At 61.3% G+C, this 113,147-nt stretch carries 82 protein-coding genes, 2 tRNA genes and 2 pseudogenes (1 of these 86 only partly in view); 36 read left to right on the top strand and 50 right to left on the bottom strand.

Going from position 1 to position 113,147, the window contains the following annotated elements; translation table 11 throughout:
• Positions 1–173, top strand: a pseudogene (locus OWC48_RS32390) (methylmalonate-semialdehyde dehydrogenase (CoA acylating)); the annotation flags it as partial.
• A gap of 189 nt (positions 174–362) precedes the next feature.
• Here OWC48_RS32390 and OWC48_RS32385 read toward each other — a convergent pair.
• Together OWC48_RS32385 and OWC48_RS32380 are read right to left on the bottom strand one after the other, a co-directional pair.
• Positions 363–439, bottom strand: a tRNA-Arg gene (locus tag OWC48_RS32385).
• A 139-nt stretch (positions 440–578) separates the two neighbouring features.
• Positions 579–986 (bottom strand): hypothetical protein, encoded by a 408-nt coding sequence (locus OWC48_RS32380; RefSeq protein ID WP_282523617.1) that lies wholly within the window; start codon positions 984–986, stop codon positions 579–581.
• A gap of 1,156 nt (positions 987–2,142) precedes the next feature.
• Between OWC48_RS32380 and OWC48_RS32375 the strand changes: the two genes are divergently transcribed.
• Both OWC48_RS32375 and OWC48_RS32370 read left to right on the top strand, forming a co-directional pair.
• Positions 2,143–2,880 (top strand): sensor histidine kinase, encoded by a 738-nt coding sequence (locus OWC48_RS32375; protein ID WP_282523616.1) that lies wholly within the window; start codon positions 2,143–2,145, stop codon positions 2,878–2,880.
• 87 nt (positions 2,881–2,967) lie between these two features.
• Entirely contained in the window at positions 2,968–3,594 is a 627-nt protein-coding gene (locus OWC48_RS32370; RefSeq protein ID WP_282523615.1) for a response regulator transcription factor, read from the top strand.
• Positions 3,595–4,116: 522 nt separating this feature from the next.
• Here OWC48_RS32370 and OWC48_RS32365 read toward each other — a convergent pair.
• The 6 genes from OWC48_RS32365 to OWC48_RS32340 are packed head-to-tail and all read right to left on the bottom strand — an operon-like array spanning position 4,117 to position 11,026.
• The gene (locus OWC48_RS32365; RefSeq protein ID WP_282523614.1) at positions 4,117–7,245 is read right to left on the bottom strand and encodes an efflux RND transporter permease subunit; all 3,129 of its coding nucleotides are present in this window, start codon (positions 7,243–7,245) and stop codon (positions 4,117–4,119) included.
• Positions 7,242–8,486: an efflux RND transporter periplasmic adaptor subunit gene (locus tag OWC48_RS32360; protein WP_282523613.1), complete on the bottom strand. Its 1,245-nt coding sequence runs from the start codon at positions 8,484–8,486 to the stop codon at positions 7,242–7,244. The genes OWC48_RS32365 and OWC48_RS32360 overlap by 4 nt, the downstream gene beginning before the upstream one ends.
• Before the next feature lie 35 nt (positions 8,487–8,521).
• Positions 8,522–9,007, bottom strand: coding sequence for a DUF992 domain-containing protein (locus OWC48_RS32355; protein ID WP_282523612.1), 486 nt, complete (start codon positions 9,005–9,007; stop codon positions 8,522–8,524).
• On the bottom strand, positions 9,008–9,607 hold the full coding sequence (locus tag OWC48_RS32350) for a hypothetical protein (RefSeq protein ID WP_282523611.1): 600 nt from the start codon (positions 9,605–9,607) through the stop codon (positions 9,008–9,010). It lies immediately after the preceding gene.
• Positions 9,604–10,737, bottom strand: coding sequence for an AI-2E family transporter (locus OWC48_RS32345; RefSeq protein ID WP_282523622.1), 1,134 nt, complete (start codon positions 10,735–10,737; stop codon positions 9,604–9,606). Before OWC48_RS32345 ends, OWC48_RS32350 begins: the two co-directional genes overlap by 4 nt.
• A 52-nt stretch (positions 10,738–10,789) precedes the next feature.
• Positions 10,790–11,026 (bottom strand): hypothetical protein, encoded by a 237-nt coding sequence (locus tag OWC48_RS32340; protein WP_071911297.1) that lies wholly within the window; start codon positions 11,024–11,026, stop codon positions 10,790–10,792.
• A 503-nt stretch (positions 11,027–11,529) separates the two neighbouring features.
• Here OWC48_RS32340 and OWC48_RS32335 point away from each other — a divergent pair.
• Positions 11,530–12,240, top strand: a complete 711-nt coding sequence (locus tag OWC48_RS32335; RefSeq protein WP_282523610.1) for a Bax inhibitor-1/YccA family protein — start codon at positions 11,530–11,532, stop codon at positions 12,238–12,240.
• 6 nt (positions 12,241–12,246) lie between these two features.
• Here the strand turns inward: OWC48_RS32335 and OWC48_RS32330 are convergent, their stop codons facing one another.
• From OWC48_RS32330 to OWC48_RS32300, 7 genes are all read right to left on the bottom strand, one after another.
• The gene (locus OWC48_RS32330; RefSeq protein WP_282523609.1) at positions 12,247–12,750 is read right to left on the bottom strand and encodes a DUF1269 domain-containing protein; all 504 of its coding nucleotides are present in this window, start codon (positions 12,748–12,750) and stop codon (positions 12,247–12,249) included.
• 187 nt (positions 12,751–12,937) lie between these two features.
• A complete protein-coding gene (locus tag OWC48_RS32325; protein WP_282523608.1) occupies positions 12,938–14,710 on the bottom strand; it encodes a complex I subunit 5 family protein in 1,773 nt (590 codons plus the stop codon).
• Entirely contained in the window at positions 14,710–15,051 is a 342-nt protein-coding gene (locus OWC48_RS32320) for an NADH-quinone oxidoreductase subunit K (RefSeq protein WP_282523607.1), read from the bottom strand. Before OWC48_RS32320 ends, OWC48_RS32325 begins: the two co-directional genes overlap by 1 nt.
• The gene (locus OWC48_RS32315) at positions 15,048–15,977 is read right to left on the bottom strand and encodes an MnhB domain-containing protein (protein WP_282523606.1); all 930 of its coding nucleotides are present in this window, start codon (positions 15,975–15,977) and stop codon (positions 15,048–15,050) included. The genes OWC48_RS32320 and OWC48_RS32315 overlap by 4 nt, the downstream gene beginning before the upstream one ends.
• An 11-nt stretch (positions 15,978–15,988) precedes the next feature.
• The gene (locus tag OWC48_RS32310) at positions 15,989–16,282 is read right to left on the bottom strand and encodes a monovalent cation/H(+) antiporter subunit G (protein ID WP_282523605.1); all 294 of its coding nucleotides are present in this window, start codon (positions 16,280–16,282) and stop codon (positions 15,989–15,991) included.
• A complete protein-coding gene (locus OWC48_RS32305) occupies positions 16,279–16,569 on the bottom strand; it encodes a monovalent cation/H+ antiporter complex subunit F (RefSeq protein WP_071911305.1) in 291 nt (96 codons plus the stop codon). Before OWC48_RS32305 ends, OWC48_RS32310 begins: the two co-directional genes overlap by 4 nt.
• Positions 16,562–17,083, bottom strand: coding sequence for a Na+/H+ antiporter subunit E (locus OWC48_RS32300; RefSeq protein ID WP_282523604.1), 522 nt, complete (start codon positions 17,081–17,083; stop codon positions 16,562–16,564). Before OWC48_RS32300 ends, OWC48_RS32305 begins: the two co-directional genes overlap by 8 nt.
• A 383-nt stretch (positions 17,084–17,466) precedes the next feature.
• On the opposite strand from OWC48_RS32300, the gene OWC48_RS32295 reads away from it, so the two are divergent.
• Positions 17,467–18,570 carry an efflux RND transporter periplasmic adaptor subunit gene (locus OWC48_RS32295; RefSeq protein WP_282523621.1) on the top strand — a complete coding sequence of 368 codons (1,104 nt, stop codon included), beginning with the start codon at positions 17,467–17,469 and terminating at the stop codon, positions 18,568–18,570.
• The gene (locus OWC48_RS32290) at positions 18,567–21,632 is read left to right on the top strand and encodes an efflux RND transporter permease subunit (protein ID WP_282523603.1); all 3,066 of its coding nucleotides are present in this window, start codon (positions 18,567–18,569) and stop codon (positions 21,630–21,632) included. Before OWC48_RS32295 ends, OWC48_RS32290 begins: the two co-directional genes overlap by 4 nt.
• Before the next feature lie 6 nt (positions 21,633–21,638).
• On the opposite strand, the gene OWC48_RS32285 is transcribed toward OWC48_RS32290, so the two are convergent.
• The 7 genes from OWC48_RS32285 to OWC48_RS32255 all read right to left on the bottom strand — a co-directional run bounded on the left by OWC48_RS32285 (position 21,639) and on the right by OWC48_RS32255 (position 33,386).
• Complete coding sequence (locus OWC48_RS32285) at positions 21,639–23,468, bottom strand: SLC13 family permease (protein ID WP_282523602.1); 1,830 nt, start codon at positions 23,466–23,468, stop codon at positions 21,639–21,641.
• 52 nt (positions 23,469–23,520) lie between these two features.
• Entirely contained in the window at positions 23,521–25,350 is a 1,830-nt protein-coding gene (locus tag OWC48_RS32280; RefSeq protein ID WP_282523601.1) for an SLC13 family permease, read from the bottom strand.
• Positions 25,351–25,404: 54 nt separating this feature from the next.
• Complete coding sequence (locus OWC48_RS32275) at positions 25,405–26,787, bottom strand: M20/M25/M40 family metallo-hydrolase (RefSeq protein WP_282523600.1); 1,383 nt, start codon at positions 26,785–26,787, stop codon at positions 25,405–25,407.
• 101 nt (positions 26,788–26,888) lie between these two features.
• Positions 26,889–28,538: an MFS transporter gene (locus OWC48_RS32270; protein WP_282523599.1), complete on the bottom strand. Its 1,650-nt coding sequence runs from the start codon at positions 28,536–28,538 to the stop codon at positions 26,889–26,891.
• 72 nt (positions 28,539–28,610) lie between these two features.
• Complete coding sequence (gene glsA / locus OWC48_RS32265) at positions 28,611–29,609, bottom strand: glutaminase A (protein WP_282523598.1); 999 nt, start codon at positions 29,607–29,609, stop codon at positions 28,611–28,613.
• Between the two features lie 201 nt (positions 29,610–29,810).
• Positions 29,811–31,376 (bottom strand): AbgT family transporter, encoded by a 1,566-nt coding sequence (locus tag OWC48_RS32260; protein WP_282523597.1) that lies wholly within the window; start codon positions 31,374–31,376, stop codon positions 29,811–29,813.
• A 411-nt stretch (positions 31,377–31,787) separates the two neighbouring features.
• The gene (locus OWC48_RS32255; RefSeq protein ID WP_282523596.1) at positions 31,788–33,386 is read right to left on the bottom strand and encodes a DcaP family trimeric outer membrane transporter; all 1,599 of its coding nucleotides are present in this window, start codon (positions 33,384–33,386) and stop codon (positions 31,788–31,790) included.
• A 562-nt stretch (positions 33,387–33,948) separates the two neighbouring features.
• Here OWC48_RS32255 and OWC48_RS32250 point away from each other — a divergent pair.
• The 3 genes from OWC48_RS32250 (at position 33,949) to OWC48_RS32240 (ending at position 37,700) form a co-directional block, all read left to right on the top strand.
• Positions 33,949–35,166, top strand: a complete 1,218-nt coding sequence (locus OWC48_RS32250; protein WP_282523595.1) for an ATP-binding protein — start codon at positions 33,949–33,951, stop codon at positions 35,164–35,166.
• Positions 35,167–35,479: 313 nt separating this feature from the next.
• Positions 35,480–36,115: a response regulator transcription factor gene (locus OWC48_RS32245; protein WP_282523594.1), complete on the top strand. Its 636-nt coding sequence runs from the start codon at positions 35,480–35,482 to the stop codon at positions 36,113–36,115.
• A gap of 883 nt (positions 36,116–36,998) precedes the next feature.
• Positions 36,999–37,700, top strand: coding sequence for a response regulator transcription factor (locus OWC48_RS32240; RefSeq protein WP_282523593.1), 702 nt, complete (start codon positions 36,999–37,001; stop codon positions 37,698–37,700).
• Here OWC48_RS32240 and OWC48_RS32235 read toward each other — a convergent pair.
• Positions 37,673–40,474 carry a hybrid sensor histidine kinase/response regulator gene (locus tag OWC48_RS32235; RefSeq protein WP_282523592.1) on the bottom strand — a complete coding sequence of 934 codons (2,802 nt, stop codon included), beginning with the start codon at positions 40,472–40,474 and terminating at the stop codon, positions 37,673–37,675. The two genes, OWC48_RS32240 and OWC48_RS32235, sit on opposite strands and share 28 nt — an antisense overlap.
• 444 nt (positions 40,475–40,918) lie before the next feature.
• On the opposite strand from OWC48_RS32235, the gene OWC48_RS32230 reads away from it, so the two are divergent.
• Both OWC48_RS32230 and OWC48_RS32225 read left to right on the top strand, forming a co-directional pair.
• Entirely contained in the window at positions 40,919–43,921 is a 3,003-nt protein-coding gene (locus OWC48_RS32230; RefSeq protein WP_282523591.1) for an autotransporter domain-containing protein, read from the top strand.
• Between the two features lie 249 nt (positions 43,922–44,170).
• Positions 44,171–44,259, top strand: a tRNA-OTHER gene (locus OWC48_RS32225).
• A gap of 513 nt (positions 44,260–44,772) precedes the next feature.
• Here the strand turns inward: OWC48_RS32225 and OWC48_RS32220 are convergent.
• From OWC48_RS32220 to OWC48_RS32180, 9 genes are all read right to left on the bottom strand, one after another.
• Positions 44,773–47,430 (bottom strand): MGH1-like glycoside hydrolase domain-containing protein, encoded by a 2,658-nt coding sequence (locus tag OWC48_RS32220; RefSeq protein ID WP_282523590.1) that lies wholly within the window; start codon positions 47,428–47,430, stop codon positions 44,773–44,775.
• 1 nt (position 47,431) lies between these two features.
• Complete coding sequence (gene tkt / locus OWC48_RS32215; protein ID WP_282523589.1) at positions 47,432–49,498, bottom strand: transketolase; 2,067 nt, start codon at positions 49,496–49,498, stop codon at positions 47,432–47,434.
• Between the two features lie 77 nt (positions 49,499–49,575).
• The gene (gene zwf / locus OWC48_RS32210) at positions 49,576–50,949 is read right to left on the bottom strand and encodes a glucose-6-phosphate dehydrogenase (RefSeq protein ID WP_282523620.1); all 1,374 of its coding nucleotides are present in this window, start codon (positions 50,947–50,949) and stop codon (positions 49,576–49,578) included.
• Positions 50,950–50,964: 15 nt separating this feature from the next.
• Positions 50,965–51,984: a phosphogluconate dehydrogenase (NAD(+)-dependent, decarboxylating) gene (gene gnd, locus OWC48_RS32205; RefSeq protein ID WP_282523588.1), complete on the bottom strand. Its 1,020-nt coding sequence runs from the start codon at positions 51,982–51,984 to the stop codon at positions 50,965–50,967.
• Between the two features lie 75 nt (positions 51,985–52,059).
• On the bottom strand, positions 52,060–53,706 hold the full coding sequence (gene pgi, locus OWC48_RS32200) for a glucose-6-phosphate isomerase (RefSeq protein WP_282523587.1): 1,647 nt from the start codon (positions 53,704–53,706) through the stop codon (positions 52,060–52,062).
• A complete protein-coding gene (locus tag OWC48_RS32195) occupies positions 53,706–54,425 on the bottom strand; it encodes an ROK family protein (RefSeq protein ID WP_282523586.1) in 720 nt (239 codons plus the stop codon). Before OWC48_RS32195 ends, pgi begins: the two co-directional genes overlap by 1 nt.
• A 25-nt stretch (positions 54,426–54,450) precedes the next feature.
• The gene (gene tal / locus OWC48_RS32190; RefSeq protein ID WP_282523585.1) at positions 54,451–55,536 is read right to left on the bottom strand and encodes a transaldolase; all 1,086 of its coding nucleotides are present in this window, start codon (positions 55,534–55,536) and stop codon (positions 54,451–54,453) included.
• Positions 55,533–56,231 carry an HAD family hydrolase gene (locus tag OWC48_RS32185; protein WP_282523584.1) on the bottom strand — a complete coding sequence of 233 codons (699 nt, stop codon included), beginning with the start codon at positions 56,229–56,231 and terminating at the stop codon, positions 55,533–55,535. Before OWC48_RS32185 ends, tal begins: the two co-directional genes overlap by 4 nt.
• Before the next feature lie 92 nt (positions 56,232–56,323).
• Positions 56,324–56,944 carry a histidine phosphatase family protein gene (locus tag OWC48_RS32180; protein WP_282523583.1) on the bottom strand — a complete coding sequence of 207 codons (621 nt, stop codon included), beginning with the start codon at positions 56,942–56,944 and terminating at the stop codon, positions 56,324–56,326.
• Between the two features lie 326 nt (positions 56,945–57,270).
• On the opposite strand from OWC48_RS32180, the gene OWC48_RS32175 reads away from it, so the two are divergent.
• The 5 genes and pseudogenes from OWC48_RS32175 to clcA all read left to right on the top strand — a co-directional run bounded on the left by OWC48_RS32175 (position 57,271) and on the right by clcA (position 62,512).
• Positions 57,271–59,091 (top strand): glycoside hydrolase family 15 protein, encoded by a 1,821-nt coding sequence (locus OWC48_RS32175; RefSeq protein WP_282523582.1) that lies wholly within the window; start codon positions 57,271–57,273, stop codon positions 59,089–59,091.
• Positions 59,092–59,105: 14 nt separating this feature from the next.
• A complete protein-coding gene (locus OWC48_RS32170; protein WP_282523581.1) occupies positions 59,106–59,570 on the top strand; it encodes a HEAT repeat domain-containing protein in 465 nt (154 codons plus the stop codon).
• Positions 59,571–60,080: 510 nt separating this feature from the next.
• Positions 60,081–60,425, top strand: coding sequence for a hypothetical protein (locus tag OWC48_RS32165; protein ID WP_282523580.1), 345 nt, complete (start codon positions 60,081–60,083; stop codon positions 60,423–60,425).
• Positions 60,426–60,959: 534 nt separating this feature from the next.
• A pseudogene (locus OWC48_RS32160) lies at positions 60,960–61,187 on the top strand (aminotransferase class I/II-fold pyridoxal phosphate-dependent enzyme); the annotation flags it as partial.
• The gene (gene clcA / locus OWC48_RS32155) at positions 61,184–62,512 is read left to right on the top strand and encodes a H(+)/Cl(-) exchange transporter ClcA (protein WP_282523579.1); all 1,329 of its coding nucleotides are present in this window, start codon (positions 61,184–61,186) and stop codon (positions 62,510–62,512) included. The pseudogene OWC48_RS32160 and the gene clcA, both read left to right, overlap by 4 nt.
• A gap of 247 nt (positions 62,513–62,759) precedes the next feature.
• Here clcA and OWC48_RS32150 read toward each other — a convergent pair whose 3' ends face one another.
• Together OWC48_RS32150 and OWC48_RS32145 are read right to left on the bottom strand one after the other, a co-directional pair.
• Entirely contained in the window at positions 62,760–64,556 is a 1,797-nt protein-coding gene (locus OWC48_RS32150; protein ID WP_282523578.1) for an NAD(P)/FAD-dependent oxidoreductase, read from the bottom strand.
• 483 nt (positions 64,557–65,039) lie between these two features.
• Positions 65,040–66,068, bottom strand: coding sequence for a hypothetical protein (locus OWC48_RS32145; protein ID WP_282523577.1), 1,029 nt, complete (start codon positions 66,066–66,068; stop codon positions 65,040–65,042).
• Positions 66,069–66,474: 406 nt separating this feature from the next.
• Here OWC48_RS32145 and OWC48_RS32140 point away from each other — a divergent pair, with 406 nt between their 5' ends.
• Together OWC48_RS32140 and OWC48_RS32135 are read left to right on the top strand one after the other, a co-directional pair.
• The gene (locus tag OWC48_RS32140) at positions 66,475–67,038 is read left to right on the top strand and encodes a hypothetical protein (protein WP_282523576.1); all 564 of its coding nucleotides are present in this window, start codon (positions 66,475–66,477) and stop codon (positions 67,036–67,038) included.
• Between the two features lie 143 nt (positions 67,039–67,181).
• Complete coding sequence (locus OWC48_RS32135; protein ID WP_282523575.1) at positions 67,182–68,084, top strand: hypothetical protein; 903 nt, start codon at positions 67,182–67,184, stop codon at positions 68,082–68,084.
• 124 nt (positions 68,085–68,208) lie between these two features.
• On the opposite strand, the gene OWC48_RS32130 is transcribed toward OWC48_RS32135, so the two are convergent.
• Together OWC48_RS32130 and OWC48_RS32125 are read right to left on the bottom strand one after the other, a co-directional pair.
• On the bottom strand, positions 68,209–69,207 hold the full coding sequence (locus OWC48_RS32130; RefSeq protein WP_282523574.1) for a hypothetical protein: 999 nt from the start codon (positions 69,205–69,207) through the stop codon (positions 68,209–68,211).
• 211 nt (positions 69,208–69,418) lie between these two features.
• Entirely contained in the window at positions 69,419–70,297 is an 879-nt protein-coding gene (locus tag OWC48_RS32125; RefSeq protein ID WP_282523573.1) for a hypothetical protein, read from the bottom strand.
• Positions 70,298–70,432: 135 nt separating this feature from the next.
• Here OWC48_RS32125 and OWC48_RS32120 point away from each other — a divergent pair, with 135 nt between their 5' ends.
• Positions 70,433–71,128 (top strand): hypothetical protein, encoded by a 696-nt coding sequence (locus OWC48_RS32120; protein WP_282523572.1) that lies wholly within the window; start codon positions 70,433–70,435, stop codon positions 71,126–71,128.
• 90 nt (positions 71,129–71,218) lie between these two features.
• On the opposite strand, the gene OWC48_RS32115 is transcribed toward OWC48_RS32120, so the two are convergent.
• The 9 genes from OWC48_RS32115 to OWC48_RS32075 all read right to left on the bottom strand — a co-directional run bounded on the left by OWC48_RS32115 (position 71,219) and on the right by OWC48_RS32075 (position 83,293).
• Complete coding sequence (locus OWC48_RS32115; RefSeq protein WP_282523571.1) at positions 71,219–72,805, bottom strand: methyltransferase regulatory domain-containing protein; 1,587 nt, start codon at positions 72,803–72,805, stop codon at positions 71,219–71,221.
• Positions 72,806–72,810: 5 nt separating this feature from the next.
• The gene (gene tssH / locus OWC48_RS32110) at positions 72,811–75,450 is read right to left on the bottom strand and encodes a type VI secretion system ATPase TssH (RefSeq protein WP_282523570.1); all 2,640 of its coding nucleotides are present in this window, start codon (positions 75,448–75,450) and stop codon (positions 72,811–72,813) included.
• Between the two features lie 97 nt (positions 75,451–75,547).
• Positions 75,548–76,612 carry a type VI secretion system baseplate subunit TssG gene (gene tssG / locus OWC48_RS32105; protein WP_282523569.1) on the bottom strand — a complete coding sequence of 355 codons (1,065 nt, stop codon included), beginning with the start codon at positions 76,610–76,612 and terminating at the stop codon, positions 75,548–75,550.
• On the bottom strand, positions 76,576–78,543 hold the full coding sequence (gene tssF / locus OWC48_RS32100; protein WP_282523568.1) for a type VI secretion system baseplate subunit TssF: 1,968 nt from the start codon (positions 78,541–78,543) through the stop codon (positions 76,576–76,578). The genes tssG and tssF overlap by 37 nt, the downstream gene beginning before the upstream one ends.
• 1 nt (position 78,544) lies before the next feature.
• On the bottom strand, positions 78,545–79,093 hold the full coding sequence (tssE, locus tag OWC48_RS32095) for a type VI secretion system baseplate subunit TssE (RefSeq protein WP_282523567.1): 549 nt from the start codon (positions 79,091–79,093) through the stop codon (positions 78,545–78,547).
• A 179-nt stretch (positions 79,094–79,272) separates the two neighbouring features.
• The gene (locus OWC48_RS32090; protein WP_014493489.1) at positions 79,273–79,758 is read right to left on the bottom strand and encodes a type VI secretion system tube protein Hcp; all 486 of its coding nucleotides are present in this window, start codon (positions 79,756–79,758) and stop codon (positions 79,273–79,275) included.
• A 48-nt stretch (positions 79,759–79,806) separates the two neighbouring features.
• Complete coding sequence (gene tssC / locus OWC48_RS32085; protein ID WP_028150765.1) at positions 79,807–81,309, bottom strand: type VI secretion system contractile sheath large subunit; 1,503 nt, start codon at positions 81,307–81,309, stop codon at positions 79,807–79,809.
• 16 nt (positions 81,310–81,325) lie between these two features.
• Positions 81,326–81,853, bottom strand: a complete 528-nt coding sequence (gene tssB, locus OWC48_RS32080; RefSeq protein WP_282523566.1) for a type VI secretion system contractile sheath small subunit — start codon at positions 81,851–81,853, stop codon at positions 81,326–81,328.
• A 126-nt stretch (positions 81,854–81,979) separates the two neighbouring features.
• Entirely contained in the window at positions 81,980–83,293 is a 1,314-nt protein-coding gene (locus tag OWC48_RS32075) for an ImpA family type VI secretion system protein (protein WP_282523565.1), read from the bottom strand.
• Between the two features lie 329 nt (positions 83,294–83,622).
• Between OWC48_RS32075 and OWC48_RS32070 the strand changes: the two genes are divergently transcribed.
• The 9 genes from OWC48_RS32070 to OWC48_RS32030 are packed head-to-tail and all read left to right on the top strand — an operon-like array spanning position 83,623 to position 97,209.
• Entirely contained in the window at positions 83,623–85,491 is a 1,869-nt protein-coding gene (locus OWC48_RS32070; RefSeq protein ID WP_282523564.1) for a type VI secretion system Vgr family protein, read from the top strand.
• A 5-nt stretch (positions 85,492–85,496) separates the two neighbouring features.
• Positions 85,497–86,060, top strand: a complete 564-nt coding sequence (locus OWC48_RS32065; protein WP_038935432.1) for a DUF6931 family protein — start codon at positions 85,497–85,499, stop codon at positions 86,058–86,060.
• Between the two features lie 12 nt (positions 86,061–86,072).
• On the top strand, positions 86,073–87,431 hold the full coding sequence (tagH, locus tag OWC48_RS32060) for a type VI secretion system-associated FHA domain protein TagH (protein WP_282523563.1): 1,359 nt from the start codon (positions 86,073–86,075) through the stop codon (positions 87,429–87,431).
• A gap of 48 nt (positions 87,432–87,479) precedes the next feature.
• Entirely contained in the window at positions 87,480–88,817 is a 1,338-nt protein-coding gene (tssK, locus tag OWC48_RS32055) for a type VI secretion system baseplate subunit TssK (protein ID WP_282523562.1), read from the top strand.
• Entirely contained in the window at positions 88,814–90,340 is a 1,527-nt protein-coding gene (gene tssL / locus OWC48_RS32050) for a type VI secretion system protein TssL, long form (protein ID WP_282523561.1), read from the top strand. Before tssK ends, tssL begins: the two co-directional genes overlap by 4 nt.
• A 43-nt stretch (positions 90,341–90,383) precedes the next feature.
• A complete protein-coding gene (tssM, locus tag OWC48_RS32045; protein WP_282523560.1) occupies positions 90,384–93,923 on the top strand; it encodes a type VI secretion system membrane subunit TssM in 3,540 nt (1,179 codons plus the stop codon).
• Entirely contained in the window at positions 93,920–94,621 is a 702-nt protein-coding gene (tagF, locus tag OWC48_RS32040; RefSeq protein ID WP_306664578.1) for a type VI secretion system-associated protein TagF, read from the top strand. Before tssM ends, tagF begins: the two co-directional genes overlap by 4 nt.
• 6 nt (positions 94,622–94,627) lie before the next feature.
• The gene (locus tag OWC48_RS32035; protein ID WP_014493500.1) at positions 94,628–95,404 is read left to right on the top strand and encodes a PP2C family serine/threonine-protein phosphatase; all 777 of its coding nucleotides are present in this window, start codon (positions 94,628–94,630) and stop codon (positions 95,402–95,404) included.
• Positions 95,401–97,209: a serine/threonine-protein kinase gene (locus OWC48_RS32030; RefSeq protein ID WP_306664568.1), complete on the top strand. Its 1,809-nt coding sequence runs from the start codon at positions 95,401–95,403 to the stop codon at positions 97,207–97,209. Before OWC48_RS32035 ends, OWC48_RS32030 begins: the two co-directional genes overlap by 4 nt.
• Positions 97,210–97,218: 9 nt before the next feature.
• Here the strand turns inward: OWC48_RS32030 and OWC48_RS32025 are convergent, their stop codons facing one another.
• Both OWC48_RS32025 and OWC48_RS32020 read right to left on the bottom strand, forming a co-directional pair.
• Positions 97,219–98,202 carry a DUF4424 domain-containing protein gene (locus OWC48_RS32025; RefSeq protein WP_282523557.1) on the bottom strand — a complete coding sequence of 328 codons (984 nt, stop codon included), beginning with the start codon at positions 98,200–98,202 and terminating at the stop codon, positions 97,219–97,221.
• Positions 98,203–98,288: 86 nt separating this feature from the next.
• Positions 98,289–98,570 carry a hypothetical protein gene (locus tag OWC48_RS32020; protein ID WP_028156828.1) on the bottom strand — a complete coding sequence of 94 codons (282 nt, stop codon included), beginning with the start codon at positions 98,568–98,570 and terminating at the stop codon, positions 98,289–98,291.
• Positions 98,571–98,728: 158 nt separating this feature from the next.
• Between OWC48_RS32020 and OWC48_RS32015 the strand changes: the two genes are divergently transcribed.
• From OWC48_RS32015 to OWC48_RS32005, 3 genes are all read left to right on the top strand, one after another.
• Complete coding sequence (locus OWC48_RS32015) at positions 98,729–100,453, top strand: hypothetical protein (protein WP_282523556.1); 1,725 nt, start codon at positions 98,729–98,731, stop codon at positions 100,451–100,453.
• 57 nt (positions 100,454–100,510) lie between these two features.
• A complete protein-coding gene (locus OWC48_RS32010; protein WP_282523555.1) occupies positions 100,511–102,289 on the top strand; it encodes a caspase family protein in 1,779 nt (592 codons plus the stop codon).
• A 109-nt stretch (positions 102,290–102,398) separates the two neighbouring features.
• Entirely contained in the window at positions 102,399–102,956 is a 558-nt protein-coding gene (locus OWC48_RS32005) for a DUF4384 domain-containing protein (protein WP_282523554.1), read from the top strand.
• A gap of 17 nt (positions 102,957–102,973) precedes the next feature.
• Here OWC48_RS32005 and OWC48_RS32000 read toward each other — a convergent pair whose 3' ends face one another.
• The 3 genes from OWC48_RS32000 to OWC48_RS31990 all read right to left on the bottom strand — a co-directional run bounded on the left by OWC48_RS32000 (position 102,974) and on the right by OWC48_RS31990 (position 107,105).
• On the bottom strand, positions 102,974–103,960 hold the full coding sequence (locus OWC48_RS32000) for a hypothetical protein (protein WP_282523553.1): 987 nt from the start codon (positions 103,958–103,960) through the stop codon (positions 102,974–102,976).
• A gap of 140 nt (positions 103,961–104,100) precedes the next feature.
• On the bottom strand, positions 104,101–105,882 hold the full coding sequence (locus tag OWC48_RS31995; RefSeq protein ID WP_404979845.1) for a caspase domain-containing protein: 1,782 nt from the start codon (positions 105,880–105,882) through the stop codon (positions 104,101–104,103).
• A 452-nt stretch (positions 105,883–106,334) separates the two neighbouring features.
• The gene (locus tag OWC48_RS31990) at positions 106,335–107,105 is read right to left on the bottom strand and encodes an isoprenylcysteine carboxylmethyltransferase family protein (protein ID WP_282523551.1); all 771 of its coding nucleotides are present in this window, start codon (positions 107,103–107,105) and stop codon (positions 106,335–106,337) included.
• Between the two features lie 211 nt (positions 107,106–107,316).
• On the opposite strand from OWC48_RS31990, the gene OWC48_RS31985 reads away from it, so the two are divergent.
• From OWC48_RS31985 to OWC48_RS31965, 5 genes are all read left to right on the top strand, one after another.
• Positions 107,317–109,098, top strand: a complete 1,782-nt coding sequence (locus OWC48_RS31985) for a caspase family protein (RefSeq protein ID WP_282523550.1) — start codon at positions 107,317–107,319, stop codon at positions 109,096–109,098.
• A 340-nt stretch (positions 109,099–109,438) separates the two neighbouring features.
• On the top strand, positions 109,439–110,062 hold the full coding sequence (locus OWC48_RS31980; protein WP_282523549.1) for a hypothetical protein: 624 nt from the start codon (positions 109,439–109,441) through the stop codon (positions 110,060–110,062).
• A gap of 510 nt (positions 110,063–110,572) precedes the next feature.
• A complete protein-coding gene (locus tag OWC48_RS31975; RefSeq protein WP_282523548.1) occupies positions 110,573–111,049 on the top strand; it encodes an SgcJ/EcaC family oxidoreductase in 477 nt (158 codons plus the stop codon).
• A 538-nt stretch (positions 111,050–111,587) separates the two neighbouring features.
• Entirely contained in the window at positions 111,588–112,331 is a 744-nt protein-coding gene (locus OWC48_RS31970) for a methyltransferase domain-containing protein (protein WP_282523547.1), read from the top strand.
• A gap of 348 nt (positions 112,332–112,679) precedes the next feature.
• Positions 112,680–113,147 carry the beginning of a sugar ABC transporter ATP-binding protein gene (locus OWC48_RS31965; protein ID WP_404979843.1) on the top strand. Its footprint extends 1,158 nt past the window's final position, so the window shows 468 of its 1,626 coding nt (coding positions 1–468); its start codon is at positions 112,680–112,682; its stop codon lies beyond the right edge, outside the window.

Below are 113,147 nucleotides of genomic sequence, written 5' to 3'. Positions count from 1 at the left end.
CGGTGCCGATCGCCTATTACACCTTCGGCGGCTGGAAGAAGTCGGGCTTCGGCGATCTCAACCAGCACGGCCCGGACTCGGTCCGCTTCTACACCAAGACCAAGACGGTGACCTCGCGCTGGCCGTCAGGCGTCAAGGAAGGTGCGGAGTTCTCGATCCCGCTGATGAAGTGAGCAGTTCCGCCCGCTGTCAGTGGCCAGGCCCGAAGGGCTAGTAAATGGTAGCAAACGCCACATGCGTTTCCTCCCGTGACTGCCCGGGGCTCTAACGAGTCCCGGCTTCTTTTTGCTTGCTTGGTGTGACGTCGTTACAAGGGAGCCGGGCTAAGCTCTCGAACCTTGGAGCTAAGCCTTGCAATGAAATGGCGCACCCGACCCGATTCGAACGTGAGGCCTTCGCCTTCGGAGGGCGACGCTCTATCCAGCTGAGCTACGGGTGCTTACTGCTTACGCAGATTTTGCGTATGAGTTAACCCCTCAGCGCGCAACCCTCGCAAGCCTTTGCACTACAATACTCTTTCTTCCTAACTTTTCGTACCAGCCGGCTTGACACTTGCCTTCGGAGGGCAAAGGCCTAGGCTATTCCTGACACACAACATAGCCGACTGCGTTCATCTCGGTGCAGGCCGAGAAGAATGAGAGCAATGGCCAGTACAATTGTACAAAATAAGGATCAGGAGCGTGACCCGTCGCGATGTTTGCGAATACGTCTTCGACAGCTTTACGGCTTAGAGACGAAGTTACAATGAAAACCCGACGGATCGCGTCCGGCGCGTTTCGGGCGGCGTCGAATTCGGTTGCAAGCTGCTCGGCGTTTCCGCGACAGACCCGCGGGATTGACGTCGTCACGCCGTCGACCTTCTTGCGCATCTGCTGCACCACTTTTTCCATGCCAGGGTAGCACCACACTTTGGCGTGGCCCTTGCGCTCCCCCTTTTCAATCCGGCGCATGATCATCTGGACACCAAGCTTGGGCAGATGGCTCAAGACGTCCTCTGCTTCGGCATAAAACTTGACGGTCTCGCCATCGAGCCTCCCAGAGCGGGACGCTGATCTCCGCGCGCCGATCCTGGACGTCGCGAGCGAATTCCGGTGTCTCCGGCATTGTGAGACGCAAGTAGAGGCCGACGCTGACGGCAACGATGCTGAGAAGATACGGCACGCGCCAGCCCCAGCTTAGAAGTGCCTCCCGCGGAGTGGTGCTGGTCACAAGACTGAAAGACGCCGAGAGAGAGCGCAATGCCGATGACGACACCGGATGCCGCGAACGCACCATAGAATCCACGGCGGCTGGGGCTCTGCTCTGCGAGCAGAAGCGCTGCGCCACCGTATTCCGCTCCGGCTCCCAACCCCTGGATTAGTCGCAACGCGACCAGCGCGATCGGTGCCCAGATCCCTACCTGATCAAACGTCGGCAGCAGGTTCATGAGGCTCGACGACACTTCCTTGAGCGCTAGCGTTGCTGCACTGTGACGATCACGCGGGCAAATCGGCGGGCTTTTGTCGGCATGCCTCTGGGGCGCGATCGTCGGCATGCTTGCCTTCCGATTTGGCGGGCGGCTTCTGCCTAATTTGGCACTCCGCCATCAGATATGGAGAGAGCATCGGTCGACACTCGATGCTTCATGCGTTTGGGCATCCACTAGAAGGATTGGAGGCAATCTGAAAACATTCGGCTCGGTCGCGAGCTGGACTTTTGGCGTTGCTGCCTCTGTTGATTTCCGAATTACGGAATTTCAAGGAGATCGCCTCGGGGCGGAATATGGAAAGACGTCTTACCTAAACAGCGGACTGTTCTGCGGCGCAACACCCTCGCCGGGCCGCTCGATAGCTGCCGCGCCGCCGTCAAGCGGTCGATGCCAGAGCGCGCAGATTGACGGACGCGCCTTCACAATCGCGTTTTCGACGACCCGCATGCTGCTCCTTGCCTGCAGCTCCTTGATTTGAATCAGGGAGCATCGCGCCAAATTTGGGATGCTCGGCACACGAGGGGACCGGCTGCCTAGGGGATTTCTACGTAGTGGCTTATACTGATTGTGTGGTCGGTGTGTCGCGGCGGTAGGCTAAATTTATCGGAGAGTTGTCTGCATATGCCAGGAAACTAGCAGTTCGAAAGTTAGCACTGCAGGAAGGCGAGTGTATCATGTCCCTTCAGGAGACACAGGTCAGCCGACATGTTCGAAATGCCTCCGGAGGATCGAGGCATGCGCGCAAGGCGAATTCCGAACAGCTCGCTCTGCAGGAAAAAGTTCATCGTCAAATTGCGTCGGAGCTTCACGATTCAACGTGCCAGCATTTGGTGGCGGCGAGCCTCATTCTGATGCAAGTAAGGAGTGCGCTAGGCGATCCTCTGAAGGCGACGAGACATTGCGATCAGCTCGACATCTCGATCGGTCGCGCGATGAAGGAATTGCGGTCTCTCACATATCTGCTTCACCCTCAGGATCTGCTTGAAGGAGGGCTCAGGACGACAATCGAGCAATTCGCAGAAGGGTTCGTAGCCCGAACGCCGCTGAATATTGAGGTCTCGATATCGTCCGCGGTCGACGGCCTGCCATACGGGGCGCAGCGAGCGTTGCTGAGAATTGTTCAGGAGGCCCTGACGAACGTTTACCGCCACGCCAAGGCGACACAGGTCGCCATAACTATCGGGGCGAGGGACAGGAAGTTCAAGCTCGAGGTTCGAGACGACGGACAAGGCATGGTCGCTGCAGATGGCGCATGCCGCTTTCGTCCGTGGGCACCCGGAGCGGGAATCCGTATCATGCGGGCTCGATTGCAAGAGATGGGAGGGCGGCTTGAGATATTATCGGCACCCACAACGCTGCGGCGCGGAACCATCCTGCGCGCGACCTTTCCATGCGCTCTTGCGCGCGAGTGAGATGGCCCGGTTGGAGATGCTGCTGAAACGCAGAGCCCATAGCTCGTCCAGGTTCTCTTGCGACAAGATCATCGAGGCAGCCCTCTCATGAAACGAATTCTCATTGCTGATGATCATGATGCTGTTCGATCCGGGCTACGGGCGGTCCTCGAGCAGCGGCCGGGTTGGATGATTGTCGCCGAGGCGTCCGACGGAAAATCGGCATTTGAGGCCGCTCTCAAAGAGCGGCCCGATGTTGCGATCGTCGACTTCTTCATGCCGCGCATGACGGGACTGGAAATAACTCGAGGAATAAAAAAGCATCTCCGCGAAACTGAGGTGCTGATCTTTACCGCGCACGAATCCGGAGTGCTGGCTCAAGAGGCGCTTCAGGCGGGTGCGCGCGCGTTCCTGGTCAAGTCGGACGCAAACAAGCTGCTGTTGGCTGCCGTTGAAGCGCTAATGGCACGTAAGCCATTCCTTGGCGGACGATTTTGTGGTCAGTCGGGTCGAGAAGACGAAGCTGGCGAGGGGCATATGAGATTGTCTCCGCGAGAGCGGCTCGTTGTCAAGCTCGTGGCCGAGGGATACAGCAACAAGGGTATCAGCGCGATGCTGAGCTCAAGCGTGAAAACCACGGAAACGCATCGGGCGTCGGCCATGGGAAAACTGGGGGTCAATTCGATAGCTGGACTGGTCCGCTACGCGATCAGAGCTAAGTTGATTGAAGAGTGAACGAAATCGGCGGCTGCCGGCCCGCCGCGCTTTGCAACCGATCGCGGCGGTGAAGCGGAGCTGATCGCTGCGGAAGCACAGCTCTATCCTTCGTCGTCCGCGAAGGGTCACGGACGGTCACCTCCACCGCCACCCGCAATGGCGGCGACCGCGATGCCACCAGCAAACCCAACGGCGCCTGCGCGGTCGCGGCCGCCCCCAACCGGGGCCATGCGGAGGACCCCACTGCGCCTGCGTCGCGAGATCCGTGGTTATCGCCGCCCGTCCCAGATTTGCGGCGACCGGCATAGCCTCCGCTGTCGCAATGAAACGAGCGCCGATTGCGCCGACCGCTGCGGCGGCGACGGCGCCCTGCGCAAAACCAAGGAAGGCACGACGTGTGGGAGCGTTCATTGTCCTTCTCTTCTCTTCTTGTCACGCAGTTTCGAGTGCGGACTACGGTAGCGGGGAACGGCAACGCCGGCATCCGACGAAACCCTGAGCAATAGGCTCGGAGTATTCCCGCCGTCCTGGATACTCGGGTCATGTGGTTCGCGCCGGGACCGGTCGTGCCTTCGTGCGTTCGCGCAGGCGCTGAAACGTGACGTAGAGCATAGGCACCATAAAAATCCCGATTGAGCTTGCGGCGAGCATGCCGGCAAAGACAGCGGTCCCGACCGCCCTGCGGCTCAGCTCGGCGGCGCCGGTTGCGAGCACGAGCGGGAGGAGTCCGAGAATGAAGGCAACTGAGGTCATCATCACCGCGCGGAACCGCATATGCGCCCCCTGGATCGCGGCCTCCGCAAGCTCTGTGCCGGCTTCCCGTCGTTCCTTGGCGAATTCCACGATCAGGATGCCGTTCTTGGCGGCAAGCGCGATCAGCACCACGAGGCCAATCTGGCCGTACAGATCGAGATTGAGGCCGGCGATTTTAATACCGATATATGAGCCTAGAACGCCGACAACGACGGAGAGCAGCACCGGGATCGGGATCACCGTGCTCTCATACAGCGCCACCAGGAACAGATAGGCGAACAGCACGGCGAGCGCGAGCACCACCCCGGTTTGTCCTGCTGCCTGTTGCTCCTGATAGGCGGTGCCGGTCCACTCGAAACTGTAGCCTGCAGGCAGCACGTTGTTGGAGATCTCTGCCATCGCTGCCATCGCGGTGCCGGACGAGACGGCTGGCGCCGGGCTGCCGTTCACCGTCACTGAACGATAATTGTTGTAGCGGGTAATGACCTGAGGCCCGGTTACGATCTTGATGCCGGCGAGCGACCGCATCGGAACCATCTGACCGGTGCTATTGCGGACATAGATGCGCCAGATATCGGAAAGGTCGGCGCGATCGAGCGCCTCCCCCTGCACGTTGACCTGCCAGGTGCGTCCATAGAGGTTGAAGTTGTTGACGTAGATGCCGCCCAGCGTCGCCTGAAGAGCCGTGAAGATATCGCTGATGGTCACGCCAAGCGCCTGCGCCTTGCGTCGATCGATGTCGAGATAGATCGATGGATTTGTCGCGGTGAAGGTCGAGAACACTCGCGTCAGCCGCGGATCGGCATTGGCCGCTCCGATCAACGCACCCGTGACACTGGAGATCGCGGCGGGGCTCTGTCCTTCCAGCGCCTGGAGCTGGTACTCGAACCCGCCTGAGGTGGAGAGTCCGATGATCGGCGGCATATTGAACGGCAGTACATTGGCCTGCCGGATTTGCGCGCCGGCTGCGTAAGTCTGCCGGATCAACGCCTGCGCCGAATCCGCGACCGCCTTGCGATCGGCAAACGGCTTGAGGCGCGTCACCACCAGCGCGCTGTTGGGCTCGGACGCCCCGTCAAGCAGGGAAAAGCCGATGATGGCCAGAACATGGTCGACGGCCGGCATCTCGTTCAGGACGTCCTCGATCTGTTTGGTGACTTCACTGGTCCGCGCAACGGATGCACCGTCCGGCAACTGCACCGAAGTGAAGAAAGCGCCCTGGTCTTCCTCGGGGAGGAACCCTGTCGGCGTCAGGTGCGACATCCCGAAAATGCCGGCTGCGAACACGGCGACCAGGATGAGCGAGAGACTGGCCACGCGCAGCAGCCGTCGTACGCCGCCGCTATAGCGATCGCGGATCCAGTCAATGCCACCAAGAACGTGGCCGATCGTGCCGCGCCGGGGTCCAGTATGCCGCAGGAACAGCGCGCACAAGGCGGGCGACAAGGTCAGCGCATTCAGTGCCGAAATCATCATGGCGGCGCTGATCGTCACCGCAAATTGCCGAAACAGCGTGCCGGAAATGCCGGGAATGAAGGCGATCGGAACAAAGACGGAGAGCAGCACCAACGTGATCGCGATGATCGGTGCCGTGATCTGCGTCATCGCCTTCTTGCTTGCCTCGACTGGCGAAAGATCCGGTTCCTCCTCCATCACTCGCTCGACGTTCTCCACGACGACGATGGCGTCATCCACGACGATGCCGATGGCGAGCACCATTGCGAGCAGTGACACGGTATTCGCGGAATAGCCAAGCATCAGCAGCACCGCGAAGGTGCCGACCAGGCTGACCGGTACGGCAATGGCTGGTATGACCGTGGCCCGAAGGTTACCGAGGAACAAATAAACCACGATCACGACCAGGACGAAGGCCTCTCCCAGCGTCCGCAGAACCTCCGAGATGGTGTCCCGTACGAAGCTCGTGGAATCGTACTGCACGAGATAGCTCAACCCCGTCGGGAATCGCTTCGATAGCCGCTGCATCGTCGCCGCGACCGCCTGCGCCGTCGTCACGGCATTGGCGCCCGGCGCCAGATAGATCGCGAGAGGCACCGCGGCGCGCCCGTCGATCCGCGCTTCGCTGTCGAGGTTCTGCGCGCCCATCTCGACCCGGGCGACGTCCTTGACGAGCAGCGTCGAACCATCCGGGTTGGCGCGCAGCACGATATTGGCGAACTGGTCGACTGTCGCGAGCCGCCCGAGGGTCTGGACGTTGAACTGGAATTGCTGGTCGTCGCTGATTGGACGCGCGCCGATGCGGCCGACCGGCGCCTGAACGCTTTGCGTTCGAATTGCCGCGATCACGTCCGAGGGCGTGAGATTGAGGCTGGTCAGCCGCTGCGTATCGAACCAGATCCGCATCGAGTAGTTCATCTTGGCGAACAGGTGAGCTTGGCCGACACCGGGCGTGCTGGAGATCGCGTCGAGTATGTTGATGATCGCGTAGTTGGTGATGAACAGCGGATCTTGCTGGCCGTCGGCACTGTAAAGCACCAGAAATTGCAGGATCGCCGACGATTTCTTTTGCACGGTCACGCCCTGCTGCTGCACCTCGGTGGGCAATTGCGACAGCGCGCTCTGCACCCGGTTGTTAACATTGACGGTGTTGATATCGGGATCGGTGCCAAGTGCAAATGACACCGTCAAGGTGTAGCTGCCGTCGTTGCCGCTCGTCGATTTCATATAGAGAGCTCGGTCGACGCCGATCACTTGCGCTTCGAGCGGTTGAGCGACGCTGGCCTCCACGACCTCGGCAGACGCGCCGGGAAAGGTCCCGGCGACCGTGACCTGCGGTGGCACAATGTCCGGAAATTGCGCCACCGGGATCCGTGTCAGCGCGAGCGCACCTGCAATGGTGATGATGAAGGCCACGACCATCGCAAGTCGCGGGCGATCGATGAACACGGCGGACATCATGGCTTTTTGTCCTCCGGGCGCGGACCAGTTGAACCGCCATGGTCTGGCTGCGAAGGCGCGTCGCCTGTGCCGGCATTCATGCTCGACTGGATCAGCGCGCTCGCCGGGCCCGGAGAAACCGCCTGACCTGGACGAACTCTTTGCAGGCCTTCGACGATGACCTTGTCGCCTGCCGCGAGGCCGCTGATGACGGAGGCTATGGTGGGCGTCGATTGCCCCAGCTTGACGCGGCGTTGTTCGGCCTTATCGCCGGCGCCAACGGTGAGGACATAGTCACCCTGCTGATCGGACAGCACCGCCGAACGCGGGACCGCCAACACTTCGATGGGCTGGACACCTTCCAGCAAGACCGTGACGAATTCGCCGTCAGTCAGTTCGTGAACGGTTACGCCCGCGGCGGACGGCGCGCGCAGGATCGGGTTTGCGATCTCGCCGCGCACGGTGATCGTGTCCGTGTTCTGGGCGATGGTGTTGTCGACAAAATCGAGCTTGCCGGACTTGCCATACATGCGGCCATTGGGCAGCCGCAGCCGGATCACCACGGCTTCCAAGCCTCCCTGCGGACCATAGCGTTCGCGTAGTTCGAGCCCCTGGCGCAACGGCACCGGGAAGGTGACGTACATCGGATCCTGGCTGACGATCGTGGTCAGTACGCCCGAGCTGGGACCGACGACATTGCCTTCGGTCACGGACGTACGTCCGATCTTGCCGTCGATCGGCGCGCTGATCATGGTGTAATCGAGGTTGATCTGTGACGCATCGACTTGTGCCTGCGCGGCCTGGACCTGGGCTTCCAGGCTGCGTTGGTTGGCGATCGCCGCGTCGTAGGTCGATTGCTGACCGGCCGGCCCGCTGAGCAGCGTACGCGCCCGGTCGGTCGTCAGCTTGGCGTTCTCGAGCATCGCTCGGAGCTGGGCCACCTGCGCCTGCTTTGACGCGAGATCGGCCTCGAACGGACCGCGCTCGAGCCGGTAAAGCGGGGCGCCCTTCTTGAGCTCGGCACCCTCGACGAACAACCGTTGCTCCAGGAATGCGGTGACGCGAGCCACGACATTGACGCGATTGACCGCCTCGATCCGCCCGAGGAATTCGTTGGTCTCGGTGATCGGTCGTCTGATCGCTTCCACGATGCCGACAGCGGGCGGAGGGCCTGCGACTGGCTGTGTCCAGCCCGTGCCGCCAGCGATGAATGTCAGGAAGCCCGCCGCCAGCATCCTGACCGAGACGTCCGCAAGGTCCATTGTCCGCTCCTTGCTCCGGCGTTCGGGACAAGCCGCTATCCCGGTCCGCGCGAGCCGAGTGTCAGGTTCGTAACTCCCGCCGCAAGGTTCAATCCGATCGATCGTTCGATCGACAGAGGCTGGAGCGCAATCGTCCGGCGAGAGCCTCCGATCAGAACGTTCGCTCCGAGACCGGGGCCGAACGCGACATTGCCGCTCGCCCCCACGTAGCTCCCGCGCAGCGTGCCGGGGCCGACGCGCGAGTTCCTGGCGAGGACGGCCCATGAGAGGGTTCCTGCGCTGGTCACGCCGATGTCGAGACCAACGCGCCTGATCCGTCCGTCGTAGACGTACTGCCGGGTCGGGCGTCTCGTGATGAATACGCAACGAAGCTCCTGCGCGGAGCCGAGCACCAGCCCAACGCGCGGAGTGCTGGTGCATACGAGCCGGCCGACCCTGAAGGCCTCGGCGCGTGCGGGCAGAGCGTCGGCGCACATCAAGGCGGATCCGCAGATGATCGCAAGAAGCAGGTTAATGCGCATTCAGGCCTCCATTTGACTTCCGGTGTCGGTTGGCGAACTCCCTGGGCTGCGATCCTGGCGAAGCCAGAACGTGATGCCGAGGCCGATCAGCAGGACGGCGCCCAACAGGAAGAAGATGATGGATTGCTGTAACCAGGATATCGCCGGAACCGTGACGCCCATCGCAAGGCCGAGGAAGGCAATTTGCGGCGACAGAAGACTGACGCCCGCGAGGAAGGTGCCGAGCGCAAGTAATGTGAGAAGAACGAGGCTGGTTGCCGGCGTCGGCAACAATTGCTGAACGCCTGACACCAGCATGATGTTCATCGTGACCAGGACGGCAACCCAGTGCAGCGCCTGGGTCCAGATCAGTCGCCACCGGGCCTCCTTGCCATCGACCTCCGGCCATTTGTTGATGACGCACACAACGCCGATGGCGAGCGCGAGAAACTCCCAATAGCCAACGAGAGGCTGGTGAGAGGCGTTGGTATAGGCGACGCCCGCGACGGCGAGCACCAGTGCAATGATGTAGGGAAGTTGCTGCCACAGAAAACGTGTCATCCGCGCGTGCGCCGGGGATGGCTCCATTCCATTGTTCCGTTCGGCTCGAATCTCGCTCATGGCGCTCCCATTTGCGATGGTCCCTTGTTGGACATGCGCCCGCTGCTATCGCCGAGGTAATCCTCGACGTAGAATCTAATGATCGCGACCCGGCCGACCGCGACCAGCGGCATGGCGAGTGCGATACCCATCACGCCCAGCATTGCGCCCAACAGCACGATCGCGACCAATGTCCATGCGGGAGGAATTTCGACCGCCTGGCGCTGGATCAACGGGCCGATCACATAGCCCTCGATCGATTGAATGATTGTGTAGATGACGACGGCCCAGATCAGTAGCGATGCGCCGAGCGGCATCGCGACGAGCGCGATCGGGATCGCGGCAAGGATGGGCCCCAGATACGGAACGAAGTTGGAAAGGCCCGCCTGCAGCCCAAGCACGAAGGGACCGGGAAGCCCGATCAGATAGAGCGCGACCCACACGCACAGTGTCATCAGGATGATGCGGATCAGCTGTCCGACGAACCACAGCCGCAGGACGTTTCCCATCTCGTTCATTACGGCGCGTGTTCGGGCGCGATAGGAAGGCTTCGCCAGCATCACCAGACTCTCGCGATGGCTGGTGGGATCAAAGGCGAAGAGGATACCGAGGAACGCGATCACCAGCACACCGGTCAGGAAGCTCGACGCTCTGCCAAGGACGAGCTGGGCGTGGCTGAAGAACCGGCCTTGATCGGACAGCAGCCATTGCGCAAAATCGCGCCCCGATTCCGGACCAAGCAGATCGACGCCGTAGGTCAAAAGGCGTTGCTGCAAGACGTCGAATTGGATGTCCATTACCTCCAGCAGGATGCGTGTTTGCTGCGGCAGCTTGCCGCCTCCCCAGGCGAGGCCTAGTCCGACCATGGTGGTGAACAGCAGAAGCACGAATGTCAGCCGCCAGACGCGATTGAGTGGAATTAGTAGCGCCAATGCGCGTGCGGCGGCATCCAGAAAGGCAGCAAACAGCACGCCTGCGAAGATGATGAGAAGACTCGAGGCGGTTTGCCATACGAGGAAGAGAGCAACGCAAATGGCGAGCAGGGCGAGACCCGTTGCGAGAAAGCCGCGCCGCCTGTCGGTGCCCTGGTCTGGAGGATCGCGGACCACGGCCTCGCGCTGTTGCTCTTGTCCTGTCCTCACATCGCTCATCGATTGGGGTGTCTCGGCGGCGGATTGCAATGACGAACTGTCGCGCCGGGGCTCAGGTGCGAACACGGCGGCTGCCATAATGGGGATGCGAGCCGCCGCGATGACGCCAGTAGCGATGCTTGGTGGGGTTGGTATTCGTATTTGGCGCGGCGGTGCTTGGGGCAGGTGTCGTGACCTGCTTTGGCACGGATGCGGCCGGATCGGTCGTCTGCGCCTGGGAACTGGTCGACTGCGCGGTCGCAATCGATCCGGCAAGGATCAAGGCACCGCAAATGGTCCGGACATTCATGCTTGTCTCCAACTGACCCACAACACTTCAGATCGAGATAGCGCCGACGGCCAACGCATAGACGCGGACGCGTGCAGCGAGCCCTCAACCCCGGAGATGAGGTGGGCGGAAGGGTCGAATTTGAACGGGGTAGGCCGACCACCCTCGGTTAAGAGACTAGAGGCAGCATCTCGGTCGACACATCAGGGATTCTATGTAGAGGGCGAGGCAGGAAATCGGTCGACCGTTTCTAATGAGGACTTGCCGACCCGGGCGCAGCGGCCGGGGCGACCAGCACGAAGCTCGCGCGGAACAACTCGCCCGCCTTAGCGAGTTCAGTCGCGATATGCCTGGCGTGCAGAACGGCGGCGTCATGGTCGGTTTCGGTAAGTCGCTCTGGCAGATACGGGTATCCCGAGATAGGGTGATATATCTTCCGGCGCTCGGGTGATCATCCGATGCCCCCGCAGGGGCCGGACCGCTAGCTTCGTTTGTTCATGCGAACCAATCCGTGGAGGCAAGCGATGTCGAACTATGATCCGAATCTGACTGCCTCAGGCACTGGTGGCGGCGCGCTTGCGATCGATCCCGGATTGCGCGCCTACATGCTGCGCATCTACAATTATATGGCCGCGGGCGTGGGCCTGACCGCAATTGTGGCGTGGCTGACGTATCAGCTCATGGGTCCCGCATTGCTCGAGAGCCCGTTGATGTGGGTTTTCATCCTGGCGCCACTCGGGCTGGTGTTCTTCATCGGGGCGCGCATCAATACGCTGTCGGCGGAAACAGCGCGCATTCTTTTCTTCGTCTATGCCGCGCTGGTCGGCGTCTCGCTCTCGACGCTGCTGCACATCTACACCAGCACCTCGATCACGCGCGTGTTCTTCATCGCGGCCGCGATGTTCGGGGCACTCAGCGTCTTCGGCTACACCACGAGGCGCGACCTGTCCGCGGTCGGCAGCTTCCTGTTCATGGGCCTGATCGGCATCATCGTCGCAAGCCTGGTCAATATCTTCCTGAGGTCGACGGGGCTCGATTGGTTGATCTCGATCGTCGGCGTAGGCGTCTTTGCGGGACTCACGGCCTATGATACGCAGCGGATCAAGGCGATGTACGAGAGCAGGGACGATGCGACGACGGCAGGCCGCAAGTCGGTGATCGCGGCACTGTCGCTCTACCTCAACTTCCTCAATCTGTTCATGATGCTGCTGCGCCTGCTCGGCGGTAGGCGGTAGGCGGCTTCAGGCCGCCGGCCGCTCCGCCGCGCTGGCGAGCGCATCGCGCAGGATCTTTTCCTTGGTCTCGTCCAGGGACGTTTTCAATACGACTCCGCCGGCATCCTTGATTTCGTTCAACACCTTGTCTGCCGTCATGTTCTTGATCAGGACGAAGAGCGCGGCGTTACCGGGGTGGAGCGAAGCGGACAGCTCCTTCATGAAGGAATCGTTGATGCCGAAATCGGACAAGGCGCCTCCAAGCGCGCCGGACGCAGCGCCGACCGCGACACCGATGATCGGATTGAGGAAGAGCACGCCGACCAGGAGTCCCCAGAAGCTGCCGGTAATCGCGCCCGTCGCCGTGGTGTTGACGAGCTGGTTGAGCTTGATGTTGCCGTTCTCGGCCTTGACGGCGATCACGGCGTCACTGATGGTGATCAAATATTCCTTTTGCAGTTTGAGCAGCCGAGTTCGGACTTCTTCGGCCTTTGCTTCGGTCGGGTATACGATCGCAACCAGATCAGACATGGAGACCTCCTGGGCATTCCCGCAGGGACCGCGGGAAGACTGATGCCAACTGCATGGCGCGGAGACTAAACGGCGAATTGCAAGCTCGACATCCGAGAAAACCCTTGGGCGCGGGAGAGAATGTTCCGGATCATTAGAGCAGGGGAATCCCTCGGCCCGATCTGCGCGATCCGGCTGTTCTGAGTCTTCAATTTGCTGCGAGCATCGACGCGGCAAGCAGCAGCGACACCAGGAGCAGGGAGATGCCCGCGGCGGACCATTGACGGAGAACTTCGTCGCCTCTTTCGATAAGGCTGCCGAATCTAAGACAGCCGCGCCGGAGCGGACCGACCACTCTCATGAGCGCTTTCCAGGCTGCGGATGAGCCGAGCGGGTGTGGCCACGGGCTGAGCAGGATCGCGAGCGCCGCCCCTCCCAGCACCGGCAGGAGCAATTTGGATAGCGCGTCGATGCCGAACAGCTTGGATGCCGCATCAGACGGGGCCGGTAAATACGAATCCCAGGGCAGCAAGCCAAGGAACAAAGAACAGAGGGCCAAGACAAGTGCCGCGAGGTCGCGGCTGAGCGGGGCTGGGCCGACGAGAACAATCGGCTGGTCCGATGGCGCGAGCGCATGGGACAGGACCAGCACGACATAGGCGGTCGTGAACATTCCGCCCGCCTGGAGCACTATGGCCCACCACCATTGTCCGGTCCTCGCGGTCTCCTGGAGCAATAGTTCCTTCGCGAATGACGCGCCGCTCGGTTGAACACCCATCAAGGCGATGCCGCCAATTGCGAATGCCAGGACGCTCAAGGGCAGGGCGCGCGCGACACCGCACAGCCCGGTGATGCGATCGTGGCCGAGCCCGGCGTAGATTGATCCGACGGCCATGAACATCGCCGCCTTGGCAGTCGCATGGGAAACTGCCTGCAACAGGCCGCCCGCCAGGGCCTGGTCACTTTCGAGCTTCCCGGATGCGCCGAACGCAAGAGGAAACATCAGGAAGAGATATCCGATCTGAGCCAGCGTCGAATACGCAATCAGGAGCTTGAGGCGCTCTTGCCGGAGAGCGACAACGCTTCCGAACAAGATCGCTCCGGCTCCCAGCGCCGCGAGCAATTGTGCGGCAGCCAAGCCGGGCAAGCCCGGCATGACGTCGAACCAGAGCCGCACAAGGATGAAGAACGATCCCTTCACGACCAAGGCGGACAGGATCGCGCTAGCTGCGGCCGGTGCGCCGGCGTGAGCGGGCGGCAGCCAGAGGTGCAACGGAAAGAGTGCAGTTTTTGCGAGGAGACCGGTCGTCATCAAGGCTGCCGCGATGAGCACGCCGGAGTCCGCGTTCACGCGATGCGACAACAACGCGATATCAAGGGTGCCGTAGAGACCATAGAGCAGCGCGGTGCCCATCAGGTAGAGGACCGAGCCGAGCAGTGCGAAGAGCAGATACCGCAACGCAGCCCGAAGCGTCTCCGCGCGACCGTCGAGAGAGACCAGAGGCACCGCGGCGAACGTCAGCAATTCCAGCGCAACATACAGCGTGAAGAGATCTCCCGCGATGAAGATCGTGTTCAGCGCGCCCCAGATTGCCAGAAGCAGGATCCAGAATGCGAAAGGTGCGCGCGCTTCGACAGATTGGGGACGAAAATCGGTTGCGGCAAAAATGGCGACCGCGCAGATCACGACTGCCGTCGTCGCGAGCATGACCGCCGACAATCCGTCCGCGCGGAGGGCTACGCCGAGCGGTGGTGGCCAGGCGCCGAGTAGGTAGACGAGGTGGCCGTCGCTCCGCGGCAAGAGCACGAGAACGGCGAAAGCAATCGCCAACCCGACCGGTACGACCGTGGAGGCAACCTGCCGGACGTAGCGCTCGCCGAGAACGAACGCCAGCAAGACGCCCGCAACCGGCACGACGATCGACAGCACCAGCAGGAAGCCGCCGGCGGTGGTCACCAGCGCGGGGGCGGGGGGCAGCATCAGTGACCGGACGGATCGGAGCGCGCGCTCGCCGCCGCCCGACTGTTGAGCGTCGTGGAGCCTGCGATCTGAAAAAGCCGCAGCAACAAGGCGATCGCCAGAGCCGTTGCGGAAAACGCGACCACGACTCCTGTGATCACCAGGGCCTGCGGCACCGGGTCGTTGCCAAAGCCCGCTGCGGCGCCTCGCCGCCCGACGATGCCGAACATAAGAAACACGCCGCTGCCGAGCAGGTTGAATGCGATGATCTTGCGAAGCGGTTGCGGATTGGCAATCAGGCCGTAGAGCCCGAGCCCGACCGCCGCGGCGGCGCATAGTCCGAACACCGTCACGGCGCTCATCGCTCAGCGCTCCTTTCAGGTGCACCGGCGAGCAGCAGGCCGAGCGTCGTCGCGATCGTCAGGAGCATCGCGACCTCAATGCTCAGAATTAGCGGCTTGGCGAACGCAACGGGATAGGCAAGGAACGCCGACCCAAAACAGAGCCCGCCGAGGCCGACGGCAAGGAATAGGCCGGGGCCGGCCACCAGGATGAGCCGTAGCCATCGACTGCGCACGGGCGGGGTATCCACCAACCCGGCCATGATCACCAGCAGCCACATCGACGCGAGAACCGCGCCGCCCTGAAATGCTCCGCCGGGGTGATCAGCGCCCGTCCACAGGATGTAAATGCCGACGACGATGCCGGCGGGTGGCAACAGGCGCGCAAGAAAGGCGAGAACACCATTTGGATCAGCCTGGTGGCGTGGTCCGGGACGACCGCCCCAGGCCTGGTCCGACGCAAGCGACCAGACACCGACGATGGCGAGCAGGAGCACGACCTTCTCGAGCATGGTGTCCATTCCGCGGAATGCCATGAGCACGTTGGTGACGGGGTTGGTCATTCCGGTCGCCCCGGCATTCGCGACGACGGCGGGCGCGAGCGTTGGCGCCGGATCGGGCAGCAGTAGGATCGTGACGGCCAGCGCTGCTGCGATCGACGCGGACAGTATGGCTGCGCTCAAGCGCACGATCAGGCTGGGCCCTTCCGTTGTCATCGCCTCGGTATCGCGCAGCCGGGCCGCCGCACCCAACAGCAAGACGCCGCCGAGGCCTCCGCCAATTGCAGCCTCGGTCAGCGCGACATCGACGGCGTCAAGGCGGACCCAGATCAGCGCAACCAGCAGTCCGTAGGCGATAAAACCGACCGTGGCCGAATAGGTGTCGGGGACGGCGATCGTCCAGATGGCGAGGCCCAGCACCACGGCGGCGAGCGCGATCTCGAACACTGTTGCGATGTTCATTTGCCTGACCCGCTCTGACGTGCCGTGCGCGCGATCAATTGGGAGACGGTGGCGCCCGCGAGCAGCACGAACATCCATATGCTGATCAGCTTCAGTCCGTCGCGCAGGCCTCCTGTTTGGGGGAGCAGCCCGAGCACGACGAAACCCAGGCCGAGGTTATCGGCCTTGCTGAGCGCGTGTAGACGAGTCAGGGTGTCGGGAAAGCGAAGAAGGCCGACGGTACCGGCGAAAAAGAAGAATACGCCTGCCGACACTCCCGCAACCGTGATGATGTCGCGTGCGACGTTCATCTGTCCTCCCCCGGATCGGCCCCATCGGTTTCGAGGCGGGAGAGCCCCTTCTTGACGAATGCGATGGATGCGAAAGTGGCGAGCAGTGCCAGTATCAATGCCACGTCGACGGCCGCCGGCACGCCTGTCACGGTGCCGAGCAGCAGCAAGACGGCAATGCCGGCAGTCCCGATCAGTTGCGCCGCCATCATCCGGTCGGCATCTGTCGGGCCACGCAAGATGGAGACCAGCCCAAGCCCCAGCATCGCCAGGATCAAGCCGACTGCGGCAGTGAGGAATTCAGTCATTGTAGAGGGCCCGAACCAACGCCGCTTCCTCCGCGGCAAGTTCGGCAACGACCGGTTGCTCGACGTCGAGACAGTGATAGACGAGCTGCCCGTTCTCCTCCCCGGTTGGCACAGTGCCAGGCAAAAGGCTGGTGAGTGTCGTGAACACGTTACGTCGCACCCCGCGTGAGAGGCCGGTCGGATAGAACACAAATCCCGGCCGCAGCGGCAGCCGGGGATCGAGCGCGCGGCGTGCGACGTCTACGCCGGCGACCACCGATTGGTATAGGAAAAGCAGCGCCAGGCGGACGATGGCGGGAATTGACCGCCGGGATCTGCTCGGCTCCAGCAGGTGCAGGCTTGTCCAGGTTGCTGCTGCGATTGCTGCCGCCGCGGCAGGAATATCTGCCGGATTGGCGCCGGCAAGCACGAGCCAGAGGCAAAGGAAAAATGCGGCTCTTAAAGTCGCAGTTCGCCACGATCCTCCAACCGCGACGACGGCACGCCCATATCGATCACCTGAGGACCCTGTCATGCCGGTTTCCTCGGTTGTTCCCGGGTTGTGTCGTCCGGCTCTGCCGTGTTTTGAGGAAGCGCGCTTTTGCGCGCCCCAGACGAGAATTCAAACGGCGGATGTTTGTCGCGCGCGGCGGCGTTGCCCCGCGCGACTGCTTCACCTGACGATTGCATCATGCGTCGTGGACGGAACCGGCGACATCGGGTGATTGCCTGATCATGCCTCAGGAATCTGCTGATGGCCGGGCACGGATTCCATCCGGCGCCACCGAGTAGATTTACCGATGTTGACGGCGGACTCCTTCGACAAAAATGCGGATGGCGGTACCGGGGAAAATGCGACTGCGGACTGAGCAATCCTCCCGGCAAGATCTCACTCCCGGAACGGAACAGGTCATGTTCATGCACGGCAGCCGATCCGCGCCTCGAAACATCCTCACATCGACGCTGGTAGCTGCGTTCTCGCTGATGCTGGCAGGATGCGGTCGGGAAACCGAAACCAAGGACGCATCTCCACCGCGGATCGTACGCACAACGACTGTGGAAAAACGCAAGGTCACAACGCCGCTGACGTTCTCCGGCCGGGTCGAGGCGGAAGACGAGGTAAATGTTGCCTTCCGGATCTCGGGACGCCTGTTGACCAATGACACCAAGATCGGCGACCGGGTCAAAGCAGGCCAGGTGCTGGCCCGATTGGAGTCGCAGAATGAGCTAAGCACGTTGCGGCAGGCGCAGGCGTCCCTTGCCGCCGCTCAGGGGCAATTGACCCAGGCGCGTAATCACTTCGATCGCCAGGAGACGCTGTTGGCGCAGGGGTGGACCACGCGCGCCAACTATGATGCCGCAACCCAGGCACGGCAAACCGCGCAATCGCAAGTCGATGCGGCCGAAGCGCAACTGAGTTCTGCGCACGACCTCGTTGGTTTCACCGAACTCAAGGCCGATGCACCCGGTGTGATAACTGCCACAGGTCCGGTCGCCGGCGAGGTCGTCCAGGTCGGGCAGATGATCGCCAGGATCGCACGGCAGGACGGTCGCGATGCGATCTTCGATGTCCCCGCTCAATTGATCAGGTCGGCCTCCACCGATCCAGAGATTACTGTCAGCTTGGCTGACGATCCGTCGATAACGGCGCAAGGGCGCATTCGCGAAGTCGCTGCACAGGCCAGTGCGGTGACCCGAACCTTCGAGGTCAAGGTCGGCCTGACGGATCCGCCAGCCGCGATGCGGTTGGGTGCGTCAGTGATAGGGCGAGCGAGTACCACTGCAGGGCCGATGATCGATATTCCATCTTCCGCGCTGACCAGGATGAACGAGCAGCCCGCCGTATGGGTCGTCGACCGGGCCACCGCCACGGTCGCGGTGCGCAATGTGGACGTGCTGCGGTTCGACGAAGCGCAGGCCATCATTTCCCAGGGGCTCGACATCGGCGAAATAGTTGTCACCGCCGGCGTTCAGGCGTTACATCCGGGTCAGAAGGTCCGGATTCTTGGATCCGAGCCATGAGCGGAATTAATCTTTCCGACTGGGCTCTGAAACACCGTTCGCTGGTCGTCTATATGATGATGATTGCGGTGGTCGGGGGGGCGCTGTCCTATTTCCGGTTGGGGCGCAACGAAGATCCCGCCTTCATCATCAAGACCATGGTCGTCCAGGCCGCGTGGCCTGGCGCAACCGTGGAAGAGACGATGAAGCAGGTGACTGAGCGCCTCGAACGTCACTTACAGGAAACGCCGCATCTGGACTTCCTGCGAAGCTTCACAAGGGCCGGTGTCGCGACCGTCTTTGTGAATCTGAAGGGGAGCGCGAATGCGAAACAGGTGGCCGACACCTGGTACCACGTACGAAAGACGATCGGAGACATGCGTCATACACTCCCCGCAGGCGTGATCGGGCCGGGTTTTAATGACGAATTCGGTGATACATTCGGCATCATCTATGGCTTTACCAGTGACGGCTTCACTCAGCGTGAGTTGCGCGATCGGGTCGAGGACATCCGCTCAAGGCTGCTTCTCGTACCTGACGTGTCAAAGATCGAGCTTCTGGGCGAACAGGATGAAGTGATCTTCGTCGAGTTCTCCACGAAGGAGCTCGCGGCCCTCGGAATTGATCGGTCCGCTCTTATTGCGGCGCTTCAGTCGCAAAACATCGTGCGTCCGGCGGGAACGATTCAGACCGGCTTGGAAAGCATCTCGATTCGGGTATCAGGCAGCTTCCAGTCGGAGCAGGACATCGCCAACATCAATTTTTCGGCCGGCGGCCGCATGCTTCGCCTGAGCGATATTGCGCAGGTGCGACGTGGCTACACGGATCCGCCCCAGCCGATGTTTCGGATCAATGGCAAACCGGCAATAGGCCTTGCAATCGCCATGCGGGATGGCGGCGACATTCTCGCGCTCGGCGCCAATATCAGAAAGGCAATGGCGCAGATCACCGCGGATCTCCCCATTGGAATCGAGCCCAGCCTGGTCGCCGACCAGCCCGTTGTCGTCGACCAGGCGATCCGCGAGTTCACGGTCTCGCTGATGCAGGCGATCGGCATCATCATGGTGGTGAGTTTCATCAGCCTGGGCGTACGACCCGGCCTGATCATCGCGCTGGCCATACCGTTCACGCTGGCGATCGTGTTTCCGATCATGGGACTTCTCAGCATCGATATGCAGCGAATATCGCTTGGCGCGCTCATCATTGCGCTCGCATTGCTGGTCGACGATGCGATGACCACGACCGATGCGACGCTCAGTCGGCTCGCAGAGGGCGCCAGTAAGATCGAGGCGGCAACTTTCGCATATCGGACCCATGCAATGGCGATGCTCGCGGGCACGCTGGTGACGATAGCGGGCTTTATACCGGTCGGCTTTGCCGCGAGTTCGGCCGGTGAATACACGTTCTCGCTCTTCGCCGTGGTCACGATCGCACTGCTGGTTTCCTGGTTCGTTGCGGTCATTTTCACGCCACTGCTCGGAGCAGCGATCCTTGTTCCGCCGAAGCAGACAAGTACGGCGGATCCGGGCAGGATCTTCCGCATGTATCGGAGTTTCCTGACTTTCGCGATGCGCGCGAAATGGCTGACGATCGCGATCTCCTTGGCGCTCTTCGTTTGTTCGGTGCTTGCGCTGCCGCTCATCCCGCGACAGTTCTTTCCATCGTCGGACCGTCCTGAATTGCTCGTGGACCTGAGTTTGCCGCAGAACTCGTCAATCCACGCGAGCGAGGCTGCGGCAAAGCGCCTGGATGCTGCCCTTTCGACCGATGCCGATGTGGCGCGGTGGAGCACCTATGTCGGGCGCGGCGCCATCCGCTTCTATTTGCCTCTTAATGTTCAGCTCCCGAACGATTTCTTCACGCAGGCCGTGGTGATCGCCAAGGATGTCGCTGCACGCGAGCGCCTGCATTCCAAGCTTGAAAAGCTACTCGCGCAGGAGTTTCCTAACGCGATTGCGTTCGTTTCTCCGCTTGAGCTCGGACCGCCGGTTGGATGGCCGGTGCAGTATCGGGTCAGTGGGCCCGACGTGGAACGGGTGCGCGAAATCGCGCTCAAAGTCGGACAGATCGTAGCCTCCAGTCCGGACACCAAACAGGTGAATTTCGATTGGATGGAACCCAATCGCCAAGTGCGTATTCGCGTGGACCAGAATGAGGCTCGCCTTCTCGGCCTCAGTTCGCAAGCGATCGCGACAGTCCTGAATACGGTCATATCCGGCACACCCGTTACCCAGGTTCGCGACGATATCTATCTGGTCAATGTGGTGGCGCGCGCGACCAACGAGCAGAGGGGCTCGCTGGACGGTCTGCGCAACTTGCAGGTGGCGCTGCCGGGTGGGCAGACTGTTCCTCTCAGCCAGTTCGCCTCCTTTGAATATGACCAGGAGTTTCCGCTCGTCTGGCGGCGCGACCGCATTCCGACCCTGACGGTTCAGGCTGCAATTGCCGGCGACAAACTGCCGGAGAGCGTGGTTACGTCGCTCTCGATGGCGATCGAGAACTTCAGAAAGAGCCTTCCTTCGGGGTACAGCGTCGTCATAGGTGGCACCGTAGAGGAAAGTCAGAAGTCGCAGGCGTCTGTGCTGGCGGTGGTGCCGGTGATGCTGTTCGTCATGTTTACCGTCCTCATGGTGCAGCTCCAGAGCTTTCCAAGACTGTTCATGGTGCTCAGCGTGGCGCCGCTCGGCCTTATCGGCGTGGTTGCAGCGTTGATGCTGTCCGGCAGGCCCCTGGGTTTTGTCGCCATTCTCGGCGTGCTCGCGCTGCTCGGCATGATCAGCAAGAACGCGGTCATTCTGATCGGTCAGATCGACGCCGAACGCGCTTTGGGCAAGACGGCCTGGGACGCTGCGGTGGATGCCAGCAGCTCCCGTTTTCGACCGATCATGTTGACGGCCGTATCGACTGTTCTCGGGATGATTCCAATCGCGCCAACAGTATTCTGGGGACCGATGGCATTCGCGATCATGGGCGGGCTCCTGGTCGCCACCGTTCTGACGCTGGTCTTCCTGCCGACGCTGTATGTGGCCTGGTTTGCGCGGGACGAGAAAGAACAGCCGTCTGCGGGATCGCGCCCGGCCTGACGGCCGCTAAAATCGGAGCAGCCAAGGCACCAGCGCCAGGGTCGTTACCATCACGACGAGGGTAAAAGGGACACCAATCTTCAAGAAATCGCCGAATCCGTAATTGCCCGGTCCGACCACCAAGGTGTTCACCGGCGAAGACACAGGCGTCATGAAGGCGGCCGAGGCCGCGATGGCGATAGTCATCGCGAAGGGATACGGCGAGGCGCCGATGTCCTTCGCGACAGCGAGCGCTACTGGCGCCATGAGCACCGCGGTCGCCGTATTCGAGATGAACAGGCCAAGGGCAGCCGTGATCACGAAGAGCAGCGCCAACAGGAATCGCGGTGATGCCTCGCCCGCAAGATGCGTCACCGCGTCGGCGGCGAGATCGACGCCACCGGTTCGTTGCAGTGCCAGCGAAAAGGGCAGCATGCCGACAATAAGAACCAGGCTCTTCCAATTGATCGAGGCATAGGCGCTGTTGAAATCCACGCAGCCCAGCAACCCCATTAGCAAGCAGCCGATCAGAACCGCGTGCACGTTCGGCACCACACCGCTCACCATCATACCGACCGTCAAAGCCAGCACCGCCAGAGCCTGAGGTGCGAGGTTCGCGGCCGGCAGAACGTCTTTGTGCTCGGTCGGTAGGTTCAGGACGACAAGATCCGAGAATTCGGATTGCAGCTTGCGGATGTCAGACCAGAAGCCGGTCAGCAGAAGGGTGTCACCGACCTTCAAGGTCTCATCGAGCAGCCCTTGGCTCACGACCTCGCGACCGTGCCGCAACCCCAGCACCGTCAATCCCATTTCGCTGCGCACCCGCGCTTGCAAGATGCTCTGGCCAATCAGCTTGGACTCCGCCGGGACGATGACTTCGACCATGCCGATCTCCTGCGAACGATCGGTGAAATAGCCGCAATCGCCCAAAGGGAGCTTTTCGACCATATAGTCATTCAGCATCCGGTTGGTTTCGGCAGGGGACGCGATGACGTCGAGCAGCAAGATCTGCCCGGCGGCGAGCTCGGTCCTTGCGTTCGGGCGGATCGCCTCGGACCCGAAGCGGCCGGGAAGCTCGATGGCGAGCAAATTCACGCCACTGTTCCGGAGCGGGAGCTCTTCCAGGCGCTTGCCGACCAGTGGCGATTCAGTCAGCACGCGTACGCGCAAGGCGCGATCGGTGAGGCCATACTGCGTTACCCAATCAAGCAAGTTCGGCTGACGGCGCTCGCCGTCCACACGCTTGGCCGAGACGGGCAGAAACCGCCGAGCGAACAACATATAAGCAATGCCGAGCGCCAGGAATGTGAGCCCAAAGGGCGTGAAGCTGAAAAAGCCGAAGCCTGCCGCACCCTGGCGGATCAGCTCGGCGTTGACCACGAGATTCGGCGCCGTCGCGACGAGGGTGAGCATGCCGCTGATCAGGGCCGCAAAGCTCAAAGGCATCATCAGCTGGCTCGGCGCGGCACCCGTGTTCTGACAGATGCGCAGCACGACCGGGATGAAGATGGCCACCACGGCGGTCGAGCTCATGAATGCACCGAGCCCGCTGACCGCGAGCATCAGCAGCACCAGCATGCGCGTCTCGCTGCTGCCGGCAGTCGCATTCAGCCAGTCGCCGAGGCGACGCGCCACGCCGGTGCGCACCAGCCCTTCTCCGATCACGAAGAGGCCTGCGATCAGCACGACGCTGGGATCGCTGAACCCTGCCAGCGCCTCGTTGATGGTAATCACCCCAGTAAATGGCATGATCACGATCATCAGCAGCGCGACCGCATCCATGCGCGGGCGATTGGCCATGAACATCACGATCGCGGCCGCAAGCAGCAGAAGAACCAAAGCAAGATTGGTGTTCATACGGAAATACCCGGTCGGTTAGGACGCAAACCAATCATCCTGCGCAAACTGCTCATCCTGCGAATGGCCAGAAGATGGGCACGACAAACGTGCCTACCAGGAAGAACCAGAGCAGCAACGGTAGACCCATCCTCCAGAAATCGCCAAATCGGTAGCCGCCGGGGCGCTGCACCATGAGGCTCGCTGAGGCGGCGATTGGCGTAAGAAAGGAAGCGGCCGCAGCCACCGCCACAGTCACCAGCGCGGTGCGCGGCGAGACACCGACAGCTTCCGCGGAGGCAATGGCTATCGGAATGACGATGAGTGTCGTCGCTGTGCTGCTGATCAGCTGGCCGATTAGCGCCGTGAGCAAGAACAGCCCCGCCAGCAGCGCGTACGGGCTCGCATTGCCGACAATGGCAACGAGTGTATCGGCGATGAGATAGGCTGCACCCGTCTTGTACATGGCGGTCGAGAGCGGGATCAGTGAAGCGATCATGATCAGCACGTTCCAGTTGATCGCCCGATAGGCTCGTTCGATCTTGAGTACGCGCAACAGGATCACCGCGCAGGCCGCCGCCAATCCAGCGACGACTCTTGGCACGACGCCCGTCGCTAGCAGCGTAACCATGACCGCGAGAATGACAATGGCGCGTATGGAGCCAGTGCCCAGAGGCCTGGCCTGGCTGCGGATCATGTCAGGAGCAGCAACGACGAGCACGTTGGGATCGCGCCCGTACTCCTCAAGCGCTTCCCAACGGCCTTGCAGCAACAGCGTGTCACCCGCCGCAAGAACGGTTTCGCCCGGTCCGAGATTCTCGCCGCCGCGTTGAACTCCCAGGATAATCAGATCGCCACTTTCGGTGACCATGCCGGGGAAGACGGTCTCTCCGATCAGACGAGAGCGGGGCGGCAGCACCACCTCGGAAAAGCCGTGGCTATCGTTGAACAGTGCCTCCCGCATTTTGCCGATTGTCTCCTGGCAGGGCGTCAGGCCATGCTGCTCCGCGAACGCGTCCATCGCTGCCTGCTCACCGCGCATGATGAGCCGATCGCCTTCCACGAGAGAATGTTGCCACGAGATGCTGTTCTGGCGGCGAGGGCGAATAGCGATGAAGCTGAGCTCCGGGTGGTTCTCGCGCTCCAGCCGCGATTCCAGCACTGCCTGCAACGTGCCGAGATAGGGCGAGGCGGCGGTGATCTCGAGCTGGTGCACTTGGTCAAACAGCTTGTATTGCTCGGTCAGCATGCGCGAATGGTGGCTCAGATCCTCCGGCATTTCCCGGCTAGTGCGCACCGGTAGCAGCGTATCGCCGAAAAGAATCACGATGGCCACGGTGCCTGCCAGGAGCGGTACGCCGATCACCGTCATCTCGAAAAAGCCGAAGGGCGCGAGGCCGACATCGCTCGCCGCGTCGGAAAGCAGCACGTTCACAAGGCTTCCGGTCAGTACCAGCATCGAACCCGAATAGGAGGCGAAGGCGAGAGGCATCATGAGTTGCGCAGGCGGGCGCTTGAGCCGGACGGAGACGATCACCAGCACGGGCAGCAGGGCAGCCACTGCGCCACCCGAGCCGATCAGCGCCGTGAGAAAGGCCACGAGCAGCATCGACAGCGCCAACAGGCGTGTCCGGCTTTCGCCGGCGTAACGGATCAGCACCTGGCCTGCCCACGTGGTGACGCCGGACGAATCCAGGCTGGCACTCACCACGAAGAGTGAAGCAATGAAGAGTATCGTGGTGTCGCCGAAACCTGCCAGCGCTTCGGAGAGCTCCAGAATACCGGTCGCGTAAAGCACGAGTGTCGCACTTAGCGCCACGACCGCGACTGGCACCCAGTTCGAGACGAACAGCAGCACCATCGTGGCGATGATGGCGAAGGTAATGAGTATATGCGGCGTCATCGCACCTCGCGAGGGCGGTCTGGCCCGGAGCCAGCGCTGCTTGCCCGTGCCGCTCTACCGCGACAGCGCTTCCAGAATACGTGCCCAGGAGCGGATGCCCTTATGGAAGCTCTTGAGATTGTACTTCTCGTTCGGGCTGTGGATGCGGTCATCCTCGAGGCCGAAGCCCGCAAGCACCACGTCCATGCCCAGCGATTGTTTGAGCTGATGGGTCACGGGAATGGAGCCGCCACCGCCGATGAAGACTGCGGGCTTGCCCCATTCGGCCGTCAGTGCGTCGCGCGCCTTGCCGAAGGCCGGCGCCTCGATCGGGAAGCGGATCGCCTGACCCGCGCCATGCTCCAGGAATTCCACACGGCAATCGGCCGGGACGCGTGCATGCACATGCTCCCGGAAGGCTTTGCGGATGGCATGGGGGTCCTGATCGAAAACCAGACGGAAAGACACCTTTGCCGATGCCATGGCGGGAATCACGGTCTTGAATCCGGCCCCCTGGTAGCCGCCGCCCATGCCGTTGATTTCGCAGGTCGGGCGCGACCAGACCATCTCCAGCGCGTCGCGGCCCTTCTCGCCGGCGGGAATCGAAAGCCCGATGGCGCCGAGGAAGGACTTTGCGCTGAAGTTCAGGCTGTCCCATTGCTCGCGCAGCGCCTTGGGAAGTTCCGGTACGCCGTCATAGAAGCCGCGCAGCGTGACGCGTCCGTTGTCGTCGTGCAGGTCAGAGAGGATGCGGGCGAGGATGCGGTTCGGATTGGCCGCGGCCGAACCATAGAAGCCCGAGTGCAGGTCGCGGTCGGCGGCGTGTATGATGACCTCTTCACCGCAGAGTCCGCGCAGCATGGTCTGGATCGCCGGCGTCTCATGGTCCCACATGTTAGTGTCGCAGATCAGGCCGATATCTGCGCGCAGCTCTGCGGCATGGGCATCGAGAAAGCCCGGCAGGTTCACGCCACCGGATTCCTCTTCGCCCTCCAGCAGGATCGAAACCGGAATCGGCAGTTTGCCGGTGACCGCCTTCCAGGCGCGGCAGGCCTCGACAAAGGCCATGAGTTGGCCTTTGTCGTCGGCGGAGCCGCGGCCAGTGATGATCTTCGCGCCATCGGGCATCGTCTGGATAGACGGGTCAAAGGGATCGCGATCCCAGAGCTCGAGAGGATCGACCGGCTGCACATCGTAATGGCCGTAGAACAGCGCCGAGGGGCCGGGCACGTTGCGGTCATGCGCCACGACCATCGGGTGCCCCGGTGTCGGGCGCACCGAGGCGTCGAAGCCAATGCTCTTGAGGTCGGCCACGTGCCATTCGGCATTGGCCATACATTCGGCCTTGTAAGCCGGATCGGTCGAAATCGACTTGATGCGCAGGATCGCGAACAGACGCTCGAGAGCCGCATCGAGATTTGCGTCGACGTTGGACAGGACATCATCGAGCTTGGTCATGGAGCCCTCCGGAGGATCGTCTGAGCCGTTGGTCAGTACGCGCGCGATCGCCACATCGTCCGTTGTCGCAAAGGCTGTTCCTTGCCGCGAGGTTACGATTGCTATTCGTTCCTTCCGCGCTTACGCGGCGCCGGGTCGGGAATTTCGCCTGGCAGGAAGTTGGGGAGCTTTCCTGCCGGGAAAATCGCAAGCAAGGCAACGCCAGCCATGATGATGAGGCCAATTTTCAAAGCGCGTAATCGCACGACAGTGTTGACGCGCACCGCTTCCGCCACTTGAGCCGGAGAGGCCGTGGTTTGCTCCATCACGCTCTGCAGCCGGTCATTGCTGATGAAGGTGATGTTATCCAGGTCCAGCTGCGCCTGTATCTCAGGCGGCAATTTTGGATTTTCGGCGACGGTCCGCAAAACAGCCGCGCTTAACAGGCCGACGAGGAGTGCCCCGGCCACCGCTGTGCCGACGGCCGCGGCGAGATTGTTGGTCGTGCCGCGCAGCGAGCCGACGTCGCCCGCGAGTTCTTTCGGCGAAGCCGTGACCAGCACGTTGAACAACAGTGTGACCAGCGATCCCTGTCCAATGCCGAAAATCACCAGCCCAAGGAGAACCGGGACGGCGCTCCAATCATTCCTCACGACAAAGGCGAGCCAAAGGAGCGCCACCGTGCAGAGTATGAAGCCATAGCGTCCGATCTGCCTCGGCGTGAACCGACCATAGAACCGCACGATCAGCATCGCCGCGAAGAAGACGGTGAGGTTGAAGGGCATCATGGCGATTGTTGTCGCCAGCGGCGTGCGCCCCTGCACGATCTGGATGTATAATGGAACCGAGAAATTGAGCATCGCTTCCAGCGCTACGACAGCAAACATCGCATACACCGCCGCCCGCTCCTGCGGGGAGTCGATCACCTCGAGCGCAAGAAGCGGCGTCTTCCCTGCAGCCTGCTGTCTGTGGGTCCAACTCAGAAAGCCCTGACCGAGCACGATACCCACCACGATCATGATCGGGGCGGGAGATACGCCAAAGAGGTCGAATGGCGCATTGGGCCCCGCCAATCCCAGCCCCCACCGATTGAGGTTGTTGAAACCGAAGCTGATCAGAATGATGGCTGCGGCAGCGAGAATGACACCTACGAAATCGATCCGGACCTCCGGACGCGCCTCATCGGGCTTGAGACGAAAGCTCAAAAGGAAAACCACAGCCGACACGGCGATCAGAATCCCGAACGCAGGGCGCCATCCGATGAATGTGCCTAGAGTACCGCCGATGACAAACGCCAGAACGCCCGCAGCGGCGCGCGCGGAACCCAATGCGCCAACGGCCGTTGCCTGTTGCCGCCCCTTGTAGTTTTCCGCGATAAGCGCGACCAACGACGGTACGATCACCGCACCAGCCGCGCCGGACAAGGACTGCGCAGTAATCATGAGATCCGCGTTTGGACTGAACGTCATCAATACCTGCGCGGCGCCGAACACGGCAACGGCAACGCGGAATACGTGCGTCGCCCCGTAGCGCTGTGTCAGCTTCGCACCGAGCATGACGAAGCCGGCAACAAGCATCGAATAAGCCACGATACCGGTGGCGACAGTCGTGGGCGGAACGCCAAAACTGTTGACCATCCCTCCCAGCGCAACTGGCAAGGAGGCGACGTTGAACGACATGATCATCTGGCCGAGGGCGATGGTGATCATCGGCACCCAGGATGCATTCTCTTCTTCAACGGAGTGAACCGTCGTCGCAGATGCCATCGTCATGGCGTGTCCCCTGTCATTCCTTCTGAAGTCCGGCCAAAGTCGGTGCGGGCTGAATCTCCGAAAATTGCAAACCTACGCTTCCGGGTTGGACATGAATAAATCCATGCCCAGCCGCTGCGACAGATACTTCGCTACAAGCTGTCCCTTGACGCTGTTTCCGGCGCTGTCGAGCGGCGGCGCAAAAGTCCCCAGACCGCCCTTTCCCGGGGAGACCGTGACGATCCCGCCGCCGATGCCGCTCTTGCCGGGGAGCCCGACATCGTAAAGCCAATCGCCTGATGTCTCGTACATTCCGGCAGTAGTCATGACGGCCAGTGCGTAGTGGCAGACCGACGGATCGACCACGCGCACTTTCGTGATGGGGTTCACGCCACCGTCCGCTAAAGTCGCACCCATTACCGCCAGATCCTTGGCACTCACATTCAGCGCGCATTGTCTGGTGTAAAGATCGGTCGCCTCAGCCGGATCGCAGTAAATCCGTTCGAAACTCTGGAGCAGGCGGGCGATGCTCTGGTTTCGGAAGTTGGTCTCCGTCGCCGAGGCATAAACCTCGTCGTTAAGCGCAAGCGGGCGGCCGGCGAACTGTGTTAATCCGTCGTAGATGAACTTCCATTTCGCATCAACCGTCGTTCCCGGTACGAGGCTTGTCGTTGCAATCGCGCCCGCATTCACCATCGGATTTGTCCTGCCATCGGGACTTCGTTCGACGGCGGCGAGCGAGTTGAACGGAAGGCCGGTCGCATTCGCTCCAAGCCTTTGGCGTGCCTGCTCGGGCCCCAGGGCCTGACAGGCCAATGCAAAGATGAACGGCTTGGAAACGCTCATGATGGAGAATTCGTATTCGGCCGCCCCTACGGCGTATACCGCGCCGTTGGTGCCGACCACGCAAACGCCGAACAGGTCGCTCGGCACTTCGGCGAGCGCGGGATAAACTTGAGAGTTCTTGCCGTCCGTATTTGATTTGTAGCGCGCGTACACCTCGTCGATCAGCGAGATGACTTCGGCTTCGGCCGGCAGGTGCCCGGTTGATACATAGGAATAGTTGTTCTCGGCATCGGCGTTCGCATTCATTGCGCGTTCCAAGCCTCCATAATGAGAAGCACCGAGGGAGCCCCGACATGTGTCGGGTCAAACCCTCCTCACTCGCCGTTTTCGTTCACTGCCTTTAACGAGGTCCAACGGACCGCCATCTAACGTTGGTTTTCCTTGTTGAACAATCAGGCCATTTACCCGGACATCTCGGGGTTTTTCCGGGTTAGGCTGCCTTGCGCCTCACAATCCCCAAGGCAAGCCCAGCAGGTACCACGCAACGAACAGCACGGTCCAAATGATGGCCATCCAGAGAGTGTACGGCAACATCAGCGCGACAACCGTCCCGACGCCCGCTTTCTTGTCGTAAATCTGGGCAAATCCGACCACCATGGCAAAGTAGGCATTGAGGGGGGTAATCGCGTTGATCGGCGAGTCGCCGACGCGGTAGGCGGCCAGGACGGCTGCGGGATCGACGTTAAGCTGCACGAACACCGGTACGAAGACCGGCGCGAAGATGGCCCATTTGGCGATCGCCGGCGTGAACACGAAGTCCAGGATCATGACGACAATGATGAAGCCAACCAGCAGCCACAGCGTGCCGATATTCGCGCTCTTCAAGACATCGGCCATCGTCAAGGCCATCAACGTTGGAATGTTGCTATAGTTGAAGTAATCGACGAACTGGCTGATGACGACGAAGAGGAGGATGGTGCCGCTCAGCGAAGCCACCGCCTTGGTCATGGCCCCGATGACGGCCGTGGAGCTATTCACCGTTCGCGCGCCGATGCCGTATGCGATCCCGGTTGCAAGGAACAGCACCATGATGACCCCGATCAGGCCGTTCATGAATGGTGAGTTGCCGATCAGGACGCCCGTCGTCGGATTGCGCAGGGGCGCGCCCGACGGAACCGTCAACAGAAGGAAGAGGATCACGACCCCGAGCAGAGCAAAGCCGCTGTACCTCAGCCCACGCGACTCGTCGGCGGAAAGCTGCCCTCCGTTCGCCTCCGGCTGAGTGTTGGCGGTCTTCTCGGCCTGGTAAGCGGCCAGCCGTGGCTCGATGATACGGTTGTTGATGAGCGCGATGACGATGGTCAGGACAACAACGGAGGCGATCGAGAACGAGACGTTGGCGGTCAGATCCAGCGACGTGGTGGGATTGACCATGTGGATTGCGTCGTTGGTGATTTCCGTCAGAACGGCATCAAGCGGCTTGATGATCATGTTCACGGTGAATGCACCGGCGACTGCGGCAAATCCCACAGCGAGCCCGGCGAGAGGATGCCGGCCAACGCTCAAGAAGGCGGCGCCGGCCAACGGGATCAACACCACATAGCCGGCGTCTGCGGCGATGCTGGACAAGATGCCGACGAACGCGACGATGTAAACGAGTGCCCAGCTCGGAGAGACGGCCACGAGTTTTCTGATCAACGCGTTGACCAGGCCGGCTTCCTCGGCGACGCCGACGCCCATCATGGCGACGATCAACAGCCCAACCGCGGTGAAACCCATGAGGTTTGGCACGAGCCGGGTGTAAATATGACGAATTCCATCCGCCGTCAGCAGGCTATTGGCGGCAGAGGTCGCGGTCTCGATCTTGTGAGTATCCGGATTGATGGCCTGATAGGTGACGCTTGCCCCCAACATGTAGAGCAAGTGAGACAGCACCAACACGATGGCGATGAGGATCAGAAATATCACGACCGGGTGCGGGACGCTGTTTCCGACACGTTCGACAGTGTCGAGGGCTCTTTGCGTCATCGTCTTCGATGGCGGCGTGTTCGTGGCGTCACTGCGCGCGCTCATGTCGGAAATCCTCCCGCTCCATTAGCGACGGCTGGAGCAGCGCTGGTGCCATGATGATCCATGCCATGAGAACAGCGAGGAGGGATCGGACGCCAATGCGCGCTCGAAACCGCTGATCTCGTAATCAACGCGACGACCCCGCTACTCCTCTGACGAAGATGCCAGCGTCATCGCCGCGAGTGCGGCGACGATCTGAAAGGACCATGGAGACACGGTGGCCTCTCGGGAGAGGATCGCTCATCCTTTCGCGATCTGTCCGTTCACACGCTGCCTTACGAACAATCAATAAGGCGCATCAAAATCCGGCTGAATACCGAATGCGCCTAGATTGTTCCGGGGCAATTACCGACCCGAACGAACGTCTGTGTCAGCAAGGCTTCCATGTCTGCCTGCGAAGCAACAAGGCTGTCTTCAGAACCGCACAGTGGCCGAGCCAAGGATGCGATTGGCGGTACCAGAGCCGGTGCTGACCGGGGCTGTTGCTGCGGTGCCGCCGTACACGTCCCGATGGGAGTAGACATATTCAAGACCGACGTCGAGCCATCCGGTCCCGACGCTGTTGCCACGAAGCTCGGCGAACGGGCTCCAGATCAAATTGACGATCCCCTGCTGCATGGTGCTGTTCAACGACGTCGCCGAGGCAGATCCCGGCACGAACAATTGCGCATAGGACGGATATTGCTGCCATGCGTAGGAGTAGACGAAATTGCTGCGCCATTGCGGTGCCCAGAAGCGGCGGTAGCCTGCGCTCGCGCCATAGGTCGGCAGGGCGTCGAGGCTGGGATCGACAACGCCGGGCAGGCCGATGTTGGACAGCGCATCCTGGCCGAAGGTATTGCCGCCGAAATAGCGCCCGATGCCTTGGCCGTAATAGGCCATGCCAACCAACTCGTCCGGACCGAAAGCTGGTGACAGCCATCGCATTGGGAAGCGACCGCTACCTGCGACACCCCAACCGGCGGTGTTGCGCTCGACCGCTGGCGGCGCCGCCGCCGTACCAGCCGTGCGGATGGTGAGATCGCGCAGCAGGCCGCGCAGGTCGAGGCCCAGGCCATCGTTCCGGTATTCGAGCCGGCCGAGTAGATCGGGCACGGAGGCAAATGACGGACTCAATCCACCAAAGCCAGCCGGGGTGCTGATCTGCGTGAATACGCCTGCCGCGGACGTGTACTGCGTATCCGGCATCTCGATCGAAACGTGCCCGGTCAATCCCGGAGCCAATGTTGCGGTCGCCCGAACCTGCGCCTGGCGCACGAATGACTGGTTGAGATTGGTCGAGAAGTTCACGGTTTCATAGACGCCCTCGTTCCACAGGCTGTTCGCCCAGCCGGCCAGGACACGAAACTGTTCGCTGCCGACCTCGCCCCAGGCCTGACGGAGCCGAAAGACCGCATTGGGTGAGGCTGCCGTGCCCCCGCCGAAGTCGCCTTCCAAGCGGGTTTCCAGAGTGCCCCAGGCGGTCGCCGTGCGCGTATCCATACCGATGCGGCTGAACCGGGCGGACAATCCGGTATCGCCTCCCTGGATGTCGGCGGGGCTTCCGGAAAGCGGAATGGTTTGCACTGTCGGCGCATCGGACTGATTGCGGCCATTGAAGTCGTGGTAGCCATGGACGTTCGCGAAACCGTAGAATCGTACCTCGGACTGCGAACCCGGGATGCGCAAGGACAAACCCGGGAGATCAGAACGCAGCGCGTCCTCGCCTTCGCCGTCGAACTGACTGCCCATCGGTTCGGGCGGACGCAGGCCCGGAATGGGCGCCGCCGCGGCTTGTGGCGGGACCGCAGCATTCGCAGTCATTCGCGGCTCAGTCGACGCAACCGGAATCGCCGGCGGCTTTTGCCCGGCGGTCGGCGCGACAACGTCACGACGTGCGGTGGCGGCCTGGGACTTCGAATGCTTATCGCGCGTTTCGAGTTCGTCGACGCGATGGCGCAGCGCGCTGATCAGCTTGTCACCTTCTGTCGCGCGGGCTTGCAGCGCATCGAGGCGGCGCATCAACTCTTCCATGGAAGGTTTCTGCTCCTGACTGACGGGTGTCTGCGCCAAAGACGGACCGGCAAATATTGCGATTGATGCAACGCCACAAAGCGCTTGGAATGTTCGCACGCAAGCCTCCTGTTGGCACGTTCAGGGCACATCGAGTTTTGCGCTTGATTTCGGCGATCGCAAGCCGGCTCCATCGAAGGTCGAAATTTTCGGCGAGATTGTGCCATTTCGGTTGTACCGCAGCGCAGTTGCATCGCCGCTCGGTCGGCTCAACATCATCCTGCAGCGCAGAAAGCGATCTCAGGATAGGGACGGGTGCGTGAAATCGAAATGGCTCACAATCCCACCACTTGTGCGCTGCGTCCCGTATCGTCGCGTCTTGGGTGTCGTCGCCATATTTGCGTGGCACGAACTGCATAGTCATATGCCGGAATTCATGTCAGTTATGCGAGGTTTTGGTCTTCGGACAATACAACCTGCTGGCTGAGGGTAAGATCGAGCGTATAATCCGGTCTCTCCCCTAGGGCGTTTCCTGTAGTCCAGTGATCGATGCTGGGACGACTGGAGAGGGGGAGCTTCGAGATTGAGCGTTGAGTTCGACCTCGAAAACGACCCGGAAAGTTGGGTGCGTACCGTGAAGCCAAACAGTACTCCTGCTTGCGAGCCGACGCGTCCCTTTATCGACGGTCACCTGATTGGCCCGGACGCAATTGGCGATCGCTCATATTGGACACACTCCGAAGAGCTCCTTTTTGCGGTCCGCCCCTCACGGGGCGGGCGCTTCGTGTACGAGGCAATCAATCAGGCCTTCGAGGCTCTCCTTGGAATGTCGCAGCAGGAGGTCCGAGAGCTGGACGTCTTCGAATGTCTTGCCAAGGAAGACGCCGAGCGTCTCTGTGAAATCCTCAAGGGATGTCTTGCGGAAGGAACCGAGGCCAAAATCCACCACAGTCTGATGCTCGGCGGCTTGCTGCGGGATGTCGAGACAACCGTTGTTCCGATCCTCCATCCCATGGCCGGCAATGCGGCCCGGTTGATTGGCGGTCATCGGTTACTCCACAAGGAGGGTCTCGACTGTATGACTGAAGAGGCTGCTTTCCTTCACGGGGACGTCAGCCTGATGTCCATCCGCGAGGACATCCACCAGCGGATCGCATCGGAGCTTCATGATTCGACATGCCAGGAGCTGGTTGCCGCCAGTCTTGGTGTGATGCGTGTCCGCACTTGCCTCGATAACCCGCGCGGCGTCGAGCGGCTTTGCGATGATATCGACGCGTCGATCGACGCGGCACTCAAGGAAATCCGCTCCCTGACCTATCTGCTCCACCCCCAGGATCTGACGGACCGGGGACTCAAGGCGACGATCGAGCAGCATGCCTTGGGGTTTGGTGCACGTACGTCGTTGCGGGTGAGCACGAGGATACCCGCCGCCGTCGATAAGCTACCTTACGCGAGCCAGCTCTCGGTGCTGCGGGTCATTCAGGAGGCGCTCACGAACATATTCCGCCACGCGAAGGCGACGGAGGTCAGAATCGTCGTCGAGGCGATCGAGGGGCACTTCCATCTGACGATCAGCGACAACGGGCGCGGTTTTCCGGTCGATCACACCAAACGTGGCAACGGTGCGATATCGCCCGGTGTCGGCATTCCCGCCATGAGAGCGAGACTTAAGCAGCTTGGGGGCACGTTCGAGATCCGGTCCGATCCTGCACCGCGACACTCCGGCACGACGCTGTGCGCGGTGTTCCCGCATGGTCTCATGACCAAAAGGCGCAGCCGGCGCGCGTCACTGAAATCATAAGCCAGCGTGTGCACGGAATGACGGAGATCAGGGACTCCGAGGGCAGGCAGTCTCTGTCCGTCGGTTCCCGGAGTTCCCTCCATGAAACGAAGGCTGATCGACGATGATCGTGTCGCGGTCCGATTTGGGGTGCGCGCGGGCAAGGCCGGTCGATGTCTGATCGGAAACGCTGATCCTTGGTACATCCGCCCGGAGATATCAGGGTTTTGTAGGATAACCCATTGAGGGATAATCGGTAGATTGGCAAACCTGACTGCTGGAAATCTCCATCGATTGCCCGACAGGTTCTGGGCCCGCATACGGGAACGACGCCGTGAAACGCATCGTGGTTGCGGATGATCATGAAGTCGTACGTTCCGGGCTCCGAGCGATCGTTGAGAGCCGCTCGGACTGGATCGTGAGCGGAGAGGCGACCAACGGCGAGCAGGCCGTGGCTTTGGCGATGGAGACACGTCCGGACGTCGTGATAGCCGACTATTCGATGCCGCTGATGAACGGACTTGAGGTCAGCCGCCGCCTCAAGTCGATGCACCTGCGCACCGAAGTATTGATCCTGACGATGCACGAGAATGAGGAATTGCTGACTGAAGCCATCCTGGCTGGCGTTCGCGGCTTCCTGTTCAAATCGGACGCCAGTAGGCACCTGATCTTCGCGATCGAGGCCTTGCTCGATGGAAGACCTTACTTTACGGGCGTTCTGTTGGAGAAGTTGCTCCACGAATACCAGGCCGGCAAGCAAAATACGTCCGACATGCTGCTCACCGCGCGCGAGCAGGGCGTTGTCCAGCTTATTGCAGAGGGACACACAAATAAGTCGATCGGCGTCATCCTGAAGTTGAGCGTAAAGACCGTCGAGACTCACCGCGCGTCAGCGATGCGCAAGCTCAGAATGTCATCGACGGCCGAGCTGGTCCGCTACGCCGTTCGCAGGAAGCTCGTCAATCCTTGATGGAGCTTTCAATACGAGTCGCCGCGTCGCTAGCGATCAGCGACAACGCGTCGGAGCTGATCCGACCTGCGAGGTTCGCTTCTTCATTTGGCTGCCAACCTAGCCTTTTTTCCAAATGCGCTTTGAAATCGTTGAATAATCAAGCAGGTTTTGATTCCGCCATTCCTTCTCCGGCCCATCGTGGCTTCGCGATCGGCCCAAAGTTCATGGCGTGGCGGAGGCGCATGCCTTGACCCTGGCGGATTCCTCGCGAACGACCAGTCACGGATGACGCAGAGGGGGACCCCGATCCAAGGTGCGTCATTCCGACAATGAGAAATCCCGCTGCAGGTTCAATGCACGAAAAGCGGCTTACTTGTCGGAATGGGAATTGATCCAGCAACTAAATCACACGCCTCTCAATCAGCGAGTCCCGGGTTCGAGCCCTGGTGCGCCCACCAAGTAAAAGTCCTTCCTTTTCAATATTATCGCGCGATAGTGGCCGAGAACAAAACGGGTCTCGTGCGATGTTTGTTTTGGTCGGACGTCGCACGCCGGATTGCTGTGCAACTTATCCTTTGTTTCCCTATCCTCACTCCATTCGATACAGCGCGCAGACGCGATGATACAGGCCGATCACGTGCTCGTCGTAGAATAGGATATTCGGGCGAGCAAACGGACGATCCGTTCTGCCCCTCGGTTTGGGTGCCGTCTTCTCCAGAACCAGAATCGGATTGTTCGCTGCGGTGGGCGACTCGCTCCCCCACCCCACGATTTCCATCGCCGCGGTCCGAAGGCCGTGCGTCCCCACCTCGTTTTCGCGGTGCCTGATCCTTGTTCGATGGCCCAAAGCGCGCCAAAAAGAGCACTGCTCGATCTGACAACAGAATGGATTCATAGAACCATGGCAGGACGTCTTCCGTCGGTCCTCCTCGTTGAGGATGAGGTTTTTGTGCAGACGCTTCTGGCGGCTTATCTGGAGAAGGAAGGTGTCGCGGTGACGGTCGCATCCACGGCAGCGGAAATGCGTGCCGCGTTGCGTTTGCCGGATCAGCCCGTCGATGCCATCGCCCTCGACCTCGGTCTTCCCGACGAGGAGGGGCTCGCTCTCGTCCGGCAGTTGCGAACGCGGTTGGACGTGCCGATCTGCATCACGACGCGGGACGACTCCGCAGGCAGCCGCGCCGTCGCGGCGGAGCTCGGCGTCGACGACTATCTGGTCAAGCCGTTCCACCCGCGGCAGCTCGTCGCAAGCCTGATGGCCTTGCTCGGCCGCCGGAACAGCGAGAAGGGTGCGGCGATCCGATTCGAGGGGTGGTCGTTCGATCCCGCCGCACGCGTTCTGACGAATACGCAGGGACAGCCCATTCCGCTGCCTCCATCTGAATTCGACGTGCTGGCGGCCCTGGTGGCCGCGGCAGGACGCACCGTGTCGCGCGCGCAGCTGCTGGATGCCATCGCGTCAGACAGCATCGGTACCTCGTCGCGTGTGGTGGACGTCATCGTCAGCAGTCTGCGCCGCAAGCTGGGCGATCCGGCGCGCATGCCCCGATTGATCGTCACCGTACCCGGCATCGGCTACCGGTTCTGCGCCAGACCGGAATAGATGCGCCGGAGCTCTTCGGCGGAGCGTCCTGCCAGAGCAAGCATGGCGCTGACCTCCGTGTCGATCCCGTCCGTCCCCGATTGGGCGAGGCGATCCTCCAGGGTTGCCGCGGCCGTGCTTAGCCTTGTTAGTCCGGCAAGCCCCGCTGAGCCGGCCACCCGGTGTGCGGCTTGGCGCGCGCGCTCGTGGTCGCCGCGTTGCAGGGAGGCGTCGATCTCCGCCGCGCCCTGTTCGACTGCCGCCAAGGCTTGCCCGACCAGTCGACGGGCGGCCTCTACGCCGAGTGCTTGCTTCAGCGAAGCCAGAAAGTCCCTCTCGTGCGCCTGTGCGCCGACCCGCGCGAGCGGCCGGCCGGCGCAGACTGCGTCGATCGCGCGTTGCAGGTCGTCGGGCATCACCGGCTTGGACAGATAGCCATCCATGCCCGCTTCCAAGCAGCGTTCGACCACGCCCGACGCGACATTGGCGGTAACGGCAACAATCGGAACGGTTGCGCGGTCCCCCGGCAGGGTGCGGATGCGACGGACCAGCTCCGTTCCATCCATGCCGGGCATCTGGAGATCAGCCAACACCACATCAACCGGCTGCTCAGCCAATCGTGCGAGCGCCTGCGTACCATCATCAGCTTCCATCACACGGTGTCCCATCACGCCGAGCAAGCCGGAGAGAACAAATCGATTGTTTTCGTCATCGTCCACGACGAGTACGCTGCGCGACTTCCGCACGGCATCGCCTCGTTCATCGGGGGCCGGGGCTGCGATGTCGTCTGCTTCAGCCGGCGGGAGCGGTAATCGGACTTGAAAGGTGCTGCCCAGTCCTGGTGGACTGTCCGCCTTGATGCTGCCCCCCATGGCTTCAGTCAGTCGCCGGCAGATCGCAAGGCCAAGTCCGGTGCCGCCAAATCGCCGGGCAATCGATGCGTCGGCCTGCGTGAAGGGCTCGAATAGCCGGTCGTGTCTCTCTTGTGGGATGCCGATGCCGGTGTCCATCACCTCCAACCGGATCCAGTCGGCTTGGTCGGCGTCCGGCGCCGCGGACAGGAAAATCTCGCCGGTCTCGGTGAACTTCACGGCGTTGCCGACGAGGTTCAGCAGCACCTGCCGGAGCCGGTCGACGTCGCCCATCACCGCCGCCGGCAATGCCGGATCGGCGGTGACCGTGAGCAGCAGATGCTTCTGCTCGGCGCGCAGGCTCATGATCGCTTGGACATCTGCAAGCAATGCATGAAGGTCGAAGGGCGCGTAATTGGTTTCCAGCCTGTCGTCGGAGATCCTCGCAAAATCCAGGATGTCGCCGATGGTCGCCAGCATTGCAGCGCCCGTCCGTTCGGCGACATCGACCGCGGTGCGCACCTTGCCCGCCAGGGGCATGGATTTCAGCAGATGGATGGCACCGAGCATGCCGTTCATCGGCGTGCGGATCTCGTGGCTCATCACAGTCAGAAAATCCGACTTGGCGCGATTGGCTTCGTCCGCTGCAACCAGCGCGGCCTGAAGCTCGCGAGTGCGCTCGTCGACCGCTTGCTGCAAACGCTCCCGTTCGTGCTCCTTGATGTCCATCAATTCCTGCTGGGCTTGTGCTCTCGCGTTTTGCACCTCGCGGAGACGCCCGACCGCAACCAACATCAGCAGCAGCATGACGGTCAGATTGTTCCAGGCGATTTCCGAGCCTACGGACCAGGAGGCCGGCCACATGCCGAGAATGTGTCCGAGATACAGGAAAAACCTGAGGGCCCCGGGGCTGCTTGCGAGCAAGACCAGCCGGGCATTGCCAAAGCCGCGGCGCCAGCTATCGAGGACGGCGACGATCCATACGACCTCATAGACGACATGCAGGATAGTGAGCACAGAGGCGGCGGTTCGGTAGTCGCCGAAGGCGGCCCACAGCGATCCCGCCAACATTATGCCGCTGAATGCGCCAAGAATTCTCTGCCAAACCGCGATGCGATCCGTTCCGATGAACATTATTCCCATCGTGCAAAGAAGCACATGCGCGATCGGACCGAGGACACCCGGTGCGCGCAGGACGATATCCCCGCCGCCCGTGAGGAAGTAGCGGTACAAAAACCCCTGGAAGGCTATGTCGTAGACGATTTCGGCTATGGCCCCGGCGCCAAGCGCCAGGAAGACTCGATCACGCCGGAGCAAGCCCGGCACCAAAGCGAGGATCGCGATAGTCGACATCGATCCGATCAACAACATCTCGATGAGTGCGTCTGGCGCCTCCGCCTCCTGGAACGTGGCGGGGCTCCACACGCTGGTCTCGATGCTGATTGAAGAGCGACTTTGCACGCGCAGCACGACGACGATCCGCTCCCCCGGCGCGAGCGTAACGGGAAACACGGACCGGGCCGCTCTGACCGGACGGCTTTCGAGGGGCATCCGGTTGCCGGCGAGCAATGTTTCGGAAGGCTTGTCCTCGCCGGGCGCAAACCGGAAATAGCGCACGTCCTCCAGCCGCACGACTCCGACGGACAGCCACCGCGTGACCGGTTGATCGCTGCTGTTATAGAACGTCCCGCGCAGCCAGAAGGCAGAACTGGTGAATCCCCGGGTCAACGCTCGGGGCGACGCTGGACTCCACCCCGGATGCCTGAGCACCTCTTCGGCGGAGAGCCGGCCGTCGCGGTCTTCCAGGAGCGACAAAGATTGCACGAGCAACAGGTGATCCGCGACGCGCGCCAGATCCACGTCATCCTTACCGGCCGCTGCGAAACCACTGGGCAGCGTCAGTCCCGCCAGCAGAACCGTCAGCGCGAGCACGCAGACCGCCATGCGGCGCCTCAGAGCGGCGCGGTGTGCCAGAACAGCCGCCGTCAAGAGTGCGCGCCCTTAACGTATGGGGAGCGGATGCAGTCAGAAGTGATCGACATGGGATGGGAGCCGGGCGGAACGTTGCGAGCAGCGGTCCTTAACATCTTCCCGGTGTTGATGCAGCGCAGATGTTTCCGAGCGGCGCGTCGATCGCGTCGCTGATTGCGGCGCGGCTCTTTGTTGGTACGTCAGGATCGGCCAAACGCGTCGGTGCGCCTTGGTAGCAAAGCCATCCTGACCACGAACGCGCGCATCGTCCTTACATGCATTTACAACGCGCAATGGCATTCCCCGACAAATTCGACGTGAGGGAGGGTAAGCAGGCTTGGGGTGAGTCGCTCATCGCGAGTCGGCTTTTGGAAGTGGGTTCGCGGCCTTCGGGCTGCCGGCGCTGTTGGGGTGGACATGAGCGTTCTTGGAATGCGGCCGGCGGTGCCGACGGTGATCGTTGCGACTTTGACGCGAGGGTTGAAATCATCGGCTGCTGGGATACGGCACGCGCTGCTTGGCACGACGGCGCTGATCGCGGTCGGGACGGCGGCGATCGTCTCGGCAGGCGATGCGAAAGCACAGACCTGGAATGGCGGCAACGGCGATAGTTGGGGGGACAGCACCAAGTGGACGCCCGGGACCGTGCCGAACGCAGTCGATGCGGTCGCGACATTCAACGCGACCAATTCTGTCGGAGGGATCTCCATCGTTAATGTTGGGGGCGGCCCGTTTACGGTGGGCACCCTCAATGTCAACGCCACCGCCGCCGCCATTGCCGCCCGCAGCGGCTTCCAGTTCGCTGTGGGCGGCGTGCTGATCATGCAGGCCAGCACGGGGTCTGCAGCGATCAATGTGCAAACCCAGTCCACCGGGGTCAATCCGCCCGACGTGGCGGCTAACCTTCAACTCAATTCGAACACGGTGATCACGACGGCGTCGACCAGCGCGTCGTTCGGGGTAATCGGGACAGTTAGCGGCGCCGGATCCGTGACGATCTCCGGCCCCGGTACGGTCGGCTTCTCCAGTTCCAATTCCTACACCGGCGGGACGATCGTCAATGATGGCAAGTTCTGCGTTTGTTCCGCTGGGGCCTTGGGCAACACGGCCAACAGTCTGGCAGTGAATGGCGGCATACTCCAACTCTACCGCGTAACGGAAACCCAGAATGGTGGCGTTACCCAGACCGGCGGCAGGATCCAGGGTATAGCGGCGGCGCTGAGCACCACTACCTACCGAATGACGGGCGGCCAGCTGGACATATCCGTCAACGCATCGACGGCCTTCGATATGCAGGCGGGCGGCGTGAGCGGTATCCTGGCGGGATCGGGCGGGCTGACCAAGACGACGAACGGCGCCGTCTTCCTCACGGGCGCCAATACCTACACCGGCGGGACGATCGTCAACGGCGGCACCCTCGGCATTCAATCCGGGGCGAGCTTAGGCGACACGGCCAACAGTCTGGCGGTGAATGGCGGCATACTCAAACTCTATGGCACCACGCAAACCCAGAACGGTGGCGTCACCCAGGCCGGCGGCACGATCCAGAACGGGACGCTGAACACCACCACCTACCAGATGACGCGTGGCACGCTGGACTCGTCGGCAACCATCAACGCATCGACGGCCTTCGATATGCAGGCTGGCACCGTGAATGGTGTCCTGGCGGGATCGAGCGGGCTGACCAAGACGACGAACGGCGTCGTCACCCTCGCGGGCGCCAATAGCTATACCGGGGCCACGACGGTCAATGGCGGCACGCTGGAGGTGGATGGCTCGATCGCGGGCGCATCGGCCGTCACGGTGAACACGGCCGGCACGTTGTCCGGCACGGGCCGTCTCGGCGCGACCACCATCATGAGCGGTGGCACGCTCGCGCCGGGCAATGCGGCAAGCCCGACCGGCTCGCTGAACATCAGCGGCAATCTCGTGCTCCAGTCCGGCGCCATGTACCTGATGCAGGTGACCCCGTCGGCTGCGGCGAACACCCTAGTCACGGGCACGGCGACGCTCGGCGGCGCCGCGGTCAATGCGGTATTCGCCAATGGCAGCTATATCGAGAAGAAATACAACATCCTCACCACGAGTGGTGGCGTGTCCGGGACCTTCGCGTCGACGGTCGCGAACACCAATCTTCCGGCGAATTTCCACACCAGCCTCAGCTACGATGCCAACAACGCCTATCTCAATCTGGCGCTGAACTTCACGCCGGGCCCGTCGGCGCTGAGCTATGGCGGCGGCCTCTCCCGCAATCAGCAGGCGGTCGCCAATGCGTTCATCAATTCCTTCAACAGCAACGGCGGCATTCCGCTGGTCTATGGCGCGCTGAACGGGGCGGGATTGACGCAAGCCTCCGGCGAGCTTGGCACAACCGTGCAGCAGGGGACGTTCGTTGCGATGGGCCAGTTCATGGGCCTTCTCACCGATCCCTTCGCGGGACGCGCTGGCGGGCCGGGCGCAACGAGCGACGCGACCGGCTTTGCAGACGAGCAGGGCGCGAGCGCGTATGCGGCGCGCAAGGCGACCGATGCGTTTGCGATGTTCACCAAGGCGCCGCCGCGCAGCTTCGAGTCGCACTGGAGCGTGTGGGCGGAGGGCTTCGGCGGTTCACAATCGACTGACGGCAATGCGGTCACCGGGTCGAACAACACGACCAGCAGCATTTACGGCACCGCTGTGGGTGCCGACTATCTGGTCGCTCCGAACACGCTTGCCGGCTTCGCGCTCGCCGGCGGCGGCACGAACTTTGGCGTGAATGGTCTCGGCTCCGGCCGTTCCGACCTGTTCCAGGCCGGCGCCTATGTGCGGCATAGCAACGGCCCGGCATATGTCTCCGCCGCGCTCGCCTATGGCTGGCAGGACATCACCACCAACCGCGTGGTGACGGTCGCGGGCATCGATCACCTGCGCGCCGAGTTCAATGCCAATGCCTGGTCCGGGCGCCTCGAGGGTGGGTATCGCTTCGTCGCACCTGTGGCGGGTGGTGTCGGCATCACCCCCTACGCCGCGGCGCAAGTCACGGCGCTTGACCTTCCTGCCTACGCCGAACAGGTCGTGTCCGGTGCGTCGGCGTTTGCGGTGGCCTATGGCGCGAAGGGCGTGACCGACACGCGCAGCGAACTGGGCATTCGCTCCGACAAGTCGTTCGCGATGCAGAACGGCGTGTTGACGCTGCGTAGCCGCTTTGCCTGGGCGCATGACTACAATCCGGACCGCGCGGTCGCGGCGACCTTCCAGGCGCTGCCGGGCGCAAGCTTCGTCGTCAACGGTGCGGCGCAGGCGTCCGACTCCGCGCTCACCACGGCATCCGCCGAGCTGAAGTGGGCGAACGGCTGGTCCGCGGCGGCGACCTTTGAAGGGGAGTTCTCGACCAGCACGCGCAGCTACGCCGGCAAGGGCGTCGTCCGTTATGCGTGGTGAAGAGTCAGGCAGCTGTTACGCTTCTGCGCAAATGCCGTGCTTCCAGTTTCGAGTGGAGGTATCGAGGCCACGAAAACGATTGGAGATCAAACGTTGAGGGCGAGATCCGCCCGTTCGCGACGCAGTCGCCCAGCATTAAATGACAAGATTCCCCCGGGGACAAATGTCCCGACCGCTTCGGATAACGGCCAGTATAACGGTCGACTGTGATCGTGCGACGAATGCCCATTTTCGGCCGGACAAGCCCAGGGGTGCGACCGGCAAGTCATTGATTGCTCTCAACCCGTGGCCGACTCTTAATCAGGGGGTCCCAGGTTCGAGCCCTGGTGCGCCCACCAAATAAAAGGCCTTCTTCTTCAATAAATTGCGAGGAGGTCCGCCGAGAACGAAACGGGTCTCGTGCGACGTTTTTTGTGGTCGCACGTCGCCCGGCCGGATTGCTGGGCGACTTTTCCTTTCTTTCTTTATCTCCACCCCATTCGATACGGCGCGCTGATCCGATGGTACAGATCGATCACATGCTCATCGTAGAATAGGATATTAGGGCGAGCAAAACGGACAATCTGTTCTGCCCGTCGCCGCAGGGTACGGCTTGCTGCAGAACCAGAACCGGATTGTCGGTTCGGGGGTTCATGAGCAAAAACCTTAAGCTGCTCAACGCATCGCCGTCACAGTCTCGGTACAGCGCAAATAGCCATGGTCGTTGGGCATCGTGTGCGGTCGTGCTCATGTCCGTGGGATTACAGCGCGTACCGTATCCCTGTAATGCGCCAGCGAGGTTGGCTGGCTGCGACTCGTCACCTTGGATGCTATCATGCGCCAAGAAGCTGACGTATGCCTGCTGGCGTCCATTACTTCTGAGCACTTCGGAACCGCCGATTTGCCACCAGTGCGCCGGCCAGAGCCGTCCATCCGGTCTGATGCGAGGCGCCAAGTCCTTCGCCGGTATCGCCGTGAAAGTATTCGTAGAAGAGCAAAGAATCGCGCCATGCCCCATCGCGCTGGAAGCGTGAATCCGATCCCAGTGCTGGTCGCCGGCCGTCTGAGTCTCGGAGGAATAATCTGAGCAATCGGCGCTCGAGTTCTTCGGCCACTTGCTCGAGACTTGCTTGCCGACGCGATCCTGTAGGCAATTCAACCGTAAAGTCTTCGCCAAGGTTGGTATGAAGATGTCGTAGCGACTCGATCGCAAGAAAATTGAGCGGAAACCAAATCGGTCCGCGCCAGTTTGAATTGCCGCCGAACAGCCCTGTTCGAGATTCGCCAGGCTCATAGTCAAGACGGGCAACATGTCCATCCATGTTGACGATAAGTGGATGTTCGCGGTGGTAACGCGACAAGGATCGCAGCCCGTAAGACGACAAAAATTCTGATTCGTCGAGCATACACGCGAGAATCCGCTTCATGCGCGACTTGCCCACCAGCGAGATCAGCCGAGGGCGTTCATTGGTCGCAGGTGTGTGCAGGAATTCTGCAAGGCCAGGCTTGTTTTCGATGTACCAGCGCGCGCGCTTGCGGAACATCGGCAGTCGGTCCCACAGCGTCGCATCGAGCTGTACCGCCGCAAAGATTGGCAACAGTCCCACCATAGAACGTGCGCGCACCGTGAAAGTCGAGCCGTCGCGCTTGCGAAGCCGATCGTAGAAAAAGCCGTCTTTGTCATCCCACAGCTTGTTCATAGCGGTCGCGATTAAGGCGAAATGCTCGAAGAACTTTACCGCGACGTCCTCGTAGCTAGGCTGGTGGTTGGCAAGCAGGAGAGCCATCTCCAGCATGTTGAGACAGAACTTAGCCATCCAGGCGGTGCCATCCGACTGCTCCAGGACATCGCCATCAGGGTGCATTTGCGAGCGGTCGAACGGGCCGATGTTGTCGAGACCGAGAAAGCCGCCCTCGAATACGTTGTCGCCACACGCGTCCTCTCGATTTACCCACCAGGTGAAGTTGATCAGGAGCTTTTGAAACGCGCGAGCTAGAAAGTCGAAATCGGTGCCGCCATCGATCCGGAACACCGCAAGCGTGGCCCACGCCTGAACTGGCGGATTTACGTCTCCGAAATTCCATTCATACGCCGGCAACTGGCCGTTCGGGTGCATGTACCATTCGCGCGCCAGCAGCAGCATTTGATGCTTCGCTGCTGAGGGGTCGATGTGCGCCAGCACCACGCAATGGAAGGCGAGGTCCCAGGAGGCATACCATGGATACTCCCATTTGTCGGGCATGGCGATGATGTCGTGGTTGTTGAGATGGCGCCAGTCCGCGTTGCGACCAGACGCGCGAGCGTCGGGCGGACGTATGGTGTCGCCGTCGAGCCAGCGCGCGACGTCGTAGTGGTAGAACTGCTGGCTCCACAGCATGCCAGCGAACGCTTGTCGCATCACGGCGGCCTCATCGTCGCTCGCGCCGTCAGGGGTCAGCGCTGCATAGTACTCGTCTGCTTCGCGCCTACGCTCGGCATGGATTCGCTCGAAGTCTGCTCCGAGGTTCGCAGCCTGGTCGCGTCCATCACGTGCCAGGCGAAGCCTGAGCTCGACCGTTTCGCCGGCAGCGACTTTGAGGCGATACCAGCAGGCCATTTTTGTACCCCGCCTCGCAGGATTTACGGTCGCCGCACCGTGAACGACATGGTCGTTGATGCCGTCCTTCGGATAGGGCGTCTGCTCGGTGGTGACGCCATACAGGTATCGGGCATTGGTTTCGTTTTCACAGAACAGCAACGGCGGCGGCCTTCCGGCTGGGTCCGCCCCGGCAGTGAAGCGCCAGCGGCCCAGCAGTTCTTCTTCAGCGATCGCGCCGACGTTGCCGGTCTCAGTCGTCGCCTGGATAATCGGCCGCGCGATGCCAGCCTCCCAGGACCAACGGTTGCGGAACCACAGTGTCGGAAGCACCTGAAGCTCAGCTGCGTCGGATCCGGCGTTTCGAACGCTGATGCGCACGCATACGTCGTCGGGTGATGCTTTGGCGCAATCCGCCGTGATCTGCCAGTAACGATCCCCTTCGAAAACACCGGTATCCAGGAGTTCAAATTCGGGCTCGTCCTTGTTGCGCCTTGCGTTCTCCTGCCGAAGCAACGCGTAGGGAAACTCTAGCTGGGGATAGTGGTAACGCCAACGAAGCCACGAGCTGGTCGGTGTTGCGTCGATATACCACCAGCACTCTTTGGCGTCCTCGCCGTGATTTCCTTCTGGACCACCGAGACCGAAGATACGTTCCTTCAGGAAGGGGTCACGTCCATTCCAAAAGGAGAGAGCAAAACACAGGCGCTGCGATTGATCGCAAAGGCCGGCAAGACCGTCCTCGTTCCACCGATAGGCGCGCGAGCGCGCGTGTTCGTATGGGAAGTATTGCCAGACTTTGCCATCGGCACTGTAGTCTTCGCGCACGGTGCCCCAAGCCCGCTCACTAACGTAAGGCCCGATCGCTTTCCAGTCGCCGGGAGTATCGGGCGAGGAGTCGGCAAGCCTTGCATGCTCAGCCGAACGGGGGCGACGTTGCCCGACATCGTCCATGCTATGCGGCTTTCGAGGGTTGCAACAGCGCCTTAACCGTCGCGACGATATGATCGACGGTGAATCCGAACTCCTGCTGCAACGCCTTCAGCGGAGCGGAACCGCCAAATGTGTGCATGCCAATGATTCGGCCAGTTCTCCCGACGTACCGCTCCCAGCCGAATGTGGACGCCTGCTCGATCGCAACGCGGGCTGTGATCTCAGGTGGCAAGACGTCATCGCGGTATTCCTGGGTCTCGCGTTCGAAGACATCCCAGGACGGCATCGAGACCACGCGCGAACGGATACCATCGAAGCTAAGTCTCTCATGAGCGTCGGCCGCGAGACTCAACTCGCTGCCGGTGGCAATCAAGATGATGTCTGGCGTGCCCTGAGGGGGGTCGGCAAGCACATAGGCGCCTCGCGCCACCCCGGATGCCGATGCATACTTGCTGCGATCGAGGATCGGTAACGGTTGGCGAGACAGCGCCAGCAGGGCTGGCCGATGACGAAGCTGCATGACGTAGCGATAGGCCTCGACCACTTCGTTGGCATCACCCGGCCGGAACAGCGTCAGACCTGGCATTGCTCGCATTGAGGCGAGCTGCTCGATCGGCTGGTGCGTTGGGCCATCTTCGCCATCGCCCATCGCATCATGGGTGAAAACAAAAACGACCGGTAATTCCATCAGTGCAGCGAGTCGCATCGCGGGCCGAGCGTAATCGCTGAAGATCAGGAATGTCGCGCCGAACGGCCGCAATTTCGACAGTGCGAGACCGTTCAGGATTGCTGCCATCGCATGCTCGCGGATGCCGAAATGCAAATTCTTGCCACCCGGTGTGGCGGCCTGGACATCTCCTGCGCCTTCATAGGTCAAAAGCGTCTTGGTCGATGGACCCAGATCGGCCGAACCGCCGATTAACCAGGGAACGTTCTGCGCCAGAACATTCAAGACCTTTCCCGAAGCTTCACGACCCGCGACGCCCTTCGAATCCGCTTGGAATATCGGCAGGTTGCGGTCCCAACCTTCCGGAAGTATCCGTTGTTGCATCTGGTCGATCTCGGTTGCCAGTGCCGCATACTTCGCACGGTAACCAGCGAATAGGTCCTCCCATCTACGACGAGCCTCAGCGCCTCGCACGCCAACGCCGGCGGCAAAATGTTCGCGAACGCCGTCTGGCACGAGGAAATCTGAGTTTTCCGGCCAACCGTAGGCGCGCTTGGTGAGCTCGACTTCTTCAACACCGAGCGGTTCGCCATGTGCCGCAGCAGTATCGTGGCGGTGTGGCGAGCCATATCCGATGTGACTACTGAGTATCACCAGCGTCGGCCGGCCTTTCGTATCCCGGAACGTCGTCAAGGCCCGTTCGATGCCCGCGGTATCGTTGGCATCACTAACGTACAGGATGTTCCAGCCGTAGCCGGTGAAACGGACGGCTACATCTTCCGTGAAGGCCAGCCGTGTGCTGCCTTCTATCGTGATATGATTGTTGTCGTAGATCCAGCACAGGTTATCAAGGCCGAGGTGGCCGGCCAGCGACGCCGCTTCCGAGCTGATGCCTTCCATCAGGCAGCCGTCGCCGCATACGGCGTAAATATCGTAGTCGAAGATGGTAAAGTCCGGCTTGTTGTATCGCGCAGCGAGCCAGCGCTGCGCGATCGCCATACCGACGCTGGTCGCGATACCTTGTCCGAGCGGGCCGGTGGTGGTCTCGACGCCGGATACCAGATGGTATTCGGGATGTCCTGGCGCGTGACTCCCAAGCTGGCGAAAGCGGCGGATATCGTCGAGGGTAACAGCAGGCCTTCCCAACGTCTCGTAGTCGGCATTCACGGCCTGCGTGCGGGTAAGGTAAAGCACGGACCACAGCAGCATCGACGCGTGGCCGTTCGACAGCACGAAGCGGTCGCGACCGGGCCAGATCGGATCTTGCGGATCGAACTGCATGACTCGATTCCATAGCGTATAGACAAGTGGAGCAAGCGCCATCGGCGTGCCCGGATGGCCGGAGTTCGCGGCCTGAACTGCGTCAATCGACAGTGTGCGGATGGTGTTGATCGCGAGTTGGTCGAGTTCGGCGTCCGTCATGGCTGATTCCCTCCCGCGGGTGTCGATAACATGGCCGCTGGCGCGCCGTCAGCGATAGGCTGCCGCCATCGAGTGCGTCACACGACCGTTGGGTTGAGCCAGCCGCCCGGCGGTGTGACATTCTTGTCCACTTCGTGAGGCCCCCAGCTTCCTGCATGGTATTCGTAGACGGGTGTCGTCTTTCTCAAGACCGGATCGACAATCCGCCAGGCTTCTTCGACGTAGTCCTGTCGTGCAAACAGCGTCCGATCGCCGTTCATCGCGTCGCCGAGCACGCGTTCATATGCATCCATCTCCTCTGGGCCAGGGCGCCGGCTGGCCAGCAACTCGACAGGCTCCCCGATTTCTCGATCATCCTCATCCATCACCATCGTGCCGAGAGCAATGGCCATGTCGGGATTGATGCGAAACCGCAAGTAATTCGGTATCGCGGCGCTATGGGGGAATATCCGCGGCGCCTCACGAAGGCGTACGATTACCTCCGTGCAAGTCACGGGAAGCAATTTTCCGGCTCGGATGTAAAATGGCACTCCCTGCCAGCGCCAGGAGTCGATCTCCAGCCGGAGCGCGGCGAACGTCTCCACCTGCGACTCCGGAGCAACGCCTGGCTCCTGCCGGTAGCCGCGAAACTGTCCGCGCACCAATTCGTTCTCAGCGATCGGCGGAATCGACCTCAGAACCTTGGCTTTCTCGTCACGCAGCGATTCGCTGTCGGATCGGGCCGGCGGCTCCATCGCGAGATTCGCCAACACCTGAAACAGATGATTTTGGATAACGTCGCGAATTGTGCCGGTTTGGTCATAGAAGGCGCCGCGACCCTGCACGCCGAAATTCTCCGCCATCGTGATCTGCACGCTGCTCACGAACTTGCGGTCCCAGAACGACTCCAGGAAGGCGTTTGCGAAGCGAAAGAAGACCATGTTGTGAACAGGTCGTTTTCCGAGATAGTGGTCGATGCGGAAGATGTGATCTTCGTCGAACCTGGCGAGCAGGATCCTGTTGAGGTTCCGTGCGGAGGCGAGATCATGCCCGAATGGCTTCTCCACAATGACACGCGCGCCGTTTGTGCAATTGGCAGTGTCGAGATGCTCCACTACGGTTGCAAACAAGGCGGGTGGGATCGCCAAATAATGTGCCGGCCGCTGCGCCGAACCGAGCTGCTTGCGAAGGGCGTCGAACGTAGTGGGATCGGCATAGTCGCCGTCTACGTAACGTAAAAGACCGGCTAGCTTGTCAAACGCAGCGGCGTCGAGGCCGCCGTGCTTTTCGAGGCTATCTCGTACTCGGGCCTTGAGCTGGTCGAGGGTCCAGCCGGCCTTCGCGACGCCGATGACGGGCACATCGAGGTGGCCCCGCTTCAGCATGGCTTGCAGCGACGGAAAAATCTTCTTGTAGGCAAGATCGCCGGTTGCGCCGAAAAATACCAATGCGTCGGATCTGGGTTCGCTCAAGGCCATCTGGGTCTCTCACTGGCTGCCTTTTTCCAAGTGTCCACCGAACTCGTAGCGCATCGCCGAAAGCAGCCTGTTCTGGAAATCGGCCTCGCCGCGAGAACTGAAGCGTTCGTAAAGCGCCGTCGTCAGAACCGGGGCGGGCACTGCCTCGTCGATCGCTGCTGCGATGGTCCAGCGTCCTTCGCCGGAGTCGGATACGCGCCCAGCGAATTTGGAAAGCGCCGGATCTTCCAGCAATGCCGTTGCCGTCAAGTCTAGAAGCCACGACGCGACCACGCTGCCGCGCCGCCACACTTCTGCGATTTCGGGCAGATTCAGGTCATACTGGTAGTGCTCGGGAACGCGAAGCGGCGTTGTTTCGGCGTCCGCCGCGTGCGTCTGCTTGCCAATGTTCGCGGCGCGCAGGATACCAAGCCCCTCGGCATACGCCGCCATCAGCCCGTACTCGATACCGTTATGGACCATCTTGACGAAATGACCGGCTCCGCTCTGCCCGCAGTGGAGATAGCCATGCTCGCAGGTGCCGGCGGCGGCGTGCTCTCGTCCCGGCGTGCGCGGGATTTCGCCGACGCCCGGAGCAAGCGTCTTGAAGACCGGATCCAGCCGCTGCACTGCCTGGTCAGGACCACCGATCATCATGCAGTAGCCGCGCTCGAGACCCCACACACCGCCACTGGTGCCGACATCTACATAATTAATGCCCTTCTGAGCCAGTTCCTTGGAGCGCCTGATGTCATCGATGTAGTACGAGTTGCCGCCGTCGATCAGAATGTCGCCGGCTTCAAGCAGCGGCAGCAGATCGCGGATCGATGTATCCACGACGGCCGCAGGAACCATCAACCAGATCGCGCGCGGCTTTTCGAGCTTCTTCGCGAAATCCTTCAGCGAGGAGCTTCCTGTCGCGTTGTCTTTCACCAGTTCCGCAACGGCATTCGGCGACATGTCGAAGACGACACATTGGTGACCATGCCGGACAAGTCTTCGCACCATATTGGCGCCCATTCGGCCGAGGCCGATCATTCCGAGTTGCATGAGTGGCTCCTGTTTTTAAGCTGCGGCGTTATTATCTCCCCGTGCGCTGGTAACCTGGCGTTTCGAAATCAGTGTCTAGTGCAACCTGTCCCTGAACCTGCGATGTCGGCGGATCAAGGCGTTGGTCGAGCTGTCGTGGGCGTATTTGGGTTCGGCTTCGTTGGTCAGTTCGGGGATGATGCGTTGCGCCAGCACCTTGCCGAGTTCGACACCCCATTGGTCGAATGAATCGACTTGCCAAATTGCGCCTTGAGTGAAGACGTTGTGCTCGTACAGTGCGACGAGTTTGCCCAGCGCCGCGGGTGTCAGCTGTTCCATCAGTATCGTATTGGACGGTCGGTTTCCCTCGAATACGCGATGCGGAACGAGCCAATCGGCCGATCCCTCTGCGCTTACTTCGTCAGGTGTCTTGCCAAACGCTAACGCTTCGCCCTGCGCGAAGACGTTCGCGAGCAACATGTCGTGCTGTTGTCCAAGTCGGTTGAGTGTCTTGTGAAAGGCGATGAAGTCGCAGGGAATGAGACGGGTGCCCTGATGGATGAGCTGGTAGAACGAGTGCTGACCGTTGGTCCCGGGCTCACCCCAATAGATCGGACCGGTGTCGTAGGTGAGAGGATTACCATCGAGCGTGACGTGCTTGCCGTTACTCTCCATCGTTAGCTGCTGGAGGTATGCCGGGAACCGTTTCAGGTACTGCTCATAAGGTAGCACCGCTACGGTCGGCGCGCCGAAGAAATTATTATTCCAGATGGCAAGCAGCCCCATTAGTACCGGCATGTTGCGCTCGAAGGGCGCGGTGCGGAAATGCTCGTCAATTTCATGGAAGCCGCCGAGCATGGCGCGAAAGTTGTCGGGACCGATAGCAAGCATCGTCGAAAGTCCGATCGCCGAATCCATGGAGTATCGACCGCCAACCCAGTCCCAGAAGCCAAACATGTTGGCGGTGTCGATGCCGAACTTCGTCACTTCTTTCGTATTTGTCGACACCGCGACGAAATGCTTCGCGACCGCCTCCTCGTCGCCCCCAAGCCCCGCGAGCGACCAGTTGCGCGCGCTCCCGGCGTTGGTCATGGTCTCGAGGGTTGTGAAGGTCTTGGAAGAGATAACGAAGAGCGTCTCCGCTGGATCGAGATCGCGGGTCGTTTCCGCAAAATCGGTGCCGTCCACGTTGGAGACGAACCGGAACGTCATGGCGCGATCGCTGTAATGCTTGAGCGCCTCGTAGGCCATCACCGGCCCCAGATCGGAGCCGCCGATGCCGATGTTGACGATGTTACGGATTGGCTTTCCGGTGTGGCCGCGCCACGCACCGCCGCGTACGCGATTGGAAAAATCGGCCATGCGGTCGAGCACCGAATGGACCTCGGGCACAACGTCCTCGCCGTCGGCCGGGATCGATTGCCCCTTCGGCGCGCGGAGCGCGACATGCAGGACGGCCCGCTTTTCGGAAACGTTGATCTTCTCGCCTGCGAACATCGCATCGATCCGCGCGCGGAGCCCGGACTGTTGGGCCAGTTCCAACAGCAGAGCCAGCGTTTCGCCGGTAATGCGGTGCTTCGAGTAGTCGAGGTAGAGTCCGGCTGCTTCGACCGTCAGGCGCTCGCCGCGTTTGGGGTCTTGAGCAAAGAGCTCGCGCAGATGCAAGCGATCGATCTTCTGAAAATGGGCGGACAAGGCCTTCCAGGCTGGAAGCTCGGTGACCGTTTTCGTGGTAGTTGCCATTATCGCTCCTTTTGACGCGCCATGGCGGCTTGCGCAGTCTGTTTGCGCGAGCGAGTGATCGTTCCCTTCGGCGGACCTTCCCACATCCTGAAGCCGCCCTTGAACGCGTTGGCATTATCGCCAAGACGGCATAGTGGTGGCAGTGTTTTCAACTTTGTCGCGTTGCCGCCGCCCAACACGACGTCCTCGGGTTGGAGAGCCGCAACCAAAGATTCAACGACATCTTCGACGTGCTTCCGCCATGCTTTCCTGCCAAATTCCTCCAGCGCGCGGGCGCCGACATAGTCTTCGTAGGTCCGCTTCTTGTAGGCTAAGTGCGCAAGCTCCATCGGCTCCACGATGCCATCGACGATCATCGCCGAGCCGAGTCCCGTCCCGAGCCCGAGAAACAGCATTTTGCCGCCCCGGTAGCTGCCGAGCGCCTGCATCGCCGCATCGTTGATGACTTTCGTCGGCAGTTTGAATGCCGCAGCGAAGTTGAAGCCCATCCAGCCCTTTCCCAGATTGTGAGGTTCCGCCATAGGCCGGTCATGCACAACCGGGCCGGGATAGCCAATCGAGACGAGGTCATACTCCCAGCCATCGGCCAGCTTTTTCACGCTCGATACCATCTGCCGGGCCGTTAGGGTCGGCCCGGAGTCAATTTCTCGTTTAACTTTTTCGCCGGAGGCAAGGATCTTGACGTGGGTGCCGCCCACGTCAACGACCAGTATGTTCATGGAAGACCTTTGTCTCGATTGGAATTTAGCTTGCCTTCTTGAGCACCTCGGTCTTGGCGGAGATGACACTCATCAGCTCATTCCAGGATTTGACAAACGATTTGGCGCCCTCATCCTGCAATGTCGCTGCTAGCGCTTCGATGTCGACGCCGGCCTTCGCGAATTGCGAGAGTACGACTTCGGAATCGCCGCCGTCGGACGACAAAATCTCTCCAATTTCGCCGTGATCGGCCACGGCCTTCACCGTGCTTTCCGGCATGGTGTTCACCGTAAGCGGCGCGGCCAACGCCTTGATGTATAAAACGTCAGACGCTGCAGGGTCCTTGGTTCCTGTGCTCGCCCATAACAGGCGCTGTGGCCGCCCACCCTCGTTGTAGATGCGCCGCGAACGGGCCGAGGAGAGCAACTCGCAAGCCGACTTGTAGGTTCGTTTCGCGATTGCAATACCAAGTTGATTGCGCAATTGGGCGGGCACTTCTTTCGCTACGGCGGCATCCCAGCGGCTGACGAAGACCGACGCAACGGATCCAACATTTGGACTTAGACCGGCCGCAATCCGACGCTCGATGCCGCGCAGGTATGCCTCGGCGGCAGCGAGATAGTGCTCCCGGCTGAACAAAAGCGTCACATTCACGGGCACGCCGGCAAAGATCGACTCTTCGATGGCGGGCAACCCTTCTCGTGTACCGGGTATCTTGATGAAGAGGTTGGGGCGTTTCGCCTGCGCATGCAACTCCTTAGCCGCCGCGATTGTGCTGGCCGTGTCATGCGTGAGAAGTGGCGAGACCTCGAGCGAGACCCACCCGTCTACACCGTTGGTGCGGTCCCAAATCGGGCGGAACAGGTCTGCTGCCTGGACAAGATCTTCGATTGCGAGCTCGAAGAATAGCGTCTCGCCCGACTTTCCCTCGGTGAGCTTGCTGCGGATCGCTGAATCATAGTGAGAGCTGTTCTTGATCGCTTGGTCGAAGATTGTCGGGTTCGATGTGAGTCCCGTCAGCGAGAAGTCGGCGATGTAGCGCCTCAAAGTGCCGCTGGTCAGCAGGTCGCGGCTGATGTTGTCGAGCCAAACGCTCTGTCCGAGTTCATGGAGCTTTTGCGTTGCATTCATCGTTTCACCTCCGCAGCTTCGAGCGGTGGGGCTGCCGCAAGCAGGCGACCCAGATCGTAGTCGAGTAGGTCTCCGATCCGGTCCACAGTCACGTCGGGTGTGGCGAAGGAGGACAGGGCGTTCACGTCGTGTGCGTATTGTCCTTGTCGGGGAAGAACGGTGGTGACGCGGTTGCCCCAGGCCTCCTTGACCGCGGCAAGGATACGCGGCTTGTCATCAACCAGAACGTAGTGCAGCGCCGGATAGCGGGCCTCGACATCATCGAGCGCGAGTTCCTTGTGGATGTAGATCAGCACGTGTGAGTTGACTGCCTCCGAAAGTCCCGAGCGCTCAACCTTGCGGGGTTGAAAGACGACGTCGCCATCGGTGAGAAGGACGGTTGGGCCCCACTGACGTAGTCGTTCGAGCACATCCAGGGACCCCGGATACAAACGGTTGGCGAACGGGTAATCGACCAGGAATGACGACATGGACAATAGGTGCATGTCCTGCGGGTGTTCGACACGGTACCGCTGGAGTGCACCGAGATAGTCTCGATACCCCAGTTCTTGGAACAGCTCCTCCAGAATTGCCCAGTACCGATCGCGACAAGGGGCACCGTACCGGCGCTCGAGGTAGGCTTTGATGTCGGCCTGGATGCGGTCGTTATCGAGAAGTGTATTGTCGACATCGACCAGAAAGACGACCTGGTTCATCGGCCTTACCCTTACGCAACTCTCTGCGATATGCTCATCGTACGCGCGTAACACGCACGGACATTTCAAGACTATGTTACTCCGACTAGCGCTCAGTGCGCGAAGCTCGGTGCGAACCGACCTTCGACGTGCCCGATGTCATTCCACAGCCGGATCGCTGGTTCTGACTGATCGTGTTCGTACCCGAGCATGCTCAGGCTTGCAGTGTCGAGTGTGAAGAGTCGTCCGGCCTCCGCATCGAGGCCTAACCAGCGTGCCGCCAGAACCCGGAGAAAATGCCCGCTCGAAAACAACAACACGTTACCTGGGATGTTGCGAACGCGCTCCACGATGCGATCGGCCCGGGCACCGACTTGATTCGGTGCTTCTCCTCCCGGACAGCCGTCGCGAAACAATTGCCAGCCCGGACGTTCTTCATGGATCTCGGTTGTGCGACGCCCCTCGTACTGGCCGTAATTCCATTCCAGCAGATCGCGGTCGGGTTCCGCTTCGACGCTGAAGCCAGCCAGCTCGCATGTCTGGACCGCTCGCTTCAGGGGGCTCGTGAACACTTTTGCGAAAGTGAAGCCTAGCAACCGCGCGCGCAAACTTTGCGCATTGAGTTCGCCGCGCTCGGTGAGAGGCAAATCTGTGAGGCCAGTATGCTGGCCCGAGAGGCTCCACGCCGTCTCGCCATGCCTTGCAAGGCAAATGATCGGAAGGACGGCGTTCATGGTCTCGCCCCTTCAGTCGAGGCTTTCGGTGCATAGCGTCGATGAACTCGGAACACTTCGTGGCTAAGCGATATCTATCGCGGGCATCGCAGCACGCCGCGCTGTGGCGGGATCGAAAGCGTAGTCCGACTTCTTCAACCAAGCAACGGCAAGCACTGTAGCGGTGGGAAATTTCGCGCGAACACGTGTGCGACAGCGGTGTTGACGTGTTCCTTGGTGTAAATGACCGGCCGCGGGCGAGATGAGCGAGGTTGCGAGCCAAAAGGTTGCATTGACGCTACGCCTATCTTGGGGCTCGATCAGCGTCGAGCGGAGGAGACGAGATCATGGGCTACAAGCCGATCGAATCCTACGGCGTCATCGGCGACCTGCACACCGTTGCCTTGGTTGGCATTGACGGGTCCATCGACTGGTGTTGCCTGCCGCACTTTGACTCGCCGAGCGTCTTCGCGGCAATTCTCGACGACCAGAAAGGAGGCTCATTCCGCATCGCCAGCCTCTACGAGGCGCAGTGCAAACAGATGTACATGCCTGACAGCAACGTCCTGGTGACGCGCTTTCTTAGCGACCAGGGCGTCGGTGAGGTCGTGGACTTCATGCCGATCCAAGGCGCGCGCGAGATCAGAAAGATCCACCAGATCGTCCGGGTAGTGCGGGCGGTGCGCGGGTCGGTCCGCTTCCGCCTCGACTGCCGGCCGGCCTTCGACTTCGCGCGCCGGCCCCACCAGGTCGTCCTGGAGGGCCGGGGAGCGATCTTCGAGGCACGAGGCATGAAAGTCTCGCTAGTCAGCCGCTTCCCGCTTGGTCGGCAGGGCGATGGCGTCGCTGCCGAGTTCGTCCTTAACCCCGGCGAGACGACCACGTTCATCCTCCGCCAGGTGGAGGAGACCAGCCAAGACAGCGTTCATGATGGGGTCCTGCTCGAGGCGCGGCTGGTCGGCACGGAGGCCCTGACGCAGACCCTGGCCTTTTGGCGGCAGTGGCTGAGGAAGTGCAACTATTCGGGTCGCTGGCGCGAGATGGTCCACCGCTCGGCGCTGGTGTTGAAGCTGCTGACGTTCGCGCCGACCGGCGCGATCGTGGCGGCGCCGACCTGCGGTCTGCCGGAAGAGATCGGCGGGGTGCGCAACTGGGACTATCGCTATACTTGGGTGCGCGACGCCGCCTTCACCAATTACGCCTTCCTACGCCTGGGGCTCACGTCGGAGGCGGAGCAGTTCATGGCCTGGTTGGGGCAGCGGGCCGTCGAGGGTGCCCGGGGCGACCCTTTGCAGACTATGTATCGTATCGACGGCGGGCGCGAACTGCCCGAGGAGATCCTCGGCCACCTCGATGGCTACCGCGGGTCGCGTCCAGTGCGAGTCGGCAACGCCGCTGCCGACCAGCTGCAGCTGGACATCTATGGCGAGCTGATGGATGCGGTCTACCTGTACGACAAGTACGGGACGCCGATCGCCTATGACTCCTGGCGTCACGTGCGCAAGATGCTGGACTGGGTGACGAGCAACTGGGAGCGAGCCGACGATGGCATCTGGGAGGTACGCGGTGGACAACAGCAGTTCGTGTACTCCAAGGTGCAGTGCTGGGTGGCGTTGGACCGAGCGATCCGCCTTGCGCAGAAGAGGAGTCTGCCGCTGGATCGCGCCCGCCTGGCTGCGGAGCGGGACCGCATCTACGAGACTATCATGACGCACGGCTGGAACACCGAGCGGCAGACGTTCGTGCAGCACTTCGCCACTGACGCGGTGGATGCGTCCAATCTGATCATGCCGCTCGTCTTCTTCCTGTCGCCGACCGACCCCCGCATGCGCGGGACGCTGGATCGGATCATGGCGGAGCTGGTTTCCGACAGCTTGGTACACCGCTACGAGATCGGCAGAGGAGCTGGCGACGGCCTGACCGGGAGCGAGGGGACGTTCAATATGTGTACGTTCTGGCTGGTGGAAGCGCTGGCCCGGGCGGGCCGCGCCGAGGAGGCCCGCTTCATCTTCGAGAAGATGCTGACCTACGCCAACCACCTCGGCCTGTACGCCGAGGAGACGGGTCCGCGTGGCGAAGCGCTGGGCAACTTCCCGCAGGCATTTACTCACATCGGGTTGATAAGCGCCGCGTTCAACCTGGACCGCCGGCTGGGCGTGGGACCTTGAGTGGGGGGCGGGCCATGAGCGCGCAGATCGCCTACCTAGGGACTTCCGTTCCAGACTGGGTGAGGCAGCTTTCGAGCAGCGATCCACTCCAGCGTCGCCTCGGTGCATATGCGCTGGGCGAGATCGGCCCGGCGGCAACCGAGGCTATGTCCGACCTCGCCGCTACCCTCCAGGACCCGGTTGCGTTCGTGCGCGTCTGGGCGGCGGCGGCCTCGGCCCGGGTGGTGCCGTCAGGTGGAGAGTCGATCACCGTCCTCGTCGCGGAGTTGGGCAACGAGCTTGCCTTCGTCCGCAGCCTGGCGGCCTGGCACCTCGGTCGCCTCGGTCCGGCCTTCCCGGGGATCGAACAAGCCCTCCACCCCCTCCGACAGCTAGCGGGCGATGAGGATCCGAGCGTGCGGGTGGAGGCCGCGCTAGCGCTGGGGATGCTCGAGGGGAAGGGCGCCCCGCCGCCGGAGCTGAAGTCCTTGTGCACTTGAGCCTCCGGCGGCATCGCCTTGCACGGATTTGTTCGATCTCTAGCAATACGATCTCGGCGTCAGTCACCGAGCCTCTCTCCGAAGTCGAAGGCTCTCGTCGCCGATAGCGGTCGCTCATTTTGACCACCTACTCCGGGACCATTTCTCGCCCGGCGAGGAATTGCGTGCGAACGGCGGCTTTTGACGAACTAGCAAGGGCTGCCCTTCGGTAGGAAAACAGGACTTCGGAAATAGTGGGTTTCGCGATGTAGCGGACCCCCGCTACCAAGCGTGACCCACTACCCTCAAAAGTGGGTTTCGGGCTGTAGCGGTCTCCCGCTACCAAATATTCAAGCGTTTACACCCTCAGCACAATTCTCTCAGGCGCGAGAACATGGCTCAAGCGCATGACGCATTGGGTGCAATCCGTCCTGATGGAGGATAAGTTGTTGACTTCCAAAATTACAACCGAGAACATCAGCCGAATTTATAATCTTCGAACTAGGACGTAAGCTGCGGGAGAACCTAAGGATGTCAGAACAAAAAGCAGCCCTGTATTTTCTTTTGGCATTGGTGGTTGTTGCGTTGCCGTTTCTGCTTACGCCTGCCGCATATCCGTTATCCACCAAAGTTGCTGCTTGTGGAGGGACGCTGGCCTTTATCGGAGTTCTCGCGATGTCTCGGAATGTTCTGAGAGTCGGACCTTTTGAATGGATAACGCGCGCCGTGTTTTCCCATTCAGAGGAATTCAGTGAGGCCGTCACGAAGGAGGAGCGGAGGGCTGGCATCGACGACCATGTTCTTGCGAATGTGATCGGTCCATGCCTAGTTGGCGTGGGGACCATGATCAATGGTTTCAGCGGATATTTCAGCTGAAGCAGAAAAGCAGGTGCGACGCTAACAGCGGCATTAGTGAGCAGCTCGTCGGAGCTTTCAACAATCATTCAAAGCAATTGGCCACCTGCAAATCCACTCGCAGTACGTTGGATGGGTGGTGCGCCTGCGGAGGCCATCGCGCTGTCGGACGAGACCTTGATGTGTTTCGCTTTGCTCTAACTCAACTCACGTATTAATTGAGCATTAGCGGCTTCGCTCGCCTCAGCATCAGGCCAGATCGTTCGATAGTGTATCTGTCCAATTTAGACCTGATTCCTCGCTGCTCGGCTATTCGGTCCAAGAGCGACTGTCCCCAGCGGATGATCCTAGTTTCCATCCCCACGGGCATGTCAAAAATCTGTAGCGTCGCAAATATTGCACCTATAGCGCCAGCTACACGGACGATTGCAGGAAATCGTTTTGGCGCCGCTTCGGCTCAAGGATGTGATCCGGATGATTTCCGACGCGTTGCAGTGCGCGCCGGATCGCGCCGGCCCCCTGTCTCGTCTGGTGCACGAGAAGACAGGCGGCAATCCGTTCTTCGCCAGCAATCCGGAGCAGTGCAAGGAAGCGAGCGATCTCCTGCTCGCCGAGCACGGCATCTATGTCCAGCCGATCAACTATCCGACCGTCCCGCCCGGTACCGAGCGGCTGCGCATTACGCCGACACCCTATCACGATGACAGACTGATTGACTCACTCGCGGAAGCGCTGGCAAAGATCATGCCTCGCGAAGGCCTCTGGATCATCGACCAGCCGTGAACCATAACCCTGACGACGACCGGCAAGTCGCAGACGAACGTCGCAGCCTGCTGGGGCTCGCGGCGATGGCCCTCATCATAGGAGCGGCGACCGGGTGTGTTGGGGCGATCTTCCGGCTTTTGCTCGCGCACGCCGATCGTCTGCGCGATGCGATGATCGCCTGGGCCCATGGCCACGCAATCTGGGGGTTCTTGACTGTCGTCGGCGCGTGTGGTGTCGCGACGCTGGTTGCCGCGTGGATGGTGCGGCAATTCTCGCCACACGCTTCGGGCAGCGGCATTCCGCATGTCGAGGCTGTTCTGCGCGAAGAGATCCCACCGGCTCCGTTTCGCCTGGTGCCAGTGAAATTCTTCGGCGGGATACTGGCGATCGGCTCCGGGCTGGCGCTGGGCCGTGAGGGGCCGACCGTCCAGATGGGCGCTGGTATCGCGGTTTTCGCTGCGCGCATCTGCCGGTTGTGTTGGGCGGACTCGCGCGTGCTTCTGGCGGCCGGCGCCGGCGCCGGCCTTGCAACGGCCTTCAATGCGCCGATTGCCGGGCTCGTGTTCGTGCTGGAGGAGCTGGTGCAGAGGTTCGAACACCGTGTTGCCATCGCCGCCCTTGCAGCACTGGCGACGGCGATCCCGGTCGCAAGGCTGCTTCTCGGTGACGCGCCTGACTTTCACGTCGGGCCGCTGAACTATCCGAGCGCTGTGTCCGCCCCGTTGTTCCTTATTCTGGGTGGCATCGCAGGCCTGCTGGCCGTCGCATACAATCGCACCCTGCTCGCGACCATCGCAGTTCGCGACCGATTTGGAGGGCTACCGATCGAGCTACGCGCCGGATTGATCGGCGCAAGCGTCGGCATGCTGGCCTGGTTCGCGCCCGAACTGGTTGGTGGCGGAGATCAGATCACGCAGCGGGCGCTGATCGGCCACGAGAGTGTGGGGATCCTGGGGGGCGCATTCTTGATCCGATTCGGGCTCGGCGCTTTCTCATACGCTGCCGGCACGCCCGGCGGCCTGTTCGCACCCTTGCTCGTGCTGGGAGCCCAGTCTGGGTTGCTGTTCGGGGCGGCTTGCCGTCTTGCATTCCCGGCGCTCTCTATCCAGCCGGAAGCATTTGCATTGGTGGGCATGGCCGCTCTCTTCACCGGCGTTGTGCGCGCGCCGGTGACCGGCATCGTTCTCGTCGCTGAAATGACCGGTAACGTGACGATGCTGCTGCCGATGCTGGGCGCTTGCTTCATGGCGATGCTCCTGCCCACGCTGCTGGGTAATGCGCCGATTTACGATTCCCTGCGTGAGCATACGCTGCGCTTGGAGCGGCAAATCAGACAGGGATGAGATCGGTGTCATCCACCCCAGCTTCGCCAGATGCGTGCAACGTTTTGGGCGTTCGACTTCCCGAGGTGGATACAAGTTCAATAACTACGATGAACAGCAATGTCCGATGTCGGCCCTTTCCGACGTGGCGGATCAAGTCAGCGATGTCGGCTCAACGAGACAAGGCGGACATTGCGTTGGCGAGTGCCGAGACCCGGAAATAGCATGGGGCTCGCAATCCGCGAGCCCCGCCGTGCACTCTGCAATTTCAGACCGTGTGATGGACAGTCTGCAGGCCGTAGACCGGCGTCGGAATGCTCTCGTAGCGCGCCTTCAACTGCAGGGAAAGGAATTGCGAGTAATGTCGCGACTGATGCAGATTGCCGCCGTGGAACCATAGGCCTTCCTGCTGCGTCGGCTTCCACATGTTGCGCTGCTCACCTTCCCATGGGCCGGGGTCCTTTGTCGTATTCGAGCCAAGGCCCCAGACCTTGCCGACTTTGCCGGCCATCTCCGGACTCACGAGATCGGCGACAAAGCCGTTCATCGAGCTGTAGCCGGTGGCATAGACGATCACGTCCGCTGGCAATTCCTTGCCGTTGTCGAGCCTGACGCCGTTGGGCGTGATTTCCTCGACCTGTCCAGCGAACAGTTTGATTTTGCCGTCGATGATAAGCTGTGAGGCGCCGACGTCGATATAATAGCCCGAGCCGCGGCGCAGATATTTCATGAATAGCCCGGAATCGTCGTCACCGAAGTCGAGCCTGAACCCGGCCTTTTCCAGCCCCGCATAGAAAGCGGCGTCATCCTGGCGGATCTTGTCGTAGACCGGCTTCTGAAACTGATTCAATATCCGGTAGGGCAGTGAAGCGAAGATCAGATCGGCCTTTGCCGTCGTCGTTCCGCCGCGGACGGCGCGTTCGGAATAAAGATCGCTGATACTTTCCATCAGCGAATCCGAGCGCACGATGTGGGTCGTCGAGCGCTGCACCATCGTTACGTCGATGCCGGCCTCGTACAGCGCAGCGCAGATGTCATGGGCCGAATTGTTCGAGCCGATCACCACCACCTTCTTGCCTTTGTAGCCGCCGGAGCCGGGATGGCGTGAGGAATGGTGCTGCTCGCCCTTGAACGTTTCCATGCCCTTGATTTTCGGCATGTTCGGCTTGGCCGACATGCCGGTCGCGAACACAAGCTGCCTGGGCCGCAGAGTAATCTCCTTGCCATCGCGTTCGACGATGACGGTCCATTCCTTCTTGGTATCGTCCCAACTGGCGCGTTTGGCCACGGTGTTCGTCCAGTAGTTCAGCTCCATGACCTTGGTGTACATTTCCAGCCAATCGCCGATCTTGTCCTTGGGCGAGAACACGGGCCAGTTCTTGGGGAAATCGATGTAGGGCAAGTGATCGTACCAGACGGGGTCGTGCAGGCAGAGCGACTTGTAGCGGTTGCGCCAGGAATCGCCGGCGCGTGCGTTCTTTTCGACGATGATCGTCGGCACACCGAGCTGGCGCAGCCGCGCCCCGAGCGCAATGCCGCCCTGTCCGCCGCCGATGACAAGCACGTAGGGCTGGGTCTTGAAGCCGAGTTGCTCGACTTCCTCGTCACGCAGTTCCTTCCAGGTCTTGGCGCCGGGATTGACGCCGTGCCTGGCGCCGAGCGGTCGGCTGAAGCCGGCCTTTTCCTCATGGGCCTTCAGTTCGGCCATGGTCGTCAAGAGTGTCCAGATCTGACCATTCTGCAGGCGGATGAGCCCATATCCGCGCGCGACATCGGTCTCGAACGTGATCCAAGATTCGGTCACGCCGCCGGCCTCGGTTGGCGTTTCACCCTCGGCGGCTTTCCAGTTGTGCGGCTTCACATGCGCGAGGCAATGCGCGAGCATGTCGCGGACTTGATCGCGGCCTTCCATGGTCTTGATGTTCCAGGTGAAGGCAACGAGGTCGCGCCAGTAGCATTCCGGAGCGAACATCCCTACGACGGCGTCGAGATCGCCCGCCGCAAGCGCGGCTTCAAACTTGTCGAGGAAAACCTGGACGCGCGCGCTAAGCGTGGTGTCGAGCATCACTTCCTCCCGGATGTCGTTTGCAATTTTTCTGCGCAGGCAGCGTAACCTTACCCCAACCATCGCGGGAATCCAGACTCGCGCGGCAGGGTTCCCGGTCGGCTTGAGCGCCTCTCAGCGCCCCGCCTGCAACAACGCCGCTTTGCCCACCGACGAGGGGCAGACCAAGAGTTCTGTTTGCTGCAGTGCATGCGACCGGAATTGGCCCAACTCGGACATAGCGCGAGGTGCGCCAACGGCGGGGCGCCCGGCGGCGCTTCGCGCGAACGCCGGGGTGATACTTGGCTACGTGATGCACGCCTTGTTGGCTGCGCTTGGCGTCGCCGCGCTGGCGGGCGTGGGGGAGGGCGATAGTTGTCTTGGCGAACCTGCGACGGTCTCGCCGCAGATCAAGTAGGCCAGCCGGGATATAAGTAATAAAGCGAGGGCAATTGATCGACTGACTATGTCTCATGCAAAACGGAGTCAGTCCGTCGACCGATGCTAGCCGGGGAAGTCGCGGAACTCCTTGACGAGATTAAACGGAATTTTCCATCCGGCGCCTCCCCCGCGCATCAGCATCTTGATGTCTTCCGCCCTGTTCTCTTTTCCGGTTTTCGGATCGGTCTCCAGCGTGTGGCCTTGGCTGTCCCAAGGTTTGCTCGCGCTCTTCGAGTAGTAGCCGAGAAAATGGCCGGATTCATGGGCAGAGGTGTTAGGCCCGCGTTGCGAGCCGATGAAGGCAAGGTCCAGCCCTCGAGCAAACGTGCCATTGGCGGGGCCGCCATTGGACCAAACCTTATCGACGCAGAAAATGGTTAGATGGGCGCCCTGAACTTTGTGTTTGACGAAGAAGCCCTTCAGTTTTTCGACGTCGATCACATCGGGAAAGGTCGCTAGGCTCGCATCCTTCATGCCAGTTGCATTGGCGATCTCTTGTTTGACGGCAGCCTGCGAGTCGTCGATGACCAGCCAGTCGCTTGGCACCCGCTCGAAGCGGATGTTGGCCTGCGGCCTCCATATATTGTTCATCGTCAGCAATTCATCTTGCTCGTTGCAGGGCTTCTTGGCGTGAAACGCCGGAGCGCCACCACTCCCCGGAACCATGACATTGCGGAACGCCACCTTGATCTTGATTTCTGGCAGCACGACGACATGGAGCTTGGCTTCGATCTTCCGGCCGGCCGACCGGGCCACCACCTCCAGGCCGGGAAAGCCGATCGGCTTAATCCGGCCATTGATTTCGAAAAACCGTGCATCGCCATTGAAGGTGGCGGGAAGTGATGCGGCCCTGAGCTGCGGATCGATATCGGGTTCGGAGAAGGTGTCTCGGGCTTGCATGACGCGCCTAAGGGTATCGGCGCCATCGATCTCCTTGATCCCGAGGGCATGGGCGTTAGGATCGACTTTGAGCTTTCTTCCGGGATCGATCAGCGCCACGATGTTGGAGCCGCCGAACGCCACCACCATGCCCGGCGGGCTGCGGCGCTCATCGATGCCGGAGCGGCGGAAAACCTCTTGGAAGGCGGCCATGTCTGGTTCTCCTGTCTTGGTTCGGTCCGTTAACGCGAAATTTTGCACACGGAAATGAGAGGCTTCTTCGGCGACGGGACCACAATCTGGCCGGCCCCCGCGGCGAGATGCAGAAAATTTCGGCGGCGAAGTTTCATGGCCGGTCCCTCCGCAACAATTGGGCACGGACGGCAGCAGGCGTAGCCTACCCCGCTTTCCGGAGAACGCGGAAGGCCCATCAATGTCCGCTAATGGCCTTAGCTGACCTCCTGCGCGATGCCCCGGGATGACTGTTGAGGGCGCCCGCAGCTCGCCTTTGAACTTCCCCGACCGCTCACGTCACTACTAGTCATAGCCGTGGTGGGAGCCGACGCTCCCTCCAGTGCGCAGCTTTCGGCAGGCCACGCCAGCAACGGGAGAAATTGCCATGGGACGCGCGCCGCAGCCACTGCCGCAATACACGCCGCCGGGCCCGGTGGAACAGATGCCGAATATGGCGACGCAACCGCAGTGCTCGCCGCTTGCCAAGGTTCACAGCGCCGCCGTCTTTCCCTACCTGGCCAATGAAGTCGCGACGTCCCGCACTGAGGTCGGCCATCTCGGTGTGGACGTCAGTCTGGTCCCGCCGGCCGGCACCTGCCAATATCTCATCATCTGGGATTTCGGCGTCGACTGGCGGCATCTCAAGACCATCGCCAAGCGCGATCCGCTGTTGGCAGCGCAGCTCATCCGATTCGAGACCGACAAGTCGTTGCAGTTCCAGATCGTCGGATACAGTGACAGCACCGGCGGCGAACGGAACAACATCTTCCTGCGCACGGGCCGGGCCAAGAACGTCTTTCACCTGTTCGGCCCAAGCGCCCGCTCGCGTGTCTTCTCTGTCAAGGCCGCTTCACACTACGAGTATCTGAAGGACAACACGACCGCGATGAACAGGGCCGCCAATCGCGCTGTGGTCGTCGAAATCTTCGCCGGCGGCGGGACGATCTAGCCACCTTCCCAACGCGAACGGAGGGTCGGGCGGCTCCTATCAGTGCAGTACAGCGTTTCAGCGCTTGCGAGACTTCCCCTGCCGTTTCTTTTGCCGGAGCCTAGCCGGACTACTATTGCTCGACCACGCAAGGAAGGTAGCTCATGCCACTGACCGAAGGCGACGTCCTGGACACACTCAGTGACTCGGTAGCGCTTGGCATCGAGTTCTACGTCGACAAGATCCATATCAAGGGCGAATACTTGACGACAGTTCGCGATCACATTCGTGCCGGCAATATATTGGTGAAGGGCGGCACTCAGGATCTCGCCTTCTACGATCAGGTTACGGATGTTCTGTTGACGCAGAAGAAGTCGCCGCCCGCAAATGATAGCGATCGGGCGCTGCTCCTGCATGAGTGCGTCCACGCCATGATCGACGTCTATGATCCTGACGGCGCTGTTACGCGCCACATGGGCGAACTGGCGGCCTACCTCACTCAAACCACATATAGCGTTCGCAAGAATCCGTCGTCTAACCGCAACGGCACCGCCCCCTGGGACAAATTCTGGGGCGACCTCTACGCCACGGTGCGCGCCAATAGGCTCGACACCAGCGCGGGCAACGGCGTCCGGATCCCGTCGGCGACGCTCGAAAATCTGCGCCGGCAACTCGCTGCGCTGCCTTTTGTGAACTATGGACATTTCACTAAAGAAGCGACGGGCGTATCGGATGGGCTGACCCGCAGGAACTTATTTCTGTCGAGCGATGAACCCGTGTCCATGCGGTCATCGAGCGTTTCCCACGAAACTTATGTTGATCCGAGCGATGACTATTTGATGCGCACCCTGATGGAGGCCTACGCGAGCGCCGATGTCAAAGGGTATGGCAGCCGCCTGCGCCGGCTACGTCGTGATTTTCTCTATTGCTCGCTGTCTCGCGCCCATGAGCTCCGGAAAAGGTTTTCGGTGCGGAAGCGTGGGGACCGGCTCTCCGAACTGTTTCACGATCGCCTGTCGCATGGCGGCCGCGCAATTCTTCTCCGTGTGCTTGCGCTGCGAAGCTGACCAGAGGCTGGACAAGTCGGAAAAATGCTCTTGAGAGGAAGAATGCGCTACCCCGCCGCGTCGAATTCTCGGCGTGTTGGTGCTCCAGTCAAGTAGACTCCCGACCACTTCCTTGCAGCGGGTTCTAGTCCAGGTGCCTTGCGCGCAGGTCTTGAAGGTCCTTTTTCAATGCCACCAGATCCAGCCCGCGAGGAAAAGTGAGGCGTCCAGAGCGGATCACGAGCCGGACGTACGGATAGCGGTCCTCGGCAAGCATCGGAGAACTGATTTTGTATTTGTGCCAATCTTCAACGATGTGTGCCTGTTGCTCGACGTTGTATGAGTCCCAGGAATCGCCCGGGGTGTACTCGTAGCCGGAACCGATTGTCTGCGCCCAGAAGGAGCGCGCCATCGTCCAGTTTGAATCGTTGAACGCCTGCCACACATGGGTCATTTCGTGCACGAAGAGGTCGCAAATGCGACCGAAGTTGTCGCACAAGAGGCCGAAGGTGGGGCTGGGCGATGCCAGGTTACTGAACGCGACATTGCCAAGATTGATGGCATACCGCATGCTCGGCACCATGGGATTGCTTCCCCTGAAGAACGGTCCATCGTTCGTCCACGGTCTTCCGCCTGCTCCCAGGCCATTGGTAATCGCAATTGTCTCCCACGGCGGCAGCGTCGGGCCAAAAACGGTGCGCGCGAAATCACGTTCGCTCACGTCCAGCACGCGCGCGAAGTCGGGTCGGCTTCCCTCACATTCCGGCGGGGTGGGAGCCGCTGGGGTGGGCGCAATCGGTGGAGTGGGCGCAATCGGCGGGGGAGGCGGCGTACCTGGCGGCAGATAGATGAATCCCCCTCGCCATCCACCTCTCCCGCCGGTCGTACCGGAGGAAAACGCAAAATTCTGCCGGTCTGGCGACATTGCGCGGCAGCCTACATACTCGGCCAGGTACCAGTTCACCTGCCGTGTGGCTTGTTGGAAATCGCGCTGCTTGACGAGCTTGATGCCCGGAAAATTGAACTCGATGAGGTCCCAGGGGTCGATGCCGATCCGCTTGGCGAGGGATATCCAGGTCTCGCCGGCCGTCACCGCATGCCGGATTCCCGCGGGCGGTACATAGCTTTCGACGACAGGCTTCAAGGGCCTTTCCTGGTTCGGCAATGTAAGACCTCCCCTACTGATTCCTGCGGAACTACGCGTTCTCGCCACCAATACTTATTCGTCGTCACTGCCTCGAGGCGGTTCGATGGTTCCATTCATTCGGACCACCAGCTGGTAGCGGCAAATCGAAGAGCCTCATTCGTAGGTAGGAGGGGTAGACACGGAGCAATGTGGAACGACGATATCCGCTTTAGCGCCGGCCTTTTGACTTCGAGCCGAGCAGGTCATGCGTGCCGCTGATGCTCACGGTTCCGGAGCACTCGAAACCGCCGAAAATTCCGCAGGAGCCGGTGACCGTAACGCGCAAGTCTTTGCGCTGGTACATGTCGACCGAAATGCCCACGCGCGAAAAGTCGTTCGCGCTGTTCGGCAGGATCAGATCGATGTGCTCTGCGGCCCATTGCGGTATATGCTTGTTGCTCTTCCAGAACAGCTCGTTGCCGGCGTGGTGCACGAAGTTCGGTCCGACCGTAAGCGCACTGTCCACGCCCTCGAACACGAAGCCCGTTTCGTCGATGTGCACGTTCACCCGATCAGGTGCTACGGCGAAATGCAGCGATGTGATGTCCTGGGGCTGCGGGTCCTTGCCGAATTGCGAGCTGTAGGCGTCGCTCCATTGTCCGCGATCGCGCCCGAGCCCGAAGCCGTGGCGCCCCGGGAGATCCCGCGTTGAGAGCGGCCTGTCCGACAGCTTTGGGCGCCAGATCTCCCGAAATCCCTTGCCGATCGTTGCCGCCATCGACAGATCGAGGGCCCAATGCGACGCTTTCTCCGGGCTTTGCCCTTCGGCGAAGGCGTCGAATCCGTCCGTCGTCTTGGCAATGCGCAGCTTCTTGATCAGCTCTTCCCAGTCCTTGGGCAGGAAGGTGACGCCGTCGAGCGTGGTCGTCGCGGCAGCGACACCATACTTCTCGAGCTGGTGCCGGATGTAGGGCTTCTCGTCATAAAGGCGTACATCCGGGTTGGGGCCGGCAAAATAATTCTTCAGATCGATCTGCGGCCGCAGCATGGTCAGTCGCGCCGCGATCTTCCGGTAAGTGTCGGTCGTCGTCGGATCGGTCGTCGTCATGGGGCGCACTCCGAGGCAATCCTCGCCCCAAATTGGTCTCGCCCGGACGGGTTTGGGTTCAATGCCGGCTCGTTCGATCAAGCTGCCGCCCGGCGCAAGTCATTCGAATTCCTGTCGCGCCGGTGCAATGACTGTTTGAACCTGCTGATCGGAAACGGCGACCACCATCCGTGGGGTAGTGCGAACAACGAGGACGATCAAATGTCACTGCGGAGCAGGGTATTGGACGTACTCAATGGCCCGGCGGTCGCTCGCATGCGCTTCCGGTTTCCGATCCGCGGCAGCCATGTGACGATTGCGCCGCAAACGTTCCATCACGTCGCCCGCGCGATCCGGTTGGGGCAGGTCACCGTCAGACCTCCGACGGATCTCGCGGCAGGCGTTGCTGCACAATACAACGATGTCGCTAGGACCAGGGCGGACGGCACGGCGGTTGCGGCGAACACGCTGGAGGTCGTGTCGGCAGCGGGGCGGATGGACGAGGCCTATATCGTCCATGAGAGCCTGCATGCAGCCTACGATCTGTTGCGTACCGGCCTTGACGCCAATGCCGAAGAGGCGTCCGCGTATGTCTGCACGGCGCTCTATTGCCGCATGACTGGCCTCCCGCGGCCGCGCTGGGCGAACGGCCCGATTTACGCCAATGCCGCCGAGGTCGCCAAAACGTTGCTGTCGCAATACCAAAAGGGTGATCCTGGAATTCCCTGGGTCGGCGAGAGTGAATGGCGGATGCTGCGCGCCGGTGTAGGTTTTCATCCGGTCTATACCAGCGGACCCGCGGGTATTGTCACTGGATGGCTGCTTGGCCAACAGTACACCCACGATGGTTGAGTGCTGGGGGCCGCGTCCACTTCAGGAAATGGCAGAGCTTCGGGCTCCTGTCCGCCACTCCCTCCACAGTGGCCGATGCGCTTTAGCGCGTCACGCGACCAGCAGTCCCAGCTTGCCGACCATCGCAAGCGAGCGTTGAACGCTTTCTCGCGTTGACAGCAGTAACGGCTCGGCAGGCTGCCCGGCACTATCCTTCTGGTCTATCCGGATGGTCGGGCCGAATTTTTCGGTCATTTCGGCCGTGATCTGGTCGATGGTCCGCGCTCCGTCGAGCAATTGCAGGAAATCCCTGGTCCGGTCGTCCTCCAACTGCACCGTTTGGTGGAGGAGGTTGGTAACGAGCGGACCTGTTTGCGCTTGTCTTCGCGCGAGCAGGCTCGCCTGCGGATGCTCGGTAGCTTCCTTCAACAAAAAGGGACGCGACAGCAGGAACGAAACCTCGCCGCTGCAAGCCAGGATGAACATCGCCTCAGTCAACACTTTTTGGTCATCATCCGTCTGCGGGTCGCCCCGCAGCGCGCGGGCGCCATCGAGCAGCTCGTCGAATGATAGTGCTCGCGGCCAGGCCCGGCCGAGACATAGATACGCGGCCTTCAAGAGCGGATTGGTCACCGTGACCCTGCTGCCGTCCTGGTTCTCGAATTCCACCGCGGAATCGTCGGTCACGCAGGCGTCGGGGTCGACCGGGTTGGTCGTGCTCAGCAAATGGAACCTGGTGACGAAATCGAGGTCGATCTGGCGGGATAGCGAAATGCCGTCGTGGCAGAGCAAGGTGCGCCGAAAGCCGTTGCCGTCGATGAAGTCCTGATATTGATCGCGCGCCATGAACTCGCTTTCCGGGAAGCGCTGCAGCGTTGCGCGAACCTCCTCGGAATAGCCGGCAAGATAGCGTCGTGAGAAATCAGCATCGCCCAGATATTGCAGGCCGTGGCGGCTTGCGTCCTCGGCGACCTCATGCAGCAGGAATGCCTCGGCGCCATCATCGAGATCGTCGTGAAACAGAAGCTCGTCGGGGGACTTGAGGACGCGGTTGTACTGGTCGCGCATGACCGCGCCGTGCACCGAGTTGGCCTTCGAGCCGTCGCTCAGGAACTTCAGGATCGCGCGGGCCTGTCCGACCTTCTCCTTCATGCCGGTGAGACGGCGGGTGTGATACCGCATCATGTCGCGGACCATGTCGCGAAGATGCGAGAACGGGTGCGCATTGTAGCTGACGTAGCAAACGCCGCGGGGAGCCAGGTTCTGCTTGAAGATCATCATCATCTTCTCGCGCACCGCCGGCGGCACCCAGGAATACACGCCGTGCGCTAAGATGTAGTCGAATTCCCCGAAGCCTGCGTCGACATTCATGATGTCGCAATGGAGGAGCTTGATGTTGCTCAGGCCCAATGTGGCGATATTTCGCTGGCCGCGCTCGATCGTGACGCCGCTCAGGTCGACACCGACGAATTCGCTGTTTGGATATTGAAAGGCCATCGGCAACAGGTTGCCGCCAACGCCGCAGCCAAGCTCCAGCACCCGGCAACGCTCGACCGGTGCTGACTGCATGCCGTAAACGGCGGCAATGGTAGCAAGATGGTTCGGATGAGTGAGCCCGTAAACGTGGCCGGGGTAGTAGACCTCGTCGTATGGCGTGGGACCAGTGTTCGGGTGGCGATGCTCGGTTTGAATGTTCATCGCTCTCAATTCCACGAATATGCGAATTTGTCGTTCTCAATCGAGACCCGCGCTTGCTTGATTTCTTCCTTGGCAAGCGACTTGCTGAGGAACTCGCGCGACAGCTCCGGGAGCAGGGTGTTGGTGATGATGTTGTCAATCATTCGCCCGCCGGAATCCGGGTCGTTGCAACGTGACACAATGTGCTCCACGACCGCGTCATCGTAGTCGAAGGACGCGTTATGATTGTCGCGGAGGCGTCGTCCGATCCGGTCGAGCTGTAACCGAACGATCCCGGCGAGCATCTCGTCGGATAGCGGGAAGTACGGTATCGAGACGATGCGTCCGAGCAGTGCTGCGGGAAACACCTTCAGCAATTCCGGCCTCAGCAACTTGGCGAGCTCTTCCGGCTCGCTGCGATACCGTGGATCGCGCGAGAGGCCCATGATCAGATCGGTGCCGACGTTGGTAGTAAGGATGATCAGGGTGTTCTTGAAGTCGATCCGTCGCCCGTTGCCGTCCTCCATGGTTCCCTTGTCGAACACCTGAAAGAAGATCTCGTGGACGTCGGGATGAGCCTTCTCCACCTCGTCGAGCAGGATGACGCTGTAGGGCTTGCGCCGGACAGCCTCGGTGAGGCGTCCACCTTCGCCATAACCGACATAGCCGGGAGGTGCACCCTTCAAGGTCGAGACGGTGTGCGCTTCCTGGAACTCCGACATGTTGATCGTGATCATGTTCTGCTCGCCGCCGTAAAGGGTCTCGGCAAGCGCCAGGGCGGTTTCAGTCTTGCCCACGCCGGATGGACCAGCCAGCATGAACACGCCGATCGGCTTCGAAGGGTTGTCCAGTTTGGCGCGGCTGGTCTCGATTCGCTTGGCGATCATCGTCAGCCCATGAGACTGGCCGACGACGCGGCGGTTGAGGATCTCCGGTAGCTTCAGCACGGTTTCGATCTCGTCGCGCATCATCCGGCCGACCGGGATGCCGGTCCAGTCAGAGACAACGGACGCCACCGATTGCTGGTCTACATGGGCATAGACCATCCGCTTCTCCGGATGGATGCTCTCAAGTATGTCGAACTTGCCGCGCAACTCCGCGCGCCTGACAGCCGGATCTTCGCCTTCTTTGGGCTGGGACAGAATCTCTCGGATGCTCCGGATGTCCTTGACGAGTTCCTGCTCTGCGGCCCAATCGGCTTCGAGGTTCGTCAGCTTGTCCTTCAGTGCCGCAATGTCGTTGTCGATCGCCGTGATGCGGTCGCTGTCCTTAAGCCCAAGATCGCTGTCGCTGACGAGTGCCGATTTTTCAGCTTCACGAGCGGTAATCGCAACGCGTGCATCCTCGATCAGGGCTGGCGTCGCGCTCTGGCTGATGGCCACGCGCGCCGAGGCGGTATCAAGCAGGCTGACCGCCTTGTCCGGCAACTGCCGTGAAGGAATGTAGCGGTGGGACAGGTTGACCGCTGCGACGATCGCAGCATCCGAGATGCGAACGCCGTGGTGCTTTTCCATCGGACCGAGAAGTCCGCGCAGCATGATGCAGCAGGTCTCCACTTCCGGTTCATCGATCTGGATCGGCTGGAAGCGTCGTGTGAGCGCGGGATCTTTCTCGATATACTGACGATATTCCGCCCATGTGGTGGCAGCGATCGTGCGCAGCGTGCCACGGGCAAGGGGAGGTTTCAGGAGATTGGCCGCATCACCGGTGCCGGCCGCGCCGCCGGCGCCGATCAATGTGTGGGCTTCATCGATGAACAGGATGATGGGGGTGGGTGAGCTCTGGACCTCGTCGATCACCGAGCGCAAGCGCTGCTCAAACTCGCCCTTCATGGAAGCACCGGCCTGCATCAGGCCGATGTCGAGCGCACAAAGCCTTACACCGCGGAGCGGTGGCGGCACGTCGCCGGCGGCGATCCGCTGGGCGAATCCCTCGACAACTGCGGTCTTGCCGACGCCAGCCTCGCCGGTAAGAATTGGATTGTTCTGCCGCCGTCGCATCAACACGTCGATCAGTTGGCGGATTTCTTCGTCCCGGCCAAGGATCGGATCCATCTCACCCGATTTGGCCTTGGCGGTGAGATCCTGCGAGAACCGGTCGAGCGGCGTCGTCCCCTTGGGACCCGCTTGGGCCGCGCCTTCCGTGCCCGCGCCGACCAGGCCCGAACCGTCCATCGGCCGCATGGTCTCCTCGTCGGAGCCGGCCCAGACGTTGCGGCGCTCCGCGGCGAGTGCGTCGACGTTGACCTTGGCGAATTCCTGCGAGAGGTTGTTCAGCGTGCGACGAATATCGTTCGATTTCAGGCCCGCCACGAGCAGATGACCGGTGCGGATCTGGGTCTCGCCAAAGAACAGCGTGGCATAGTGCCAGCCCCGATCGAGCAGATCGATGACCGGATTGGCGACGCCCGGCATGTCGGTTTCGTTCTTACGAAAGCCATTGATCACGCCGGCAAGATCCGACAACAAGCGTGCCCGGTCGAGCTTGTAATGATCGACCGAAAGGCTGAGATCGTTGCGTTCCTGCTGCAGGATATGAAACAGCCAGTGCGCTAGCTCGACGTTGCGATTGCCGGCGCTCTTTGCGTGGCGCAGGGCCTGTATGAAGGCATCATAGCCGGCCCGGTTCAGCTTGCCCGTTACAGCCTCGATGCTGATGTCGGTCACGGCGGATCCTCCTGCTTAATCCATCCGCGGATGCCTGGCATCAAGCGGAAATTTCATCGAATCCCATAGCTTTAGGCAATCGGCGCTGCGGATAGGTTCAAATCGCCGGGGCATCGGCTGCGGCGACCCGACGGGCGCTCAAGCGCTCGCCGAGCTGAAAGCGGGCATCGCGGCGATATTCTTCCGTGGAAGTCCAGTTCGGCGAGACCCAGGTGGTCCATCCAAGTCGTCCGCTCTGTCCGAGCCTGACCGGGACGACCTCTCCCGCCGGAATGGCGAGCTCCACCTCCCATTCCAATTCGTCGCCGATATAGAAGAACACGGCGTCCGCCAGAGGCTCCGACAAGTTGCGCGCTTCGGTCGGCAAGAACTGTTCGTACTGGCTGAAATTCTTGACGAAGACTCGCACCCTGATCTTGTCCTCGACGCTGAATACGCGTGAGCCCAGAAGAGCGTCCCGGCCGAGCCTGGCATGGGTTCCGCCAAGCCGGCTGCAATGACCTGGGTCGAATGACAGCCAGGTGCCGACAAATTCGTCGATCTCGACCTTGACGTCGAACAGCCCCTGCAGGAACCGCGTCAACCGTGACGCACACTTCGCTCTGGGGGAGATCAGTCCGGCAAAGCTGAGCTTCGCCATGTCCGGTACGGTGTCTCGACCGGCGAAAACGTCGGAGCCGAGGCCGGCAAAGGAGCCGACATAGGCAATGAAGCGATCATCCGCCGGACGGTCGTGCTGAGCGATCGGCCGCGCATCGGCCCAGGCGCGAAAGAAGAGTTGCAGGAAGCGCCCGTTGAGCAGATCGAGAAAGCGCGGGAAGGCGTCATCCCGCATCAGCCACCAACTGAGGCTTTCGTCGGTGGTGGCAAGCGGCAGCGCGCCCTGCGGCCCCAGGAGACCGAGAAATTTGACGAGTATCCTGAGCCGGCCACCCGGGTCGTCGACCGCCGCAAGGTTGGAGGCGGGGAACTCCAGATAGGGCACTTGGCCGAGGTCGATATACTCCTCGCGGCGTGCAGCACTGTCACCGATCCGCGGTCGATCCGAGTTGGCGCGCTCGAGCTGGCGCAGCGCATTAAAGAAATCGAACCGCCAGGGCTCCGCCTTCATCTGGTCGATCAGCGTCATAGAGGTCTCCGCGTGCCCATGCGCGGCGGCCAACGCATGATCTCGCCGCGCTCCGGCGTCGAGACGACCGTCTGTGTGAAGGTATTGAAGCCCGAATAGTCGGCGAAGAAGCGCTCCAGCACGGCTCCGAGCAAGAACACGCCGCTGCCCTCGAATGCCTTCTCGTCGAGCGTGATAGTAATCTCCAGGCCGCGCGCTGCGCCGCTGCCGGTGCGCTCGCGCACCCGCCGTACGACGGGCCGGCTTTCTATGCTGCGCACGCCGCGGATCTTGCGTTCCGTGGCGTCGTCGAATTGGTCGGCGAACAAGGACAGCATTTCGCGCAGGGCTCCGGCGTTCTTGCCGCCACCGCGCTCGACGAGGCCTAGATAGTTCAGGCTCAGCATGTTGATCAGCCGCCAGCTGACGATTCCGCTGTTCGCGATCTCGCTGCGGCTGCGCATCTGGGCCACGATCGGTTCGCGTGGTCGGGTGGGACCGGCGACGCACATCAGATCAAGGGAAGTATCGTCCAGCAGGCGGAAGTCGGCGCCGCCCTGGCCGACCGGCAAGTGTTCCGTGAGATGCCGGTTGGAGCACAGCGCCCGGACGCTGAGTTCGGCGACCGCGCCTTCGCCGCTAAGTTCACCGGGCTCTAGCAGTGACAGGAACATATCCGTCCCTGTGTAGTCCGAGGATGCGCCATAGGTCTTTTCTCCCACCGTGCGGCGCCGGGGCAACCGTCGAACGGTGAAATAAAGCCCCTCGACCGATCCGCTGGTCCGGTCGACGGCGGCCGAATACAGCGGGCGCACCGGCCGCTTGTCCTTGTCGGCCGGAAAGTGCGCGTAGACTTCGAGCACCTGGTGCGGTTCGTATTCCAGATAGCGGCTGCGATCGGGCACCACATGGTACTCGTGCGTATTCGACTTGACGGGGATGCGATCGCTCGTCTTCTCGAACAGGTTGATCGCCGGCGCGGTATAGAGCCTGAAGGTATCGGGACGCACCGCGGCGGCAAGCCGTGAATTGTGTTCATCGAACGCGAAGACGATATCGATCGACTTGCTGCGCAGCCGTGGCATCACGCTGCGAAGTCCCGTCAGGTTGAAGCCGAGGAACTTGCGTGGAAACATGAAATATTCCCGCAGCAGCTCCGAGCCGCGAAAGACCCGGTTGTCGTTGGGAAACAGCGACTCGTTCTCGTCGAAACCAATCTGCTGCACGCAGTCATGGGGCGCACGAGTCACCACCGGATCGCCGAAATCATCGAGATGCCGGAAGTAGACGCCCCTGCAGTTCGAGATCAATTGCTCGTAAAGCGCGATGGCGTCGGATTCCGCGCCTGAAAGGTAGATCGGAAGCTCGCTCGTGCGGCAGCCTGCAAACCAGGTTTCCGGCTTGGCCCTGGCCTCTGCGTCCGGCAGCTCCTCATCGAGCCGGGCCGCGGTACGGTGAGTCAACGACAGCCTGAGCCCCGCGATGACGTCGCCGCCGACGGGAATCCCGAGCGCCTGCAGCGCGCCTGCCGTCGAGAAGTATTCGGCGCCGGTGACGTCAAATGGCCAAAGAGCGACATCGCGGCAAAGTCGAAATCGGCAGGAAAGACTTCGTTCTCTCTCGCGGTAGGTGGCATCGAAATAGGCGCCGCGCGCGATCTTCTTGCCATCGCGTAGCGCTGGGTCGGCATAGGGGGGGCGTGCCGTGACCAGCATGGCCGACGGAGTCGGGGCAAGGTAATTCGGAACCAGTTGCTCGAGCAGGTTTGCAGTGAATTCCGGGAACTCGTGCTTGAGCTTGAGCTGAACGCGAGCGGCGAGAAATGCAGCACCTTCCAGCAATCCTGCGATCATGGGATCCGAGCGATCCCGGATCAGCCCACCGAGGCGTTCCGCGATGCCGGGATACTCTTCGGCGAAATCCCCGGCCTGCTCGTAGAGCAGTGACAGTTCACGATTGTAAAAATCCAGGAATTCGCGGTTCATGCTAAAGTCGGTTGATCTGGATATCGCCGCTGTCGAGGTCGACGTCGGCGACGAACTCCACGGGGACGTTGAGCGGTTCGGCCTTCAGGTCGGCGTGAACGATGAAGCGCAGCTTGAGTTGCTCGGGGCCGACCGAACCGTCGCGTCGGACCCGGATGGTGTTGCGATCAAGCCTCGGTTCATAGGTCGTGAGCGTCGCGCGCAACGCGTCGGTGAGCTCGTCGTCGGCGACCTCGTCGATCGAACGATGGGCAATATCAGGGAAGCCAAAGTTCAGGATTGAGGTTCGGACGCAATCGCGGCCGTTCAGATCCAGGGTCGATTCCAGGGCAATGGTATTGAGGAGCGTTTCGAGGTCATGGGAGACCTCGCGCCGGAGCAACGTTTCCGAGATTGGAAAACGGCCCGCGCTCCGCCGCCCTGCAATGACCCGCTCGCCAGACTCATCGCGCAGATTGAGCTTCTTGCGTGCGTCGCGCGCTTCATGGGCCGAGCGAAATGCCAGCATCAATGGGGGAGAGAGCCGATCCTTCTTTGGTGCAATGGTCATTCACGGTCCCCATGACGCCCAACTCGCATGCAATCTCGGGGGCGCTCGTTGGTGTCCGACTTGACGTCGCCCAGCAGGCTTTCGGGCCCGCAACCGGGCCGGACGAGAGGTGCGATCAAAATCGCACCGCTTGGCGCCGGTTCGCCATTCGCAACCGGCGCCAGGCGAGGGGCCGACAATCAGGCCCATTCCTTGTTGGCAGGGACATCCCAGCCGAACGTCGGGGAAGCTCCGGCGCCACCCTTCTCCGTCTGGGTCTTGTAGATCATCTTGACCTTCGCGAAGTTCAGACTCACATTTTCGGTAAGGCGATCTTCGCCGTGCGATCCGCCTGTCGATACGCTGGTGACGAGAACCTGCTTCATCTCGATCTTGAGATATTCCAGCGGGTTTTCGCCGGCCTTGCGGACCGTCAGGATCGCGCTGTCGATATGCTTGCCGTTTGCGCAGACCTTGAAAAGTTCCGGCGTGGCCTTGTCAACGAAGTGCGTGAAGTGGAGATCCTGCACGCTGACCTTGCCGGCGCCGCCGCCCGATCCGCTGTGGAAGGTGCCGGTCTGGCTCTCGCCAAACGACCAGCTCAAAATATCGATTTCGTCCTTGTGCTTGTCGTCCAGCGACTCGCCCTTGATCGGATCGAGCTTCAGGAAGATGTCGACAGCCATAGCATGGTCCTCTCAAATTTCTGTGTGTACGGTTGCGATGCTGCAGCGTCAGGAACTGGGACCTGGCAGGCGTGAAACCAGACTGAGGCCGACATCCATCGCTTCCAATTGAAAGTGCGGACGAAGAAAGAAGCGCGCGTTGTAATATCCCGGGTTCTCCTCGTTTGCTATGACCTCTACCTTCGCAGCGGCCAGCGGCTTGCGCGCTTTCTGAGCTTCTGACGACAGGGCTGGGTTGGCATCAACGTACTCGTTGATCCAGGTTTGCAGCCAGACCGTCAGCTCATCCTTCTCCTTCATGGATCCGATCTTGTCGCGAACCATGCACTTCAGATAGTGCGCAAAGCGGGACACTGCGAACATGTAGGGCAGACGTGACGACAGGTTGTCGGACGCGGTTGCATCCACGCCCTTCTCGCCGAAATACTTCTTCGGCTTGTAAAGCGACTGGGCGCCGATGAAGGCGGCCTTGTCGGTGTTCTTGCGATGGATCAGCGGGATGAGGCCCGCCTTTGCAAGTTCGTGCTCGCGGCGATCGCTGATGGCGATCTCGGTCGGGCATTTCAGATCGACGCCACCGTCGTCGGTCGGGAATGTATGCGTCGGCAGATTGATGACCTCGCCGCCGGATTGCACACCGCGGATGCGCGTGCACCAGCCGAACTCCTTGAAGGCGCGGTTGATGTTGACCGCCATCGCATAGGCGGCGTTGATCCAGCCGTATTTGTCGCCGGTGTGCCCGTCGGTCTCCTCCTCGAAGGCGAACTCCTCCACGGGCTCCGATTTCGCGCCGTAGGGGAGGCGACCCAGCGCACGCGGCATGCACAGGCCGAGATAACGCGAGTCGTCCTGGTCGCGCAGTCCCTTCCATGCGGCATATTCCGGCGTGTCGAACACCTTGCCGATATCGCGAGGGTTGGACAATTCGGTCCACGAATCCATTCCCATCAGCGTCGGCTCGGCGCCGCTGAAGAAGGGGGCGTGTGCGGCGCCGGCGATCTTGCTGAGATCGCGCAGCAACTGCACGTCGGTGGGGAGGTGGCTGAAATAGTAGTCGCCGATAAGGCAGCCGAACGGCTCGCCGCCCAACTGGCCGAACTCGTATTCGTAGATCTGCTTGAACAATGGGCTCTGGTCCCAGCGCGCATCGGGGTAAAGCCGCAGATTACGATACAGCTCGTTCTTCGAGACGTTCATGACCCGGATCTTGAGGTTGGCGTCGGTCTCCGAGTTGAAGACGAGGTAGTGGAGGCCCCGCCAGGTACTTTCGATCGCCTGGAATTCGGGTGCGTGAATGATCTCGTTCATCTGCGCGGTCAGCTTCTGGTCGATCCGCGCGATCATCTCCTCGATCGTGTCGAGCACGTCCGACTTGATGACGCTCGAGTCCTTCAATGCCTCTTGAACGAGCGTGGATACCGCGTTGTCGACCTCGGTCGCTGCGCGTTCGGTGCGCGGTTTGAAGCTTTGCTTCAGCAGAGTGGCAAACTCGTCAGCTTCGACGGTCTTGACCTGGGTGGTGCTCTCTTTGTGAACAGCTTCTTTTGCCATGGTCCCCGTTCCTTCCTTAGCTCTCGGTGCCAGGTTCGGTCGACTGGCTGATCGCACGTTCCCGAAGCGCTGCCATCAGTTGAGGATCGGCCAGAAGTTTTTTCAGCTGATCCTCGGCGGCTACCTTGCCATCCATGTAGCGCAGCAGGTTGGCAAGTTGTTCGCGCGCCTCGAGCAGCTTGGCTGTAGCCGGCACCTGGCGGGCGACGGCCACGGGAGTGAAGTCGGCCATCTTGTTGAAGCGCAGATTGACCGAAAGTTTTTCGTCTGATCCGTCGCTGAGACGATTGGCGACGCGCGCCGTCACGCCGGGCTGGATTGCCGCCATGCGACCGTCGAAATTGTCCATGTCGAACTCGAGGAATTTGCGCTCCTCGACCTTCGCCTTCTCGACGCCGGGGTTGTTGCCGGAAAGGTCGGAGAGGACGCCCATGACGAACGGAAGTTCGATCAGCCGCTCGGCGTCGTAAGGATCTTCGTATGTGATGTGCACGCGTGGTGCGCGATTTCGACGAATGAATTTTTGACCGCTATCTGTAGCCATGGTTCCCTCACTACGAAATCGCTTTAGACGTCGAATTTGCGCGACGCAGATCGGCTAGGGACTTCAAGTTGCTGCGGTCGGCAAACATCCTTGTGTCCATTTAGTGCCCTCGAGCGAAAGCTGGGTTCAATGCGATCTGTCGATTGTTTTAAGCGCTCCCTCAGGAAGAACATCATCCAAAAGGCTGAGAAAATCTCGTTGCGCGAGGTCGCGCGCGCGATCTGCCAAAAAGGGGATGGGGCTGGACGGCTCTGCGGTTCGGAAAAACGACGCCACCTTCGTCAGCAGGCCCAAGGCTTGCGCTCTGCTTTCCACTGAAAATACAATATCTTGAGTGTTGTTCTCGGCCGTCGATGAGGGCGACGTGGCGAGTTCCGCCATCCGTTCGATCGGCAGCTCGAAGACCTTGTCGCGCCCGATGTTGATCGCAGCGCTCTCCACGTGCGCAGGCATCAGCATCCGCATGACTTCAATAAATGACTTGCCAACCATCTCCTGCGCTTGACGCACCAGCAACAGTGCCGGGTTGGATGGTTCCATTCGGGCAAAATAGTCCGCGGCCGCTGCAAGCGCTGCAGATGCTTGTGCGGATGAAGTCACCATCCCGGTCGTGTCTGACGGCGCCTGTGTATCGACAGGACCGACATCTTCCGCGGTTGCGGCGATCGCGGCCGGATCGCGCAACGCGACGAGACCCGCAAGCCAGGCAGCCATGCCGTTAACCAAGCCAGAGAGCCTGTCGAGGCTGATCGGTTGCCCCGCGTTCAACTTCTCGTGCCAGGTTTGCTTGATACCCGCGATTTCAGCCGCGACCGCGGAGCACCGCCCGCTGGTTGCCTTGAGAGTGTCGAGATCTGTCTCGCTGACGATGCGCTCGATGGCCGCCAGATCAGGCCCGTCGGCGTCGGCGTCGCCGGCGGGAATTTCTCCCTGAGCGATTTGATAGGCACGGTAGTTGAGGTTGCCGTGTCTGCGGTTCTCGATCAGGGGGAGGAACTGGAGCGGGTTGATCACGGTCGGAAACACGTCGATTGCCTCGACTGTGACGGCGCGAAGTGCATAGTCGCCGTCCTCGCCCTTCGGATGCACCGCTTCCCACTGCTCGCGCAGCAGCAGGTTGGTCGCCTTCAGGCAGCAGAGAAAGCCGTCGAGATCGCGGTTGAGGATTGAAAACTTGGCCAGCAGCAGGTTCAGACGTAGATCGCGGGTACGCGCCAGAATCGGCTGCGCGGCGGCAAACTGGCCGGCAAAATCGACTGCCTTTGGATCGAAGCGTCCACGCTCTCCGTTGGCATTGACGACCTCGAAGAACGACATCGGCAGCAGCGATTCCGCACCTGCGAAGAAGTTCAGATATTGGACGTCCCCGCTGGCGTCGAGATCCGGCCCGCAGGGATCGTCAGCGGCAATGGGCTGCGTCAGGGAGGCGACATCAAGCATACGAGGACCGTCCATCTGCTCGATCGCGGCCCCGCTGCCGAGCCCGTGGCGACCAGGGGATCGCGCGGGGGCGCATGATCCGATTCCATTCCTATGGGTCAGATGCCTGCCGACCTTGGTTCATTCCCGAAGATCATGCCATTTTCGCGTGAACCGGCAAGCTCTTGGAGCCGACTACTTGATGCCCGTTGTGGAACGTCAGGAAGCCCAGCCTTGGGGCGGGCTTGCCGGCACTGCCGGTGGCGCGCAGGATTTCCGTCGTTCTTGCATAACGTCTGATCAGCTTTTTGCAGCGGGTCATTCGATCGAAGGAGGGAGTTTAAGCCCACATGGGCCAGCTTACTCAGGATACCCGCCTCTGCGAACTCAAGACGCCTCTTGGCAAGGACGTTTTGGTTTTTGCCGGATTCGAAGGCTCGGAAGGTCTCAGCGAACTGTTCGAGTATCGCATCGAGTGTCTCAGTGAGGATGCCGACCTCGACTTCGACCGCGCTATCGGTCAGCAGTGCACGCTGACCATAAAGCTGCATGAAAAGGAGCGCGAGTTCAGTGGCATCCTGACGGAGGCCCAGTGGCTCGGGGTGAAGAACGACTATTTCAGCTACCGGATCGTGCTGAGGCCCTGGTTATGGCTGTTGTCGCGGACCACCGATTGCCGGATCTTTCAGGACAAGAAGGCGCCCGACATCATCAAAGAGGTCTTCAACGAACGCGGCTTCACCGACTATGAATCCAAACTGACCGAAGAGGGTTCTTGTCCGAAGCTCGAATATTGCGTTCAGTACCGCGAGACCGACATGAACTTCGTATGCCGGCTGATGGAGCAGCACGGCATCTACTACTTCTTCAAGCATGAGGGTGGCAAGCACACGCTGGTGTTGGCGGACTCCAAATCGTCGCACAGTCCGATCAAAGGTCTTGCTACGATTCCCTACATCCCGCTGGCGGGGGCCGACCGGCGAGGCGAGCAGCACATCTATGAATGGGTATCGGAGCGACGGTTTCGTACCGGCAAGATCGAACTCAACGATTACAACTACCAGAAGCCCAACGCTCAGATGATCAGCGACGCCAAGGGCTCCGAGCATTACACTCGGTCGGAGATGGAGTTTTACGACTATCCCGGGAAGTTCAAGGAGAAATCCGACGGCGAGCGCTACGCGAAGATCCAGCTCCAGGCAGAGCAAGCGATGGATCGGCGTCGCCGCGGCAATGGCGACGCCGTCAACCTGTTCCCCGGTGGGCTGACGAAGCTCGAAAAGCACTCCAAGGACTCGCAGAACGTCGAATACCTCGTGGTGCGAGCTGTGCACTCGTTCTCGATCGAATCCTATCGCACCGGGGGGCCGAGCGACGCAGGGCAACACGTCTATTTCGGCAGCTACGAGTTCTTGCCGAGTGATCGGCCGTTTCGAGCGCTGATGATGACGCCGAAGCCAAGGATCAACGGCATCCAGACGGCCAAGGTGGTGACCAAAGACGATAATTCGAGCGAGGAAATCGACGTCGAGTCCCTGGGCGAAATCTATGTCCGCTTTTTCTGGGATCGGAAGAAGAAGCGGTCGTGCCGGTTGCGCGTGGCTCAGGTTTGGTCTGGCAAGCGCTGGGGCGGTCAGATCATCCCGCGCGTCGGACAGGAAGTCGTTATCGAATTCCTGGAGGGGGATCCGGACCGGCCCCTGGTGATCGGCACCGTGTACAACGACGAATACAAGCTGCCCTACGATCTGCCGTCGAAGAAGACGATTGCGGGATTGAAGTCGGATTCCACCAAAGGTGGCGGCGGCTTCAACGAGTGGAACTTCGAGGACAAGAAGGGGTCCGAGAAGATCACGGTGCATGCCGAGAAGGACCACGACGTAACGGTCCGCGACACCGAGACACGTACCATCGGCGAAGCTGCATTTGGCGGCGACACGCGCAACACCACGCTCAAGAACGGCAATGATAAGCTCGATATCCAGTTGGGTGGTCAGCACATCACTTTGGCCATGGACCAGTCTGTCAATGCGGGCATCAGCATCACGCTCATGGCCAATGCCAACATCACCCTACAGGTGGGTCCTAGTCAGATCATCCTGACCCCGGCGGGCATCGTCATCAACGCGCCGACGATCGCCATGACGGCGCAGGCCGGTATGGCGCTTGCTGCCGGTGGTCCGCTGGTCGCCCACGGCACTCCAACCCTTGTTGGTTGACGGTCATGGGACAAGTTCGGTTCGGTACGGTCCAGGATCTGTTTCAGGCCTATCCCCTGGCGCGTTATGATGTCGGCAAAGCCGACGCTGACAAGCCTTCGCTGGACTTCCTTCAGGAGGCCGCCGATGCGCGGAATTGGCACCCGGCCGTGTCTTACTGTGCCTATCTGCTTCCCAGGCGCGTAGCAGTTGCCTGGGGATGTCGCTCTCTGCGACTGATGTTCGACCATTTCGACGCCAGCGATACCAGGTCGCTGAATATTGTGGAGACCTGGGTCCGGCAACCGGACGAGCAGTCCCGGAACAAGGCGCTGGCTGTCGGCAATGCCAATGATCCTGAGCAGCCAGCGACATGGCTGGCGCTGGCGGCCGGCTGGTCCGGCGGAAGCGTGGTTCCCCCGGAATTTGCGCCCGTGGAAGCCAAGCCAGATCAGGCCGCGCGGGCGGTGCGTGCCGCACTGCTGATCGGCCTCTGCCGGCTCCCCCGTGACTCCCGGGACCGGATAATGACGTCATGCCTAGAGGATGGTATTCAATTGGCTCGCGGCGAACCGCGCCCTCCACGCTAACGAGACGATGTGATGGTGCTTCGCTTTAATATCGAGAACGAACCGAACCTTCCGGATGGCGGACCTGTGTCGTTTACGGTCACCGGCAGGCGTTCAGTCGATATTGGCCGGGACCGTCACCTCGACTGGACGCTGCCGGATCCGGCGCGGACGATTTCCGGAAAGCACTGCGAGGTGCACTTTCGCGACGGTGGCTATTGGCTGCACGACGTTTCGACCAACGGCACCTTTCTCAATGGTGCCGACCAGCGCATGCGGGGGCCGCACCGCTTGCGTGACGGTGACCGACTCACGATCGGCCACTACATCATCGGAGTTTCGCTGGAGAATGAGGCTGGCGGGCGCAGCCCAAACCATGAGGCGCAACTGCGCGAACCCTCAGTCCAGCAGCATGCCAACTACGGAGAGCTTTGGGCAGCCGATCGTGACATTCCGCCGCCGATCGATCCGCAACTGTTGAAGAAGCCACGCGAGGCGGCGCGGCCCGTCAATCCGGGGTTCCTGGATTGGGCGGCGAGCGTCCCGGCACCGGGTGTCGACCCATTCCGACGGTCACAGTCGGCGTCTGCGTACCAACCGCCCGAGCAGGACGACGACATGAACTGGGCAGCCGGTCCGGCCAACGCGCCGAAACCGCAAGTCGAGCGCCCGCCCATCATGCCGACCCCACGCCGGCCGTCGGCATGGATCGATGATGAACCAGCTGCTGCCCAGCCGCCAGCATCGCCATCGCGTCCGGCGCAAGCGGCAGACGCGGGACCTGTCACGGCCAAGCCAGTCGGCGAGACTGAGTTCGCGCGACTGGTGGCGCGCGCTGCAGGATTGCCGGACAATTTCTTTGCCAGCAAGTCCGATGCCGAACTCGCCGAACAGCTTGGCATCATCTTGCGTATGACCGTGGATAGTCTGATGGCGCTGCTGCAGGCGCGCACCCAAGCCAAGCAGCTGACCCGTAGCACCAGCCAAACCACCGTCCAAGCCGTCGAAAATAATCCGCTGAAGTTCTCGCCGACCTCGGAAGAAGCGATGCGCATTCTCTTTGGGCCGCCGACGCGCAGCTACCTCGACGCACAGCGCGCCTTTGCACAGGGCTTCAGTGATCTCAAGTCACATCAGTTGAAGACCTACATGGCGATGCAGCACGCTGTCCATGAGCTGATTGCGGGCATAGATCCGACGCTGATGGCGCGCGAGCTCGAGCTTCAGCGTGGAGCAAGCTCCTGGCTCGGCACGAACAAGGGCAAACTCTGGGACGAGTTCTTGACGCGCTGGAAGGCGCATCTTGGCCGCGACAACAGCGCGCCGATCGAAACCTTCATGTTGTATTTCTCGGACTATTACGACCGCGGTGACAAGCCCGGTTCAAAGTAAACTATCGGCGACCAGGCGGCTGCCGACAATTTCTAAGTGGATGTAGGAATGTCTTGGTACAGCAAAGTTTTCTGGTCGGAAGGTCTGTTTCTGCGGCCGCATCATCTGCAGCAGAACGATCGCTACATCGAACACTTGCTGGAAAAGCGCGTTCGCTACACGACACCATACCCGTGGGGCTTTGCCCAGCTAGAGATCGACAAGGATCTTACCGAACAGAGCAAGTTCGCGGTGCGCAATGCGTCCGGCGTCATGCCGGACGGCACGCCGTTCGATATCCCTGCGGACAGCCAAATTCCCGAAGCGATCGATGTGCCGGAGACGGCCGCAGGCCAGATCGTCTGGCTGATGATGCCGGTCGCGGCGCCAAACACCCGCGAGGTCGACGAGGATCGCACCGACAGCGCCAGTCGTTATGTTCGTACTTCGGAAACCTTCATTGACTCGACCTCTGCGCTACGCATCGAGGAAGAGATCGACATCGCTTATCCGCGCCTGTCGTTCGAACTGCGCAAGAGCAGCAAGCCCGGATACATGGGCCTCGGCATCGCGCGCATTCTCGAGGTGCGCGACAAGAACATCCTGTTCGACGATAAATTCGTGCCGCCGATCCTGATCTGCGCCGCGCATCCGATCATCGATGGCTGGCTCAACCGCATCATCGGCTGGGTTGAGACCAAACTCGACGAGCTGGCGCGTTACGCGGTCGATCCGTCATCCGGCGGGGGGTTGCAGAGCGTCGACTATCTGGTCCTGCAAGTGCTGAACCGTACCATTCCCGTCCTGACTCATTTCCAGCGCTCCGGCAGCGTGCACCCCGAGCGCCTGTACGAGGAATTGCTGAGATTCGCGGGTGAACTTGCGACATTTTCTACGGCGGAACGGAGGGCGCGCAACTATCCAGCTTACGATCACGACGATCTCGAGAACGTCTTCACACCCTTGGTGAGCGACATCCAGGACTTCTTGAGCGCGCGATTGGGCCGGCGGGCGATCCGCCTGGAGATCATCGAGCGCGCACAGAATGCGTTCGTGTCGCCGATCCGCGATCGCGCGCTATTCCGAAATGCGACCCTGGTGCTGGAGGTTGCCGCACGGCGGCCGCTCGTGGAGATCCAGAACGATTTCCCGCACCTGTTCAAGGTCGGGCCGAACACCAAGATGAACGAGATCGTGCACGCAAACTTGCCGGGCCTGACCTTGGCGCATTTGCCGACGCCGCCCCCGCATATCCGGGCGATCACGGATCACGTCTATTTCTATCTCGACCGCAAGTCGCCGCTGTGGCCCGAGTTCAGCACGGCGGCCTCGATCGGAATGCACTTCTCCGGCGACTGGCCGGAGCTTGAGCTGTACCTTTGGGCTATCCTGGAAGACAGGCCATGAGCGACAGGGACAAGCCGGTTAATCCTTTCGGTCGGGGTGAACGGACGATCATCCGTCCCAACCCCGGCGGGAAGTTGCCGCCGGCGCCGACCTCTCAGCCTCCGCCGGGCGAGGGCCCTGCGGCACGTCCAGGCTATTCGCCATCACCGGTACCCTCTCCCGGCGCGCCGGCGCCACCGCCATCATTTTCTCCTGTCCCGCAGGGCTCGAACTACGCCTCCGCGCCGGCCAGCCATCCCGCTGAGGAATGGATATCGACACCCGCGCAAGCCCAGGCGCAGCAGCCCATGCTACCGCCCGGACCGCCGTTGCGCGTCGACGATCTCGTCGCGCCAAATGCCAATCCAGTGATGCGCGCTGCTGGCCCGTTGCTGCAGCTGCTTGGTCGGCTGCGGGTGGCGCTCATGCGCGCGTCATTCGCGAGTTTGATGGAGCAGGTTGCAGACGCGATCAAGTTCTTCGAGAAGGACATCCGTTCCGCGGGCATATCCGAGCACCAGGCCAACACAGCGAAATACATCCTGTGTGCCACCGCCGACGATATCGTGCAGCACATCCCGACCGAGGAGCGCCACGTCTGGACGCAATATTCGATGCTGAGCCGGTTCTTCGGCGAGCGTGTCGGCGGCGTCCGTTTCTTCGAGATTCTCGACCATTTGAAGGTCGATCCACTGGTCAACTATCCGGTCCTCGAACTTCAGCACGCCTGCCTTGCGCTTGGTTTTCAGGGCATTCACCGGACGTCAGGGGGCGGACTTGCGAACCTGCAGCTGATCCAGCGTAACCTCTATGAATTGCTGCGCCGGGTCCGGCCGAAGACGATGAGCGACCTGTCGCCCAACTGGCGCGGGCAGGCGCTGGCGGGGCGCCGGCAGCGTCTGCGCGTTCCGGTCTGGCTCGTCGCGGCCGTCGTCGCCGCGTTGCTGACCGGGTCCTATTTCCTCCTGCGGACGCTCCTCGCCGGCCGGGCAGAGAATGCTGCCGAGGTGGCGCTCGCGCTCCATCCAGCCGGCCCGATCGAGCTCAAGCGCCAGGTCGTTGCACCACCCCCGCCGCCGCCGCCTCCACCACCGCCGGATCGCATCACCCAGTTGCAACGCATCCGCAATGCGCTCGCGAAGGAGAACACCGCCTGTGCCATGACGGCGGACCAGACCCCGAGCTTCATCGTGATCAGAGTCTGCGATCTGGCCTTGTTTGCATCGGGCCAGGCGACCATCCTCGACGGTTTCAAGCCGATCGCACTCCGCGTCGCAGCAACCCTCGACAAGGAGCCGGGTCGGATCCGGGTCGTTGGCCATACCGACAGCTCGCCGATCCGCACAGTCCGCTTCCCGACAAATTTCGAGTTGTCGGTCGAGCGCGCCAAGGCGGTTGCCGCGGCACTGAAGCCTGGCTTGACCGATGGTTCGCGCGTCGACGTCGAGGGCAAAGGAGCAGATGCGCCAATCGCCAGCAACACGACACCCGAGGGACGCGCCAAGAACCGGCGCGTCGAGATCTTTATCGAACGCAGCGAATAGGCAGATACCGCCGGGTCAGGTGGTTTGCGACAGGTACGGTTAGATGCTTGCCAAGGACATCCTTCGCATCGTTCTCTACGGAGTAGGGCTCAGCTCGCTCGGAGCGGTGATCTATCTCGCCGGTCCCTTCATCGCGTTCGGCGACTGGCGGCCGCTGGAGAACCATATCGTCCGGCAGATCGCTATTCTGCTGCTCACCACGGTCGTGGCAGGCATCGTTGGCCTCAATCTGTTCAAGCGGCGCAAGAGTGCCAAGGAGATTGCCGATGGCATCGCTGGTGCCGACCAGCCCGTCAGCGATGAACCGGTGCTCAAGGAGCGCATGAAGGATGCGCTCGCGACGCTGAAGACCGCCAGCGGCAACAAGTCGGGCTATCTCTACGATCTGCCGTGGTACGTCATCATCGGTCCGCCCGGCGCCGGCAAGACCACGGCGCTGGTCAATTCCGGGCTCAAATTTCCGCTCGCGCGCGGGGCGACGCCCGCAGCGATCGCGGGGGTCGGCGGTACGCGCTACTGCGATTGGTGGTTTACCGAGGAGGCGGTGCTGATCGATACCGCCGGCCGCTACACGACCCAGGACTCCAACAGCAAGGCCGACAAGGACAGCTGGCTGGCGTTCCTGGACATCCTGAAGAAAAGCCGGTCGCGCCAGCCGATCAACGGCGTCCTTGTCGCCATCAGCATCGAAGACATCCTGACGCTGCCGAAGCAGGAACTCGCACTTCACGCCGATGCCATCAGGATGCGCCTGCTCGAGTTGCATCAGAGGCTCAAGGTCAGCTTCCCGGTCTACGCGCTATTTACCAAAGCCGATCTCGTTGCCGGCTTCACCGAGTATTTCGCCTATCTCGGGGAGGCCGGCCGCCGCCAGGTTTGGGGTGCCACGTTCCAGACCGCAGACAAGACCCAGAATCTGGTGGGGCAGATCCCGGTCGAGTTCGACCGTCTGCTGGAGCGCCTGAGCGAGGAGACGCTCGACCGTCTGCAGGACGAGCCGACGCCCCAGCACCGCGTGCAATTGTTCGGCTTTCCGGCACAGATGGCGCGGCTCAAGCCCCAGATCCACGACTTCCTCAACCAGATCTTCGAGCCGACGCGCTATCACGTGAACGCGAACCTGCGCGGCTTCTACTTTACCTCGGGTACGCAGCAGGGCACGCCGATCGATCAATTGATCGGGTCGCTGGCACGTACGTTCGGCGCTGAGGAGGTCGGTTCCGGATCCTATTCGGGCACGGGCAAGAGCTTCTTCCTCGCCGATCTGATTTCCAAGGTCATCATCGGCGAGGCCGACTGGGTCTCGACCGACCGTGCCGCGGTGCGCCGCGCGCTGATCCTGAAAACCGCGGCCCTGTCATTGATCGGCCTGGTCTCGATCGGACTGATCGCAGCTTGGCTGATGAGCTACAAGCGGAACTCCGATTTGATCGAGCAAAGCCTGCAAGCGGATAGCGAGTATGCGGCCGCCGGCGCACCACTTATCAAGCAGACGCTGATTGCCGATCATGATCTCGACAAGGTGCTGCCGCTACTCTACCGGCTGCGCAACGCCCCGGCAGGCTACGGATCGCGCGGCGAGTCGGTGCCGCTGTCGGCTCGCTACGGGCTCAGTCAGCACGCCCGCCTGCTGTCGCCCTCGAAGGCGGCCTATCATACGGCGCTTGAGCGCATGTTCCGGCCGCGCCTGCTGTATCGCCTCGAGGAGCAGCTCAATGCGCGCATCAACGAACCTGCCTTCGTCTACGAGGCGCTCAAGGTCTATCTGATGGTCGGCGGCCTGCAGTCGCCGGACCGCGAGCTGATCCGCTCCTGGATGCAACGTGACTGGGCGGACAACCTCTATCCTGGCGCCACCAACGCGGAAGGGCGGCGTCTGCTCGACGAGAACCTCGTGGCAATGTTCGACCTCGAGACCGAGCAGCAGCCGCTGGTCGAACTCGACGGCCGATTGATCAAGCAGGCCCAGAGCTCCCTGGCGCGCCTGAGCGTGTCGCAACGTGCCTACGAGTTTCTGAAATCGGAGGCTCGCGCATCGACCGCTGGCGACTGGATCGCTAGCCGCCATGGCGGACCCGACATGGGTGTCGTGTTCGAAACCACGACGGGGCAGCCTTTGGATGCGGTGCGGGTACCTGAGTTCTTCACGTATAACGGCTTCCAGCAGAAGTTCGTCGCCCGGCTGTCCGGATTGTCTGGGCGGATGAAGCGGGAGCGATGGGTTTTGGGTGATGCAGGCCAGCAGTCGGCCATCGACCAGCAGTACGACAATCTGGCCGGCGATCTGCTCAACATCTATTCCAACGATTTCGTGACGACCTGGCGAACGGCGCTCGGGAGCCTGCGCCTGAAGAAGTTGCTCGCCGACAAGCCGAAATACGAGGTGCTGCGGGCGCTTTCGGCGCCGACCTCGCCGATGCGGCAAATTCTGGAATCGGTGCGCGACGAGACGATGCTGACCAAGGAACGGGCGAAGCCGGCGAACGCTTCGGCGCCAGCTGCCGCACCGGCTCCGGCACTCTTCACGAATGCCCAGGATGGACCGCCTGGCGCGACGATCGAGGCGCAGTTCAAACCTTACCACGCGGCGCTCGAAGGCGAGAGCACCCGCCGGCCGATCGACTCGACCATCGCGAACCTGAACGACATCTCGCAGAACTTGACGTTGATCATCGAGAATCCCCAACTGACGGCACAGGCCACGGCTGCGCTTCAGACCCAGGTCGCAGCGCTCCGCAACAATGCCTCGCGCATGCCGCCGCCATTCTCCGACATGCTGCGCGCAGCAGCCGCGGAGTTCGAAGGCAGCATCGCGGCTTCAACCGCCGGGCAAATCCTGCAAACGTTGCGCGATCAGGTCACGCCGGTCTGCCAACAGACCGTGACCAACCGCTACCCGTTTGTCCGCAGCAGCGGCCAGGAAGTCCCGCTGGCGGATTTTGCCAAATTGTTCAGTCCGAATGGCGTTATGGACAAGTTCTTCACCCAGTACCTGGCACCTTATGCCGACACGTCGCGGTCGGACTGGGCTTGGCGCAAGGAGAGCCCCGTTGGTCGGTCGTTCTCGCCCGACACGCTCAAACAATTCCAGAATGCGGCTTATATCCGGGATGCGTTCTTCCAGACGGGCGGCGGTGTGCCCGCCGTTTCTTTCGCGATCCGGCCTCCTGGGGCACCGGGGCCAGGCGTGACCGTCAAGACCGAGATCGGCGGCACCACGATTGCGAGCCCAACCATTCCCGGACCGGCCACTTCGTCCTTGTTCGGCGGTCCGCAACCGACGCCACCGCCACCACCGCCACAGAGCAACTCGCCAACGACCGTCCTATGGCCGGGCCCGGCGCCGCGAACGGCGATTTCAGTCAGTAACGACACCGGCGCGCCATCCGTGCTCGAGCGCATTGGTCCCTGGTCGTTATTTCGGATGCTGGAGGCGGGCTCGTTGGTTGTGAAAGCGGAAACGGCCAGCGCGACTTTCATCGTCGCGGGGCGCGAGCTCAACTATCAAATTTCGACTGGGTCGTTGCGCAACCCGCTGAACCTGTCAGTGCTGCGCGAGTTTCGTTGCCCGACCGGGATATGACCATGCGTTGCGGGCTATTCGGCAAAATCGGCGCCAAGCGCGATTTCATCGCGATCGCGACCCCGCGCAGCTTCCTGGAAGCCTGGGAGCCGTGGGTACAGGCCGCGCTGTCAGCAAGTCGCCACCAGCTTGGCCCAGGATGGCAGCAGGCCTTTCTGACCGCGCCGGTCTGGCGGTTTTGGCTCGGCGCCGCGATCTGCGGCACGACAGTGGCGGGTGCCATCATGCCCTCGCTCGACGGGGTGGGGCGATACTATCCCTTGACCCTGCATGCGGTGACCGGCGAGGCCGTCTCGCTGCCGCCGCCGAGCATTGATCCGCAGGACGAATGGTTCGGGCAAGTGGAAGCGTTCATGCTTTCGACGCTGGATCGGGCCGCAACCTTCGAGCAGATCTCCGATGCATTGGATCGGCTTGCGGTGCCACGACTGCAGGAGACCATCGCCGGCGGCCCGCCGATCACGTCGCTTGGTACTGCGGCAATGGGCAGGGCTTCGGCGGTCGACGCCTTCGCGGGGTCGTTTGCAGCACTTTGCACCGCCAACCCACAGGTGTACGCCGCGGCTAGCTTCTGGTGGACCGCCGGAGGGGAAGGCTTTCCGCCAATGGCGCTGAGTTGCCGCGGATTACCAGATCCGTTTCACTACATCACGCTGCTGACCGGTGATCTCGGCCACGCGGCATCCGGGAATGGGTGACACGCGATGGTGCATATTCCATCCTTGTTCGATGTTGGTAGCGTCACCCATGCCGGACGGGTGCGGGAGCGGAACGAGGATTCATGTTTGGTACGAACCGACGTCGGCCTTTGGGCGGTCGCCGACGGTATGGGTGGTCACGAGGCCGGCGATCTCGCCAGCCGCATTGTCGTGCAGTCGCTTGACGCGATCGGCACGCCAGAATCAGCCGCAGACCTGCTGGCGGAATGCGAGGAGCGGCTGTTCAGCGCAAACCAGCAGATACTGGCGCTAAGTCATGAACGACAGGGTGCCACCGTCGGGACCACAGCGGCGGTTCTGCTCGTTCGCGATAGCTACTATGCCTGCATATGGGCGGGTGACAGCCGGGTCTACCTGATCAGTCGTGGCGCAATTAGCCAAGTGTCGCATGATCACAGCGAACTGGAGGAACTGATCGCCGAAGGCGCGTTGTCGCGCGAAGACGTGAACGATTGGCCGAGCAATGCCATTACTCGTGCCGTCGGTGTCGCCGATGATCCGGAATTTGAGGTGGTGACAGGCCCGGCCGAGCCGGAGGATATCTTCGTGATCTGCAGCGATGGCCTGACCAGGCACGTGCAGGACGACGAGATCCTGCAGCACGCGGCTACGCGACGCGCCCAGGCGGCTTGCGATGACATGCTCGCGCTGGCTCTTGATCGTGGCGGGCTTGACAACGTGACGATTGTGATCGTGCGACTGCTGACGCCACGATCTCAGGAGGCGACAAGATCTCCGCTCAATCGGGAGCCGCAACCATGACCCCGAACGATCCGTTCCGATCGTCCTATCACGGCGTGCCGCCCGGCACCCGTCTCAACGGCATTTACGAGATCGAAGCGGTGATCGGCGCGGGCGGCATGGGTGAGGTCTACAAATGCCGTGAGATCCAGACTGGATCGCCCGTTGCGGTGAAAATGCTGCTGCCCGACATGGTTGACAACGAGGCGGCGCTCGCGCTGTTCCGTCGAGAGGCCGCGGCACTCCACAATCTTCCGCATGACGCGATCGTTCGCTACTTCCTGTTTACCGTGGAGCCGGTGCTGCAGCGACCTTATCTCGCGATGGAATTCGTGAATGGCCGCTCGCTCTCGAACATGCTCGACGATGGGCCGTTGGCCTTCGAAGCGCTGATCAGGCTGATGCAGCGCGTCGCATCGGGACTGGAGGCCGCCCATGAGCACGGCATCATCCATCGCGACGTTTCTCCGGACAACATCATCGTTCCGCTCGACGATGTCAGGCGGGCCAAGATCATCGACTTCGGCATCGCGCGGTCGACCCAGATGGGTGACAAGACCATCATCGGCTCGGGCTTCGCCGGCAAGGACAATTACGCATCGCCGGAACAGGTTGGGTTGTACGGCAATGACGTGACAGCGAAATCCGATGTCTACAGCTTCGGTCTTGTGCTGTTCCATGCGCTGACCGGACAGAAACTCGACATGGGCGGCAGCCAGTTTCAGCTGGTGGAGAAGCGCCGGCGTGTGCCCGATCTCGGTGCGGTTGATATGCGAATCCGGCCTTTGCTGGAGCGGATGCTGCAGCCTGATCCGGCGTTGCGCCCGACCATGGGGGAGGTCGCCAGCTGGACGCCAACCGGTTCGGCCCAGACACCGGCCGCGCCGTTATATGGCTTCGATCCGCTACGGCGGCCGGAAGGCGCGGCGCCGGCGTCGCAGGACAGGATGCCGTCGACCGCGCGGAGCGCGCGCGGCCTCTGGCTGGGGGCGGGCGTGGCGGCATTGTTGCTGCTGGTCGGCGGTGGTGGATATGCCTTCTACAAGCTGGTCTGGTCAGCGCCCGGCACCGCGGTCTTGCCGCCACCTCCGAAACTCGCTGGAACAATGGTGCCGCCGAAGGTCGAGCCCGCTGGACCACAGCCCGGACGCCAAGAGACAGAGAAGTTGTCCGCGCAGCCGACGGCAACGCCGTCTCCGACACTCGATGGGCCGGGGCGAGCTGAGCGCATCCGCAAATACGTGGCCCAATATTCTGGCGGTGACTGCTTCTTTGTCTTGCCGATTGCTGTGAGCCCAAATGCGGCTGTCATCGAAGGGTTCGGTGCCTCGACCGCCCCATTCGACACCTTCGACAAAGCGTTTCGGCGTGAGCAGGGTTTCGAAGCTTCGGTCGGCGTCAGGCAAGTGACCCAGGCGCAATGCCCAGCCGTCAAGTTCTTGAGTCAGGTCGGGAGCGATCAGGCGCGAATGCCGCGCATCACCCTGTCGGCGACAGAGCTGAAGGGCGGTGAAACCCTCAATGGGACCATTGAGAACTTTGCCAACCGCGTGGTCGAGCTGCTCATGGTGTCGGACCGCGGCGAAGTCCAGAGCCTCTCTTACCTTCTGAAGCCGGGCATCGACTCACTTTCGTTTACGCTCCCGACAGCGCGCGCGAGCGGTCCGCAATTGCTGTTGGTCGTGGCGGTTCCGCAGGTTCTGGACTCATTGCGCCAGCCGCGACCGATGGCTGCCGACACGTTCTTTCTGCAGGCGCTAAGCGAGGCTCAGCGCAACAAGGTGACTGTCATCGCGGCCGCACGCTACGTGCTGCTCACCAATTGACCGGCACGCTCAGAATGTTCCGATCACCAGGATTTTCAGGTCGGCGTCCGGCTTGAAGTCGCTTGCCGTATATTCAAGCATGTTTCCAGTAGCAGACGATGCCTTTAGCCGCCCAGGACAGAAGCTCACCAAACGGTCGCTGCCGCCTGGGTCGATAGTCAGTTTGAATGAGCGGATCGGCCCGGCCCAATTCGCGCCAGTCTTGAGCACATACGATATCCGCCGCTCCTGCAGATTCGCGCTGTTGGTCTGGTTACTGCCCGCGCGCTTGTCGAGTTCGGCGAGGAACGTATCCTGGACGCAATACTCTTTCCGGTAACGCGCGACTTCCTGAGCGAGTGCGCCGCTGCGGCGCAGGCTGGAGCGCAGGATGGTGTCGGGACTGGAGCCTACGCTCGGCCGGTACTGGTGTTCGACCAAGACGGTGCGCATTGGCGGAAACACCTGCTGGCGCACAGCCGAGGTCTTGATAACCCAACCCGGCGCATACTGCTTCCGACCGTTGTCGCTCATTCCGGCAGGCATCAGAAGTCCGTCGTCCACGAGCCGGGCCCGGGTCGCCTCAGGCAGGTCGGTCACCCGGATCTCGCGGCTACCAATCGGCAGCAGCGGCAATTTGAGTTCGCGGAGCAGGGCACTGACATCCCTGCTGCCGACCATGGCGCGCTGATCGACGGTCAGCGGCGCCGGGCTGCCATCGACCTTGGTCTCGAAGTCGACGAAGTTGATCGGATCATCTGACGGCAGTGCGATGTTCTCAGCCTCCGACAGGTCGATGTCGGGCAGCGGAAAGGCAACTGTAAGCGTGACCGGCTTGGCGGTGACGTTGGCGAATTGGTAGCGAACGCTAATCCTGTCGAGCGCGATACGAAGGTTCTCGCTCTCCATGGCCACGTCATTGGTGCGTACGAACTGGAGCCCGCCGATCGACAATTCCGCAGCCGAGTCGTTGGCGCGTGCCGGCGAGCCCGTCGCAACCAGCAGCGCGATCATCAAGGCCCGTATCCGGGGGGAGGGTCCGTTCGGCAAGCTGGTCTCGATGCGGCGTCGCAGCATATGCTGGTTCCATCCGATGCGGGTCAATCGATCGGCTGATAAAGATCACCCCACTCGGACTTCCAGACCCCGTCTGGATCGCACACTACGAGCGCGAGCTTTACGTCGTTTGCCAGCCGGATCGCGCCGCGAAAAGCATCCTGAGCCGGCAACTGCGCGCTGACCTGGTCGGTGGTCAGCCGTCCCCCGCTCGCGGCGGCCGGCAGTACGATCGATCCGGAGATGCCGTCATTGTCGCGTTTCAGGACAAGCGTGATCGCGTCGGGCTGGACTTCGCTCACCTGCTCAAATCTATTCCGGGCCATGTTTTGCACCGCAAGCTGAAGACATTTCGGACTATCACCGTCCAGTGATAGATTGAACGTGATTGAGATTGCTCACCACTAATTGACGCGCCGCATCAACGGCATCTCGGATTAGTCGATCCGACGCGGCGATCGGTTCGGGGTACATTGAGGCGAACATGCTTCGTCCAAATCGTTGGATCTGGGTCTTCATCGTTGGCGCTGGCATTCTTGGAACCAAGGCGTATGCCGACGATACTGTCGTACGCAGCTTTGCCGGCGGTTCGGCTGCTTCCATGGTCGGCATCGTTCCGGCCAGCGAGGACGTGGAACTCGCGGGACCGCAAGCACTCAGCGCCGACGGGCAGGGCAACCTGTTTGTGCTCGATCAGATCAACGGTCGCATCCTCCAGTTTGACCCGAAACAGGCAAATTCCGATCCTGACGTCCTCAAGATGCCGAAAGACGTCCAGCCGACCGATCTCGTCGTCCACAACGACGACATCATGGTTTGGGACGGCGGCGTACGGACGCTGAAGGCGGCGCCGGGGCAATCCACGCGCGGCCTCGGTGGTGATGTGATCCAACTTGAAGAGGTCTCGAGCCGCGGCGCGGACGACCAGGTCGCCGTCTCGGCTTTTGCCCAGATGGGATCACAGGCGCCAGGCAGCGCGACCGACTTGCTCGACCAGAACACCCGCGCGGCCATCATCAAGACGACCCGGCAGCCCGACCGGCAATATGTTGCTACTCGAAGCAAGGGCTCGGTGATCGCCGACATCATTCCGGACAAGGGCAATGCCAGCGTACGGGTCGAAATCCAGACCATGGTCACCAACGAGACGATCGGCCAGCTCGGCCTGCGGGTGCGCAACCAGCTCGGCACGGTAGAGTTTCTCGAGATTGACAACAGTGACCGCTTCTATGTGTTGGCGGAGGACGTTCCGCCATCGGGAAAGAATGCCTCCACGTTCGTCGCACGCTATGCCGCGAACGGGCGTCTCGAAGGAATCTATGAGCTTCCTTTGGAAAATACGCCGCTGACCCGGCGGTTCGTCACGGTCTCGGGCGATGGCGATGTCTATTTCCTGCGGACCAAGCCGGACGGTATTGAAGTGGTTGGCGTGGGCTTCAGGCCTCTGACCAACGCTTCGATTATCGACGTGCGACCGTCGCGAACGGCAGCCGCGCCGGCACCGCAATCCGACGTCAAATTTGACGCGTCGGCCGCCGTGAGACCGTCCAATCGCCAGCAGGCGATCGAGACAGCGTTTGCGTTCGAGGGCATCCAGTGGAAGCTGACGCAGGCGAATTACGGCAACGATCCCGACAGCCAATGCAGTGGCTTCAGCCGTGTTCGTCGGCCGTGGTATCTGCAGGGAAAGGTGAACCAGGAGGTGCGCGGCGTACCCTATTGCTGGGGCTGCCACGGTTCGCTCGCGAACTTCCGGCAGCGGATCGAGAGCGGAACGCTGGCCGGCAATGTGTGCACTCGCAATGCGCCACGGCCGGATGTGGCTGGCGTCGACTGTTCGGCATTCGTCAGCGCCGCGTGGGGGCTCTCCGTCCACTACACGACTGCCGCTATCCCCGCGATCGCAGCCCCCGTGGCAAATCCCTGGGACCTGAGGCCCGGCGATGCGCTGAACAAGCCGGGCTCGCACGTGATGTTGTTCCTGCGGTTCACGCCTGATCGCAAGGCCGAGGTGATGGAATCCTCGACCGGTGGCTGCAACGGCCGCGTCTGCCGCAACGTCTATCCGTTGGCGAGCCTGCTTTCGCGCGGCTACGTTCCGGTCCGTTTTCGAGCCTTCGCGGACGATCAGGCGGCAGTTTCCGCGAGCGCCTATCAGGAGACCGAACAATCGCCGGCGGGCCGCAAAACGGCAAGCAAAAGGCGCTGAACCCGGTGTGTCGCCGGAGCTACAAAATGGGTAGGCATGATGTCGAGGTGGATCACGATGCGGATGCCCAGAGGATTTGATTGCGGGATCAGGCGGCTAAGCGCCACCATCGGGCTCGCTGCGTTGATCGGACTGATAACCCCTCACGCATATGCGGCGGGAGGATTGTCGATCAGCAATCCGGACGGGGCGGCGGTGCGCGCGCTCGTGATCGGGATCGACGACTACCAGCGCGTGCGCAAATTGAAGGGCGCGGTCGCTGATGCTACGGACATCGTGACCAGCTTGAAGTCCATGGGGGTTGCCGACGTCGTCGAGCTGACGAACGCCCAGGCCGACAGGGCAAGCGTCCTGCGCGAGATCAGTGCACTGGTGGAGCGGACCAAGAACAACGACCTCATCTTTCTGTCGATCGCCGGTCATGGCACCCAGGAACCGGAGCGTGTCAAGGGCTCGGAGCCGGACGGAATGGAAAACGTGTTCTTGCTGCCAGGCTTTGAAACTACGCCAACCGGGTCGGTTGAACGTGTTCTAGGCAGTGAGTTCAACCATTTCATCCGGCAGTTCGAGCTGCGCGGGGCGAGGGTGATCTTCGTGGCTGATACCTGCCACGGCGGCGGTATGGTGCGCGACATCGATCCGCGTGCCGCTGAGATGAGCTTCCGGCAGGTCCCGCGCTACACGTTGCTGGTCGACGAACTGAAGCCGGTGTCGGACAGCAACGATCCGAAGTCAGAACTCGATCTTGACCACACGGCGTTCCTGGCTGCGGTGGACCGCTACACCAAGGCGCCGGAAGTCCGCATCCCTGGCATCGATGGCCTGCGCGGGGCTCTCAGCTATGCGGTCGCGCGGGCGGTGGAGGGGAGCGCGGACATCAATCACGATGGGAAGGTGACGCTGAAGGAGCTTTTCAGCAATGTTCGACAGGTGGTCTATCAGCTCTCGGACCAGCGCCAGAACATCGTCACCATATCATCGCCAGCTCAGACGCCGGATACCGACCTCGCCTTCGGATTGACGCGGGGTGTCGTGCTGATTCAGGGGCCGGCCGCGAGAGCGGCCTCTGGGCCGGCCGGATCCGGGGCCATCGAGGGACAGGCGCCCGCTCCGCCGGCTGTCACGGCCAAGGCACCAACCGTTCCGACCCTTGCCGCCGCGGCGACCAAGGAACTTCCGACCGGCGACGCGCCGGGGCCTCTCCGCCTCGCGGCACCGATCCGGCTGGCGGCGCTCGACGGCAAGACGAGCTATTTTGCAAGCGTGAAGCCGAAAGATGTTCCCGTGCAGGCGGTTCAACCGACGGACAATCCCGACCTGATATGGGATCCCGTGTCGCACGACGTGATCGCGTGGGGCGACGTGGTCGCCTATGGGATCGACGTTGCAAACTTGCCGACCGTAGTCGACCGGACAGCGGCAATTCGTGAACTGAAACGCATTGCGACCCGGTCGCCGCAGATCATGCGCATCTGGCCAGACGATCGCCAACAGCGTGCCGGCCAGACTGTCGAAGTTGATCTGTCTGATGTGGGGTCAAGAGCGGTGCTGCTGTTCAATGTGTCCGGCGATGGCACCATCCAATTGTTGTATCCGGTGGGTTCTGATGCGGCGCTGGCCCGATCGGCGAGCTTGCGCCTACCGCTCAGGGTCGGTGAGCCGTTCGGTGCGGAGCAGATCGTTGCGGTGACCTCGCAGCAACGCATGGTAGATCTCGAAACAGCCCTGATGCAGTTCAACCGGCGTCGCGCCTCGGGGCAAGTGATCAAAAGTCTCGAGCGTTACTTGCCCGCAGACGCGCGAATCGCCTCGATCGGCTTCTTCAGTGCCCCCTGACTCCTAGGGGGAGCAGGCCATGCCGTCATCCCGGCCGATCCGCCAGGCGCGACCATGGCTCGCATTCCTGCTGCTACTGGCGGGTAGCGGAGCTGCGTCCGCAGCACCATTGCCGACGGCGTCGTTGCATGTCGGCACGACGTACGCACGCTGGCTTTGGCCTGCACAAGCGGTGCGCGGGCAGACCAATACCGCGAGTGTGTCCCTTCAGATCCTGCCGAGCCAGACCGTCAACGTCGGAGGCAAGGTCTCGTTCGGCGTCACCGCCAGGAAGACTGGATATCTCATTTTGGTTGACGTCGACGCGGAAGGGCGGATGTCCCAGATCTTTCCAACCCCCGAGCTATTGGCGCAGTCGAACGACCGCGACATCAATCGCGTCAAGCCGGGTGTCGAATTTGTTGTTCCTGCCCCGGCGGCGCGACAGCGTGGTTTTGAATATGTCGTCGCACCGCCGACGGGGTCCGCAGTGATGATAGCCATCCTGAGCGAGCGACGCGTGCAATTGCTCGATCTGCCGGACATGCCCCGCAAGCTGGAAGGTCAGGACGACGCGTTGAGCTATCTATCGGCCTGGACCAGCGAGCTGCGCGTGCCGGACAACAGCAGCGGAAAGCTCGTGACGAACAATTGGTCGTTCGACGTCAAATCTTATTCAATCAAGTGAGTCCTGTGAAGCTTGGGTCATAGCTTGCTCAGTCGGCTGAAGAAGCCACCCCGGGCGATCATGTAATGAATGTCCTTTGGAAAGGGAAAAGCGCTGCGAACGTTGGAAATTGCGTGCTGGAGGAATTCCCCGCGCTGCGGCGCTGGCTTATGCCGCGGCTGGTCCGCGACCTGCGGTATCATGAAGCGATCCACGAAAGCCGGGTCAAGATCGTTGACCCTGACCATCTGGCCAAATGCCGGGAATAGGTCGTAATGACCCAAGCTTACGCTGAGGTTCTTGAGGGCAGGGCGCTGAGGCTGAGTTTGATTGCCATCGGTCGTCGCCAGCCCACGCCCGATCAGGTCCAGCTTCACCGATTGCGGCAGAGTTGATGGACCATACACGATCTCGAGCGCCCGGCCGCTCTGTCCGGACAGCCATTGGTACCAGAAGGTCGCATCGTCGGGCCGCGCATTGGCACCGTAGAGGCAGTCAAATCCCCAACAGGACGTCAGCTTGCCCTGATACTTTCCAAGGCTTCCGACGAGATTGCGCATGCCGTTACCGCCGCCGGAGTGGCATGCGATGATGAGCTTGCCGATCTGGAGCTGAGGAATGGACGTCGAGGAGAGACCCAGGAACCTGGCAAGAGCTCCAAGGATCTCCTCGAGATAGCGTTCGCCCCAGTTCGCGGTTGCCAGGTCAGACACGCTGTAGTTTCCGGCAAAGGTGTCGCCAACGGCATATTCGTAGCCCAGGAACGGCGCGATAAGCACTACGTCCTTGCCGGAATCCCGGACCTGTTCGCGCAGCCGCGCTGGATCGCTGTGGAAGAGGAATTCATGGTTTTTGACATAGAAGCCGTGAAGCCAGATCACGACATCGAACTTGGTGGCAGCTGTTGGGTGCTTTGGCGGAAGATAAACCGCCGTCGGCTTCATGCCGGGTGCCTGTCGCTTCGTGAAGAGCGTCAGCCCGGGAAAGGCGTTGGCGTCCTTTTGCTCAAGCTCACACGCAACCACGCAGGTCGCTCCGCTTCGGCCAATCCAGGCACGGACCTGGATGACCCAGTGTTAAGCTCTGCCGCCCGTCACACCTTCTCGACACCAAGATCCGCGCGGCCTCCTGGCCTTCCATGACGCCGTGGCAGCCTTGCGCGTTGCTAGTTGCAGGACTCGACATTACCCACGTTGCCCCCGGGGCCGCCGCCGCCACGGTATTCGAGGTGGCAGCCGCTTCTAACCTGACGGCACAGAGATTGATCGCAAACGACCTGACCACCGCCGCCGCCGGACCTCGCAGTTGCTTGTCGCCGCGGAACGTCGGCTGCCGGCGCCGGCCTCTCGCGTGCCGAACGATCCGCACGTGACGGACGCTCGTCGGTGTTGCGCTTTGCAACCGGTTTCTTCTCGCGTCGCTTCTCGCATTCATTGTCGTCGTTGAGGAACGAACCCTCGGCACAGGTAATCCTGCTGCACTGGTCACCGTCAGCCTTGTAGCCATGATCACAGATCAGGGGACAGACCCGGGAAGGCTTGAGCTTGATTGCGTCAAGCGCGTCGAGACTTGCGAGCTTGGCGTCGAATTTGGTTCCCGCGTGCTGGTTGAAGAGAGCCAGCGAGCGCTGTGAGGCCGCATTCCATTGGCCATTGACGGCGCCGGTGAAGCAGCCGACGCGGCTCAATTCGCCTTGTACAGACTTGGCGATATCTACGGACTTGGAGAGATCGGCCTTTGCGATATCGGTCTGGCGCGGCTCGTCGCTCAGCGCGGCAAGCTTGGGCGTCTTGCTGTCCTCGGCGGGCGTAGCGGCCGCGGGGTTATCCGCGACGGTACTCTCAGCAGCCGGCTTATTCCCGGAGAGTGCAGCGACGATTGTAGATTCGGATGCAATACGTTTCCGTTCCGCCTCTGCGGCCTGCTCCTGCGCCGCTTGCTTCGTCTTCTCGGCCGCAATCCGGGCCTCTTCCGCAGCCTTCAGTTCCGCGGCCGCCTTCTCCTGGTCGGCACGCTGGGCGCCCTGGGACATCAGGCGAGCTCGCTGCTGCTCGGCCTCCTGCGCTTTCGCCGTGGCCGCGACGCGTGCGTCCTCGGCGTCGAGTTGATTGAGCTGCAGCTTGGCCAGATTTGAGTAGTATCCGTCCGGATGTTGGGTCAGGAACGCGTTCAGAGCAGGCTTGTTGCGGAGCTGCAAGGCCAATTCGTAATCACGTCGAATTTCCGACTGGGGGTTGGCCGCCTGTATCGGCTCCTCAGCCTTGGTAGCCGGAACAAGCGCAACGTCTTCGCCGCCGAGCGAGCCGTAGACATAGGGCTCCTGTCGGTTGCCCGTGGCTTGCAAGACATCGTCGCGGACGAAGCCGAAAGCCCTTCGCAGGTCGAGCCCCGGCTTTGCGATGTACTTCACGAGAGCCGTCGCGTACGGACTATTCTGGCTGTTGCCATCGAGTGCGGTCAGTCCCGCTTTGGCGGCAAACGCGATCAGCGTGTTGGAGACGGTGGGTTCGACCCTGGCCAGCCCGCGGCTGATCGATCGCGAGGCAACTGTACGTTTCATCGAGTCGGCAAACGGATTGTTGCGGCACGCGTCGACGATCACCACGCGTAGTTGCCTCGCAGGCTCAATCGCCAGCAGGACGCGGTCGAGCGAGAATGCTTCGTCATAGATGTCCGTGTCACGTTCGAGTCTGGCGTCGGTCGGGATCAGATAGTTTGTCCCGTCGATCTCGATACCGTGGCCAGCGTAGTACACCAGGGCTATGTCGGCATTGCGGGCCTGATCGGCGAATTCTCTCAAGGCCCGCCGCATATCGGTCGCGGCGAGGTTAAGTCTCGAGTCAACCACATCGAAACCTGCTCCCTTCAAGGTCGCGGTGATAGCCGCAGCGTCGTTGGCCGGGTTTGGGAGCAGAGGGGCGTTTTGATAGTTGGCATTGCCGACCACCAAAGCCACGCGCTTTGTCGCCCAGGCTGGCTGAGAGGCCAGGAACAGCGAAGCGGCGAGAAGAAGCAAAACTCGAAAGTGTCTGTACACTCTCATGGCTAACACCCAACCTATGCCCGTAGAATGGTGACGTCGCGAAGTTCGTACGCTACCGGCGGCTGCCTATCTGCATACAGTACCAATCTCGAGCCCGATCCATTCCTATGTGTTGTTTCGAAATGCGGACGCGTTCAAAAGGCATGGAAGATATTGCGCCGGGCGTTGTGCGCCGATTCATGTGGATGATAGGCGCACGCCAGTGCTTTGCTGAGGGCGCGATCGTAATATAAGATATTGATATAGAACGTTTATTTTTTTTGGGAGCTGCTCGTGGCAGCGCAACACAAGACCTCTGGCGTGGTTCAAACCTGAGTTCCGCTGAGCCGCACATCGAGGAGACGTGAAGCGCGGTGTCAGGCGTGCGGATCGATCGCCTTGGTCGAGAGCTCCGGCCCGGCCTGATGAGCTCGCCGCCCGAGTCTCGCGGGGATCAGACCTGCAGGGATCAGAAAAGGAGTTGCCGCGGCATAGACGTCATATTCAGGGAAGGCCAGCCTTAGAATCCGCTCTTCGTTGATCATTCGTCGGCACTGAATCATCGCAACCACGATGGCGATGAGCACGGCAAGTGGTGAAAGGACCTGAAGTGTGACACCGACCAGCGCAATCCCCTCACATAGGTAGAGGGGATGCCGGACGACTCGATAAGGCCCGTCCGTCACAAGGCGCCTCGCCTCCGGTAGAATGCTAAAGGATTTGCCCAACCAGCGGAGTACCACGATAGAAAGCGAGATCCCCACCAGGATCAACGTCGTGGACAGAGCTGACCAGATCGGGCCGAGCTCTGCCTTCGGAAGAAAAGCGAGTGCGACGGTCGGAAATGCGCCCAGCAAGGCCGAGACCCGCATCTCAACGCCCTTCGACTTCATTGTCGGGACCAGCCGGGTCATGGTTGTCAGTGCAACGAGTCCGAGGAACAGGACGTTGGCAATACTGGCTGCGATCATCAGCAGGTTGTCCACGCTGCCCAACGGAAGGCGATGGATGCTGGCGGCGCCAATGAGAGCAGACCCGCCATAGACGATCACGATGGCCACCCTGGAGGTCCAGTCCAGCCAGGGATTGACGCCGCCGGCGATCCGGTTCCTGGCTGTCGCCTCCTGGCCGACCTTCGCGTCAGTCACAGCAGTGATCTCGCTCGCTCAAAATCTGCCTCACTAGACGCCAGGCCTCCGGAGAGGTCAATTGGCTGGCCACATCTCCGAGCGCGGCCACATCAGCCAGTCCCATGCGGTTCCACATTCCGCGGACCTTCCGGATCGTCGAGTTGTCATTGAACCGATTCTGTCGCGGCGACACGAATCATAAAGCGCATAATTAAACAGTAGTACTGCCATGGATTTGCACGGATTCGTGAATTTGCGCCGAATCTTGTTCCTTCTTCCTGTGCTGCTGCTCTTCTTCTGTCAGCCGGCATCGGCGGGGAATCGCGTCGCACTCGTCATTGGCAATTCTGCCTACAAAAACGCGGCGCCACTTTCGAATCCCGTCAATGACGCTGCGATTGTCGAGGCAACACTAACGAACGCAGGTTTTGACGTTGTGCAAACCCGCCGGGATCTTCAGGCGATCGAGATGCGGCGAACGCTGCGCGATTTTGCCGATCAGGCTCGCGACGCAGATGTGGCCGTCATCTACTACGCCGGTCATGGTATGGAGATCGAAGGTACGAACTATCTGATCCCGGTCGACGCCACCCTCGAGCGCGATACGGATGTGTACGATGAGGCGTTTTCGCTCGATCGCGTCATGCTGGCCATCGAACCGGCAAGGCAGCTGCGACTTGTGATCCTCGATGCTTGCCGCAACAATCCTTTCTCCGAAAAGATGAAACGGACGGTCGGCTCGCGGTCCATCAGCCGGGGCCTTGCCCGAATTGAGCCGGCGACGGCGAATACTCTGGTTGCCTTTGCCGCCAAGGCTGGCTCGACCGCGTCGGACGGCAACAGCAAGAACAGTCCCTACGCTGCCGCATTGGTCAAGTACATCGGGACTCCGGGTCTGGATTTGCGCAGAGTGTTCGGTTTCGTTCGCGACGACGTCATGAAAGCGACGGGCAATCGGCAGGAGCCCTATGTTTACGGCACGCTTGGCGGCGACGATGTGCCGCTGGTGCCCGCCAAGGAAACAGCCAAGGAGCCAACCAAGGAACCAGCCGGAGAACCAGCCAAGGCGGCCGCGAAGGAAGCTGCCCCATCGCCAACGCTGCGATCCGAAATACGGCGCGACTACGAGCTCGCGCTGCAGGTTGGCAACAAGGACGCGCTTAACTTCTTCATCGTCCAGTATCCGGATGGTTACTACGCAAGTCTCGCAAAGCTTCAGCTCGCCAAAATCGATGCGGAGGAGAAGCGTGTTGCTGCGGCCGAAAAGGCGCGTCAAGCCGAGCAGGAGCAGGCGCGGCTCGTCAACGAGGGCGCACAGCAGATGCAACTTGCCAAGGCTGCGTCGGATCTGAAAGCAGCGCAGGAGGCTCGGACCGCCGCCGAGGCCGCCAAGGAAACCGCGCAGCATCAGGCTGCTCAAGCCGAACAAAGGCGTGTCGCGGCTGAAACGGCAGCTGCCGCGAAGAACGCTGCACCATCAGCAACAAGTCAGCCGCAAGAGGCGAAGGCAAACACGGACACAAAAGTGGCAGCGCTCCCCAATCCACAGGCTCCCGCGCCGCCACCTTCGCCAGCCGAGCTGGCAAAATCGGTTCAAACCGAATTGCGTCGGGTCGGCTGCCTGACGGGATCGGCCAGTGGGGAGTGGGATGCGGCGTCGCGGCGCTCGCTTGAACTGTTCAATCAAAGCGCCGGCACCAAGTTCGATACCAAGACCGCGAGCGCCGATGCGCTCGATGCGATCAAGCTCAAGTCGGCGCGGGTTTGTCCTTTGATTTGCGGATCTGGCCTCAAGCGCGACGGCGATCACTGTGTCAAGATTACCTGCGCTGCGGGTTACTCTCTGAATGACAGCAATGAATGCGAGAAGCGCAAGGTCCGTCAGGCCCCGTCCGCAAGAGTTGAACGAAGGGAGAGGGAGGCTGCTCCTGCAAGACCCGCAAGACCCGAGGCCAGCGCAAGCAACAAGCCGGAAGGCGGCGGAATGCCATTCATGTTCTTCCTGCCCTGAAGCATGCCGTTCGAGTCTGCATCGGCCATTCTGAGCGTAAGCCCGGGTCTAGATAAATGTCTCCTTGCGGAGATTTACGGGTCTTCGCGATACATTTTACAGCCGGATTGGCCGACCCGCGCACCAGGGGCACATGCTCGTCTGACCCGATTCCACGTTCAGTCGACGAGGCGGGCGAAACGTGGCTCGTTAGTCGCCGTTGTGGCTAACAAGGGGTCAAACAGACCGCTCACGCGATTGCAGCCGCGAAAGCGCATAGGAACGCGAAGTGCGCATATGTGATTGCCCTCTGGCCGGCAGCTGTTGCCGTAGCTGAGGACCGGACAGCGTCTTTCCGGCTGTGACCATCTTCGAAAGACGGCGCAGAGAGATACGATTGCAATTTCGAACTTCGGAGGAGTTGATGCCCATTCCGTTGAGGATCTACATCACGCCATTTGCCGACAGGGGGGTCGTAGAGCCCGGGCAATGGAGCAGCGACACCGCCAAGAAGGCGCTCGACGTGGTCAATACGATCTGGTCAAAGGCCAAGATCGCGTTCGTGATCAGCGATTGCTTGATGGAGAAGCCGCTCGACATGGCAAAGAGCGCGCGCAGCAATGATCAGCGATTGCTGGGTGTTCTTGCCTCTCGGCACGATCCGGATAATGCCATCCACATCTACCTCGTCAATTCGATTGAAAATCTATCCGCCGGCGGAAGCTCATACCCCAATAGCCAACCCGAGCCAGCAAGCTTCGTCCAGTGGTATGGCAATGACCACGCCAACGGACGCGCCTGGGCTCATGAGCTTGGCCATCTGATGAGCCTCGATCACGTCGAGATCGACTATTCCAATGAGAAGCAGGCTGCGCAACGCGTCAAGAACCTCATGACGATAGGATTGAGCGCCGGCTCCGACTTGACTGGCCAGCAGATCGATGCAGCCAAAGGCTCAAAGCTGGTCAAGCGATTTGGCGGATAAGTCGTCGGCCGACCGCCGAAGTCGCCGTCGTCCTGCAGATCGCGTGTCCGAAGCGGGGGAACGTGCTCTTCGCGTGGCGATCTCCGCCGAATTCAGAAAAACGATTAGCTTGTGGCAATCGCTGTAGTCACGCGCTCCCGGCCCGACGGTCGCGGCGGGAGAACTTACGGCAAATCCCGTCAGGCAGACACATAGCAAGCCGGTAAGAGTACCAGCTCCGTCAGAACTGCTGACGTTGCCATCGGCTTCCGGATTTCAGCTGTTTCTGCACATCTCGACGAGGCGCGCGCGGGAATATTCACGGTCTAGAAAATCAAGAATGGCGGGCAAGATCGAGCCCTCCGTCGTTCTGAACAAGCGTCGCAAGGGCGGTAAGTCGCCACCTGATAAACTAGCTTCACCGGGTGAGTCTTCCGCGCATTTCTGGCATTTCGCGAACCAACGGCATGGGATAACCTCTGTCTGTTTTCCTGACTTCATTTTCTCAATGGCAGACAATAGGAGAGGAAAATGAGCGCGAAATCATTGGTCTTCGCATTGCTTCTCCCGCTTCTAATGTGGGGCTCATCTGCAAGGGCGGATGATCTTCGTACAGCGATGGAAGTTTCCAACCAACAATGGCTGAACGCATTTAACACTCCAAATACCGCGGCATTTCCAGCCATGTACACTGACGATGCTATCTTGGTACCAGGAGGCTCCCCTGTCGCAATTGGGCCTGAGGCAATCAAGCAATTTTGGGAGGGGGCCATCAAAGCGGGCTTCAAGGATCACACCTTCGAGATAATTGAGACCCGCGCCGATGGAAATCTCGCGTACCTCCTGTCGAGTTGGACTGTGAATCAAGTCAAGAGCGGGGGCGAGGTAAGGACGATGAGCGGGCACACGTTGCGCGTCCTGCTTAAACAAGCTGACGGGAACTGGAAGACCAAGGCCCACACCTTTGTTCCGCAGAATCCGCCAGCACCCAAAGAAGCAAAGAACTAGCATCGTTGTAGTAGAAGCCAGCGCCCGTTTACGAAATGAGCAAGCGGGCGCTATTTCCACTTGCGGCGTCGCGAACTCCTCCCGTCTCCCTTGATCGCGCCGCAGCCGCGCCGTGCCAATTGTTTTGCGCGGCTCAACTGACGACAATTCCGGGCCGTATCGTGCGCGTCGGGTCGAACCATCACTTTCGCTGATTTGTTTGCGGCGACTTCCGCTTCTGCCCTTCGCGGACCTAAACCGCGGATCCGTCGATGTCCGCTCACAGTGGCAGAGCAGACCATCTACCATGGACCCGCCGACTTCCGAGTTTGATCCGCAACGGACATTAATGGCTTGACCCAATGCAGATCGATTGGGTTGACAGGATTTGGGGTTGATAGGATTTGCTCTCAGGTGCGATAGGTGGGCGTAAGCGCGAGGCGCACGGATGGAGTTGCCCGCTACACTGAACCTCGTTGACTTGACGGTGGGCGCACATCTAGAGCTCACAAAGCCTGAGCGACTGCGCTTGGACCGGCTGAGAAAGCTTGGTAGGCGCGTGACGGCGCTGGTTTATGCAGCGACGCTACTCGTGGCGTTTGCCGTAACTCGCGCATACGCCGCTGATATAGGTTATCTGGCTCCCCCCGGAGTCGCTGCAAACGAGTTTCCCTCACCACAGCGCCCTGTTGCACGGATCGTCAGCCCGCGCCGCGCCGCCGAAGAGCATCGCGACGCTCTCAATGAGGCCGGCCAGATCGCACGTGTTCTTGAACTGAAACCTGGCATGACAGTCGGCGACATTGGTGCAGGCAGTGGCTACCACACGGTCAGACTCTCGTACCTCGTCGGACCCGCCGGCTCTGTCGTTGCCCAGGACGTCACGCGGGATTACCTCATCGAGCTCGCCAGGCGAACAGAACGTCTGAAGTTGACGAACGTGCAATTCGCCCTCGGCGAACCACACGACCCTCGTCTGCCCGCTTCCTCGCTGGATGCTGCAATCCTCGTGCACATGTATCACGAGATAGCCCAACCCTATGCCTTCCTCTACAATCTCGCGCCCGCCTTGAAGCAGGGCGCGCGGGTCGGAATTGTCGATCTTGAGCTTCCGACGCCGAAGCATGGCACGCCAATTGAGCTCTTGCGCTGCGAATTGACCGCCGTCGGCTATCGCGAGGTCGCCACATACAAGCTCGCAGGGGACGGAGGGTACCTGGCAGTATTCTCTCCGCCGGAGGTAGCGGCTCGAAAATCTCCCCGCGATATCGTTGCTTGTGCGGATCCTGCCGGCACTCGCTGACACCACGCCCGCCGAGAGGGCACTCACTCAAAAGACCCGGGCAAGGTAGAAGCCCTCTATCGCGCTGCGACGAGCGGCTAGATCGCGCTTCTCTTCTTGGCCTTTAGCCGAAGGTCGCTTGATGATCGGGTGCTTGCCGCCAGGACCGAATGGAGCGCGTCGTGAAGCTTTGGTCCGTTCCTGATGTTGAACAGATCCGCGCCGGGAAGCCCGGCTGTCTGTACTGCCGTTCGCAACCGCACAAATCGAGATAGGGCTAGGTTAGATCCGGTCCCGCGACGTGATCCGCCATTGACAGGCCGGCGGAGATGATAGAATTATAACAGGATAAGTTGCAAAAATAACAACATGTCACCATCGTACCAGCGTCTTGCGGGGCGACGGGAGGAAAGTTTGGATCTGTCCGGTTCGGTTGCAGCAGAACCTCGGTCGTCGACCTCGCTTGTGATGGTCAGTGGCATCAACAAGCGCTTCGGCGGCGTGCGAGCGCTGCGTGACGTCAACCTCGAGGTTCGTGCCGGCGAGGTCCATGCGCTACTGGGCGAGAACGGCGCGGGAAAATCTACCCTGATCAAGATTCTCAGTGGTGTTCATGCCCTCGACAGCGGCACGATCGAGATCGTCGGCAGGCCAGTGGAATTCGACAGCCCGGCGAAGTCGCGCGAGGCGGGGATCGCCGTCGTTTATCAGGATCTCAGCCTCGTCGAATCCTTGAGCGTTGCGGACAATCTGTTGCTCGGCCGTGAGCCGCGTGCGCGTTTCGGCTTCGTCCGGCAGCGCGAGCTTATAGCCAAGGCCGAGGCGTTCCTGAACGAG

Source organism: Bradyrhizobium sp. Arg816, from assembly GCF_029989365.1.
In the GTDB taxonomy this organism is placed as follows: domain Bacteria; phylum Pseudomonadota; class Alphaproteobacteria; order Rhizobiales; family Xanthobacteraceae; genus Bradyrhizobium.
The sequence above is the reverse complement of the archived record's forward strand: the minus strand, read 5'-3'. Positions and strand labels throughout refer to the sequence as shown.

Excerpts from the sequence above, each read along its gene's own strand:
- OWC48_RS32375 (WP_282523616.1), top strand. The coding sequence starts at position 2,143 with ATGTCCCTTCAGGAGACACAGGTCAGCCGACATGTTCGAAATGCCTCC.
- OWC48_RS32370 (WP_282523615.1), top strand. The coding sequence starts at position 2,968 with ATGAAACGAATTCTCATTGCTGATGATCATGATGCTGTTCGATCCGGG.
- OWC48_RS32365 (WP_282523614.1), bottom strand. The coding sequence starts at position 7,245 with ATGATGTCCGCCGTGTTCATCGATCGCCCGCGACTTGCGATGGTCGTG.
- OWC48_RS32360 (WP_282523613.1), bottom strand. The coding sequence starts at position 8,486 with ATGGACCTTGCGGACGTCTCGGTCAGGATGCTGGCGGCGGGCTTCCTG.
- OWC48_RS32355 (WP_282523612.1), bottom strand. The coding sequence starts at position 9,007 with ATGCGCATTAACCTGCTTCTTGCGATCATCTGCGGATCCGCCTTGATG.
- OWC48_RS32350 (WP_282523611.1), bottom strand. The coding sequence starts at position 9,607 with ATGAGCGAGATTCGAGCCGAACGGAACAATGGAATGGAGCCATCCCCG.
- OWC48_RS32345 (WP_282523622.1), bottom strand. The coding sequence starts at position 10,737 with ATGAGCGATGTGAGGACAGGACAAGAGCAACAGCGCGAGGCCGTGGTC.
- OWC48_RS32340 (WP_071911297.1), bottom strand. The coding sequence starts at position 11,026 with ATGAATGTCCGGACCATTTGCGGTGCCTTGATCCTTGCCGGATCGATT.
- OWC48_RS32335 (WP_282523610.1), top strand. The coding sequence starts at position 11,530 with ATGTCGAACTATGATCCGAATCTGACTGCCTCAGGCACTGGTGGCGGC.
- OWC48_RS32330 (WP_282523609.1), bottom strand. The coding sequence starts at position 12,750 with ATGTCTGATCTGGTTGCGATCGTATACCCGACCGAAGCAAAGGCCGAA.
- OWC48_RS32325 (WP_282523608.1), bottom strand. The coding sequence starts at position 14,710 with ATGCTGCCCCCCGCCCCCGCGCTGGTGACCACCGCCGGCGGCTTCCTG.
- OWC48_RS32320 (WP_282523607.1), bottom strand. The coding sequence starts at position 15,051 with ATGAGCGCCGTGACGGTGTTCGGACTATGCGCCGCCGCGGCGGTCGGG.
- OWC48_RS32310 (WP_282523605.1), bottom strand. The coding sequence starts at position 16,282 with ATGAACGTCGCACGCGACATCATCACGGTTGCGGGAGTGTCGGCAGGC.
- OWC48_RS32305 (WP_071911305.1), bottom strand. The coding sequence starts at position 16,569 with ATGACTGAATTCCTCACTGCCGCAGTCGGCTTGATCCTGGCGATGCTG.
- OWC48_RS32300 (WP_282523604.1), bottom strand. The coding sequence starts at position 17,083 with ATGACAGGGTCCTCAGGTGATCGATATGGGCGTGCCGTCGTCGCGGTT.
- OWC48_RS32295 (WP_282523621.1), top strand. The coding sequence starts at position 17,467 with ATGCACGGCAGCCGATCCGCGCCTCGAAACATCCTCACATCGACGCTG.
- OWC48_RS32290 (WP_282523603.1), top strand. The coding sequence starts at position 18,567 with ATGAGCGGAATTAATCTTTCCGACTGGGCTCTGAAACACCGTTCGCTG.
- OWC48_RS32285 (WP_282523602.1), bottom strand. The coding sequence starts at position 23,468 with ATGAACACCAATCTTGCTTTGGTTCTTCTGCTGCTTGCGGCCGCGATC.
- OWC48_RS32280 (WP_282523601.1), bottom strand. The coding sequence starts at position 25,350 with ATGACGCCGCATATACTCATTACCTTCGCCATCATCGCCACGATGGTG.
- OWC48_RS32275 (WP_282523600.1), bottom strand. The coding sequence starts at position 26,787 with ATGACCAAGCTCGATGATGTCCTGTCCAACGTCGACGCAAATCTCGAT.
- OWC48_RS32270 (WP_282523599.1), bottom strand. The coding sequence starts at position 28,538 with ATGACGATGGCATCTGCGACGACGGTTCACTCCGTTGAAGAAGAGAAT.
- glsA (WP_282523598.1), bottom strand. The coding sequence starts at position 29,609 with ATGAATGCGAACGCCGATGCCGAGAACAACTATTCCTATGTATCAACC.
- OWC48_RS32260 (WP_282523597.1), bottom strand. The coding sequence starts at position 31,376 with ATGAGCGCGCGCAGTGACGCCACGAACACGCCGCCATCGAAGACGATG.
- OWC48_RS32255 (WP_282523596.1), bottom strand. The coding sequence starts at position 33,386 with ATGGAAGAGTTGATGCGCCGCCTCGATGCGCTGCAAGCCCGCGCGACA.
- OWC48_RS32240 (WP_282523593.1), top strand. The coding sequence starts at position 36,999 with ATGGCAGGACGTCTTCCGTCGGTCCTCCTCGTTGAGGATGAGGTTTTT.
- OWC48_RS32235 (WP_282523592.1), bottom strand. The coding sequence starts at position 40,474 with ATGGCGGTCTGCGTGCTCGCGCTGACGGTTCTGCTGGCGGGACTGACG.
- OWC48_RS32230 (WP_282523591.1), top strand. The coding sequence starts at position 40,919 with ATGAGCGTTCTTGGAATGCGGCCGGCGGTGCCGACGGTGATCGTTGCG.
- OWC48_RS32220 (WP_282523590.1), bottom strand. The coding sequence starts at position 47,430 with ATGGACGATGTCGGGCAACGTCGCCCCCGTTCGGCTGAGCATGCAAGG.
- tkt (WP_282523589.1), bottom strand. The coding sequence starts at position 49,498 with ATGACGGACGCCGAACTCGACCAACTCGCGATCAACACCATCCGCACA.
- gnd (WP_282523588.1), bottom strand. The coding sequence starts at position 51,984 with ATGCAACTCGGAATGATCGGCCTCGGCCGAATGGGCGCCAATATGGTG.
- pgi (WP_282523587.1), bottom strand. The coding sequence starts at position 53,706 with ATGGCAACTACCACGAAAACGGTCACCGAGCTTCCAGCCTGGAAGGCC.
- OWC48_RS32195 (WP_282523586.1), bottom strand. The coding sequence starts at position 54,425 with ATGAACATACTGGTCGTTGACGTGGGCGGCACCCACGTCAAGATCCTT.
- tal (WP_282523585.1), bottom strand. The coding sequence starts at position 55,536 with ATGAATGCAACGCAAAAGCTCCATGAACTCGGACAGAGCGTTTGGCTC.
- OWC48_RS32185 (WP_282523584.1), bottom strand. The coding sequence starts at position 56,231 with ATGAACCAGGTCGTCTTTCTGGTCGATGTCGACAATACACTTCTCGAT.
- OWC48_RS32180 (WP_282523583.1), bottom strand. The coding sequence starts at position 56,944 with ATGAACGCCGTCCTTCCGATCATTTGCCTTGCAAGGCATGGCGAGACG.
- OWC48_RS32175 (WP_282523582.1), top strand. The coding sequence starts at position 57,271 with ATGGGCTACAAGCCGATCGAATCCTACGGCGTCATCGGCGACCTGCAC.
- OWC48_RS32170 (WP_282523581.1), top strand. The coding sequence starts at position 59,106 with ATGAGCGCGCAGATCGCCTACCTAGGGACTTCCGTTCCAGACTGGGTG.
- OWC48_RS32165 (WP_282523580.1), top strand. The coding sequence starts at position 60,081 with ATGTCAGAACAAAAAGCAGCCCTGTATTTTCTTTTGGCATTGGTGGTT.
- OWC48_RS32150 (WP_282523578.1), bottom strand. The coding sequence starts at position 64,556 with ATGCTCGACACCACGCTTAGCGCGCGCGTCCAGGTTTTCCTCGACAAG.
- OWC48_RS32145 (WP_282523577.1), bottom strand. The coding sequence starts at position 66,068 with ATGGCCGCCTTCCAAGAGGTTTTCCGCCGCTCCGGCATCGATGAGCGC.
- OWC48_RS32140 (WP_282523576.1), top strand. The coding sequence starts at position 66,475 with ATGGGACGCGCGCCGCAGCCACTGCCGCAATACACGCCGCCGGGCCCG.
- OWC48_RS32135 (WP_282523575.1), top strand. The coding sequence starts at position 67,182 with ATGCCACTGACCGAAGGCGACGTCCTGGACACACTCAGTGACTCGGTA.
- OWC48_RS32125 (WP_282523573.1), bottom strand. The coding sequence starts at position 70,297 with ATGACGACGACCGATCCGACGACGACCGACACTTACCGGAAGATCGCG.
- OWC48_RS32115 (WP_282523571.1), bottom strand. The coding sequence starts at position 72,805 with ATGAACATTCAAACCGAGCATCGCCACCCGAACACTGGTCCCACGCCA.
- tssF (WP_282523568.1), bottom strand. The coding sequence starts at position 78,543 with ATGAACCGCGAATTCCTGGATTTTTACAATCGTGAACTGTCACTGCTC.
- tssE (WP_282523567.1), bottom strand. The coding sequence starts at position 79,093 with ATGACCATTGCACCAAAGAAGGATCGGCTCTCTCCCCCATTGATGCTG.
- OWC48_RS32090 (WP_014493489.1), bottom strand. The coding sequence starts at position 79,758 with ATGGCTGTCGACATCTTCCTGAAGCTCGATCCGATCAAGGGCGAGTCG.
- tssC (WP_028150765.1), bottom strand. The coding sequence starts at position 81,309 with ATGGCAAAAGAAGCTGTTCACAAAGAGAGCACCACCCAGGTCAAGACC.
- tssB (WP_282523566.1), bottom strand. The coding sequence starts at position 81,853 with ATGGCTACAGATAGCGGTCAAAAATTCATTCGTCGAAATCGCGCACCA.
- OWC48_RS32075 (WP_282523565.1), bottom strand. The coding sequence starts at position 83,293 with ATGCTTGATGTCGCCTCCCTGACGCAGCCCATTGCCGCTGACGATCCC.
- OWC48_RS32070 (WP_282523564.1), top strand. The coding sequence starts at position 83,623 with ATGGGCCAGCTTACTCAGGATACCCGCCTCTGCGAACTCAAGACGCCT.
- OWC48_RS32065 (WP_038935432.1), top strand. The coding sequence starts at position 85,497 with ATGGGACAAGTTCGGTTCGGTACGGTCCAGGATCTGTTTCAGGCCTAT.
- tagH (WP_282523563.1), top strand. The coding sequence starts at position 86,073 with ATGGTGCTTCGCTTTAATATCGAGAACGAACCGAACCTTCCGGATGGC.
- tssK (WP_282523562.1), top strand. The coding sequence starts at position 87,480 with ATGTCTTGGTACAGCAAAGTTTTCTGGTCGGAAGGTCTGTTTCTGCGG.
- tssL (WP_282523561.1), top strand. The coding sequence starts at position 88,814 with ATGAGCGACAGGGACAAGCCGGTTAATCCTTTCGGTCGGGGTGAACGG.
- tssM (WP_282523560.1), top strand. The coding sequence starts at position 90,384 with ATGCTTGCCAAGGACATCCTTCGCATCGTTCTCTACGGAGTAGGGCTC.
- tagF (WP_306664578.1), top strand. The coding sequence starts at position 93,920 with ATGACCATGCGTTGCGGGCTATTCGGCAAAATCGGCGCCAAGCGCGAT.
- OWC48_RS32035 (WP_014493500.1), top strand. The coding sequence starts at position 94,628 with ATGGTGCATATTCCATCCTTGTTCGATGTTGGTAGCGTCACCCATGCC.
- OWC48_RS32030 (WP_306664568.1), top strand. The coding sequence starts at position 95,401 with ATGACCCCGAACGATCCGTTCCGATCGTCCTATCACGGCGTGCCGCCC.
- OWC48_RS32025 (WP_282523557.1), bottom strand. The coding sequence starts at position 98,202 with ATGATCGCGCTGCTGGTTGCGACGGGCTCGCCGGCACGCGCCAACGAC.
- OWC48_RS32020 (WP_028156828.1), bottom strand. The coding sequence starts at position 98,570 with ATGGCCCGGAATAGATTTGAGCAGGTGAGCGAAGTCCAGCCCGACGCG.
- OWC48_RS32015 (WP_282523556.1), top strand. The coding sequence starts at position 98,729 with ATGCTTCGTCCAAATCGTTGGATCTGGGTCTTCATCGTTGGCGCTGGC.
- OWC48_RS32010 (WP_282523555.1), top strand. The coding sequence starts at position 100,511 with ATGCGGATGCCCAGAGGATTTGATTGCGGGATCAGGCGGCTAAGCGCC.
- OWC48_RS31985 (WP_282523550.1), top strand. The coding sequence starts at position 107,317 with ATGGATTTGCACGGATTCGTGAATTTGCGCCGAATCTTGTTCCTTCTT.
- OWC48_RS31975 (WP_282523548.1), top strand. The coding sequence starts at position 110,573 with ATGAGCGCGAAATCATTGGTCTTCGCATTGCTTCTCCCGCTTCTAATG.